Raw genomic sequence first — 83,177 nt, 5'->3', positions numbered from 1 at the left:
CGACCGCCGGGCCCGCGGCCGGGCCGGCCGCCCCGGCGCCCCGGCCCGGGAAACAGCCCGGCCTGTGGCTGGAGGCGTTCATGGAGGGCTACAAGGGCACCGGCGCCGGCAGCGAGAGCACGCGCTGCGACGCCACGGGCAGCACCGCCACCACCGGAACCAGCAGCACCGCACCGAACAGCGCCGGACAGACCAGTGAAGAGACGGCAGGGAAAGGCGAGCAGTGATTCCGCACCGCAGCAACATGGACTGGATCCTCAACGACCTCGCACACAGCGTCCCGTACGTGCGCCACGTCATCGTGCTCTCCGCCGACGGCCTGCGGATCGCCCAGTACGGCGCCGACCCGGACACCGCCGACCGGCTGGCCGCCGCCTGCGCCGGACTGCAGAGCCTGGCCGCCGCCGTCGGACACGAGTTCCCGCACGGCAACGGCGCGATGAAGCTGGTCGTGATCGAGGTGGACGGCGGCTACTTCTACCTGATGTCGGCCGGTGACCGCGCCTACCTCGCGGTGCTCGCCGACGAGGGCGTGGACGCCGGACTGGTCAGCCACCAGATGCGCGACCTGGTGGACCGGATCGGCGAGCACCTGTCCGCCCCTCCGCGCAACCCGGAGGTGGTCGCGTGAACCCTCCGGTCACGAGCGCCGGCGCCCGGGCGGGCACATGAACGAGCACAGTGAGGCGGTGACATGACCGCCGACCAGGGCGGCTGGGACGGCCCCGAGCCGGACCGCCTGTACGTGATCACCCGCGGCCGCAGCGGCCCCTCCGGGCCGGGCGTCTTCGACCTGGTCACCCTGATCGTCTCCCTCGCGGAACCGACCCCCGCCATGCAGCCCGAGCACGCGGCGATCCTGCGGCTGTGCCGCTCGCCGCTCTCGGTGGCGGAGGTCTCCGCCTACCTCGAACTGCCCACGAGCGTGGTCACCGTCCTGCTGGCGGACCTGCTCGACGACGGGCGGATCGAGGCCCGTGCCGCGGTACCCGCGGCGGAACTCCCCGACCGTGCCCTGTTGGAGGCGGTGATCCATGGACTACAGCGGCTCTGACACGGTCGTCGGACCGGCGAGCGCGGACCTGCTGCCCGACACCGTCACCACGGCGGTCAAAGTGGTGATCGTCGGCGGCTTCGGTGTCGGCAAGACCACCCTGGTCGGCGCCGTCAGCGAGATCCGCCCGCTGACCACCGAGGAGACCATGACCCAGGCCGGGGTCGGCGTGGACGACCCGACCGGGGTCGAACGCAAGACCTCCACCACGGTGGCCATGGACTTCGGCCGGATCAGCATCAGTGACAAGCTCGTGCTGTACGTCTTCGGCACCCCCGGCCAGGAGCGCTTCTGGTTCCTCTGGAACGGCCTGTTCGAGGGCGCGCTCGGCGCCGTCGTACTGGTGGACACCCGCCGGCTGGAGGTCAGCTTCGAGGTGATCGGACGGCTGGAGGACCGCGGCGTGCCCTTCGTGGTCGCCGTCAACGGCTTCCCCGAGGCGCCGAGCTACCCGCTCGACGAGCTGCGCCAGGCGCTCGACCTCCCGTCCGAGGTGCCGATCGTCGCCTGCGACGCGCGCAGCCGCGAATCCAGCCGGAACACCCTGATGGCGCTCATGCACTACCTGTACGAACTGGCCGCGCCCCCCGCCGGCTGAGCCCTTCGCTTTTCGTCCGAACGACCGGAGACCCAGTGACCACCCCGTTCCCCGACGACGCCGCCGCGCCCGTCCCCCCGCCCGGCTGTCCCGCCCACGGGCGCGCCCTCGAGCCGGTCGGCCCCGGCGGCCTGCGCCGGCTGTACGGCCCCGAGGCCGAGGCCGACCCGGCGGGCCTGTACGAGAAGCTGCGAGCCGAGTACGGCGACGTCGCCCCGGTGCTGCTGCACGGCGACCACCGGGCCTGGCTGATCCTCGGCCACGGCGCCAACATCACCGCGATGCGCACCCCGTCGCTGTTCTCCCGCGACTCCCGGCTGTGGAACGCCTTTCGCAACAACGAGGTCCCGGCCGACTCCCCGCTGCTGCCGGTGGTCGCCTGGCAGCCGATCTGCGTCTTCGCCGACGGCGAGGAGCACCGCCGGCTGCGCACCGCCCTGCTGGACGGCCTGAACGGCTTCGACCGGCGCGGCATCCGCCGCCACGTGCGCCGCTTCACCACCGACCTGGTCCAGGTGGTCGGGCCGACCGGCCGGGCCGAGCTGATCACCCAGTTCGCCGAGCACCTGCCGATGCTGGTGATGACCAAGCTGCTCGGCATGCCCGACGAGTACGGTCCCCAACTCGTCGACGCCGCACGGGACCTGATGAAGGGCACCGAGACGGCGATCGCCAGCAACGAGTACGTGGTGGCGTGCCTGCGCCGCACCATCGCGATCAAGCACGAAAGCCCCGGGGACGACCTGACCAGCCGGCTGCTCGCCCACCCGGCCGGGCTGACCGACGACGAGGTGATGGAGCACCTGCGGGTGGTGCTGCTGGCCGCCAACGAGACCACCGTCAACCTGATCGCCGACTCGCTGAAGATGGTGCTCACCGACCCGCGCTTCCGCGCCCACCTGTCCGGCGGCCAGATGACTCTGGGCGAGGCCCTTGACCAGGTGCTCTGGGACTCCCCGCCGATGTCCCTGGTCGCCGGGCGCTGGGCCACCGCCGACACCGAGCTCGGCGGCCAGCAGATCCGGGCCGGGGACATGCTGCTGCTCGGCCTCGCCGCGGGCAACGTCGACCCGGTGGTCCGGCCGGACCTGACCACCCCGCTGTACGGCAACCGCTCGCACCTGTCCTTCGGCGCCGGACCGCACGAGTGCCCCGGACAGGACATCGGCCGGCACGTCGCCGAGGCCGGGATCGACATCCTGCTCACCCTGCTGCCGGACCTCCGACTCGCCGTCCCCGAGGAGGAGTTGACCTGGAGCTCGGCCTGGATCTCCCGCCACCTCACCGCGCTGCCGGTGGAGTTCACCGCCCATGAGGTCGAGCCGGACCCGGAGTCGGTCGCGGAGGCGGAGCGGGCGGCGGAGGCCCGGGCCGCCGAGGAGCGCGAACTCGCCGCCCGGGCACTGGAGGCCACCCAGCGAGCGGCCGCCGGGTCCGTCGCGACCGTCCCGGCGCAGCGCCGCAGCTGGTGGGACGTGCTGACCGGCCTGTTCCGCCGCTGACCCCGCACCGCGGCGGGCCGGGAAGCCGGCCCGCCCTCCTCTCCGGTCCCGAGTCCTGCCGCCGCCGGTGTGACGCGGTGGCGTGCGCCGTGTGGGAGCGGCCGGGGCCGGGGACGCTCATGCGATGCAGAGGGAAATCACCGTTCGGGTCGACGGGACGGCGCGTCCGCTGACCGTCGACACACGTACGACACTGCTCGACGCGCTGCGGGAACGGCTCGGGATCACGAGCCCCAAGAAGGGTTGCGACCACGGACAGTGCGGCGCGTGCACCGTGCTGTCCGGCGGGCGGCGCGTGCTGAGCTGCCTCACGCTCGCCGTCACCCAGGACGGCGCCGAGGTGGTCACCGCCGAAGGACTCGCCCCCGGGGCGGCGGGCGCCGGACAGCAGCTCGAGGGCGGCCTCCACCCGGTTCAGCGGGCCTTCGTCGACTGCGACGCGCTCCAGTGCGGCTACTGCACCCCGGGGCAGGTCGTCTCGGCCGTCGGGGCGCTCGACGAGTTCGCGGCGGGCTGGCCCAGCGCCGTCACCGAGGGCCCGGGGGCGCCCGGACTGGACCGCGCCGAGGTGGCCGAGCGGATGAGCGGCAACCTGTGCCGCTGCGCCGCCTACGTCAACATCGTGACCGCGGTGCTCCGGGCGGCCACCTCCTTGCCGGCCGGGCCGACGGCCGGCAAGGAGGTGGACGGGTGAAGCCCTTCGACTACCTCGCCCCCGCGGACGCCGCGGAGGCCGTGCGCAGCGTCGCCGCGAACCCGGACGCGGTGTTCCTCGGCGGCGGTACGAACCTGGTGGACCACCTCAAGCTCGGCGTCGCCGAACCCGGCCTGGTCGTCGGCCTCGCCGGCCTGCTGCCCTCCGGGATCGAGGAGCTCGACGACGGCGCCCTCAGGATCGGCGCGGGCGTCAGCAACAGCGACCTCGCCGCCGACCCGCGGGTGCGCGAGCGCTTCCCGGTGCTGTCGCAGGCACTGCTGTCGGGCGCGTCGGGGCAGTTGCGCAACATGGCCACCGTCGGGGGCAACCCGCTGCAACGGACCCGCTGCGTCTACTTCCAGGACGTCACGACCCCGTGCAACAAGCGGGAGCCGGGCTCCGGCTGTTCCGCGATCGGAGGCTGGACCCGTCACCACGCGGTCCTCGGCGCGTCCGAGCACTGCATCGCGGTCCACCCGTCGGACATGGCCGTGGCGATGGCCGCGCTCGACGCACGGGTACGGACCCTCGGCCCGGCCGGGGAGCGCGCCATCCCCTTCGTCGAGCTGCACCGGCTGCCCGGCGACGCTCCCGAACGCGACACGGCGCTGGAACACGGCGAGCTGATCACCGCGATCGACCTGCCGGCGCAGCCCATCGCCCGCCGGTCGGCCTACCACAAGGTGCGCGACCGCGCCTCGTACGCGTTCGCCCTGGTCAGCGTGGCCGCGGCGATCGAGGTCGAGGGCGGCGTGATCAGGGACGCGCGCATCGCGTTCGGCGGCGTCGCCCACGCGCCCTGGCGCGCCCGCCGGGCCGAGGAGGCGCTGCGCGGCGCCCCGGCGTCGGACGGGAGCTACCGGGCCGCCGCGGACGCGGAACTGACCGACGCCCGGCCGGCCGAGGGGCTGGACGGCGGCAACGCCTTCAAGATCCCCCTGCTGCGCCGCACCCTGACCGCGACCCTGCGCGACCTGGCAGGAGAGGATCCCCGATGACATTCCCGAGCGAACCCGAAGCCGTCGGCCGCGACCTGCCCCGCCGGGACGGGGCCGTCAAGGTCCTGGGCACCGCCACCTACGCCTACGAGACGCCGTTGGCGAACGCCGCCTACCTGCACGCCGTCCAGGCAACGATCGCCCGGGGACGCGTCACGGCGCTGGACACCGCGGCCGCCGAGGCACTCGACGGTGTGGTCGCGGTGCTCACCCCCGGCAACGCCGAGCGGCTGGCCTCCACCGAGGACAGGGAGCTGGCGGTCCTGCAGGGCGAGGAGGTCGCCTTCCGCGGCCAGGTCGTCGCACTGGTCGTCGCCGACAGCTCCGAGGTGGCGCGGCACGGGGCCGCCCTGGTCCGGGTCGAGTACGCGCAGCAGCCGCACGACGCCGAGCTCCGCGCCGACCGCGAGGACCTGTACGCGCCCGAGTCGGTGAACCCGGACCTCCCCACCGACACCTCCGAGGGCGACGTCGACGCCGCGTTGGCGGCGGCGGAGGTGAGCGTCGAGGAGACGTACACGACCGCGATGTACCACAACAACCCGCTGGAGCCGCACGCCACGGCGGCGCTGTGGGACCCGGCGGGCGAGGGCTTCCTCACCCTGTGGGACTCCACTCAGGGCGTGCACCCGACCCGGACCGCCCTGGCCTCGGTGTTCGGCCTCGACGAGGCGCAACTGCGGGTCGTCTGCCCGTACGTCGGCGGGGGGTTCGGGTCCAAGGGGCAGCCGCACGTCAACGTGGTGCTGGCCGCCATGGCGGCACGCGCGGTCCCCGGCCGGCCGGTGCGGCTGGCCCTGACCCGGCAGCAGATGTTCTCCCTGACCGGCTACCGCACCCCGACCATCCAGCGCTGCCGCCTCGGTGCGGACCGGGACGGCACGATCACCGCGATCGCCGTCGACGTCGTCGAACTGACCTCGCGAATCAAGGAGTTCGCCGAGCAGAGCGGTGTCCCCGCGCGCATGATGTACGCCTCGCCGAACCGGTCGACCACCCACCGGCTCGCCGCCCTCGACGTCCCGGTGCCGTCCTGGATGCGCGCCCCCGGCGAGTGCCCGGGCATGTTCGGCCCCGAGGTGGCCATGGACGAGCTGGCCGAGCGCCTGGGCCTGGATCCGGTCGAACTGCGGATCCGCAACGAGCCCGCCGTCGAACCCGGTTCGGGCAAGCCCTTCTCCAGCCGCAACCTGGTCGGCTGCCTGCGGGAGGGAGCGGTGCGGTTCGGCTGGGCGGAGCGCGATCCGCGGCCGGGGGTGCGCCGCCGCGGCGACTGGCTCGTCGGCACGGGCGTGGCCGCCTCCACCTACCCGGTCAGCCGCATGCCGAAGTCGACGGCGACGATCCGGCGGGAGGGGGAGCGCTACGCCGTGGAGATCGGCGCGGCCGACCTCGGCACCGGCACCTGGACCACCCTGGCGCAGATCGCCGCGGACGCGCTCGGCGTGACGGTGGCCCTGGTGGACGTGCGCATCGGCGACACCGACTACCCGATGGCTTCGGTGGCCGGGGGCTCCTCGGGCATGACGACCTGGGGCTCGGCCGTGGTCGAGGCGGCGGGTGCCTTCCGCGCGAAGTACGGCAGCGAGCCGCCGGACGGGGCCGAGGCGTCCGGCAGCGTCCAACCGGCCGACGACCGCCACGCGATGCACGCCTTCGGGGCGCAGTTCGCCGAGGCACACGTCCACCTGGACACCGGCGAGGTTCGGGTGCCGCGCCTGCTGGGCGTGTTCGCCGCGGGCCGGATCATCAATCCGCGCACGGCACGCTCGCAGTTCATCGGCGGGATGACGATGGGGCTGTCCATGGCCCTGCACGAGCAGAGCGTGCTGGACCCGCGCACCGGTCATGTCGTCAACCACGACCTGGCCGGTTACCACATCACGGCCAACGCGGACGTCGGCGCGATCGAGGCCTACTGGCTCGCCGAGGACGACCCCCACGTCAACGCCATGGGGTCCAAGGGCATCGGGGAGATCGGGATCGTCGGCACGGCCGCCGCCGTGTCGAACGCGGTGTGGCACGCCTGCGGCGTGCGGGTGCGGGACCTGCCGATCACCCTGGACAAGGTCCTGCACGCGCTGGAGGAACGGCCCCGGCACTGACCCGGCGGCCGGCCGCCGACCGGTCCGGCCGCCGACTGGTCCATATGCCGCCGTGCGGGTGCAACATCCGGCTGCTCGGGCGAGGTTGAGGAGATGGACACCGTCACCGTGCTCGAACCCGACACTCCGACCAACGTCCGGCTCCTCGGCACCGACCAGGAGCCGGTCGACCCGCAGGACTCGGTGCGCCTCGCGCACACCGCCCCCGCGGACGCCTCCGGCGTCTGCGGCCCGCTCACCCTGTGCGGGCGGGACACCTCCGACATGACGCTCGCACCGCACCGGACCACCATCGACGGCCGGCCCTGGCCCTACTGGGCCGCCTGCGGGATGTGCCGGGACGCCGACCGGAGCGCGACGCCCGACACCCCCGAGGAGGACATCGCGCCCGAGGAGGACGTCGCGCCCGGTTAGGCCCTGCCCGGCACGTCGCGACTCAGGGGCCGGCCACCAGTCCGTCCAGGGCGTCGGGGTCGACGTTGAGCGTCACCCCTCCGTACGTCTCGTCGGCGCTGCCCCGGTGCTGGTGGATGCGGTGGCCGGCCCACAGGTCGTCGGGCAGCCCGGGATCCCCGCTGGTCGAGGGGTGCCCGTCCCAGCGGGCGTACCAGACGGCGTCGGGCATCGGGGCCCGGCCGGCCCGGGCGGCGGCGACGAGGTCCGCGATCCCGGAGTCCATGCTGGAGTAGAAGCCCGACCGGTAGCCGGCCGCGTGCAGGGCCTTCGTCCAGCCGACGGTGAAGTCGACCACCGCCCGGCTGCAGACCGGGTCGCCCACCGGGTAGGCCTCCATGTCGAGGTACACCGGGCTGCCGGGCCCCAGGCCCAGCTCCCCCAGCGCCGCCGCGGCCTCGCCCGCCTCCTGTCCGCCCTGCTCCTCGGCCCGCTCCGGGTCGATCCGCAGCGGCTTGTCCGCGCGCTTGGCACAGGGCGCCTGGAGGCCGACGTGGGTGGGCACCAGCTTCCACCCCATCGCCCGGACGGTGGCGACCCACTCCGGCGTCAGTCGGTCCTGCTCGCAGGCGCGCTGGCTGCCGCTGCTGTAGATGTTCACCGCGCCGTACGGCGAGGCGGTGCGCCAGATGTACAGGGCCTCGGCCGGCGGGGCCGAGCAGGCGTCGAACCCGGCGCCGGTGTACCGGTACTCGGGCGGCGGCTCCGTCGAACCGTCGAGCGGCAGGGCGGCGAAGGGAACCGGAGAGGCGGTCGGGGACGCCTGCGCGGGCACGGCGGCGGGGAACAGGACGAGTGGGACCGCGAGGAGCGCGGTCAGGGGAAGAAGACGCATCCCCCCGTCCTAGCCGTCCGCGCCGGGAGATCGCGGTTCACCGTACCGACGCGCCGCGCCCGTTCACCCGGAATAACGACACCGGAGGGTGAACCCGGGGCACCGTCAGGGTGCGGCCCGGCGGCGCTCCGCACGGGCGCAGCGCAGCAGTTCCTCACCGTAGGGCAGGGCGACCAGGGCCGCGGTGGCGACGGCGAAGCCCGTCAGGTAGCGGGCGGGCAGGGGGTGGGGCTTGGGGTTGAGGCGCCAGGCCCGGCGGGTGCCGCCGCCGCGGGCCAGCGAGCGGACCTGGTCCCAGTGCAGGCAGGCGGTGAAGGCGACGGCGGTGAGCGGGAGCACCTCCAGGAAGCTGTGGATGTGCTGTTCGAACGGGGTGACGTCGCGTCGGCCGGTGGCGATCGTGACGTCCCACAGGGCGGTGGCGCCGTGGGCCAGGGCGGCGGCGCCCATGGTGGCGAGGACCAGGGGGTTGATCTCGGCGACCAGGCCGAGGACGACGGGCGTGCCCGCCTCGGCCATCATCAGCGCGTGCACGAGGGATTCCCGCAGGCCGCTGGTGTCCTCGATGTGCGAACGGCGGTGCATGACCCAGTCGCCGACGGCCGGTGCGAACCACAGGGGCAGCACTCCGTAGAGGAGGAAGCGCCGGCTGGCGTTCTTCACGTCGTCGGACGGGCCGGTGGTCAGTTCCGTCGCGGTGCGCCACTGTCGCCACGGGCGGGTGGGTGTCCTGGGCGTTCGCTCTCTCGTCCGGCGGGCTGTGGCGTGCTCAGGCGGTGTAGGCGAAGTCCAGGCCGTCGAGCGGTTCGTCGCGCAGGAAGCGGAGCACGAGGTGGGCGTACTCGGCGTCGCGTTCCAGGTGGGCCATGTGGTCCGCCTCCTTGAGCAGGACCATCGTGGAGCCGGCGATGGTACGGGCGACGTCCCGGTTCTGCCGCGGGGAGGTGGTCATGTCGTGCTCCCCGGTGAACACCAGGGCGGGGACGCCGGTGACGCCGCCCTGCGGGAGGAGGGCGGGCTCCAGGACCCGGCGGTGGCAGGCCGCGTGGCGCCGGGCCTGCCGCCAGGTGGTGCGCAGGGCCTGTTTGCGCAGCAGCCGCTGCACCGCTGCCGACTGCTGGACGCGCTGGTGCTCCTCGGTGTTGACGAGGTAGCTCACCAGGCGGTCGGCGTACAGCCCGAGTGCCGGGCACGCGTCGTCCAGGGACTCGCCCGGCCCGGGGACGGTCCCCTCGATGTGGCTGACCGCCTCCCGCAGGAACGCCCGCATGGTGCCGGTCACCCGGTGGGTGGCGCCGGACAGCAGCAGCCGGCTCACCCGGTCCGGGCGGCGCTGGGCCATCCGGTAGGCGATCGGCGCTCCGTAGGAGGCGCCGAGGACGTTGACCCGGGCCAGGCCGAGGTCGTCCAGCAGGTGCAGGGCGGCGGCGGCCAGGGTGTCGAACCCCTCCTCCTCGGGCAGGTCGTCCGCGGTGCCCGTGCCGGGCAGGTCGACCAGGATCACCGGGGTGTGCGGTGCGATGCGCCGCTCCAGACGGGGCCAGGCGTACATGTCCTGGAGGGCGCCGCCGAGCAGCAGGAGGGGTTCGGCCACCGGATGCGGTCCGCGCCAGTGCCCGGCGTCCGGATCCGTGTGCACGACCCGGCAGACGTAGTTCATGTCCTGCCAGCGCAGGTGGTGGAGTTCCTCGGTGGGGGTGGTGTCCCCGGCGGGGCGGGGCGGGGACGGACGGGTCATCAACGGCTCACCGCGTACCGGCTGATGAGTTTGGCCATGTCGTCCACGCAGGTCGCGGTGGAGAGCTGGTCCTCGCTGATCTCCACTCCGAAGCGGTCCTCCAGGTGGAGGGACAGCATCACCAGGGCCATGGAGTCGACGCCCGCGCTGGCGAGCGGGGCGTCGGGGGTGACGGGCGCGGACGGAAGGCCGCACCTGTCCGTGAGGATCTCCTTGACTTGCTCGAACGTCATGCGCGATTCCCTCCGGTGGAAGACGACCCGCCCGCAACGCGGCGGCCGCGGGCAGGCAGGACGGGCGGGTCGGGACGGGCGGTGTCGGAAACGGGCAGGGTGTCAGGACAGGCGGGCGCTGAGGCCGGCCGGCCACACCAGCGTGGTGGCCGCCCAGGCCAGGCCGCTGCCGAAGGCGACCAGCAGCACCCTGTGGCCGGGCTTCAGCTCCCCCTGGTCGGCGGCGTGGGCCAGCAGCAGCGGCACGGACGCGGCCGCGGTGTTGCCGACCTGCTCGATGTTGGACGGGACGCGCGCCGCGGGGATCTCCAGCAGGTCGGCCACCGTGGCGGTGATGCGCTGGTTCGCCTGGTGGGCGATCAGCCGGTCGACGTCGCCGAGCACCCAGCCGGCCTCGGCGGCCGCGTGCCGGGCGGCCGCCGTCATCCTGCGCACCGCGTGCCGGAAGACCTCGTTGCCGCTCATGTGCACGAAGTGCTCCTCGGGTGCCGTCCGGTTCCGCCGGTGGCGCCCGCGCGCACCGCCCGCGGGTACGGAGATGGCGTCGGAGAGGGAGCCGTCGCTGCCCCACACCACCGGCCCCAGGGCGCCCTCGGCGTGCGGCGCGCCCGCTTCGAGGACGGCGGCGCCAGCCCCGTCACCGAAGATCGGGGCGGTGGCCCGGTCGAGCGGGTTGACCAGGGCGGTCATGGTCTCGGCGCCGATCACCAGGACCCGGCGCGCCGTGCCCGAGGCGATCAGACCGGCGGCGACCGTGCAGGCGTACACGAACCCGGAACAGCCCGCCATGACGTCGAAGGCGGCCACGGCGGGCAAGCCCAGCCGGTGGGCGACCCACGGCGCGGTGGCCGGGCACGGGCGGTCCGGGGTGTTCGAGGCCAGCACCAGCGCGTCCACGGCGCCGATCCCGGCGGAGGCCATGGCCCGCGCTCCGGCCTCCACGGCCATGTCCCCGGTGGCGACGTGCGGCTCCGCGAACCGGCGCTCGGCGATGCCGATGCGCTCGCGGATCCACTGGTCCGAGCTGTCGATGCGGTTGCACAGCTCGCTGTTGGGAACGCGGCGCGGCGGCAGCCACGCGCCCAGCCCGGTCAGCACGGCAGCGGCGCCGCGGCCGCGGTCCGGGGCACAGGGGGTGTCGGTCACGGGAGCTCCCTCGGTCGGACACGCACACGTCGGAAAGGCGGCGTCCGCGCCGCTGCCGCCCCGGCCGGACCCGCCGGTCAATTCATAGAGGAGCGCTCCGGACGCCGCTCCCGGAGCCACACCGGGAAGGGGCCGTTGCCCCCCGAACGGCGGATCGGGCCCGGTGCGTCGGGTGCACCGGGCCCGATTCCGTGCTGGGGGCTGTCCTCTAATTCGCGTCCGCCGGGCGGCTACGGGGTGCCCGGGTCCTGCGGCAGGGCGCCCAGGTCACCCGCGGGCGCCGGGGGCGGGTCAGTCGTGGCCGTCGGTGCGCGGGCGGTGGAGGGTGAAGGTGTCGACCGGGGTGAGGTCGGCGTGGGGGCCGTCGAAGGTGTAGTAGGTGACGCGCATGGTGGTGGTGCCGCCGCGGCGGTCGCCGGGGTCGACCTCGAAGGCGGCGAAGCCGTGGGTGTTGGTGCGGTCCTGGTAGGCGGCCCAGGGGGCGTCCTCGGTGAGCCAGATCGACTCCCGGTAGGGGGCGCCGGGGGCGGGTTTGTCCTCCAGGCCGATGACCACCCGGCCCTGGGGGCGTTCGAACAGGTCGTCCTGGGTGGTGGCGGCGTTGCCGCCGGCACCGATGACCATGTGGACGGTGCCACGGCCGGTGTCGGCGACCGCGGGGTCGGTGCCGGTGGGCACCGGGGTGCGGGTGTCGTTGGGCAGGGTGCCGCGGACGGGGTGGGAGCGCTCGTAGTAGTGCTCGTGCCCGCTGACCACGAGGTCGACCCCGTAGGCGTCGAACAGCGGGCCCCAGGCCTCTCGGACGCCGAGGTCGCTGCCGGAGCCGTGCTTGGAGCTGGAGATCATCGGGTGGTGCATGCAGACCACGATCCAGTCGATCGCCCGGCTGCTCCGAGCCGTTCGCAACTCCCTTTCCAGCCAACGCCGTTGGGCTCCGCCGGAGTAACCCCGCAGATAGGTCTCACCGGAGTTCTGGATGGCGACGTCGTCGTTGGCGAGGCTGATGAAGCGCACCGAGCCGACCGTGAAGGCGTACCACATGCCCCGGGTCTCCTGGTCGCGGTCGGCGGTGGAGTCGGGGAGGGTGAAGTAGGTCTGGTAGCCGTCGGCGCCGATCGGGCCGTTGCCGCTCTCGTTCTCGTGGTTCCCGGCGCAGGGCATCCAGGGGCGCAGCCGCGCCGAGCGGCTGTTGTTGATGAACCAGTCGGCCCAGGTGGCGGTGCGGCTCCCGCCGTGCCGGCCACTGTAGGAGGCGTAGCAGAGGTCGCCGTTGACCAGGTTGAACAGCGGGCCGACGCGTTCGACGGCGGCGACGATGTCGGCGGCGTACGGGGAGCCGATCTGGTTGCTCGTGTACACCGGGTACTTGCCGAGCGGCGAGGGCATGCCGTCGGGGAAGACCAGGTGGCGGCGCAGGTTGGGGGTGGCCTGATCGCCGAAGCTGGTGAAGGTGAAGGGGGTGCGGCCGCGCGGGGCGGTGGTGAAGCTGCCGGTCTCGGGGCTCGCGCCGTCGTGCCCGGCGGTGTACAGGTACGTGGTGCCCGGGCGCAGACCGCCGAGCCTGGCGTGGTGGACGTACACCTCGTCCTTGCCGAGGGCGTCGCGGTAGGTGCGGGTCTCGGCCTGGACCACCTTGCCGAGGCCGCCGTCGGGTGAGCCGAGCCGGACCTGCGGGCGGCGGACGGACTGCGGGGTGATCCAGGAGACGGTCATCTCGGTGGCGGGGTCGGTGCCGAACTGCAGGTGCAGGCCGCTGACGCTGGGGGTGCCGATCCGGTGCGGGCGGGCCTGGAGCAGCGGGCTCGCGGGGCCGTCGGCGTTTCCGCCCGGCGAGCCGTCGGCCGGTCCGTCGGAGGCCGAGGCCGGTTGGGCGGTCGCGCCGCCGACGGCCAGGGCGGCTCCGGCCGCCGAGGTGCCCTTGAGGATGGACCTGCGTGCGATGGTCATGACGCTCCGTCTGCCGAGTGGGCCCGTTCGCGTGGAGAGGGGGCGGGACCCGCAGCACTGTAACGGCATGAGCATGCAAAGGCGATCGCTTTACTGACGGTCGCTCACCTCCGGGCGCGCCGCGGCCCCGGCGGCCGGGGCACCGCCGGGGCCGGGCGCGCCCTCGTATCAGGGACACTGCTTCCAGGCGAGGTGGTAGACGGTGTTGATGCTGCCGTCGGTGGAGTCCATCGTCATGAAGCTGGTGGTGTGGGCCTGGTCCGAGGTGCCGGCGGAGACGCGCAGTTCGGTGTTGATGTTGAAGTTGCGTTCCTCGCCACAGGGGGCCCAGACCAGGGCGGCGACATCGACACTGTCGGTCGCCTGCCAGTTGTCGTCCGTCGGGCCGTCGAAGCGGTGGCTTCGGTAGGTCGTCCCGGAGTCCCCCTGGAAGTAGTAGTTGGCACGCTCGACGCCGCTCGCCCCGTTCTCCAGATGGGCGAAGCCGCGGTAGTCGGCGGAGGCGATGGCGTAGGTGAAGCCCTGGGGGACGTGCACCCGCAGGTCGAGTTGGCAGTTCTTCCGGAAGTCGGTCGGCTTGGAGCCCACTCCCACCTGGGCGAGGTAGCTGCTGTACGTCACGGTGAAGGCGGTGTTGTCCGGCGACACGGCCACCGCGGCCGAGCCGGCCGGGCAGCCGGAGCCGTTGACGGTCGCGACGTCGATGACGATCCGGTCGGGCGGGGTGGGCAGCGAGTCCCCGCCGAAGGTCGGTGAGCCGACCACCGCGGCGGATACGGCGGCCGCGGCGGCCAGTGTGCGGAGCAGCATGGACTTCCCCTTCGATCGTCCACGGAGGCAGGGACGGCGCGGCACGACGGCGCGGCACGGTCCGAGCGCCTCACCCGCGGCCCCTCGTCAAAATTGACGTGGATATGTCAGCACATCCGCACACCGCGTACAAGGGGTCACGCATGGTCACTACTTTTCGGGACCCAGGGCCCGCCGGGTGACCTGCGGGCGTGGGGCCGACGACCTGCGGAGCGGGCGCCCGCATATTCGGAGGGTTGGTCACACCATCCGATCGTGAGACGAGCCGACCATGCCCCTCCTCCGCCGCCGGGCCGCCGTCACGGCCCTCGCCCTGCTGCTCGCCGTCCCGGGCTGCGGCGCCCCGCACCCCTCCGGGCAGGCCGCCCAGGGCAGTGCCGCACCGACGCCGACGCCCACCCCGACCGGGCCACGGGCGTTCACCCTGCTCGCCACCGGCGACGTGCTGCCGCACACCGAGATCATCCAGCAGGCCAAGGAGGACGCCGGCGGCTCCGGCTACGACTTCGGCCCCATGCTGGCCGGCGTCAAGCCGGTGATCGGCGCGGCCGACCTGGCGATCTGCCACATGGAGACCGTCTACGGCGCCGACGGCGGACCGTACACCGGGTACCCGACGTTCAAGTCCCCGCCGCAGGTCGCCAAGGCGCTCAAGGAGGCCGGGTACGCCTCCTGCGACACCGCCTCCAACCACACCCTGGACGACGGCCCGGCCGGCATCCGCCGCACCCTGGACGCGATGGACGCCGTCGGGCTCGCCCACACCGGATCCGCCCGCACCGCCGAGGAGGCCGGGCGGCCCGCACTGCTGCGGGCGGGCGGCGCCACGGTGGCCCAACTCGCCTACACCTACGGGACGAACGGCATCGCGCTGCCCAAGGCCGAGCCCTGGGCCGTCAACCTGATCGACCGGGACCGGATCCTCGCCGACGCCCGCGCCGCCCGGGCGGGCGGCGCGGACCTGGTGGTGGTCAGCATCCACTGGGGCACCGAGTGGCAGGACGCTCCGAACGAACAACAACTCATCCTGGCCAAGGAGTTGTCCGCAGCCGGGCAGGGCCCGGGCCGGCCCGACATCGACCTGATCCTCGGCACCCACGCCCACATTCCGCAGGCCTACGAGAAGATCGGCGACACCTGGACGGTGTACGGCCTCGGCGACCAGCTCGCCGGACACATGTTCACCTACGACAACGCCGAGGACCCGCGCGGCAACTGGAGCTCGATGGCCCGCTTCACCGTCAGCCCGCCGGCCGCCCCCGGGCAGCGGTGGACGGTGAGCCGGGCCGAGTTCGTCCCGCAGATCACCGACCTCGGCCCGCCCTACCGGGTGCTCGACCTGCGCGAGGCCGTCCGCCGGGACCCCGGCCGCGCCGACTGGGCCCGCGCGCTGGAGCACATCCGCACCGTGGTGCTCAGCCGCGGCGCCGCTTCGGCGGGGCTCGCCATGGCGCCCTCACCGTGACCGCGGCGGCGGGTGCTACGGCTTGCGGCCCACACCGCCGTACAGCGAGACCTCACCGTCGGCCGCACCCGGCTCCGGGTGCCAGCGGTTGACCAGGACCACGCCCGGGTCGTCCAGTTCCAGCCCGGCGAAGAAGCGTTCGACCTCGGCGTGCGAGCGTGCGTACACCTCGATCCCGGCCTCGGCGTAGCGGCGCGCGCCCACCGGGACCTGGTCCGGCGCGTTGTCGGCGGTGCCCGCGGTCAGGGCCATGAAGCTGCCGGAGGGCAGGGCGTCCAGAAGTTTGCGGACGGGCGGGTGCGCGGCCTCGTCGGAGAGGAAGTGCACGATGTTGATCAGCGTCAGCGCGACCGGCCGGGTGAGGTCCAGGGTGGCGGCCACCGCCGGGTCGGCCAGGAACTTCTCCGGATCGCGCAGGTCGCCCTCGACGTAGGCGGTGCGGCCCTCGGGCGTGCTGGTGAGCAGCGCGCGCGAATGGGCCAGCACGATCGGGTCGTTGTCCACGTACACCACCCGGCAGGCCGGGTCGACCGCCTGGACGACCTCGTGCAGGTTGGGCGCGGTGGGGATGCCGGTGCCGACGTCCAGGAACTGGCGGATGCCGTGCTCCTCGGCCAGCCGGCGGACCATCCGGTGCATCACGGCGCGGGCGGCCGCGGCCCCGGCCCGGGCGGTGGGCAGGTCGGCGAGCACCCGGTCGCCGACCTCGCGGTCCGCCGGGAAGTTGGTCTTGCCGCCGAGCAGGTAGTCGTAGACCCGCGCGGAGTGCGCCCGGTCGGTCCGCAGGTCCACCTGCGGTGGCTGCTCGAAATCGGTCTCGATCAGCCAGCTTTCCGACTCGTTGCTGTCCACTGTCGCCTCGTCCTCCCCGTCCGGCGTCCGGTCCGGACCCCACTCAACCACAGGACGTGAGCACCCGTCAGGCGGTTCCCGGTGGCCGCTGAACGTCCGGTTCCGCCTGCCGGAGGGCGGCGGTGAACGAGGGCACCCGCATGGCCGTCAGCAGACCCAACGCCGGTCCCGCGGTGCAGACCGTGACGTAGACCGGAATCACCCCGAGGCCGTTGTGGTGGTCAAGCCACTCGGCGAGCAGCGGGAAGGTGCCGCCGAAGGCTGCGATGGTGGCCGCGTTGACCACGCCGAGGCCGACCGCCCGCACCTCGGTCGGGAACAGCAGCCCGGTGAAGACGTTCAGGGTGCCGAGCACCGTCGCCACCGTCATTCCCAGGAGCACGGCCACCACCTGGAACGGCAGCCAGCCACCGCGCAGCCCGGCCAGCAGGATCCCGACCAGCGGGATCGGCAGCCCGAAGCCGATCCGGGCGACCGGCAGCAGGCCGAAGCGGTCCGCGGCGGCGCCGGTGAGCAGCATGGTGGCCAGGACGATCGCCAGCACCACCGTCATGAAGGAGGCGGCCCGCTCCTTGTCGATGACGTGGTAGGCGGCGGCGTACTGCGGCAGGTAGGTCAGGGCGAAGTAGTAACCGACCGTGCCGCCGAGGGTGTTGAGGAAGACGGTGAGCACCGCCCAGCGGTGGTCGCGGACCGTGCGCAGGAAGGACGGGCGTGCGCCCGGCCGCACCCGGGCCCGGGCGCGGTGGAACTCGGCGCTCTCCGGCGCGGCCCGGCGCACCCACAACGCGCCCAGTCCCAGCAGCGCGGCGACCAGGAAGCCCCAGCGCCAACCGCCGTTCTCCAAACCGGACTTGCCGATCGTGTGGATCAGCAGGGTGAGCACCCCGAAGGAGAGCAGCGAACCCAGGATGATCCCGCCGTAGGAGACCGAGCTGAACGCGAAGCGGTGCCGGGGCGGGGCCGTCTCGGTGACGTACGCGGCGACACTCGGCGCCTCCCCGCCGAAGGCGAGGCCCTGCACCACCCGTACGACGACGGCCAGCACCGCCGCCCAGGCGCCGATGGTCCGCTGACCCGGCAGCGTGGCGATGCCCAGGCTCGCGACGGCGATGACGGCCATGCCGAGGCTGAGCGCGAAGCGCCGCCCCCGGGTGTCGCTGAGCCGGCCTATCAGGTACGAGCCGACCGGCCGGGCCACGAAGCCGACCGCGAAGGTGGCGTACGCGGCGAGCACACCGCTGACCCCTCCCTTGCCGTGGCCGAACAGGTCGGCGGCGAAGTAGGGCGCGAGCACGGCGTAGACGTTCCAGTCGAAGGACTCGACCACCGACCCCACCGTCGCCGCCGCCAACTCCCGCCGTCGGCCCCCGTCCTGCACCCCGTCACGGGCCGGGGCGGTCTCGATGTGATCTGTCATGGCCTCAGCATGACACCGTTCGACCTGCGGCGGAATCGGTGCCGGTGCCCCCGCGACGGCCGGGCTGCGGTCGGCCGTCGCGGGGCTCCCGGCGAGCCGCGGCACCCCCGTCGCCGCGGCCTGCGGACCGGTCCGACAGCGGGTACCGTGGGGGGCACCGCGCGTCGGACCGGTAGCTCAGTCGGTCACGTCGACGCAGCCTCCGGTGTGTCCGAATGCCGTGGGGGCGGCGACGACCCGGACCGGACCCCCGGTCGGACGCGAAGCAGTCCTGCGGGCGTTCAATCGTTCCTCCTCGCACCGGTCCGCCAGGCGTCCATCTTCGCCCCGTCGCCGGCGCGCCGACCACGACGTTGACCTGACGTTGACCTGACACTTGGGCGCCGTGGGGCTACGCTCGTTCGCGATCCGGGTCGGACGGGCGAAGCCAGGCGACGCCGCGGATCACAGGCACCGGGGGGATCTGTGGGGGCTGCGATTTTTGCTGCGCTGTTGCGGGAGCGACGCCTGTCGGCGGGGTGGAGCCAGGACGAACTGGCGGAGCGCTCCGGGGTGTCGGCCCGGTCGATCAGCGCCCTGGAGGCGGGCGGGCGCCGCCCGCGGATGTCGTCGGTGGTCCGGCTCGCCGCGGCCCTCGGCCTCGATCCGGAGACCCGTGCCCAGTGGCTGGCCGCCGCGCGGGATCCGGACGCCCGACAGGTCACGGAGCCGGAGGGTGCGGACCGGGCGGACGGAGCGGACGGAGTCGGTCGGCCGGCCAGGACGGACGCACCGGGGGCGGTACCCGGCGGCGGCCCCGCCGTCTCCCCCGTCGGTACGACGGCTCCGACGGCTCCGACCGGTCCGCAGCAACTGCCGATGGCCATCCGCCACTTCACCGGCCGGACCAGGGAACTCCAGCTGCTCGACGACCTGCTCGCCGACGTGACCCCCGGCTGCGGCGCGGTCGTGATCTCGGCCATCGCCGGCACCGCGGGCGTCGGCAAGACCACCCTGGCCGTGCACTTCGCCCACCGGGTCGCCGACCGCTTCCCCGACGGCCAGCTCTTCGCCAACCTGCGCGGGTTCGACCCGGCCCGCGCCCCGGTCGACGCCGCCGACGTGGCACGCGGCTTCCTGGAGGCGCTGGGCGTCCCGGCCCTCCGCGTCCCCGCCGACCCGGACGGGCAGCTCGCGCTGCTGCGCAGCCGGCTGGCGGGCACCCGCACGCTGATCGTCCTCGACAATGTCCGCGAGGCGGAACAGGTCCGACCGCTGCTCCCCGGCTCCAACACCTGCCTGGTCGTGGTCACCAGCCGCAACCGGCTGCCCGGACTGGTCGCGTTGGACGGCGCCGTACCGCTGGCCCTGGACGTGCTCTCCCCCGCGGAGGCGCGCGAACTGCTCGCCCGCCGCCTGGGCGCGGCGACGGTCGCGGAGCAGCAGGAGGCCGCCGACGAGCTGACCGAGCTGTGCGCCCGGCTGCCGCTCGCGCTGAACATCGCCGCCGCCAGGGCGGCCGAGCACCCCGGCACCCCGCTGGAGGTGTGGGCGCGCGAGCTGCGGGACTCCCGGGCGCGCCTGGACCTCCTGTCGGCCGGAGACAGCCACGCCGACGTCCGGGTGGTGCTCTCCTGGTCCTACCGTGCGCTGACTCCGCGGGCCGCCCGGCTGTTCCGGCTGCTGGGCCTGCACCCGGGCCCGTCCGTCAGCACCGCGGCGGCCGCGAGCCTCGCGGGCCGGCCGCTGCCCGAGACCCGCGCCCTGTTGGAGGAGCTGCACCGGGCCCATCTGATCACCGCGCCGGAGCGCGACCGGTACACCTTCCACGACCTGCTGCGCGCCTACGCCGCCGAGCAGGCGGCCGCCCTCGAACCCCCGCAGGGCCAGGCCGCGGCCACCCTGCGGATGCTCGACCACTACCTCCACACCGCCCACCGCGCGGCGAGCCTCGCCTACGCCGACGACGTCTCCTGGCAGTCGCTGGACCTCGCGGAGCCCGCCACCGGCGTGGCGGCCGAGGAACTCGCCGACCGGCAGGAGGCGCTCGACTGGTACCGGGAGGAGCAGCCGGTGCTGGAGCGGATCGTCGACGCGGCGCACCGGACCGGAGCCGACGTCCACGCCTGGCAGCTGGTCGGCGCCCAGGTGCCCTACCTGCTCAAGTCGGGGCTGTGGCAGCAGTGGCAGCGGGCGAGCGAGACCGCGCTGGCCGCCGCCGAACGCACCGGGGACCTCGGCCACCAGGCCCACGCGCACCGCTGGCTCGGCCAGGTGCACCGCTCCCAGGGCCGCCAGCCCGAGGCCCAGGGCGAACTGCGCCTGGCACTCGGCCTGTTCGAGGCACTCGGCGACCGGCCCCGGGAGGGCCGGACCCGGCTCGACCTCGCGATCGCCCACGGCGAGGAGCACTGCGACGCCGAGGCCGTGGCCGAGTCCCGCCGGGCCCTCGAACTCTTCGAGGCCATCGGCGACCCGTCCGGGCAGGCCCTCGCGCTCAACAGCATCGGCTGGTACCTGGCCCAGCAGGGCGAGCTGCGGGAAGCCCTCCCGCACTGCCGGCGAGCCCTGGAGCTGGCCCGCGACGCGGGCAACCTGCCCGGGCAGTCGTCCATCTGGGACAGCATCGGCTTCATCCACCACCGCCTCGGCGAGTACCACGAGGCCCTTCCCGCCTACCACGAGTCCCTGCGGCTGCGGGTGGCGGTCGGCGACTACTTCCTCCAGGCCGACATCCACACCCATCTCGGCGACACCCACCTCGCGCTCGGCGACGTCGAGTCCGCTCGGGCGGCCTGGGCCCGCAGCCTCGCCATCCTGGAGGACCTGCAGCACCGGGACGCCGATGCCGTCCGGGCCCGCCTGGACAGGTGCCCTCCCGCGCCGCAACCGCCCCGTTCGGCATAGGCGGTGCGCCTGGCGGCCCCGGTCACGAGTCCCGAACGGGGCGGCCGGAGCAGCGGTCGGTGCTGGGGGCAGTCCTGCGACTCACCGGCCCAGGACTGCCCCGGGATCAGAGGCCTCAGTGGTACCAGGCCGTGTCGTTGCTCTGGCTGCCGTTGGAGATCGCCATGGCAACCGCGTGGACGACGCTGTCGTGGTAGAACTGGCCCGTGTCACCGCTCCCGCCGGGCCCGTAGGAGATGGTCTGGGAGGACACCTTTCCGGTCTGGTCGTTCCGGTCGAACACCGTCAGCCAGCAGGTGGTGGTGTACGAGTCCAGGTGGCCGTAGGCCCAGTTGGGCGCGAGGTTCAGGTGGCCGATGCAGCCGGGGACCGAGATGCTCACCGAACCCGTCGTGCCCGCGTGGGCGGTTCCCGAGATGCCGACGACGCTGATGCCGGCCAGCGAGGCGGCAGCCATCAATGCTCCGATACGACGACGCATGGTTCCTCCGTGATCCGGTGGCCTGGGGCACAGGGGCGCCCCTTGTCCGCACAGCACACTGCCCGTGCACCGGCACGTCGGGGAAGGACGTTGGCCGGACGTTCCCCTGACGCTTCGCACAGCGCGTCGTCCAGGGGGATCGGCGGGCCCTGCGGGTACGTGCTCCCGAGGGGCCCGGGGCCCAGGGAGATCAGGCGGTGCGGGCGCGCCAGGCGGCCGCGACGGCGAGGGCGGCGTCGTTGGCGTCGGGTTCGCCGATGCTGAGCCGGACACCCTCGCCGGGGAAGACCTTGGCGGTGATCCCGGCCTCGGTGCAGGACGCGGCGAAGGCCGAGGTGTGCTCACCCAGCCGGAGCCAGACGAAGTTGGCGTGGGACTCCACCAGGGGCCAGCCCTGGGTGCGCAACGCGGCCTGGACCCGGTTGCGTTCGGCGACCAGGTTGCGGACCCGGTCGTGCAGTTCGGAGCCGGCCGCGAGGGACTCCACGGCGGCGTCCTGGGCGATCCGGCTGACGCCGAACGGCAGGGCGACTGCGCGGGCCGCGGCGGCGACGGTGTCGTGGGCCACGGCGTAGCCGACCCGGAGGCCGGCCAGGCCGTAGGCCTTGGAGAAGGTGCGCAGGACGACCAGGTTGGGGCGGGTGCGGTAGAGGTCGATGCCGTCCGGGGTGTCCTCGGGGGCGAACTCGCGGTAGGCCTCGTCCAGGACGACCAGGGTGGTGTCGGGTATCGCGTCCAGGAACTTCACGAGTTCGGCGGGCGGGACGGCGGTGCCGGTCGGGTTGTTGGGGTTGCAGACCAGGACGACCTTGGTGCGCGGGGTGAGGGCGGCGGCCATCGCGGTGAGGTCGTGGACCTCACCGTCGGCCAGCGGAACGGCGGCGGCGGTCGCCCCGGCGAGCTCGGCCGCTTCCGGGTAGGCCTCGAACGAGCGCCAGGCGAACAGGACCTCGTCGCCCGGGCCGGCGGCCGCGCGGACCAGTTGGAACAGCACGCCGACCGAGCCGGGGCCGACCACCACATGGGCCGACGGGACGTTCAGGTGGTCGGCGAGGGCGGCGACCAGACGGGTGGCGGCCGGGTCGGGGTAGCGGTTGAGGGTGTGCAGGGCGGCGGTGGCCCGTTCCAGCACGCCGGGCAGCGGCGGGTAGGGGTTCTCGTTGCCCGCCAGCAGGTGGTGGGCGGTCACCGGCGGGGTGCTGGTGGGTGTGTCGGTCATCTCGGTGGGCTCCCGTGGGCGGCTCAGCCGCTGGTGAGGCCGGTCGCCAGGGTGGCGGCGGCGAGGACGAAAAAGACTCCGGCCACGACGTACCGCTCGGCGCGGAGGAAACCGCGGCTCTTCCGGGCGCGCTGGCGCATGAGTGAACTCAGCAGCGCCCAGCCGGCGTTGGTGGCCATGCCGACCACCACGAAGACCAGTCCGAAGACCAGGGTCTGGGACCAGACCGCTCCCCTGCCGCTGTGGATGAAGGAGGGCAGGAAGGCGAGGAAGAACAGGGTGCTCTTCGGGTTGAGGGCGTTGACGACCAGACCGTCGGTGAAGATCCGGGGCGAGCGGGCGGGCGCCTCGTCGGCCTGTGCGGCGGCGGGGTCCGGGTCCGGGGTGCGCAGTCGTTTGACGCCGAGCCAGACCAGGTAGGCGGCGCCCGCGTACTTGACCACGTTGAAGGCGGTCTCCGAGGACGCGACCAGGGCGGACAGGCCGACCACGGCAGCGAGCACCTGGACGAGGTCGCCGCAGGCCAGGCCGAGGGTGGACAGCAGACCGGCGCGGCGCCCCTGGTCGAGGGTCCGGCCGGTCACGTAGAGCACGGACGGGCCGGGGATGAGCAGCAGCACCAGTGAGGCAGTGAAGAACCACCACAGGCTGGACAGTTCGGGCATGCGATCCGGCTCCTTTCGTCCGCAGTCCTCGTCAGGCGGAGCAGCGGGTGGGTGACGTCCTGCGGGCCCGGTCCTGCGTCAGGTCAGCGTCCACCGGAGCGGCGGCGCGCAGGATCCGGAGGCCGCGACGGTCGCACAATATCCCTTGTCCAGTGGGAGGTTGCTCAGTTTCCACAGATCCACGGTGATCGGCAGCGGCCCCGGCGCGCCGGGGCCGAGCCGGCGCGGCACGGGCAGGTCGGCGGCCTTGGCGTACGCCTCCCGCCAGGTCCACCGGGCGTAGAAGGCGTGGCGCCCGGCGGCCGGGGGCAGACCGGCGATCAGCCGGGCCTCGGCGGGGCCGAGGAAGCGGGCGGCCATCGCGCGGTGGTCGAGGTCGGCACGGACCTCCTCCAGGTCGACGCCGACGGTGCCGGTTCGGGTGACGGCGATCAGCGCCAGGTCCCCCGAGTGGCTGAGGTTGAAGTCGAGCGCCGCGTGGTGCGGTGCCGGTGTCAGTCCGGGACGGCCGCGGGCGGAGCGGTGCAGGCGCAGGTCGGCGGGGGGCCGACCGGTGTAGCGGGCCAGGACGGTGCGCAGCGCGCCGTGTGCGGCGACGAAGCGGGCGCGCTCGACCGGCAGCCGGCAGCGGCCAGCCCGCGTCCGCTCCTCGGGGTCGAGGAGCTCGGCGTACCGGCGCGTGGCGTGTTCGGGCGGGTCGAGGCGGGCCCGCCAGACGTGCACCTCGTCCTCGGCGAGGGCCGGGGCGGCGGGGCCGGGCGGCCACCGGTCGGGCTGGCTCACGTCGGGCGGGTTCACGTCGAATGGGTTCACAAGGCGACCGCTCCGGCGATCCGGTCGGTCGGCCGGCGCAGCAGCCGGGACAGTTCGTGCAGGACCTCCTGTTGGGCGGAGTGCAGGAAGAAGTGCCCGCCGTCGAACATCCGCATCGTGAAGGCGCCGGTGCTCTGCCGGGCCCAGGCGGCGAGGCCCTCGGGGTCGACGTGCGGGTCGGCGCGGCCGCCGAAGGCGGTGATCGGGACGGGCAGGGGCTCCTGCGGGCGGTGGGTGTAGCAGTCGTTGAGCTGGAAGTCGGCCCGCAGGCCGGGCAGGACCAGCCGCATCACCCGGGCGTCCGCCAGCAGGCTCTCCGGGGTGCCGCCCAACTCCCTGATCCGGTTCAGGAACTGGTCCTGCGGCAGGTGGTGGATCAGCGGCCGGTTGTGGGCGAGCTGCGGGGCCCGGCGTCCGGAGACCACCAGGTGGTCGGGGGCGGGGGCGCCGAGCTCGCGGAGCCGGCGGGCGAAGGAGAACGCGATCAGCGCGCCCATGCTGTGGCCGAACAGGGCGTAGGGGGGCCGGCAGTGGTCGGCCAGGGGCGCGGTGAGGTCGGGCAGCAGGTCCTCGACGTCGGTGTAGGCGGGCTGGAAGATCCGTGACTCGCGGCCGGGCAGCCGTACCGCGCACACCTCGACGTCGTCGGGCAGTGCGCGCGGCCAGTCGGCGAAGGCCGAGCTGCCGCCGCCGGCGTGGGCGAAACAGATCAGCCGGAGCCGGGCGGCGGGGTTGGGCTCGGTCCTGACCACCCAGGAGCTGCCGGCCGCCGTCACCGCTTCCGGTCCTCTCCGGTCGGGGCGCCGGCGGTCGGGGCGTGGACGCTCGGGGTCCGGACGGTCAGGTACTGCGGGTCGCCGGGGACGTCGGTGAGGTCGGCCTCGAACAGCGTCAGCCCGTCCGCTCCGGTGAGCTGGTGGAACCCGGTGAACTTGTAGGTGATCAGCATCATCCGGTTGCGCCCGTTGGGCAGGTACTCGGCCAGCAGGCGGACGCCGGCCTCCCGGGCGCGGCGGCGCAGGTGGTTGATGATCACCCCGCCGACGCCGCGGGACATCACCCGGCAGGACATCAGCAGCAGCTTGACGGTCCAGGCGTCCGGGTCCTTGGCGAGCAGCACCAGACCGATGGTCCCGTACGGGCCGTGCCGGTCCTCCAGCCTGGCCACCAGCAGTTCGTGGGTGTCCGAGCGGCGGAAGGCGTCGAGTTCGTCGTAGGAGTAGGTGTAGCCGGTGGTGTTGAGCTGGTGGGTGCGGACGGTCAGTTCCTCGGCCCGGCGCAGGTCCTCCTCCTGGGCGGGGTGGATGGTGAGGGTCATGCCGAGGGTGGCGAGGAAGGCCTCCTGCGGGCCGGTGAACTCCTTCTCGACCCGGGTGCGCTCCTGGTCGGCGAGGTACATCTCGCGCCGCCGGGCGGAGTCGTCGGTGATGAACCGGGGCGAGAACTCCGGCCGGTCGGCGAGGCCGGCCGCCTCCGCCGCGTCGAGCACCAGCAGCTCGGGGATCTCGAAGGAGACCTCGCCGCGTTCGAAGACGTCGTCGTCGACGAAGGCGAAGGCGTCCAGGCCGAGGTTGAGCGAGGTGGCGATGGAGCGGATCGACGAGGACTTCGCGTTCCAGTTGATCTGCGGGTAGAGGAAGTAGTCGAGCAGCCCGTGCCGGCGCAGCGCCGCGGTGGCGGCGTCGTGGTCGTTGCGGCTGGCGATCGAGTGCAGGATGCCGCGGCGGTCGAGTTCGACGATGACCTCGCGCAGACCGGGGCGCAGCGGCGCCTCGCCGTCCTCCAGCAGGATGCCGTCCCACACGGTGTGGTCGAGGTCCCAGACGACGCACTTGACGGTCCTGGCGGGCCTGTCGGCGGTGGTTCCGTCCGGCCGGCCGGCGGTGCCCTCGGAGGTCATGCCGTCACCCTTTCGGTGGGGGTGGTGCGGGTTCGGGAGTGGTAGGCGGATTCGGCGATGGTGGTCTGCTGGAGTTCGGTGCTGCCCTCGATGATCTCCATGACCTTGGCGTCCCGCAGGTAGCGCTGGACGGGGTGGCCGTCGCCGCAGCCCTGGGCGCCGTGCACCTGGACGGCGTCCGAGGCGGAGCGGAACGCGGTGCGGGAGGCGTGGTACTTGGCGAGCCAGGTGGCGTGCAGGCTCTCGGTGGAGCGGTCCTGCCGCAGCCAGCCGGCCTGCTGGCAGAGCAGCCGGGCGGCGGCGGTGCCGGTGGCCATGTCGGCGATCATCCGCTGGACCAGCTGGTGGTCGCGCAGCCGGACGCCGAAGGTCTCCCGCCGGTCGGCGTGGTCGAGGGAGGCGTCCAGGCAGGCCTGGGCGAGGCCGACGCAGCCCCAGGCGACGCTGTAGCGGCCGAGCTCGAGCGCGCTGGCGGCGACGGCGGCCAGGCCGAAGCCGGGGCGGCCGAGCAGCGCCTCGGGGGCCACCAGGCAGTCCACCAGGCTGAGTTCGGCGAGCATCGAGGCCTTGGTGCCGAGCATCCCGGTGACCGGCCGTACGGTCAGCCCGGGCGCGTCCCGGGGCACCAGGAAGGCGGCTTCCCGGCCGTCCAGTCGGGCGAACAGCAGGTACACGTCGGCGCGTTGGCCGAAGGTGATCCAGCGCTTCTGGCCGGTGAGCCGGAAGCCGTCGTCGGTGCGCCGGGCAGTGGTGCGCAGGGCCTTGACGTCGCTGCCGGCGCCGGGCTCGGTGAGCGCGAAGGCTCCGATCGCCCCGCCGGTGGCGAACCTCGGCAGCCAGTGCTCGCGCTGGCGGTCGCCGCCCCACCGGGCGACGGCGTACGAGGCCATGCCGTGCACGGTGACCAGGCTGCGCACGGACGAGCAGCCGCGGCCGAGTTCCTCGTTGAGCAGGCCGAAGGTGATCGGGTCCAGTTCGGCGCCGCCGTACCCGGCCGGGACGGCGGCGCCCAGCAGGCCGCGGGCGGCGAACTCCTCGAGGAACTCCTCGGGGAGGCGTTCGGCACGGTCCCAGGCGTCCGCGTGCGGGGCGACGGCCTGCCGGGTGAAGGACTCGTACTCCTCCCGCGCCGCGGCCTGGCGCTCGGTCAGTTGAACTCTGATGGCCATCGGTCCCTCTCTCTCCTCGTCTCTGCGGTCGGGGAGGTCACGGGAGGGTCAGGAGTGCTGCGCGGCGGCGCCGACGGCGGCGCGCTTGCGGGTGACCAGCGCGTCGATGGCGCGCACGGTGTTGAAGTTGGCCATCTCCAGGTCGTCGTCGTCCACGGTGATGTCGAACTCGCCCTCGACGAACAGCACCAGCTGCATGATGAAGAGCGAGTTGACGAATCCGGTGGCGAAGATGTCCTCGTCGTCGGTGAGGCGGTGCTCGCCGAAGAACTGGGCGAGGAAGGCGAGGATCTGCGGCTTGTGGTCGGCCGTCGTCATGGCGGGCGTTTCCTTCTTCTCGTTCGGGTGCCGGGTGCGGCTGGGGCTGGGGCTGGGGCTGATGCGTACGGTCAGGCCAGGGTGGTGGCGTAGTTGTAGAAGCCCTGGCCGCTCTTGCGGCCGAGCAGGCCGGCGTCGACCATCCGGACCAGCAGCGGGCACGGCCGGTACTTGCTGTCGCTGAACGCGGTGTAGAGGCCTTCGACGGACTGCAGGATGGTGTCCAGGCCGATCAGGTCGGCGGTCTCCAGCGGGCCCATGGTGTGGCCGAAGCAGGTCTTGAAGATCCGGTCGACCTCCTCGGCGCCGGCCACGCCCTCGTGGACCAGGTAGACGGCCTCGTTCACGGTGAGCATCAGGACCCGGTTGGTGACGAACCCCGGCGAGTCCTCCACCAGGATCCCCTCCTTGCCCAGTTGGGACAGCAGGGTGCGGGCGGTGTCCACGGTCGCGGCGGAGGTGTGGTGGCCGCGGATCATCTCCACGGTCGGCTTGAGCGGGACGGGGTTCATGAAGTGCATGCCGAGCACCCGGTCGGGGCGGGAGGTGGCCGCACCGATCCGGGTGATCGGGATGACGGAGGTGTTGGCGGCGAACACGGTGCGCTCCGGGCAGACCGCGTCCAGGCGCTCGTAGACGCCCTTCTTCAGGCCCCAGTCCTCGGTGATGTTCTCGATCACGAAGTCGGCCTGGTCGAAGCCCTCGTAGTCGGTGGTGAGGCCGATCCGCCCGAGGACGGTCCGCCGGTCCTCCTTGGGGCCCTTGGCGCCCAGTACCCTGCCGAAGCGCAGGCCCTGGGCGATGGTCCGCTCGGCGGCGGCGAGGATCTCCTTCGTCCGGTCGACGAGCAGGACCCGGTGGCCGGTCTGGGCGAGCGCCTGGGCCAGGCCGGTGCCCATGACCCCGGCGCCGACCACGCCGACCGTGTGGATGTCAGACATCTGCAGTGCTCCGCTTCTGTTCGGCCGGGGTCGTCTCCCCCGCGGCGCCGATCGTCGGTTCGGTGTCGAGGCGTCGACGGAGCGCGGCGGCCTGCTCCGCCACGGTCAGCGTCTCGAAGAGGGCGTTCAGCGGCAGGTCGACGCCGAACCGGCGCCGGATCCGCGCCGCGAGCTGGAGGCCGAGCAGCGAGTGGCCGCCGAGTTCGAAGAACTCGTCGTGCACGCCGACGCGTTCCAGCCCGAGCAGTTCCGCCCACAGCCGGGCCAGCGCGGTCTCGGTGCCGTCCCTGGGCTCGGTGTACGCGGTGAGGATGCCGGGGCGCGGGTGGACGGCGGTGTCGCCCGCCGGGCCGTCCGCCGGGGCGCCCACCCGTTGGGCGCGGATGTCGGCGAACACCGCGTCCAGGTCCTTGGCGACCACGGCGACCTGCGGGCCGAGTCCGGCGGCGAGCAGCCGCAGCAGCGCCTCGACGCCCTCGGCGGGCCGGATGCCCTGGTCCAGGTGGTCGCGCAGCGGTCCGGCCTCGCCCGGCCGTCCGGGGGCGGTGGTCGCCGCGGGCGGGAAGCGGTAGGCGGCGGTCTCTCGGGAGGTGCCGTCGCGCAGCGCTTCGAGTCGGGTCTCCAGGTCGGCGACGCGCTTGAGGACGAAGTCCTCGACCCGGACGGTCTCCAGTCCGGTCTCGTCCAGCAGCGTGAAGTCCGCGGTGAAGGTCTCCTTGCCGCGGCGGTCCGCCTCGTGGAAGCGGTGGTGGCTGTAGATCCGGCGCGGCAGCGGGGCGAGCAGGGTGAGGCGGCCGTAGCTGAGCGGGATGCGGAACTCCTCGGCGAGGTTCATGCCGTGGAAGCCCGCGCCGAGGTCGAGCAGCGAGGGGTGGAGGGCGATCCGCTCCAGGTCCTCGCCGAACTCGGCGGGCAGTTCGAGTTCGGCCAGCGCCTCCTTCTCGCCGAGGTGCACCCGGCGCAAGCAGCGGGAGCGCGGGCCGAAGCCCATCGGGCCGGTGTGGGTGACGGCGCCGAGGTCGCGCATGCCGGCGCGGGCGATCAGCTCGGCGACGTCGTGGCGGCGGCGCGGGGCGGTGTCCTCGCCGACGGGGCCGACGGAGCCGGTCACATGGACCTGCCAGCCGTCCTCCTCGGCCGGACCGGCACCGGTGGCACCTGTCTCCCGGCTGACCACGGCGAAGCGCGGCGGGGTGTGCCGCTTGTCCAGGACGACCCGCAGCTCGCGCTGCTGGTCCTCACCGATGACCACCGGGGAGAGGAAGGTGACCTCCTCGAGCACGGCCCGGGCGTCCCCGCTCTGGTGCTCGTGGACGGCCCGGGCGAGTTCCAGGTGGCCGGTGCCGGGGACGACGGCGTTGCCCGCCATCCGGTGCTCGTCGATCAGCCAGGAGGTGGCGACGCTGAGTGCGACGGAGTAGACGGCGACGGCCTCGTCGTCGCGCAGGCAGGCGTCGAGCAGCGGGTGGTCGACGGGGCCGGTACGGCCGTCGGCGGGCCGGTCGGCGCCGGCGCCGATGGTGCGGAAGGCCATCCCGACCTCCTGCCAGCCGTCCCAGTTCACCGACACGGTGCGCGGGCCGCCGACGGCCTCGTTGTGCTGGGCCAGGGCGTCCAGGAAGGCGTTGGCCGCGACGTAGTCGATCTGCCCGACGCCGCCGGTCAGGGCGAGGCTGGAGGAGCAGTGGACGGTGAAGTCGGGGGCGAGCCGCCGGGCGAGCGCGTCGACCACCAGGCCGCCGCGGACCTTGGGGTCGAGCACCCGGTCGGCGGCCTCGGCGGTCTTGAGCTGGGCGAGCCCGGCGGCCGGGACGCCCGCGGCGTGCACGATCCCGTGGACGGCGCCGAACCGCCGCACCGCCTCGTCGACGATCCGGTGCATGGCCTCGGAGTCGATGACGTCGGCGGCCGCCGTCATCACCTGCCCGCCGAGCCCTTCGAGTTCCAGGACGGCCCGGATCCGCTCCCCCGCCGCGCCGCCCCGGTGGTCGTCGGCGAGCAGGGCGTCCCAGCTCTCGCGGGGCGGCAGCGCGGTGCGGCCGACCAGGACGAGCCGGGCGCCGACGGCCGCGGCGAAGTGGCGGGCCAGCGAGAGGCCGACACCGCCGAAGCCGCCGGTGATCAGGTAGACGCCGTTCTCGCGCAGCGGGGTGCGGCCGTCCGCGGCGGCCTCCACCCGGACCGGCCGGTGGGTGCGCTCCCAGCGGCGGCGGCCGCGCAGGGCGGTGAGCGGCCGGGCCGGCTCGTCGAGTAGTTCGGCGTAGAGGAGTTCGGTGTCCTCCGGTGTCCAGCCGCGGCCGGGCGGCAGGGACAGGTCGACGGCCCGGCAGACGGTGTCGGGCTGTTCCAGCGGCAGGACCAGGGCCGGCCCGGTGACGGTGGCCTTCTCCGGGGCGACGGGCTCGGTGCCGAGGACCGCGAAGGCGTCGCTGGAGACCACGGTGAGGTCCAGCGCGGCGCCGGGGGCAGCGGCGGTGAGGGCCTGGTCGAGCCGGAGCAGGCTGTGGAAGCCTCGTTCCAGGGTCTCCTCGGCGGGGCGGCGCGGGCCGACGCTCCACAGGTGGACGATCCGGTCGGGCAGCCCGCCGCCGTCGGTGATCCGTTCGACCAGGCGCCGGTGGTCTGCAGCACTGCCGGGCGCCAACTCATAGCTGCCGTCGGCGAGTTCACGCCAGCCCTGGCCCGCCCGGACGGTGGTGACGCGGTGGCCGTCGGCGCGCAACCGGGCGGCGAGCGCCTCGCCGATGCCCTCCTCGTCGCTGAACAGCAGCCAGCTCCCGGCCGCGGGCGCGGTGGCCGCCGGGCGGGGCGGCAGCGACTCCCAGACGGGGGTGTGGAACCAGTCCGAGAGGTCCGCCCGCCGGGCGAGCGAGGGCGCGGCCTTCCGGGGCGCCGGGTCGATCCAGTGCCGGGTCTCCTCGAACGGGTACGGCGGCAGGGCGACCCTGGCCGCGGCGTTGCCGCCGCTGACGGCGGACCAGTCCAGGTCCACGCCGGCGGCCCACAGCCCTCCGGCGGTGTTCAGCAGGAACCGCTCCTCGCCCTGCCGGTCGAAGCGGCCCGGCATGGAGGCGACGGCGACCCCCGGCGCGGCGGAGGCGGGCCGCAGCTGCAGGGCCAGGCTGGTCAGGGACTGGCCGGGGCCGGTCTCCAGCAGGACCCGCCCGGGCTGCTGCCACAGCCGGCCGATGCCGTCGGCGAAGCGCACCGGCCGGCGCAGGTGCCGCACCCAGTACGCCGGGTCGGTGACCAGGTCGGCGTCGGCCCAGTCTCCCGTGACGTTGGAGACGTACGGGACGGTCGGCGGTTGGAGGGTGACCCCGGCGGCCAGCTCGGCGAACTCCGCCACGATCGGGTCCATCAGGTGCGAGTGGAAGGCGTGGGTGGTCTGCAACTGCCGGGCGGCGACGCCGTCCGCGGCGAGCCGGGCCTCCAGTGCGGCGACCGCCTCGGTGGTGCCGGCCACCACGCACAGCGCGGGCCCGTTGACGGCGGCCAGTGAGAGGCCGTCGTCCAGCAGGGCGAGGACGCGCTCCTCGGGCAGCGGCACGGCCAGCATCGCCCCGGCCGGCAGGCCGTCGATCAGCCGGGCGCGGTGCGCGACCAGCTTCAGGGCGTCGTCCAGCGAGAGGACGCCGGCCAGGTGCGCGGCGGTGTACTCGCCGATGCTGTAGCCGATCAGCGCGCTCGGCCGCACCCCCCAGGACTCCCAGAGCCGGGCCAGTGCGTACTCGACGGCGAAGGTCGCGGGCTGCGCGTAGCGGGTGCGGTCGAGCTCGGTGCGCTCGGCGGCGGCCGGGCCGCCGCGCAGCATCCGGCGCAGGTCGGGGCCGGCGGGCGCGGTGTCCGGTGCCCCGGCGGGGTGCAGCAGCTCGCGCAGGTCGATGCCGAGGTGCGGGCGGAAGCCTTCGGCGCAGCGGTCCAGGGCGGCGCGGAACACCGGTTCGGTGGCGTGGAGTTCGCGGCCCATGCCGATGCGCTGCTCGCCGAGTCCGGGAAGGACGAAGGCGACCTGACGGGGGGTTCCGTCGTGGTGGCCGGTGCGGACGGCGTTCGGGGCGCGCTCGCGCAGGGCGCGGGCGGCCTCGGCGGCGGACTCGGCGATCAGGAAGCGGCGGTGGCCGTAGTGGCGGCGGCCGGTCTGCAGGGTGCGGGCCGTACCGGCCAGGTCGGGGGCGCCGGCGCCGTCGAGGCGGTCGGCAAGGCGGTCGGTGGCGGCCTCCAGGGCGGTGGCGGTGCGGGCGGTGATGGGCAGCAGGACGCGGGCACGTCCGGGTTCGCGGCGGGCTGGCGCGGGGGCCTCCTCGAGCACGACGTGGGCGTTGGTACCGCCCATGCCGAAGGAGCTGACGCCGGCCCGGCGCGGTCCGGGGCCGGCCGGCCAGTCGGTGAGCCGGGTGTTGACCCGGAACGGGACGGCGTCGAAGTCGATGGCCGGGTTGGGGACGTCGAAGTGCAGGCTCGGCGGGATCTGCCGGTGCTGGAGCGCCAGCACCGTCTTGATCAGCCCGGCGACGCCCGCGGCGGCGTGGGTGTGGCCGATGTTGCCCTTGACGGCGCCGATCGCGCAGCTGCCGGGGGCCAGGCCCCGGAAGACCTGGGTCAGGGCCTCGATCTCGATCGGGTCGCCGAGCGGGGTGCCGCTGCCGTGCGTCTCGACGTAGCCGATGGTGGCCGGGTCGACGTCGGCGGTGTCGAGGGCGGCGCGGATCACCCTGGCCTGGCCTGCCACGCCGGGGGCGGTGAAGCCGATCCGCCGGGCACCGTCGTTGCCGACCGCCGAGCCCTTGATCACGGCCCGGATCGGGTCGCCGTCGGCGAGCGCGTCCTCCAGCCGCTTGAGCACCACCATGCCCGCGCCGTTGGCGGCGACGGTGCCCTGCGCGGTGGCGTCGAAGGGCCGGCAGTGGCCGTCGGCGGAGAAGATCCCGCCGGGCTGGAACAGGTAGCCCTGGTGCTGGTGGGCGCGGACGGTCGCGCCGCCCGCGAGCGCGGTGTCGCAGGCCCCGCCGAGCAGCGCCTGGCAGGCCAGGTGCACGGCGACCAGGGAGGTGGAGCAGGCGGACTGGACGGTGAGGGCGGGGCCGGACAGGTCGAGCTTGTAGGCGATCCGGGTGGCCAGGAAGTCCTTCTCGTTGGCGAGGTTCCGGGCGAACACCTCCCCGGGGTCCTCGCCGTCGATCCGGCCGTCCACGTGGTCGACGTAGCTGTTGTAGTAGGTGCCCGCGTACACCCCGACCGGCCCGGGCACCGCGAGCGGGTCGTGGCCGGCGTCCTCCAGGGCCTCCCAGGCGCACCGCAGCAGCACCCGGTGCTGGGGGTCCATCAGGTCGGCTTCCTTCGGGCTCATGCCGAAGAAGTCGGCGTCGAAGCGGTCGGCGTCCGCCAGGACGCCCTGGGCGGCGACGTAGTCGGGGTCGTTGCGCAGAGCCTCGGGGACGCCCTGGGCGGCGAGTTCCCCGGGGGTGAAGAAGGTGATCGACTCGGTCCCGCTGCGCAGGTTCTCCCAGTACTGCTCGGGGCCGTCGGCGCCGGGGAAGCGGCAGGCGAGGCCGATGACGGCGATCTCCAGGCCGGTCGTGTCGACGCTCTGCTCCATCAGCTGTTCTCCTTCCGCGCGCCGGCCCGTCGTCGGTCGAGCTGGCGGCGCAGCCGGTCGCGGCCGCGGTCGAGCCGGTCCCGGGCATCGGGGGCGGCGGCGCCGGGACCATCGCTCCCGCCGCGCTCCTCGGCCAGGTGGGCGGCGAGGGTCTCGACGGTCGGGCACATGGTCAGCGTCAGGAACGGTACGTCCCGGCCGAGTTGTTCGCCGAGCCGGGCGGCGACGCGCTTGAGGAGCAGCGAGTTGCCGCCCAGGTCGAAGAAGTTGTCCTCGGTGCCGAACTCCTCGGTGCCGAGCACCTCGGCCCAGACGGCGGCGATCCGCCGGGCCAGCGGGTCGGCGGGGGCGGCCCGGTGGCCGGACGCGGCGGCGGCAGCGGCGGCGGCAGTGGCCAGGCGTTCGGCGAGCCGCAGGCGCTGCACCTTGCCGGTGGGGCTGCGCGGGACGTCGTCGACGACGAACACCCGGCTGGGGACCTTGAAGTCGGCGAGCCGCTCCCGGGCGTACTCGCGCAGGTCCCGCTCGACGACCAGGGCGCCGGGCCGCGGGACGACGGCCACCGCGACGTCCTCGCCGAGGGTGGGGTGCGGGACGCCGAACGCCACGGCGAGTTTGACGGTGGGGTGGCCGGCCAGGGCGTCGTCGATCTCGACCGGGGCGACCTTGGAGCCGCCGCGGTTGATGATCTCCTTGCTGCGCCCGACCACGTACAGGTAGCCGTCCTCGTCGAGTCGCCCCTCGTCGCCGGTGCGCAGCCAACCGTTTGTGAAGGCAAGGGAGTTGGCCTCCGGGTTGGCCTCGTAGCCGGCCATCACGTTGGCGCCGCGGATGGCGATCTCGCCGGACTCGCCGACCGGTACGGGGTGTCCGGCCTTGTCGAGCACGGCGACCGGGCCGCCGACCGGCAGGCCGACCGAGCGGAGCTTGCGCCGGCCGGGCGGCAGCGGGTTGCTGGTGACCAACGAGCCGGCCTCGGTCATGCCGTACGCCTCGATGACCGGCGCGTGGAAGGCCTCCTCCAGCGCGGTGAGGGTCGGGCCGGGCAACGGCGCGGAGGCGGAGCGGATGAACCGGAGCCGGCTGGCGGCGAGGACCTCGCGGTGGTCGTCGGCCACGGACAGCAGGGCCTGGTGCATGGCGGGCACGGCGGTGTACCAGGTCGGCCGGAACTGCTCCAGCCAGCTGTAGAAGCCGGTGTCGCTGAAGCCGGGGGTGCAGACGATGCCTGCGCCGCGGACCAGGGTGGCCAGCAGGGTGCTGGTCAGGCCGTGGGCGTGGAACAGGGGCATCGGGTTGAGGCAGAGGTCCCGCTCGTCGAGGGCGAAGGCGGCGCCGGTGTTGCGGGCGGCGACGTGCAGGTTGGCGTGGGTGAGCGGGACGAGCTTGGGCCGGTCGGTGGTACCGGAGGTGTGCAGGATCAGCGCGGTCTCCTCGGGACCGGCGGGGCCGCCGTCGGTGGCGGCGACCGGTGTGCCCCGGTCAGCGCAGTGCAGCTCGAAGACGCCCGCGGGAGTGCCGGGCCGGGAGCTGAGCTCGATGACCCGGAGGCCGAGTTCACGGGCGACCGCCACGGCGGGCGAGTCGTCGCCGGCCTCGATCAGCAGGGCGTCGGCCCGCATGTCGGCGAGGTAGAACGCGAACTCCTGCTCCCGGTAGGCGGGGTTGAGCGGGGCGCTCTGGGCGTACGCGGCCGTGCCGAGGAACGCGGTGGCGAGGTCGGGGCCGTTGGGCAGCACCAGGGCGACCCGGTGGGGGCGGCCGATTCCGAAGGTGTTCAGCGCCTGCCCGATCTCCTCGGTCCGCTCCGCGAGCGCCCGGTAGGTGAGCGGGGTCCGGTCGGGTGCGAGGAGGGCGGCGGCGTCCGGCCGGGCGGCGGCCCGGTCGGCGATCAGTCGGCTGAGGCCGGTGATCGGGGCGTCCTCGGTCACGGTCATCTCCCAGTTGCTTCGTTGGTCGGGGTTCGGCGCGTAGGCGGGTTCCGGGTTTCAGCGCCTCGGCGGATTCCGGGTTTCAGCCCGTCGGCAGTTCTGCCACCGCCCAGGCGGTGGGCGGCCGGTCGGCGGTGGTCCGGGTGCCGGTGCGGACCAGGGCCCGGCGGGGGCCGTGGTCCGGCGGTTCGGCTCCGGCGATCTCGACGGTCAGGTGGTGGGGTGCCGCGTCGGCGGCGGGGTGCAGGCGGTAGCGCCGGGGCGGGGTCCGGGCGAAGCCCAGGCCGGAGGCCTTCGCCAGGGCCTCCTTGACGCACCACAGGTGCAGCGGCCGGACCGGGCCGCAGGCCCGGCGCAGGGCGTCGAGCTCGGCCGGGGTGCCGAAGCGGTGCAGGTTGCGCTCGGCGGTGGCCCATTCGGTCTCGGCGTCGACGCCCAGCCCGGTCGGTGCCGCGCCGCCGGCCGGTTCGCCGCGGCGCAGCGCCACCACCACCTGCTCGGCGGTGTGCGCGACGGAGAACTGCACGGCGGGCCGCAGGGTGGCGCCGTCCCAGCTGACCTGCCGTACGGCGCCGGGGCCGGGCAGCCCGATCCGCCGGTGGGCGTCGGGCAGGTCGGGCACCAGGCCGAGCCGGACCAGGCCGGTCCTCAGCGTGTGCCGGGCCGCGCACCACTGGTCCCGGCGGGCGGCGCCGGTGTGCCCGCCGCACTGGTGCGCGGACTGTGCCGCGCCGCGCCGGACCTCGTCCCACAGCAGTCGCACGCCGGTCACCGCCGTACCGGAACGGGTTCGCGCACCACGTCCGCCAGGCCGCGCACGCCGGGCCCGGCGGTGGCCGCGTACCGGATCGCGCGCAGCACGCCGGGCAGGAAGGCGCGTCGGTCGGCCATCCGGTGCAGGACCTCGACGTGCTCTCCACTGCCCGCCGCGACCACCCGGTGTTCGCTGAGGGCGTCGCCGAGGCGGAAGGAGGTGATGTCGGGGGCGGGCGCGCCGGGCCCGCGGGCGCCCTGCCAGGCGGCGGCGAGGTGACGGGCGGTGCCGCTGGGGCGGTCGCGCTTGCCGGCGAAGTGCAGGTCGCCTACGCCCGCGTTCCAGCTGTCGTCGGACTGGGCGGCGAGGTCCTCGACGAAGCGGGTGACGGCCAGCAGGGCGAGGCTGTAGTTGGCGGCGACCACGACGGCGCGGCTGCGGCCGACCTCCGCCAGCAGGCGCTGGTGCCGCTCGCCGAGACCGCTGGTGCCGATGACCAGCGCGCAGGGCACGGTGCGGGCCTGGTCGAGCAGCTCGGCGGTGGCCTCCTCGGCGGTGAAGTCGACGACCACCGGGTGCGCGTCGGGGAGGTCGGCGAGGCGGTGGACCACCGGCGCGGGCGGGTTGGCCTCGGCCGGGTCGGGCGCCGGGGGCCGGAGGCTGAGCCGGGCGGACAGCGCCAGGTCGGGGGCGTCCAGGACGGCCTGCCGGACGACGCCCGCCATCCGGCCGGTCAGGCCGCAGACGGCGACGGGGACGGGAACGGGAACGGTCATGCGCCGACCGCCTCCGGGACCAGGCCCATCCGGCGGGCGAGTTCGTTCTCGACGACGCGCCGGCCGCCGAAGTAGGCCTGGAGGGCGGCGTCGGGCCAGTCGGCGGCGTCGGGCCGGTCGGCGACGCCCGCCGGGGAGTGTTCGAGGCCGAGTTCGGTGGCCATGTCCTCGGCGGTGCGGGCGGTCCGCCGGATCAGGTCGACGGTGCTCAGCAGGGTGGCGAGAGCGGCCTGGCCGCCGGGTTCCTCGGTCTTGAACCCGGCCCCGAACCGGGCGGCGGCCGAGGCCAGCGAGATCTCGATCTCCAGCTTGCTGAGCTCATGGGCCAGGTACTGGGAGGTGGAGAGCGCCTCGACGCCCTCGCCGGCCCGGGCCAGCGCCCGGCGCAGGTCGGCGACGACCCGGGCGGGCCAGGCGAGGGCGCGGCGGGCGAACGCCCAGGCGTACGCGTCGAGGGCGGCCGTCAGCTCTCCGCCGGGCGCCCAGTCGACGGGGCGGGAGAGCGCGGCGGCGGGGGCGCCGTCGAGTTCGGCCCAGCCCCAGCCGGCGGCCCGTCCGGCCCCGTGCAGCCGGACGCCGGCCGCGTCGTGCGTGACCAGCGCCAGCCTGGTCGCGCCGTCCAGCCGGACCGGGACCACGGACGCCTCGGCGTCCTGGGTGGCGTACCGGTAGCGGCCGTGCAGCAGTGTCCGGTCGCCGTCCCGGTCGGCCCGGACGGCGGGGGCGGTGAGGCTGAGCAGGGCGTTGGGGGTGAACAGGCCGAGCGAGGCCGTGACGTGGCCGGCGCGGATGTCGTCGAGCAGCGGGGCCCCGGCGGCGAAGGAGTCGAGCAGCGGCAGGACGCCGTGGACCTGCTCGGTGAGCGCGGCGGCCACGGCGAAGGGCCGGGTCTCCCAGATCCGGTCCAGCGCCTCGTCCGACGCCCGGCCACCTTTCGGAGCGTTCGGCGGCAGGTCGAGTCCGCGGCCGGTCAGCAGTCCGTGCAGGGCGGTGAGGGCCCGGTCGGGGGCGGTGGTCATGCGCGGCCTCCCTCGGCGAGCCGAGCGCGGACGAACCGGACGATCGAGTCGACGGAGTACAGGTGCTCGGGGTCGGCCTCGGGGTCGATCACGGCGTCGTAGCGCTGCTCCAGGACCTCCATCAGGTTGATGTAGCCGATGGAGTTGACGCCGGCACGGTCGAGTTCGCCGTCCGCGGCCCGCAGGTCCGCGACGGTGACGACCCGTCCGGTGGCGGTCTCGACGAGCAGTTCGATCTCCTCGCGGAGGTCCCTGTCGGTACGGGCCGCCTCGTTGGCTGTACCGGTCATGCGTGCTCCTCCAGTTCCTGGGGGTGGTCGTCGGCGGCGCGGACGTCCTGGACCAGGCGGCGCAGTTCGGTCATCCGGGCCTTGCCGACGGTCGATCGGGGGATGGCGGGGAGGAAGGTCACCCGACCGGGCACCTTGAACGGCGCGAGGCGGGCGCGGCAGGCGTCGACGACCTCGGTGCGGCCGATCCGTCCGCTGCCGGCCAGTGCGGCGTGCAGGACGGTCTCCCCGTTGGCGTCGGTGTCGGCGAACACGGCCGCGTCGGTGACGCCGTCGAGGGCGAGCAGGGTGCGCTCGATCTCTGCCGGGTCGATCTTCCGGCCGGCCAGGTTGATCGGTCCGCCGAGCCGGCCGGTGACGAACAGCCGTCCGTCGACCAGGTGGCCGAGGTCGCCGGTGCGGTAGTAGCCGTCGGCGTCGAGCCGTTCGGCCAGGGCGCCGGGGGCGTTCAGGTACCCGGCCGCCATCGAGGCGGTGCGGACCCTCACCTCGGTCTCGCCGGTGGGCAGTTCCACGGACCGGACGGACACGCCGGGCAGGGCGGTGCCGAGTCCCTCGGAGCGGTCGGGTTCGCGTTCGTAGGTGCAGGGGCCGGTCTCGGCGATGCCGTAGTAGTCGGCGATCCGCACGCCGTACAGGGACTCGAACCCGCGTCGGACCTCGGGGTCGAGGACGGCGGCCGCGGAGACGGCCCGGGTGACGGTGGCGAACGCGTCGACGTCCGCCCGGGGTGCGGCGGCGAGCAGCCGGTAGGCCAGCGGGAAGGCCACCAGCCGGGTCGCGGCGGCGCGGGAGACGGCCCGGGAGATGCCGCCGGAGGTGGGCGGGCCCTGGTAGAGGTGGAGTTCGGCGCCGACCGTGAAGACCGGCAGCAGCGAGGTGTTGAACGCCAGCCCGTTGGTGAAGCCGGCCAGGCACAGCACCCGGTCGCCGGGGCCGAGGCCGGTGCCGGCCACCCAGGTGTCCGCGGCGGCGATCACCGCGTCCGCGGTGAACTCCAGGCACTTGGGGGCGCCGGTGGTGCCGGAGGTGAACCGGCAGGTGGCGGTGGACGCCCGGGGCTCGGGCGCCCCGGCCGGGGCGGGCAGCACCGCGAGCGACAGCGCGCTGTCCGGGACGGCCCGGACGTCGCCGCCGAGCGGGAACGGCTCCTTGCCGCCGAACAGGAAGGCCGGGACGCCGCAGCTGGTCCGGATGCCATCCAGCTCCGCGGCCCCGAAGGTCGCGTCGATCAGGAACGGCAGCCGTCCGGCCACCAGCAGGGCGTAGTACGAGACCAGGTGGTCGATGCTGTTGGCGGCGTGCACGCCGACGTTGGCCAGGTCCGGCCCGAGCAGCGCGTCCAGGGTGTCGGCGCGGTCCCGGACCAGGTCTGCGAACCGGGTGTAGGTCAGTTCCTCGCTGCCCGCGACGACGGCCCGCCGCTCGCCGTGCCGGGCGCAGGCGGCCAGGAACGCGGCGCCGAGCCGCTGCCCGTCAGCCACGGCGGGCTCCGTCCGCTCCGGAGGGCGCGAGTTCGAGCTCGGCCCGGCAGGCCATGCTGTGGTTGGCGATGGTCAGCATGGTGGTCTGGCTGCCGCCGGACATCCGGAATCCGCGCAGCTGGGCGTGGGCGCGCAGCGAGGGGCTGTCCCACATGTAGCCCGCGCCGCCCTCCAGGTCGGTGGCGAGGACCGCCAGTTCGTTGGCCTTCTCCACGCAGAACCACTTGAGTTCGGCGATCTCGGGTACGGTGCTGCCCCCGGCCGTGACCCGCAGGTACGCGTCGGCGATGCCCGCCTCCATCAGCTCCTGGTGGGCGCGGGCCCGGGCCAGCGCGTGGGCGTTGACCGGCCAGGCACCGAGCGCACGGCCGCCGAGGGTGCGCCCGCGCACGTACCCGGTGATGTGCTCCAGCAGCGCCCGGTGGGTGAAGAAGGCGTCGGCGGCGATCAGCAGGCGCATCCGGGACATCACCCGGTTCCAGCGCATCAGCTGGCTGATGCCGCTGCGCGAGACGATCTGCTCGGCGGCGACCCGGACGCCGTCGAACTCCACCTGCGCGGAGTCGACGCTGCGGGTGCCGAACTTGTCGTACACCTCGGTGACCCGTACGCCCGGGGTGGACTTCTCCACCGCGATGATGGCGGGCGCGCCGTCCAGGACGGCGCTGACGAAGCACAGGTCCGCGGTGGCGCCGTTGATGACGAACTTCTTCCGGCCGTGGAGGACGACCTGGGCGCCCTCGGTGGTCGCGGTGGTGGGCTCCTCGGGGGACGGGTCGGTGTCGCACTGGCAGGCCACCAGGTCCCCGGCGACCAGCCCCGGGAGGTAGCGGTCGCGCAGGGCCTCGTCGCGGGCGGACACCAGCCACTCGCAGGCGATCTCGTTCTGCACGTGCATCGCGAGGGCGATGCCGCCGTCGCGGGCTCCGGCCAGCGCCTCGCCGAGGACCAGCGCGCCGAGCAGGCCCAGGCCCTGGCCGCCGAGTTCGCGCGGCAGCGACACGCCCATGAAGCCGTTCGCCGCGAGGTCCTGCCAGGTCTCCCGGCGCAGGTGCCCGTCTGGCGAGGTACGCCACTTGTCGAGCCACTGCGGGGTGAAGTGGTCCGCTGCCCTGGCCTGCAACTCGCGGTGGCGGTCCGTCAGTTGATCGGACAGGATGCCATTGCTCAGCATGGAAACCACACACTGCTCCCTCTGGTCGAGCCTCGGCTCCGAGGCCGGGTCGGCTGCGGGTCTCGTCCGTTCCGCGGTCAGCCGGCCGGCTGCCGTGGGTCCCGTCCGTGGCTGTGAGCGATCGGCGCCCGGTCCCACTTGACGGCGTTCTCGTCGGCGATGCCGACCGCGATCACGTACATGACCTCCTCCTCGTCCGCCAGCAGCGCCAGTCCGGCGATCCGACCCGCGTCGAACCCGCCGAGGCAGGTGATGCCGACGTGCTGCACGGCCGCCCCGAGGCAGAGCCGCTGGGCGGCGCTCGCGGCGTGGAAGTGGAGTTCGGCCAGGCCCTGCTGGCCGCGCTCGCCGAGGAGTTGGCGCACCGGCGCGTGCAGTGCCACCAGCGCGGCGCAGCCGGCCGCGACGCCCTGGTTCATGCAGGCCGCGACCACCGCCTCCTCCGAGCCGCCGTCGCCGCCGACCGGCAGCAGCCGGTGGCCCGCTGGGTCGTACTCGTACGCGCCCGGGGCCAGGCCGTCGACGTTGCGGACCAGCAGGCGCAGGCCGGCCAGCGGGCCGTCCGCGCAGTCGACGGCGATGCCGCCGCGGACGGCGGCCAGTGTCCTTCCGAGCGCGTCGGCCTCGACCGGCTTCGCCAGGAAGCCCTTGGCGGACTGCCGGCTGAGCACGACCGGGCCGAAGTCGTCGAGGGCCGCGGTGTCGTCCGGGCCGGCCAGTGCCACCGGGGCGGCGGCGCCGGTACGGGGGCCGCCCGCCCGGACCGACGCGGTGGTGCCGAACCGCAGCGGCAGGTCCCGGGGTTGGTGGTAGGTGCTGACCGGGCTGACCAGCTCCCAGGCCTCGCGCTCGGGGCCGTCGGGCTGTTCCAGTCCGCGTCCGCCGTCGTGCCACCAGATCGGTACGGCGAAGGGATTGGCCGCCCGGCCGGTCCCGGCCGGGCGGCCCCCGGCGGGGGCGGTCAGGGTGACCAGTGCCTGGGGTTCCCGGCACAGGTTCTCCAGTCCGAAGAGGCGGGAGAGGGCGCGGCGGTCGAAGCGCAGCCGGACCGCGGGGTCGAAGCCCGCGTCGGCGGCGGCCAGGGCGATGTTGGTGGCGGCGTGGGCGCTGTCCAGGTGGGTGTAGAGGTAGCCGCGCCGGCCGTACTTGCGCATCGCGTGCCAGGGCCGGGCCACCACGGCCACCACCGCGGCAGGCAGGTCGGCGGTGCGGTCCGCGTCCGCCGCGGGTGGGTCGGACGACGGCGCGGCGGTCAGGATGTCGGCCACCTCGTGGCGGCCGACGGCGGCCAGTCGGCGCAGGCTGCAGCCGGCCGCGTCGTAGTGGTAGAGGGCGTAGTCGTGGCCGTCCTGGAAGGCCACCAGTACCTCGAAGGGGTAGAGTGCGCCGGCGGACGGCGTGGTGCGGGCCCGCATCAGGGCCTTGCCCTTGGTGATCACCGCGCCCGAACGCTCGCCGTAGCCCAGTCCGAGGGCCTCGGCGATCCGCGTCCACTGGACGCTCATCCCGGGATCCGTGTGATCGGCCATCCCGGGATCCGTGTGATCGGCGGCCGGGGAGATCGTCTCCGGGCTCGATCGCAGGCGCGTCTCGTTCCAGAACCCGGCCAGCAGCGGATTGGTCAACTCTTCGACGCCCATAGGTCCTCCCGCGTTCTCGGATCGGTGGTGCGGCGCCTCGCACAACGGGATCGGCCCCAGCTCGGGTCGGCGCTCCGGGCCTGACACCCGACCGGCGCCGACCTGCCGGATCGCGGCTCGGTGCACCGGAGAACAGCCGCGGAAGCAACCCCCTACGCGTCGCTGAACGCCACGATCCGTCTCTCGTCCCGGGACGGCACCGATCACCCAGCGGCCATTTGCAAACCAATCAGCCGACCGCCGAGGCTGTCCAGCGAACGCCGATGGCTCAGTCCGGCCATGGCCCCGACCGGCCATCGGCGCACGCGCCCGGGCCCGCACCGCGGTGTGACGCAGGCCACAGTGCGACCACGTCCGGCAACTGAGATGCGGGGTTGTTCCAGCTGCGGGCCGTGAAGCAGCATGGTTGCCATGCGTGCACGCCGCGCAACCGACGGTGCGTACCCCGCGGGGGCTCGCGCACCGGCCGGCGGCCGCTGCGGGGGTGTCGAGCAGACCTGGGGGTGCACATGCAGGTTCAGTCCGACCGGCGCGAGCCGTCGTTACCCGAGGCCCAGATGGGCAGGATCCTCGACTCGGCCCGCCGGGCGATCGGCGAACTGGCCTGCACGGTCGAGGCGTTGGACCGCGAACTGGCCGAGGTCAACATCGCGGCGATCCCCGCCCACCTGGACCGCCTCGGCGGTCACGGGGTGGAGGTCTTCCGCGGCGAGGCGGCGGTGCGTCAGCTCCTGGAGGACGCCACCATGACCGTGCGCGGCCAGGTCCTCAGCATGAATCCCGGCGCACCGCCGGCCGCGGCGCTCCTGGTCGCCGGACGGCGCCGGGACGAGGAGGTGCTGGGCCGGCGCGTGTCCATCCGGACCATCCACAGCGAGTCCATGCTCCGGGTCCCGCGCGGCCGGGCCCACCTGAAGGCGCTGCGCAGGGCCGGCGGCCAGATCCGCATCTCCGCCACCCTCCCCTACCGGCTGATCGTGCTGGACGCCGACCTGGCCTTCGTCCCGCCGCCGAACAGCGGCGACGGCGCCGAACCCGCCCTGGTGGTGGTCCGCAACCCCGACCTGGTCAGCCTCTTCGTGCAGACCTTCGAGTTCTGCTGGCAGGAAGCCCGCCCGGCCGAGGTCGCTCCCCCGTCGCGCCAGGGGCCCACCGCGCGCCAGTACCAGGTCCTGCGGCTCATGCAGCTCGGATACAAGGACGAGGCCATCGCCCGCGAGATCGGGGTCTCCTCCCGGACGATGCGGCGCATCGTCCGGGAACTCTTCGAACAGCTCGACGCCACCGGCCGGTTCAGCGCGGGCATGGCCGCCCAGGCGCGTGGCTGGCTCGTCCCGCCACGCTCCCGCGAGGGTTGCTCCTGACCGGCCCTCAGGCCTCCACCGAACTGGGCTCCGCCACCACTGCGGCCAGCCCGGGGACGACCTCGGCGCCCGGCAGCGCGGCCAGCGCCCGTCCCGGCAGGATCAGCTTCCCGCGGCGGCGCCCGCTGCCGACCAGGACGTGCGGCGCGGCGACCACCGCCTCGTCGATCAGCAGCGGCCAGTCGCCCGGAAGACCCACCGGCGTGATGCCCCCGTACTCCATCCCGGTCGCCTCGACCGCGGCGTCCATCGGGGCGAACGAGGCCTTGCGCGCCCCGAGGTGCTTGCGGACCGCCTGGTTCACGTCCAGCCGGGTCGTGGCCAGGACGACGCACGCGGCCATCGTGACCTCCCCGCCCCGCTTGGCGGCGACCACCACGCAGTTCGCCGAGTACTCCAGCGGCGCGTCGTAGGTCTCGCAGAACACCGCGGTGTCCGCCTTCTCCGGATCCGTGTCCACGTACAGCACCGCCCCGGCCGCCTCCGGCGCGTCCCAGCCCCCCAGGGCCTCGGCCACCGGCGGGGCCAGCTCGTCCCGGATGTCGAGTGCCCGGCGGACGGTCGGGAAGTTCCCGAAGGGAGGCGTCACTTGGTCGCTCATGCGAGCACCCTAGCGAAGCCCCGCCGCCCCGGCCAATCAACCCGCCTGCCACCGAACGGAGTTCGCTCGGACAGCCAGGGCGGCCACGGTGTTCGCACGCCTTCGAATGCCGGACGACGGGCGGCGGCCCGGAGCGGTGTGCTCCGGCCGCCGCGCGGGGGGTCGGGGTCAGTACTGGGTGGTGATGGTCACGCCGCTGAAGTCGGTCTGGGCGTAGAGGCTGATGTAGCGGTAGCCCGCCGTGGTGTTGGTGACGGTCAGGCTCTGGTGGGTGGTGCCGTAGGTGGTCGAGCCGTCGGTGTAGGCGTTCGGCGTCGCCCAGCTGTCGGGGTTGTAGAGCAGGTAGGCGGTGCCCGTGCCGCCGGAGCTGTTCACCTTCAGGGTGGTGGTGCCGGCCGGCAGGTAGATGTAGTAGTAGTCCAGGTTGCCGGCGGTCGCGGACTGGTTGGTGCGGGAGCAGTTCTGGTCCAGCACGCGGGTGTCGGCGGCGGTGCAGGCGGTGACGGCGCTAACCGTGACGGACTGGCTGACGCTGTTGCTCTTCCCGTTGCCGTCGGTCACCGTGAGGCTGACGGTGTAGCTGCCCGCCGTGGTGTAGCTGTGCACGGGGCTCCGGTCGGTGGAGGTGGCTCCGTCACCGAAGTTCCAGGCCCAGGAGGCGATGCTGCCGCCGCCGGACTCGGTCGACCGGTCGGTGAACTGGACGTTCAGGCCGGACGGGACGGCGCTGAAGGCGGCGGTCGGTGCGCCGCCCACCTCGCAGGCGCCGGCGGCGCAGGCGTCCAGCCAGGTGTTGAACTCGGTGTCGTACGCGGTGCCGATGGAGTTGTAGACCGCGTAGCCGCCCGTGTAGTCGCCGGTCCGGAAGTGGCCCAGCATGTTCTGGACGACGTCCGGGTGCTTCTCGACCATGAAGCGGACCGCCAGGTAGCCCCACGGGTAGGTGCGGGTGGTGTCGCTGTTGTCGTAGGTGTTCTGGAACAGCGTGCTGAGCGCGTAGGTGTGCTTGGGCGCCTCGGCGATCGCGCCGGTGTCCGTGATGTTCCGGTAGCTGTAGGACACGTACTCGGCGACGCCCTCGATCCACCAGACGTCCGGCACGGAGATCTGCTGCGTGAAGTCGCCCTTCATGTCGAGGCGGCCGTCGAGGGCGTGGGTGTACTCGTGGTTGAGGTTCCAGATGCCCGCGGTGAAGCCGTCGTTGCCGTTCTGGTAGGTCAGCGAGATCGGCTGGTTGGCGGGGGCGCTCGGGTCGCCGATCAGCGTGATGCCGCCGTTGTTGGTGCTGACGCCGTAGATGCCGCCCGCGTAGGTCTGGTAGTCCTGCGGGGAGGCGAAGACCACCATCTGCAGCGAGTTCTCGTACTGGCCGGCGATCGGACCGCTGTCCTTGACCAGCTTGTGGAAGAACGGGTCCTGGTTCTGCAGGCTGGCGCAGACGGCAGCGAGGTCGGCGGCGGTGAGGCTCTGCGCCAGGATGGTGTGGGTGGAGTCGCAGGTGTGGCTGACCGGCAGGGCGGCGGCCTTGAGCTGCTCCGGCAGGTTGCAGACGCCGTAGTACGAGCAGTTCGCCTGGTCGTAGCCGGCGGCCATGCCGGCCACGCCGACCCAGAGCGGCGCGGTGGGGCCGGTGATCGACGAGACGTTCATCAGGCCCTTGATCAGCGGCCGGACGGTGTTCACCAGCGCCGGGTGCTCGATGAACCGGGCCGTCTCCAGACCGGCGTTGGAGTCCAGGAAGGAGTTGTTGCCGCCGAGCATGCTCCGGTGGTTCAGCGCGAAGCTGTCGAGGGTGTTGATCAGACTCGGGTCGGCGGTGACGGCCGCGACGTAGTCGGCGTTCTGGTGGCCGCGGAAGATCGGGGTGTACACGCTGTTCGCGAAGTTCACCATGTACCAGGACGAGTCCCAGGAGCTGTTGTACGCGTTCAGCACCTGCTGGTACGTCTTCAGGTAGTGCGCCTGGAGGTTGGCGCTGTCGGTGAGGATCATCGCCTGGCCCTCGACCTGGCCGTTGCCCTCGTTGACGTCGAGGAAGTGCGGGCTCGCCACCAGGGTGTCGAGCGCGGCCTGCACGGCGGCGGTCAGGCTCGCGTCGTACGTGCCGACGTCGCCCGGGTGGTAGTACTGCACGTAGTAGCCGGCCTGGAGGAAGTAGACCAGCTGGTAGATGCCGGTCGAGTTGTCGCCGGTGTACGAAGCGGCGGCCCTGCGCAGGCCGTCGGCCACCGCGAGCATCTGGCTCTGCCTGAACACCCCGTTGGCGTCGCCGCCGGTGATGCGGAACAGCGAGCTGATGCAGTCGACGGTAGAGCCCTTGATGTAGCCGACCAGGTCGGCGCCGGTGCGGCCGCTGAAGTCGGCCGGGGTGCAGGAGGTGTCGGCCGCGCCGGCGGCGGCCCGGCCGGACTCGGCAAGGGCCGGGGCCTTGGCGAGTTCGGGCTTCGGGGCCTGCGGCGCGGCCGACTGCGGGGAGCGCGGCGGGAGTTGTGCGGGTGCGAGCCGGCCCGTCTGGGTCTGCGCGTGGGTGTCGAGACCGAAGGCGGTGCCGGTGGGGGCTATGCCGCCCAGGTGCCCGGGGTGGGGAGCCCGGTTCGCCTGCTGACCGGTCTGCGCCGTGGGGGCGGCGAAGCTCGGCGCGGCGGCGAAGCCGGTGATGGCGGTACTTGCGGCGGCGAGCACAGCCAGTGCCCGGGGCAGCCGAAGTCGGTGACGCATCGTCACTCCTTGCTGTGGGGGGTGGGGGTGAGCCTCACGCGCTTGCCGTGAAGGCGTCGCCTGGCACGGTGTCACGGGCGACCCGGGGCAATCAATAGGGTGTGACATATCACTTTGAAATTGCAGTCACCCCGGATGCGGAACTCCGGCCGTCCCGCCTCCCCGCACCGGGCAGTCCCCGGTGTCAGCGGTGCGCGTCATACTCGTGCCGCGGCGCCGCACGGGCACCGCGGCACGAGGAGAACGAGATGGGCCCGCCCACGCACGACGGGTCCGCGGCCGCGCGGGTCACCCGCCGGGTGCTCGACTTCCTCAGCCGCATCGGGTAGGGCCTGTCCGGCAAACAGGACCTCCCCCCGGGCAGGGCTCGTCAGGGCGGCAGGGCTCGCTCAGGAGTGGACGACCAGCGGGTTGGGGACGGGGACGTAGTGGGGTTCGGTACCGTCCGCGTCGATCCAGCGGGACAGCAGGTTGGCCTTGCACGGGACGGTTGCCGCGGCGATCAGCGTCTCGGCCGCCGGGAGGCCGAGCTCCTTGTCGCACCGCTGGACCACCTGCCGCGCCAGGGGCCACAGGGCCGCGGCGGCGCCGGGAAAGCGCCGGGTGAGCGCGTCGGCGATACCCGTCAGGTTGTTGACGACGAGACAGTAGACCAGCCGCTCCCAGGCCGCCTCCCGGGGCGTCGGGGGAATCGCCCTGGCGCCTTCCGCGTCGCGGAAGAGGGCCTGGACGGGCAGGCCGTCCGGGCCGACGGCGATCAGCGTGTTCTGGAGGTGGCACTCGACGGCGATGCCGTGGCGGGCGTACGCCTCCAGCACGGGCGGGACCACGCAGTCCAGGTAGGCCGACCACCAGGGCAGCGGGTCGGTGACCCGGTCGAGCGGATCGCCGTCGAAGCCCTCGGTGAGGGCCGCCGCCAGCAGTGCGGTGGCGCCCGGGAGCAGGTGGTCGTCCAGGCCGTCGCGGACCAGGACGGGGAAGGTCTCCTCCAGTCCGCGGACCGTACGGTACCCGCGTTCGCTCAGCCACGCCGCGGGGCCGTCCACGGCCCCGAAGGCCGCGCTGACCAGCGGGTCGGTGCGGAGCGCGTGGCGCAGCTCGTGCCGACGGATCCGCCGGACGTCGTTGGTGATCTGCACCTCCAGACTGAACTTCAGGAACAGGTCCCCGGTCGCCCCGGGCCGTTCGTCACCGCCGGGGACGTGCACCGTACGCACGGAGGCGGTGGCCCGGGCGTCCCACGGCGTGTGGCCGAGAAGCAGGAGGCGGCCCTCGGCGAAGGCGGCGCGGACGGCCGGCCGGTGCCGGGTGAGGTCCAACTGCCAGGGGTGGACGGGCAGCAGCCGGTAGCCGTCGGGTGCCCGGCCCAGGGTGTCGAGGGCGCTGGTGTCGCCGTCGTCGACCGCCGCGTCCTCGCGCACGCCCAGCAGCGCGAGGGGGAAGCGGCCGTGCGTCTCCGGCGCGTAGCGCAGCCAGGAACCGGGCGGGCCGCCGCCGCTGCGCGCCTTGGGGGCCGGGTGGAACGGGTGGCCCATGACCAGGGCCTGTTCGGAGCGCAGCCACAGGCTCTCGGGCGGGACGGCCCGGGAACGGGCGGCGAGGAGCGCCTCGACGATCTCACGGCCGGCGGTCATCTCGGCGGCCAGGGCGACGTTGGAGCGCCCGGTGACGGCCCGCATCTCCTGGGCGGCGAGCTCGACGAGGCCGCTGTGGCGCACGGGTTGCCAGGCGGTGCCGGTCCAGAGCTCGGGCGCGGCGGAGGCGCGGCCGGTGCGCACGCGCAGCAGCCGGCCGGTGGCGCGCAGGCGGTGGACCGCGCGGCCGGCCTCGGGCTCCCCGGCCGGCTCCGGCGCCGGCACGGAGGCCTCCCTCAGCAGACAGTTGAGCAGGGGTGCCATGGCCAGTGCGTCGGCTTCGCGGGCGAAAGTATTCATCGAGGAGCAGTATGTGTGGCAGGTGTTCGCCCGCGGTAGAACATCGGGGTGTGCGACACACCCGCCGAGCGCGCGCTGGCCGAGGAACTGGCGAGCGTCCGACCGTCGTTGTCCTCCGCCTATCTCGCCGCCCTGCCCGGCGCCCGGGCCGCGGTGCTGGCGCGGCTGTGGCGGGGACTGGTCCACGAACCGCTGCCCTGGATCGCCGGCCGCGCCCGCGGCGGCGACGGGATCTCGGTGCGGCTCACCGACGGCCGACGGCTGCACGGCCCGCCGTCGGACCCGTGGGCGACGGGAACGGCGGTCGCCGCGGTGGAGCTGGACGGCGTTCCGTACGACCATCCGGCACTGCTGATGGCGGCCCTGAAGGTACCCGGCGGCGAGCCCTTCGCCGCCGAACTCGACCACAGCGCCGCCTCCTTGGCCCTGTCCCGGACGGCCCCTCCCCCGGCCGGGCCGCCGTCGGAGCCCTGGGAGTGGGAGCAGCGGTCCGCGGATGGCCACCCGTACCACCCCACCTGCCGCTCCCGGCCCGGCTTCTCGGCCGCCGATCAGCTGGCCTACGCGCCCGAACACCGGCCGGTGGTCGGTCTGCTCCTCACACCCGTCACGGATGCGACGGTGCGGGGGTCATGGCCCCCGCAGTGGCGGGACGGGGCGGCCGTGCTGCTCCCGGTGCACCCCTGGCAGGCCGAGCACGTCCTCGGCGGCCGGTCGGTACTGCCCGGTCCGGCGGCCCATCCGCTGCTGTCCCTGCGCACGCTCGCCCTCGACCACCGCACCCACGTGAAGACCGCGTTGAGCGCCCGGCTCACCTCCCAGGTGCGGGACATCTCGGCCTACTCGGTGGACCACGCGCTGGCCACGTCCGAGCTGGCCGTGCGGGTCGCGGACCGCCTGGACGGCCGGCTGCACATCACCCGGACGCTGGCGGCGGCCGGGGCGGGCACGCCGGACCTGGCGGCCGTCCTGCGCGAGTCGCCGTACGTCCACGCCGGGACGGACGAACAGGTGGTACCCGTGGCCGAACTGCCCGGGCACTTCGCCTCCCACGACCACGGCCCGCACCAACGACCGGCGCGAATCGCCGAGTTCGCGCGGCTGGCCCTCGGCGTCTGCCTGGAGCTGCTCGACCTGGGGGTGGCCCTGGAAGCGCACGGGCAGAACCTCCTCGCGGTGCTCGACCGGCAGGGGTGGCCCCGGCGGCTGGTCTACCGGGACCTCGCCGACATCCGCATCAGCCCGGCCCGGCTGGCCCGGCACGGCCTCCCGGCGCCGCCGATGACCGGCCGGCTCCTCGAGGACGACCCCGTCGCCCTCCGCCGCAAGGTCCTCAGCTGCCTGATCACGGGCGCGCTCGGCCCCCTCGCCGGGAGCACCGCGGAGCTGGGTGCCCTGCTCGAAGCCGCCATCCGCGACCTCCACCCGACGCCCGACCTGTCGGCACTGCGGACGGAGCCGCTGCCGGTCAAGGCGCTGACGCTGATGCGGCTCTCGCCGGCGGGCGACCAGTGGGCGCACCTGCCCAATCCCGTCCCGGGCGCCGCGGAAAGGTGAACAGTTGACCGAGCCCGTCCCCGTCGAAGCACCCACGGCATGGCACGGCGACGCCCTCAGCGAGTCCGACTGGCTGGTCCCCCTGCCACCCGCCTGCTCGCGCGCGCTGGACGGCCCACGGGAGCACCCGGCGCCGGAACTGGCGGAGCTGGCCACGCACGTCACCCGACGCGTGCGGAACAGCCGCGGGTTCGTCGTCATCCGGGGTCTCCCGGTGGACGGCCGCACCGACCAGGAGTGCGCCGAACTGTGTCACCGGCTCGCCGCCTCGCTGGGCACCCCGTGGCCGGCGGAGCCCGGCGGCTTCATCACCGTGGCCGACAACGCCGGACTGGGCAGGACCAACCTCGCCCTCACCCCGCACACCGACCGCACCCCGGCCCCCCGCCCGCCGAAGCTGCTCGGGCTCCTGTCCGTACGAGCGGCGGCACTCGGCGGTGACACCCTCCTCGCCAGCGGCCACGCCGTGCACAACCGCCTGCTCACCGAAGCTCCCTGGGCCATCCCCCGCCTCTACCAGGACTTCCACTTCGGCCGGGGCGCCGGCTTCGACCGCATCCGCCCCGTCTTCCAACGCCACGGCGCCGAGCTGCGCGTGCACTACAACAGGCGCGGAATCGAACGCGCCCACCACGAGGCCGGCGCGCCCCTCACCCCCGACGACCACGCGGCCCTCGACGCCGTCGACCGGATCCTCTCCGACCCACGCATCCTCCTGCGCATCCCCCTCCACCCGGGAGACCTCCTCTGGCTGGACAACACCGCCGTCCTCCACGGCCGCACCGCCTTCACCGACCCACCCGCCCCGTCCGCTCCCCGCTGCCTCACCCGCGTCTGGGCGGACTGAGCGGAGCCCACGCCCGGGAGGGCCCGGCGCACCCGGGCGGCTGCGCCGGAACTCCGGTGGGGGACCGGCCCTACGAACGGGATGTCAACCCCGGGTCCCGGCGGTGAGCGGCCGTAGCCGGTGGACGTCGTCGAAGAGGGCTCGCTCGGCCAGGTGGGCGGCGGTGAGGGCGGCCAGGGCAGCAGCGGAGAGCATCATGTACATCACGACGATCTGGTAGCGGATCGCGGTGAGCGGGTCGACGCCGGCCAGGATCAGGCCGGTCATCGCACCGGGCAGGCTGATCAGCCCGACGGTCCTGGTGGCGTCGACGGCGGGGATCAGCGCCGTGCGCAGGGTCGAGCGCAGATGGGGCGCGAAGGCCTCGACGGCGGGCAGGCCCAGGGCGAGGCGGGCCTCGATGGCGGGGCGCGCGGTGCGGGCCTCGTCGCGAAGGCGCACCAGGAGGAGGGTGGTGGCCTGCATCGCGCCGGAGACCACCATGCCACCGACCGGGATCACCACCCGGGCCTGGGGGGCGATGACCCCGAGGGCGAGCAGCACTCCGAGGGTCGCGCCGGAGCCGACGGCGACCGCGGTGGTGGCGATCGGCAGCGCGCGGGGCAGCCCGGCGGAGCGGCCCGCGCAGACCCGCCCGGCCGTGATCACCATGAGCGCGAGGCAGCCGGCGGCTCCGGCCACGCCGGTGTGCTGGAAGACGAGGAGCAGGATCGCGCCGACGGCGGCGAGTTGGACGCCTGCGCGGGCGGCGGCAACGGCGATGTCCCGGGCAAGGTCCAGTCGCCGGTGCCACGCCACCGCGATCGCCGGCAGCACCAGGGCGATGGAGGCGGCGACCCCGGCCCAGGTCGGCACGGCCGTGTTCACGTCCCCTTCCGGAGGTAGTCCACGCGGTCCGCCGGCCCCGAGGCGACCAGCCGCCCACCGCGCAGGACCAGGACGTGGTCGGCGACCCGGCGCGCCTGCGGCACGTTGTGGCTGACCAGCACCACCGCGAGCCCGTCCGCGACCAGGTCCCTGATCGTGTACTCCACCGCCTGCGCGCTGTCCGCGTCCAGGGCCGACGTCGGCTCGTCGAGCAGCAGCACCTCCGGACCGACGGCCAGTGCCCGCGCCAGGCAGACCCGTTGGGCCTCGCCTCCGGACAGCCCGGCCGTGGCCCGCGCCAGCATCCCGGCCGGCAGACCGGTCCGCTCCAACAGCACGGCGGCCCGGTCCTCGTCGAGGTCCGGGCGGCCCACCCGCAGGTCGTCCAGGACACGGTCGGTGAGCAGCACCGGCTGCTGGCCGACCAGCCCGACCCGGCGGCGCAGTTCCAACACGTCGAGCTCGGGCAACGGCGTGCCCCGGAAGCGGACCTCACCGGACGTCGGCTCCGCCAGCCGGTTCAGCACCCGCAGCAACGTCGACTTGCCCGCGCCCGACGGCCCTACCAGCGCCGTGCAGGCGGCACCGGGGATCTGCGCCGAGAGGCCGTCCAACAGCAGTCGCCCGGCACGGCGCACGGTCACCCGGTCGAGGGCGAATGACGGGGGCGCATCCGCGCCCGGCCTGCCCAGAGCACAGGTGCGGGTGCGAACGGCGATGGCGAAGGGCTCGTCCACGGGCCTCCGTTGCCGGTGGGGCGGCGGGCGGGGCCGGCCCGCCCGGCCAGGAATCGGTCCATGCGCTTCATCGTGCCAGTCGTTCCACCGGTACCCGTGGTGATCACCGTCGTGCCCACTCGTACGGATGACTGACCGCCGGCCACCCCTGACGGGCATCACACGTCCCACGGGACCGTCCGCGCACGGCCGATGCGCCCGGCCACCTCCGACCCGTTCGGCCGGCCGGGCGAATCGAGGGCGTGGCCCGGCCGACGGGTGTTTGCTGGAGACATGCCCTTGATCGTCGGTACCTCGGGTTGGCAGTACGACGACTGGCGCGGGCTGCTCTACCGCGAGGGGACGCCCAAGCGGCGCTGGCTGGAGGAGTACGCCGCACGGTTCGCCACGGTGGAGAGCAATGCCGCCTTCTACCGCCTGCCCTCGCCGGACACCTTCGCCGACTGGCGGGCCCGTACCCCGGCGGGTTTCGTGTTCGCGGTGAAGGCCAGCCGCTACCTCACCCACATCAGACGCCTGCGCGAGCCGGCCGAGCCGGTCCAGCGGCTGCTCACGGCGGCGCAGGGACTCGGGGATCGGCTCGGCCCGGTGCTGCTCCAGCTGCCGCCCACGTTGCACGCGGACGCCGAGCTGCTGGACCGCTGCCTGGCCGCCTTCCCGACGGGCGTGCGAGTCGCCGTCGAGCCGCGCCACCCCTCCTGGTGGACGCCGGAGATCCGTGCGGTACTGACCGACCGGGCCGCCGCACTGTGCTGGGCGGACCGGGAGTCACGCCCGGTCACGCCACTGTGGCGAACCTGCGATTGGGGCTACCTGCGCTGCCACGCCGGTCGGGCCCGGCCCCGGCCCCGGTACGGCCGACAGGCCCTGGCCACCTGGGTGGGCCGCATCGCCGACACCTGGGCGGACCCGGCGGACGTCCACGTGTACTTCAACAACGACCCGGGCGGCGCGGCGGTGCTCGACGCGACCGTCTTCGAGTCCACCGCCGCACGGGCGGGCCGCACGGTGGCCCGGACGCCGTAGGGGGTGGGCGGTGATCCGCAGCCGAGTGATCGGCCGTCAGTGCCGGGCCAGCAGGCCTCGTACGTAGGCTGCCTGGCCGACGTGCTGGAGGTCGTCGGCGATCACGCTGATCAGGCGTACCCCCAGGGTGACCGGGGGCTGCCAGGACTCGTCGACGATCCGGGCCAGGGACCGGTTGTCGAGGCCGCGCACGTAGTCGACGGTCCGCGCGTGGACGGCCTCGTGGTAGCCCGCGAGGAGATCGGCGGTGGCGGTGACCTTGGCGACCTGCGCGGGTCGGTGCCCGTAGCCGGTCGACGACGCGGCGAACGGCAGGGCGAACCGGCTCGCCCAGCCGTCGGCCGTCCACACCTGTTCGCGGTCGGCCGCGTCGGCGAGGTGGTCGTCCTGCACCCGGGTGAGGTGCCAGACCAGCCAGGCGATCGAGTTGGCGGAGTCGTGCACCCGGTACGCCAACTGCTCGGGGGTCAGGCCGTCGACCACGTCGGCGACCGTGTCACGGATCCGGTCGAACGCGTCCACGAGAAGATCGCTGCTGGTCACACCGGCCACAGTCGCCTCCGGGTCGAGTACCCCGCCCCACCGGCGGCGTGGCGGGTCACGCCGCCCCGACGATTGTGTCCCGCCCGTGGAGCCCCGGCCACCCGGGCCCGACGCGCCGTCGTCCCGGGCAGCCACCGCAGCCACGGCCCGGTGTCGGTGCTGGCACGGCTGCCCCGGCGAGCCGATCATGGCGTGCGGTGGAGCCTCCGGCTCCCACCCGCCGCGGCCCGTCCCGCCCCGCCCGTACCGTCCACACCAGAAGGGCCCCTCCATGGCCGTCTCCCGGACACGCCCCGCCGACCGCCGTGGCTCGGCACCCCGTTGCGCGCGCGTGGCCCTCGCACTCGGTGTCGCCGCCACACTGACCGGTGCGGGCCCCGGCCCGAGGGCATGGGCCGACGGCGGCCCGTTCCCCGTGCCGGTCACAGTCGGCCGGGCCGAGCAGGTGATCACGGTCGAGGCGGACGGCACCCGCGCCACCGTGACCCTGTGGGCTCGGCAGGACGGCCTCTGGCGGTCCCTCGACTCCACCACCGACGCGCGCATCGGGTCCGGCGGAGTGCACGACGGCCTCACCCGCGTCCAGGGGTCCGGGACCACACCGACCGGCACGTACACCATCACCCAGGGCTTCGGGATCTCCCCGGACCCGGGCACGAGAATGCCCTACCACCACGTCACCACGCACGACTGGTGGGTGCAGGACCCCTCCTCCGCCTACTACAACCGCATGCGCACCGACACCGAGGGCGGGTTCCACCTCACCGAACAGGGCGCCCTCGGCAGCGAGCACCTCGTCAGCCACCCCGTCCAGTACGACAACGTCCTGGTCATCGACTTCAACACCTCCCCCGTGGTGAGGGGCCGCGGTGCCGGCATCTTCCTCCACGACCTCGGCCCCCGAGCCGACGCCACCGGCGGATGCGTCGCCGTTCCCGCCGCCTTCATGACCCGGACGATGCAGTGGATCGACCCCGCCGATCACCCCGTCGTCGCGATCGCCCGGAGGTCGTCCGGGTGATCCAGGTCGTTCTCGGAATCTCGGAATCAGCCTTCGCGCTTGCGGTCCTCCGTCGCGGCCTCGGAGAGCCGGTCGTCCGCACGGGTGGCGCCGCGCACGTCCCGATGGACGTCAGGCGTCGGCACCGGCGGGAAAGAGCCGGCCCAGCAGGCGCTGGAAAGCGTGCCGGTCTCCCTCGCCCAGCTCGTCCAGACCGCTGAGGGTCGCCAGCAGCTCGGCACGGATCTCCTGGACGGTCCGCTCACCGTCCTCGGTCAGGATCACCCGCTTGACCCGACGGTCGGCGGGATCGACCTCGCGGCGGACCAGGCCGTGCGCCTCCAGCCGGTCGACGATGCCGGTGACGTTGGACGCGTCACAGGCGAGCAGCTCGGCGAGGGTCCGCATGGGCATCGGACGCCGGAGCAGGCTCAACACCTTGCCCTGCATCAGGGTGAGGCCGCGTGCCGCCGCCACGGTGGCGAAGCTCCGGTAGTACGCGGCCGCGGCCTGGGCCAGCTGGTCCATCAGCTCGATGGAGGTGGGCGCGGGGGGCGGGGTGGTGCTGGTCATGGATCGAGTGTAGGCGGGATTGGTTGACATCCTCAACCATCGGGGTCTACCGTCGACGCATTACTTGAGGCTATCAACCATCGAATCCCTCAACTCATCCCGGAGCACCACCATGACCGCCGCCCTCTTCGTCGTCACCGGCGCCACGCACTGGACCCTCGCCGACGGCACCACCCACCCGACCGGCTACTGGGCCGAGGAGCTCGCCGAACCGCACCGCGTCTTCCGCGAAGCCGGTTACGAGATCACCGTCGCCACGCCCGGCGGCGTGGCGGCCACCGTCGACCGCGCCAGCCTGACCGCCGCGGCCAACGGCGGCCAGGAGCGGGCCGACGCCGTCACCGCGTACCTCGACTCCATCCGGGACTCGCTCACCGCTCCCGCCACGCTGGAGGAGATCGACCCGGACGCCTACGACCTGGTCTTCTACCCCGGCGGCCACGGCCCCATGGAGGACCTCGCGGTCAACGAGGCCTCCGGCCGCATCCTCACCCGCGCCCTCGACTCGGGCCGGCCGCTCGGCGTGATCTGCCACGCACCGGCCGCGCTGCTCGCCGCGCGCCGCGAGGACGGCAGCTGGCCCTTCGCCGGCTACCGCATGACCGCGTTCACCAACGCCGAGGAGACCGCGGCCGGACTGGCCGACCGCGCCGCGTGGCTGGTCCAGGACCGTCTGGTCGAGCTGGGCGCCGACTTCGCCGAAGCCGCCCCGTTCACCCCGCACACCGTCGTCGACCGCAACCTGTACACCGGACAGAACCCGGCCTCCTCCGCGGCTCTGGCCCACCGGCTGGTCGAGGCCCTCGCCACCGACGCCGACAGCGTCGTGAAGCGGCTGCGGGCCACGTTCCGGTCCGGACGCACCAAGCCGCTGGACTGGCGCCTCGACCAGCTCCGCGCGCTGCGCACGCTGCTCACCGAACAGTCGGAGGCGTTCCTGGCCGCCCTCAACGCCGACCTGGGCAAGGGCGCCACCGAGGCGTACCGCACCGAGATCGCCTTCACCCTCAACGAGCTCGACCACACGGTGCGGCACCTGGAGGAATGGCTGCGCCCGAAGCCGGCCGCCGTTCCCGACGCCTTCCTCCCGGCCCAGGCCCGGGTGGTCCGCGACCCGCTCGGCGTGGTGCTGATCATCGCCCCGTGGAACTACCCGCTGCAGCTGGCCCTCGCCCCGCTGGTGGGTGCCCTGGCGGCCGGGAACACCGCCGTGGTCAAGCCCAGCGAGCTGGCCCCGGCGACCTCGGCGGCCATCGCCCGCCTGCTGCCCCGCTACCTCGACCGGCAGGCCGTCGCCGTCGTGGAGGGCGCCGTCCCGGAGACCTCCGCACTCCTGGAGCAGCGCTTCGACCACATCTTCTACACCGGCAACGGCGCGGTCGGGCGGATCGTCATGGCCGCCGCCGCCAAGCACCTCACCCCCGTCACCCTCGAACTCGGCGGCAAGAGCCCCGTGGTGGTCGAGCCCGGCGTCGACCTGGCCGTGACCGCGCAGCGGATCGCCCGGGGCAAGTTCCTCAACGCCGGCCAGACCTGCGTCGCCCCCGACTACGTGCTGGCCGTCGGCGACACCGCCCCCGCGCTCGCGGCCGAACTGGCCGCAGCCGTCCGCGCCGCCCACGGGGACGACCCGGCCGGCGACCCCGAGTACGGGCGGATCGTCAACGAGCGCCACTTCGACCGTCTGACCGCCCTGCTCGGCGAGGGACGGGTCGTCACCGGCGCCAGCCACGACCGCGCGACCCGCTACCTGGCACCCACCGTGCTCGCCGACGTCCCGCCCGCGGCTCCCGTGATGCAGGAGGAGATCTTCGGACCGATCCTGCCGATCATCACCGTGCCCGACCTCGACGCGGCGATCGCCTTCATCAACGAGCGCGACAAGCCGCTCGCGCTGTACGCCTTCACCGACTCCGACCGCACCAAGCAGCGGCTGGCCGAGGAGACCTCCTCCGGCGCGCTCGTCTTCGGCCTGCCCGTGTCGCACCTGGCCGTCCCCGAGCTGCCGTTCGGCGGTGTCGGCGAGAGCGGCATGGGCCGCTACCACGGCGAGTATTCCATCGACACCTTCAGCCACGCCAAGGCGGTCCTCGACAAGCCGCTGGGCTGAGACCGGGGCGGTCGGCCGGCCCGGCGCTGGACGTGCGGTTGCGCCGCACGTCCAGGCCCTGCACCTCGCAGTGCGCGCCCTTCGCCGGTGACCAGCACCTGCGCTGGCAGTCGGAGCCCGGAGGGCTGGGCAGTGGGACCCTGCTTCCCCCGGCGCAGCATGCAGATCGCGGTCCAGGACGTGCTGGACCGCGATCGGGTGGTGCTGGTCCCCCCGCTGGCCCGGACGCTCGTCACTCCGGCGACGGGGATGGTCCCCCGCCGCCTGGTGGTCACCGCCCGGGTGGGTGACGACCGGGTCGTGCTGGACTTCCACGCCCGCACGGCCGCCCGGATCGCCAACCCCTCCGAGACCAGCCTGCGTCCGTTCAGCGTCCACGAGACGCTCGGCCCCTGCCGCGTCGAAGCCGTCATCGGCGGCCGCCTGCTGGCCTTCGAGACCGGTGGCATCGTGGAGTTCGCCGGGGGTGCCCATGACTGACACCCTCGCGTTCACCGGCGCCGGGCTGCTGGAGCGGACGGTCGCGGCGCTGGCCGACCGCGCCCCGGCGATCGTCGCCGCCGCGGCGGACCAGATGCGCGGCATCCGGCTCGGTCTGCACTTCAACGACGGCAGCCATGCCACCCTCACCGTCCAGCACAGCCACCTGATCGTCGCCCAGGAACGCTGCCCGGATCCGGACGTCGAGGTCGCCTTCGACGACCGGGCGATGAACCTCGTCTTCGACCTCCAGCGCCGCCCCACCACGGAGGTCCTGTCCGAGAGCCTCGACGTCCGCGGCTCCCAGGAGCAGACCCTGGCCACCTGGCGCGCCTTCACCCTGCTCTCCCAGCGGGCCTCCGGGCTGCGCTCCGTGCAGGAGCTGTGGGGCAGCTACCGCGAGCAGGTACCGCAGCTGTGGGGCGCGAGCACCGGGGCCGCCGCAGCGGACCGGGCCGGGCCGGACAGCCGGTGGCGGGCACTGGACTTCCTCACCGGGCTCAGGCCCGCCGACATGCCCGGGCAGCAACGGCCCGCCCTGGTCGGCGGTACGACCGTCACCGCCCCGCGTCTGCTCTGGGACGGCCGGCAGACCTCCCCGTGGTGGCACGAGGACCGCATCAGCGATGCCGATCTGCGACAGACCATGGAGATCTGCCGCAGCCGCACCAAGGACGAGATGCAGCGCCTGATGCCGGACCGCGAGCCGCGCGCCGAGCTCTACGACCTGATGCGCAGCTACCCGGCACGCCAGGGCAAGGGGCTGCGCCCCACCCTCACCATCGCGGCCTGCGCCGCGTTCGGCGGCCGCCCGGAGGAGGCCGTACGCGCCGCCGCCGCACTGGAGCTCTTCCACAACGGGTTCCTCGTCCACGACGACATCGCTGACGAGTCCACCCACCGCCGGGGCTGCCCACGATGCACGAGGAACACGGCGTCGGCCTGGCCGTCAACGTGGGCGACGGGCTGAACCTGCTCGCCGTCGACGCGGTGCTGTCCAACCTGGAGACCCTGGGCCTGGCCCGCACCCTCGGCCTGATCCGGGAGGCCCTGCACATGTGCCGGGAGTCCGTCGAGGGGCAGGCCGTGGAGCTCGGCTGGATCCGCCATGGCGTCGTCCCGCCGGAGGACGACGCCTACTTCGTCATGAGCACCAAGAAGACCGGCGGGTACACCTGCACCAGCCCGTGCCGCATCGGCGCGGTCTGACCGACGGCGGGGCGCTCCCGCCCACCCCCGTAGGTCGGGAGCGCCCCGCCGGTCGGCCCGGTTCGGGGACCGTCATGCTCGTCGGGCGGTTACGACCCGCCGGCTCCAACCGGTGTCACGGGTTCGGCGTCCGCCGCGACCGCTTCCCGAACCGCACATCCCCGCCCCCAGGTCGGCAGCGGCGGACTCCTCCACCGCGCGACGATCATAATCGCCATGGAGGGAAAACGGCACCTCCCGGGCTGGATCGAGCGGCAACCGTGGCCGGGGAGGGGAATGACGCTCTGTCAAGGTACCGACCGATCAGTGGCCTTCGTCCGCGCCGAGCTGTCGGTAGGCCGCGGCCACGGTGAGCATCCAGGCGATCTCCTCGCGCGGGGTGCGGCCGCCGGTGGTGGCGGCCAGGGCCGAGGGCGGTGCGGGGGCGGGGAGGTGGCGGGCTCGGTGCCGGACGGCGGTGCGCAGCCAGCGGGCCTCGACCCGGGCGAGGTCCTCGTCGGCGGCGACCGTCGAAGCGGCCCCGGGCGCCGAACCGGCCCCGGGTACCGGGGCGTCCTCGCGCAGGACCAGGGCCGCGTCCCGGATGGCGAAGGCCCGGTGGGCGAGTTCGACCGAGCGGTCGCGGACGGCCAGCAGGTCGCGCAGCCGGCTGCTCGGGGTGCCGAGCACCACCTGCGGGACGGCGGCCACCACGTCCGCCCAGAGCGGGTGGAGCCGCCACAGCGCGTACTGGTCGCGCAGGTAGCCGACCAGCGTCCGGGCGGGCGGGACGGTGACGCCGAGGACGAGCAGCACCAGCATGAGCGCGGGCAGCACCTCGCTGAGCGTGTCCTGCAGCGGTACCGGCTTGCCGTCGGCGTCGAACTCGGTCGCGTTGCCGCTGGTGAGGATGAAGTGGTAGCGGTAGAGCGCGTAGGTCAGACCGGTGGCCCCGGACGCGGCCAGGCAGGTCAGTCCGGCCCGCAGCGCTCCGGGTGGCACGGCCTCCCGGTTCGACCAGAACAGGACCGTCGCGCGTGCACTGGCCAGCGCGAAGACGGTGTCGAACACGCACAGGTAGACCTTGACCCCGGGTTCGCCGAAGTGGGCGTCGATGCCGAAGGCGCCGTCGGCGTCGTGCGGGAGCGCGAAGACGAACAGCAGGGTCAGGGCGAGTCCCGCGGCCACGGTGAGCAGCAGTCGGGCGCGGGCGGCGCCCGGCCGATCCGGGCGCCGCCGTACCGCCTGGACGTACTCCAGCAGGAAGTACGCCGCGGCGACCCCGGCGAGGTGCTTGAGCAGCTGGGTGACGTCCCGGATGCCGGTGACGTCGCCGAGCGCCCGCTCGATGAACGCCGGGCGGCAGCTGAGCCCGAGGGCGATCGCGGCGAAGGCCGCCCAGAGCGCCCGGTTCGCCCGGGTGGTGAAGGCGGAGGGCGCCCGCCAGAGCACGACGGCCCAGATGAGCGTGGGCATCAGCCAGGTGAACAGCGGGCGCATCAGGGCTTCCTCCACCGGGGCTGGCGGATCGGGTGCAGCAGGCTCGCGGCCAGGCGATCGGAGACGGGGCCCGGGTCGGTGGTGGCGCCGACCAGGTCGGCCAGCAGCAGGGCGATCATCTCGGCCTCCTGCTCCTCGGCGGTGTGGTAGCTCGTCCGGCCCGCGCCCATCAGCTGGGCGATCAGTTCGGGCGTCAGGTCGGGCAGCAGCGCGGTCAGCCGGGAGAGCTCCAGGGTGCCGGTGTGACCGCACAGGACGTGGCCGAGTTCGTGCAGCTTGATCAGATCCTGGTGAGCCGGGCTGGTGCGCTCCTCGTAGTAGACGACGTCGATGCTGGGCAGCGCGATCCACAGGCCGCAGGGGAGGTCGGGGCCGAGCGCGGGCAGCGGCTCCATGACGATGCGGCGGCCCCGCTCGCGTTCCAGCGCGGCGCGGAAGCCCTCGACGGTGAAGGGGGCGGGCAGGCTCAGGCCGGAGAGCCGCTGCTCGCAGCGTCGGCGCAGACCGCGGGGGAAGACCAAGGCGAGGGTGTTCCTTCGGGGCGGGGGCGTCTATCGGGTACGGGTCCGGGGGGTGGCACGGTGCGCCCGCTCATCTTCCGTCGGCGGGGGTGGTGTGCCGCCCGTCCTGCCCCACGGGGCCGTCCTCCGCGGCGTCCTGTTCGAGCTTGCGGAGGTTGTCGGCGAGGGAGAGCAGCACCCGCAGGCTGCCGTCGGAGAGCGCCGAGGCCCGCTTGGCCAGGTTGACCACCCCGTCGTTGCCCAGCGCCTGCCTCAACTCGGCGACCCGCTCAAGCTGTTCGAGCTGCTCGTCGACCACGGCGGCCTTGGCGTCGTCCAGGAAGTAGCTCGCGCCGGCGCCGATCCCGAAGCCCCGGCCCAGCCAGTCGAGCGTGTCCACGGTGGGGTTGCAGGCCTGGCCCTTCTGGTTCAGGCCGAGGTGGAGGTTGCGGACGGTGTCGCGGGAGATGACGTCCCGGCCGGCCAGGCGGTTGATCCGGTCGGCGAGTTCACGGTAGGCCGGAGGGCGGCCGCCGGACCGTGCCGCCTCACGGGCCATCAGCCGGTCCAGTCGGCGGGCGATGGCCGCAGCGCGCTCCCCCGGCTGCTCCGGCCCGCCTGCTCCGTCGTCCGCTGCTGCCTTCACCATGTGCTTGCCCCCTCCGCGGCCTGCCACGATACCGTCGGTGCCCGATCGCACGGTAGCCGAGGCGGCGCGGGCGGCCCGGGAGGCCCGGCGGCGGGCAGTGGACCGATGAGCGGCCGTGCGCGTCCGCCGGCGTCCGGGGTGGTGGACGAAGCGGTAGGTGTCGCGGTCGAGTTCGGTGACCTGGACGCCGATCGCCGCCGGTACGGCGATGTGCGCGCCCAGCACCTCCAGCACCCGGGCGGTCGGTTCGGCGCGTTGAACGGTGGTCCGGGCGGAACAGGGTCTTGCGCTGCACCCCCCTACCGCGCCCGAGCACCGGGGCCGCTCGGAGGCCCGGGCCGGGAGCGGGCCCCGTTCGCCATGGCTTCCGGCGGCCCGGGGCCCGGGGGCGACAAATGCGGTCAGCAGCCGAAGTCGATCAGGCGGAAGGTCGCGTAGTGGTCGCTGGTGTAGTAGTCCTCCTGGTGGCGCTGGCCGGTGACGATCCGGCGGGTGCCGCGGGTCGGCGCGCCGGGGGTCACCACGGTGTACTCGTGGTAGTAGCCGGAGCGTTGGGACGGCAGCACTCCCTCCTTGTTGGTGAACACCACGCCGTCCTGGCGGTACGGGAAGGGCCCGCCCTTGGCGATCAGGCCGAGGGTGGTCCGAGCCTGGGACGGCAGGGCGGACACGCACACCTTGCCGCTCACCGCGGCGTGCGCCTCGGTCGCGACGGCGACGGGCGCGAGGGTGGCCAGGGAGAGGACGGCGACGGCGGCGGCACGGGATTTCCACGCGCGTAGAGTTCGGGTCATGCCAACCAGGATGGCGAGCCCCTGAGCTCCCCGGAAGCCCCGTTCGGAGTCTTCATCTCCGGTCAACTCGCCGTATCCGTCGATGACTTCCCCCGGAAGGCCGGCGACTGCGCAGCGCTGACCGCTCGGACGGCCGAGGTCGCCGGGCTCGTCGCGGGCGAGGACGGCGCCGGAGCCGTCCTCGCCCACATCGACCGGCTCGGCGGGGGCCGTCGCCGCTGAGCCCGGCCGGGTCACGCAGATCACCCGGGCCGGGCCGCCGCGGAGCGTCAGCCGCGGGACAGCACCAGGGACTGCACCGTCGGGAGCTTGCGCCAGTCGCTGGACACGATGCTGGCGTGCGCCCGGGCCAGCTGCTCGGTCCGGGCCCGCGCCTGGTCGGCGGTCGGGTCGGTGGCGCTGATCTGCGGCGCGACGTTCTGGGCGTCCGTCATCACCACCAGGTAGTGCGAGCGGTCGTACCAGGCGGTGTCGATGCCGTTGAGGTAGGTGGCGGCGTCGCCGTCGAAGACCACGAACCAGGGGCGGATCCCGGTGTCCGCGCCGGTGTACTTGCTGCGCGGGTCACCGGCCGCCGCGCCGTGCACGGCCGGGAACAGCTGGGCCTGGCCGATCCGCCCGGCCGCGGCCAGGTCGCGCAGGTGCCGCCCGTACTCGACGTCGGTGTGCAGGGTGTCGAAGGGGTTGTTCTCCTCGACCGTCCCCGGTATCGCGTAGAGCAGCACCCGCCCGGCGAGGGCGGAGCGGCTCGGCCAGTTGCCCGCCCGCACCGCCTCGTCGACGGTGGCGTACGAGCCGCCGCCGGGCTTGACCAGCAGGTCGGCCGGGCGCAGCACCGCGTCCCCGAGGTGCGCGGCGATCAGCGCGTCGAGCTGGTCGGGGCCCATCCCCATGTTGGCCGCGAAGCCGCCCTTCAGCTCCAGCTTGACCACCAGCGGTCCGGCGGCCGGGTGGGCTCCCAGCCAGACCCGAATGTCGTCGAGGCAGTGCTCCAGGTTCTTGTTGGTGCCGCCGCCGTAGAGCTGGCCCGGGTTGTCGGCGGCGGTGCAGTTGTTGGAGTTGCCGAGCGGGTTGGAGTGGCTGACCTTCCACTCCTTGGTGATGACGTCGGTCCAGAGGTCGAGTTCGACCATGCCGGTGCCGGTGTCCAGGCTCTGGGCGAGGTACTGGTAGGCGGCCGGGTCGTAGGTGTTGTGCAGGCCGACGGTGGTGGCCGAGCCGAAGGGCAGGTCGCCGGTGCCGGTGTCGGCGGCCGCCGGGGCCGCGCTCGGCACCAGGGCGGCGGCCCCGGCGAGCAGGCCTGCGGCCAGGAGGCCGGCCAGGGTACGGCCTGAGGTCGTGCGGCGTGCGGTCATCGGAATCGTTCCCCCCGGGGTCCGTTGCGGCGGCCGCCCGTGCGCGCCGCCGGAGGCAGCATCGCCCGTCGGGGCGTGCACCTCGTGAAGAAGGCACGACAATATCGTGACGGCTTCACCACTCCTGACCCGGGCCTCCCCGCGCAGCGGCCGCCACGCCCCGCCGGTGACGGAACGTCAGGATCGTCGGGCCCGGGCGCTAGCGTGACCGCGAGCGGACGCCGGAAGCGGTGGAGTGGCGGGCGGCCGCGAGCAGCCGAATTCAACGAAGAGCAGTGGAGGCAGCACCGTGTCCCTGGTCCGGGTCCACAACTTCTCGATCTCCCTCGACGGCTACGGCACCGGCGAGGGCCAGAGCCTGGAGAGCCCCTTCGGGCACGCCGCCGACCGGCTGCACAGGTGGTTCTTCGGCACCCGCACGTTCCGGCGGATGCAGGGCCGGGAGGGCGGCGGCACCGGGGTGGACGACGCGATGGCCCGCACCTGGGCCGACGGCATCGGCGCGGAGATCATGGGCCGCAACAAGTTCGGTCCGCAGCGCGGGCCCTGGCAGGACGAGGACTGGAAGGGCTGGTGGGGGTCGAACCCGCCGTTCCACACCCCGGTCTTCGTTCTGACCCACCACCCGCGCCCCAGCGTGGAGATGGAGGGCGGGACGGTCTTCCACTTCATCGACGCCACGCCCGAGGAGGCCCTGCGGCAGGCCCGGGAGGCGGCCGGCGGCAAGGACGTCCGGATCGGCGGCGGCCCGCGCACCGTCCGGGCGTTCCTGGAGGCCGACCTGATCGACCACCTGCACGTGGTCGTGGTGCCGATCGTGCTCGGGCGGGGCGAGTCTCTCTGGGCCGGGCTCGAAGGGCTGGAGGAGCGGTTCGACTCCGAGGCGGTGGCCGGTCCGAGCGGTGTCACCCACCTCACCTTCACCCGCCGCGGCACCGCGTGACGGCACCCGCCCCGGTGGTGACGGCCGACGGGTGGCCTCCTCACGCGGGTACGAGGAGGCCGCCCCGTCGGCCCGGTGGTCGGCGCCCGGTCGGGCCTGGTCAGATGCGGTCAGATCCGGGTGGCCCCGATCAGACCCGGTCGGCCGCGATCAGCACGTACTGGAAGGAGCCGTCCTTGTAGGACTCGATGAACGCCTCCTCGATGCCGGTGACCAGCGAGGTGGTGTTCCGCAGCTCCCAGTAGGGCAGGGTGTCCGGAGTCAGGTCGATGACGGCCTGGGGCACCAGGCGGTTGTCGGCCATCGCCCGCAGGTACTCCCGGCGGGAGTGGATGTTGCACTCGAAGTGCGCGTTGATCTGCGAGACCCACTTCGACGGCTGGCCGTACTTGGGGTTCCAGCAGCCGGTGATGGTCACGTAGCGGCCGCCGACCGCCAGCACCCGGGAGTGCTCGGCGAACAGGTCGTGCAGGTCGACGTACATGCTGGACTCGTTGTTCCACGAGCCGGCGATCGAGCCGTTCTCCAGGGGCATCTCCAGCATGTTGGCCACCCGGGAGCGGACGAACTCGCCGATGCCCAGCTCGGCGGCGCGCTTGTTGCCGAAGTCGGCCTGCTGGGTGGAGAGGGTCAGGCCCTCGACGCGGCAGCCGAAGCGCTGGTGGGCCATGACCATCGAGCCGCCGCGGCCGCAGCCCGCGTCGAGCAGTGTGGACTCGGCCCGGATGTCGCCGAGGTTGTCGAGCAGGAGGTCGGCCTGGGCGGACTCCAGCCGGTGCAGCTCGGCGATGACCTTCTTCTCGCGCTCGGTGTCGGCCGGGTCGCCGAGAGCCGCCCGGTCGATCTCGCCGATGCCGTAGTGGTGGTGGTACAGGCCGTCGACGTCGCCCAGGCGCAGGTTGACGGGGCGTGCCTCGTGGTCCCAGTAGCGCGCGATGTCGCCCTGGTACGGAGTCGCCGGGTCGGGGATGGCGCTGCTGGGGGTAGTGATGTCGTCGGTCAGGGACATGGGTCAACTCCAAGGTTCTTACGGTTGGTTATTGGGCAATTGGCGGCTTCCGGGGCCTCTCGGTCACCAGAAGTCGGGCAGGCTGTAACGGTGGGTGTTGGTCTGGTGCCAGTAGTGGTTGCCGTCGAGCCACGCGGCCACCCCGCGCAGGAAGCGCACCAGGGTCGGCACCGGGCAGGCGAGGGCCAGCGCGGCCGACTCGGCCTCGAAGGCGTGCATCAGCTCGTTGTGGACCTCGACCGCCTTCAGGTAGCCCTCCTTGCGCGAGACGCCCTCCCGCTCGGAGATCACCACCGGCAGGTTCAGGTGGAGCCCGGGACTGGAGAGCTCCTTGGTGTACGAGTACAGGTCGTTGACGATCGTGGTGGCGTTGCCGGCCAGTGCGATCACCCGCTGCATGGCGGGCAGCGCGTGCAGTTCCGCGGGCAGCTCGTAGCCGCCGACGGTGTCCGTGATCGTCGGGCAGGGGCGGAAGTTGTTGAACTGGCGCATCGCCAGGTACTCCCACACCTCCGGGACGTGGTCGGTCTCGGCCCAGGCGGCCTCGGCCAGGTACCCCAGGTGCAGCCGCGCCATGTCGTGCCGGAAGCGGTCCGCCTGGGAGGGCGTGGAGGCGCGGACGAAGTAGTCCATCGCCGAGCGGTACGAGCGCCGGGGCGCGTCCTCGGAGAGCGAGGCCTCCCAGCCGGGGTGGTACTCGGGGGTGGTGTGCAGCGGGTCCAGCGCGGTGTGGGCGAGCAGCAGCCGGCTGCCCAGGCCGATCGGCGAGCCGCCGAGGTCCTCGCAGTAGCAGTCGTCCACCGCGTTCTCGGCGACCATCAGGCGGGCCGCGAGCATCAGGTGGTCGATGCTCGGCGCGTCGGGGTGGCAGGCCACCATGTAACGCCCGGTGGAGAACCCGTCGAAGTCCTTCTCCCACTCCGGCGGGTAGAGCTCGATCTCGTCGATCGCCCAGGCCTTGATCCTCAGGCTGAGCGCCTCCACCCGGGCCGGGTCGGGCTCGGCGATCGGGTGGTGGTAGAGGCCGGGGATCGGGTCGCCGAGCTTCGGCTTCCCGCCGCTCGACGCCGCGGTGGCCCGGGGGGCCGTCAGCGCGGCGGGGAGGGACGGCACGGGGAGGGAGGGAACGGGCAGCGACGACCGCTGGACGTCCGGGACCGCCGCCCCGAGCGTCGCCGTCCTGGCCACGACGGCCTCCAGTGCCACGGTCTCGACCACCCTGTTCTCCGCGCCGGCCGCCGTCGGGGCCTCGGGGCCGGGGACCTGCGGCCTCAACTGCAGCCCGGCGGTGCCCAGTCCGGTGGGACCGCGGAGGATCCGTCCGATCGTCGGGGAGCTCACGGGCCCACCGCCGGGGCGGGCGCGGGCCCGGTTCGGGTGCCCGGTGTGATGCGCAGGGGCATGGAGCCTCCTCTGAGAGGGATCGCATGATGTGACGGGTCGTCATCCGCCCGACGCGATGGGGAACTCCACGCCGCGGGCCCCGTCTCGCTCGCTTCCCCACCGTAGGCGCGAAGGTCCGTTCCGGATCCCAACGGACGATCTTCTACACCCGATAGGGTGAACGTTCATGCCGACGGCGTTTGCCCGTGCCCCTGTCATGCATGGGCCACCCCTCGGCTCGGCGCCCCGACCCCGAACCGGTCGACCCGCCCCGCCCCGACGCCGCGTCAACCCGGTGCATCTCGACCCGTGGCCCGGCTCACCGGCCGGCGTTGCGCCCCGGCGGTCCCGTACGGCGGGTCGGCGCCGGGCGGCCCTGTCCGTCCCACCTGTGTAAGGGGGAGAAGAATGGGCGCAGCGCCGTGAGAGGAACGGGGCCAGGAAGGAAGAGCAGCGCATGGAGAGCCAGGCCCGCAGCCGGACCGCAGTCGTCGAGGACCTCATGGAGCGCTTCCCCGACGTGCCCCGGGAGGCGGTGATCAAGGAGGACCTGCTGCGCGGCGGCATGGCCTTCGACGAGTCCGCCCTCAGCGGCAGCACCGGCGCCGACGGAGGCGGCGAGGTCAAGCCGAAGTCGTACTTCATCTTCTCCTTCGACCACCGCACCCTGCCCGAGCTCGGCGCGGCCGCGCTGAACCGGCCGCCGGAGGAGCTCGTGCTGACCGGCGGGCCGTACGGGCTGCGCCGCACGGTGGTGTCGGTGCGGGTCAACCCGGACTCGCCCTACCGGGTGCGCGCCGGCGAGGACGGTTCGCTCGGCCTCCACCTGGACGGCGCGCGGATCGCCGATGTCGGCCTGCCGCCGATGCCCGACTACTACCGGCACACCCTGGCCAACGGGAAGTCGGTGATGGAGGTCGCCCCCACCATCCAGTGGGGCTACCTGATCTACCTCACGGTGTTCCGGGTCTGCCAGTACTTCGGCGCCAAGGAGGAGTGCCAGTACTGCGACATCAACCACAACTGGCGCCAGCACAAGGCCGCCGGCCGCCCGTACACCGGGGTCAAGCCGGTCGAGGAGGTGCTGGAGGCGCTGGAGATCATCGACCGGCACGACACCGCCCGGGCCTCCCGGGCGTACACCCTCACCGGCGGGGCGATCACCTCGCAGGTCGGCGGCCGGGACGAGGCGGACTTCTACGGCCAGTACGCCAAGGCCATCGAGGAACGCTTCCCCGACCGGTGGATCGGCAAGGTGGTCGCCCAGGCGCTGCCGCGCGACGACGTCCAGCGCTTCCACGACTACGGAGTGAAGATCTACCACCCCAACTTCGAGGTGTGGGACAAGCGGCTGTTCGAGCTCTACTGCCCCGGCAAGGAGCGCTACGTCGGCCGGGACGAGTGGCACCGCCGGATCCTCGACTCCACCGAGGTGTTCGGCGCGGAGAACGTGATCCCCAACTTCGTGGCGGGCGTGGAGATGGCCGAGCCCTTCGGCTTCACCACGGTCGACGAGGCGATCGCCTCCACCCGGGAAGGACTGCGCTTCTTCATGTCCCACGGCGTGGTGCCGCGCTTCACCACCTGGTGCCCCGAGCCCACCACCCCGCTGGGCAAGGCCAACCCGCAGGGCGCGCCGCTGGAGTACCACATCCGGCTGCTGCAGGCCTACCGGGCCACCCTGGAGGAGTTCGGCCTCTCCTCCCCGCCCGGCTACGGACCGGCCGGGCCGGGCAAGGCGGTGTTCTCGGTGAGCTCCTTCATGGACTCGCTGCCGGGCTGAGCCGGTACCACAACGATGGCGCCGCCCCCTTGGCCGGGGGTGGCGCCATCGGCCTGCCGGCGGGCGTCAACTGCCGGGCATCGGGCGGACGGTGAGGATCTGCTCGGCCCGCCCGACCGGCCCGTGGACGTCGTGCAGCACGGTGCTGGTGACGCCGTGGCCGGACGGTCCGAAGCTGACGCTGGTGTCCAGGCCGGTCCAGCGGCCGTCGGGGCGGCGGTGGAAGTGGATGGTCAGGTCGGTGTTGGGGAACATCCAGGCGGTCGGCTGCTCCCGGACGGCGATGCCGTTGGCGGTGTCGACCAGGGCGATGAAGGCGGCGTGCGGGCTGCTCCGCTCCCCCGCGACGATCTCCAGCGGGGTGGAGAGCCAGGCGGCGGCGCGGCCGGGGGCGGTGGAGCGGCGGCGGACCTCGACCGAGGCGATGTAGCCGCCGCCCCACTGCTCGTCCATCGCCCACGACTCGAACTCCTGCGGCGCGGGCAGCCGTTCGTCGTGCGTCCCGGCGACGGCGCCGGTGTCCTGCTCGGCCAGGAACCAGGCGCGCGCCCGGACCACCGCCCGGCCGTTGACCGAGGCCACCGCCTCCACCAGCTCGATGGTGCGCCCCGGGCGGAGGGTCTCCACCGTGATCTCGAGCTCGTCCAGGGCGATCAGGCCGAGTATGTCGTAGCTGATCCGGGCCAGGGCGAGCCCGTCGGCGGGGCGGTCGGCCCGGTGGCGGTCGATCGCGTGGGCGATCAGGCCGCCGACCGGGCTGAAGTGCTGCTCGTCGGGGTGCCAGGCGCCCTGCGCGTGGGCGGTCGGCTTGTAGCTGTGCTCGCCGGTGCGCTGGTAGTAGCTGTCGGGCGCGGCGGTGGGGGTGGTCAAGGTGCGCTTCTCCTCGGGCCGGATCGCGGTGGTACGGCGGACGCCGGGCTCGTGGCGAACGTCCGCGATCACGATCGTAGGAGTCCGAACGGCCCCGGGAGCTGTGATGCGCCCCACACCCCAAGACTTTCGGCGATCACCCGGTGAATTCGTTCGGAACAGAACCACCGAAGCGACGGGGCGTCAGAACGGCAGCGGAGTCGGACCGCCGGCACCCCGGTCTTCCCCGGTTCCGGGGCTGCCGTCACACTGTCGCGAGCACGAACGGAACCACCGGAAACACGGGGGCAGCATGGCCAGGCGTCCGAACAAGAAGCAGAAGAGACCGCTCGCCGCGGGCGCCGGCCGATCGCCGAAGCCGGCCCGCCGACGCTCCGGCAAGGACATCCGGCTCGCGCCGCGCACGGTGCGCCGCACGGCGCTCCTGGTCGGGCTGCTCGCGCCGCTGCTGATCGTCGGACTGCTCGCGCTCGCCACCAACCCGGACTACCAGGCCCCGTGCACCGTCCTCGCGGTGCTGGTGCTGATGGCGGCCGTGGTCGGGCTGATGATGATCCGCAGCACCGGGTGGGTGATCTGGCCGGCCGTCCTCCTGGGCGTACTGCTGCTGGTGATCCCCACTGCCGCGCTGCGCGCCCAGCTGATCGCCCACCGCGGGGTGGACACCCGGGTCGTGATCACCTCGGCGCACAGCGGCAAGGACCGGATGGGCAAGGTGAGCTGGACCTGCGGCATCCGGCGCGAGGACGGCCAACCACTGCCGCACGGCAGCGTCGTTGGCACCGGCTGCTCGGGCGGCTCGGTCGGTCGGACCACCACGGTGCTGGCCGACCCGGACGGCTGGGCACCGCCGGCCACCCTGGACGACGACCTGTCCTTCCGCGGCGCCGGGGTCTACGTCGCCGGCGCCGCGGCCGTCCTCTGGGCCGCCCTCACCTTCGGCGCGGCGCGCCGCTCCCTGGGCGGGCGGGGCCGGAGGTAGCGGGAGGCAGCCGCCGGTGGGCGTGGTCGGAGCGGCGGCAGGCAGCAGGCGACAGGCCGGCAGGTCCGGACGGCCGCCGTCGAGGGTGCTGAACAGGACGGCCGTACCGAGCGCGCCCACCGACGCCCCGGGCGGCGCGGCCCGTCATTCGCCGCGCAGGCCGTCGAGCAGGCTGAGGACGTCCTCGACCGAGCCCGCGGGGTCGGGGACGGGGTAGAGCGCGCCGCGGACGGTGCGGTCGGCGTCGAGGATCAGCGTGAGCCGCTTGAGGCGTTCGGCGCCGGCGGCACGGAAGGTGGGCAGCCGCAGGGCGGCGGCGAGTTCGAGTCCGGCGTCGGAGAGCAGCGGGAACGGGATCCGCGCGTGGTCGGCGAACGCGGCCAGCTGGTCCGGGCGTTGGGTGCTGACGCCGTGGACGGCCGTGTCGCGGGCGGCGAACTCGCCCATCCGGTCGCGGTAGGTGCAGGACTCCAGCGTGCAGCCGGGGGCGCCGGGGATCTCGCCCCAGCCGGGCGGGTGGCCCATCGTGCCCGGCGCGTAGGCGCCCGGGTAGCAGTACAGCACCGTCCAGGCACGGTCCGCGGCGACCGGGTCGGTCCAGCCGCCGGAGGCGGCGGCGAGTTCCAGGGCGGGCAGCCGGTGGCCGGTGAGCGCCAGCACCCGGCGGGTCTCGGCGGAGTCGGGGGTGCTGGTGCCGGTGAGGGTGCCGTCGCCCAGGACGTAGCGCCCGCCCCAGTCCTGGAGGGCGACCAGGACCGGCAGCAGGCCGCGGCCCCGGTCCGTCAGGTGGTACTCGTAGCGCGGCGGGTGGGGGTGGTAGAGCCGCTTCTCCAGCACACCGTCGGCGACCAGCGCCTTGAGGCGTTCGGTGAGCACCTTGCGGCTGATGCCGAGTCCGTTCTGCAGGGCGTCGAACTGGTGGGTGCCCCCCGCGACGTCCCTGATCAGGAGCAGGGTCCAGGTGTCCCCGACGACCGCCAGGGCCTGGGAGATCGCGCAGTCGGGGTCAGCCGCTTCCGTGTACCGCATGAGCACCCATTATAGTGAGTTCCCAAAAGGAACTCACTCGGTCGTGCGACCGGTGACGAAGGGGTGGGACATGACGACGGAGACGGTGGACGCGACGGCGACGGCGGACCCGGCACGGCCCGGACGGCGCGGGGGCGGCGGGAGCGGCGGGGCGACGGCGTTCTGGCGCTACTGGACGGCCTCGACGGTCAGCCGGCTGGGAGACCAGGTGACGACGGTGGCGCTGCCGCTGATCGCGGTCGTCACCCTGCATGCCTCGGCCTTCGAGGTCGGCCTGATCACCGGCGCCGCGTACCTCGCCTGGCTGGTGATCGGGCTGCCCGCCGGCGTCCTGGTCCAGCGCCTCCCGCTGCGCGGCACCCAGGTCGCGATGGACCTGGTCCGCGCCGCCGCCGTGGCGTCGATCCCGCTGGCGGCCGCCCTCGGGGTGCTCGGCCTGACGCAACTCGTCGTGGTGGCGCTGCTGGTCGGCTTCGCGAGCGTGCTCTTCGACGTCGGCAACTCCACCTTCCTGCCGACCGTCGTCCCCAAGGAGCAGCTGACCGCCCGCAACAGCCTGGTCTCCGGCAGCATCGCGGCCACCGACCTGGCCGGGCCCTCGCTGGGCGGCGTGCTGGTGCAGCTCGTCGGCGGCGCGGCCTCGATGCTGCTGGACTCGGCCAGCTACGTGGTCTCGGCCGCGCTGCTCGGCAGCCTCCCGCAGGCCGGACAGCCCGCCGCCCGGCCGAGCGGCGGCGCCGGGATGCGCGAGCAGATCCGCGAGGGCTGGCGGTTCGTCGCCCGGCACCCGGTGATCCGGCCCTGCGTCGCCGACGCCACCGCCGTGAACTTCGTCTGCGGCGGCCTGATGACGCTCACCCCGGTCTTCCTGGTCCGCACCCTCGACGCGCCGGCCGCCGCCGTGGGCGCCCTGATGGCCACCGGCGGCCTCGGCAGCCTGCTCGGCGCGGCCGCCACGCCGCGCCTGGTGTCCCGCTTCGGCGGCGGCCCCTCGCTGCGCCGGGCCGCGGTGGTCTCCACCGTCTTCGCCCTGCTGCTGCCGCTGGCCGGCTCCGGCTGGGGCACGCTGCTCTTCGCCCTCGGCAACGCCGGGTTCTCCGCCGGGGTCGTGGTCACCAGCATCGTGACCCGCACCCACCGGCAGACCCACACCCCGCCGGAGCTGCTCTCCCGGGTGATGGCCACGGTCCGCTTCGTCTCCTGGGGCGCCATCCCGGTCGGCGCCCTCGCCGCCGGCGCCGCCGCCGCGGCCTGGGGACCGCGCACGGCGCTGCTGCTGGTCGCGATCGTCAGCGTGGCGAGCCCGGCGATCCTGCTGGCCAGCCCGGTCCGCCGGATGCGCGAGCTGGCCTGAGCCGAGATCCGCCGGGCCCGGGCGCGGAGTGCGGTGTGTGGCCGGCCCGGGCCCGGCGGACGGCCGGACCGGGCGGTGGGCGACCCGGGCGCGGTGTGCGGCCCCGGCTGCCGTCAGAGCCCGCTCGGCCAGTTGTAGCTGCTCGGCACGGAAACAGCGGCGTTCTCGGCGGCCGTGCCGTAGACCAGGGCGATCTCGTCGTGGGCGTTGAGCGGGATCGCCGCCGGGTCGCCACCCACCGCCTTGCCGTCGACGTACGCGGTCAGGGTGTGGGTCGCGTCGGTGCGCAGGCCGCCGAGGTGGTCGGCGGAGGCGGAGACCTGCCATTCGGTCAGGAACTGGCCCAGGGTGAAGTCGGCGCTCACCGGCGACTCGACGTGGATGACGCCGGTGGTGTCGTGGGTGTGCAGCGGGCTGATCTTCTGGGCACTCTCGTCGATGCCGACCAGCGCGGGCACCGTCACGGCGTGCCCGTCGGCGTAGACGTCGAGGTGGGCGTGGATGTGCAGGGCCGTGCCCTCGGCGCCGAGCATCGGCAGGCCGGCCGCCTTGACGGCCGCGGCGACGTCGGCGGGGGCGTCCCAGGGCGGCGGGGTGGTACGGCCCGCGGCGGTGGTCCTCGGGTGCGCCGGGACGCCGCTGGGGGCGGTGGAGTCCTGGTTGGTGGCGATCACGACGGCGATCCCGCCGATCACGACGAGCACGAGCAGGCCGATCAGGCCGACCCTCAGCCACCGCCGGGCCCGCGCGTGCCGGACCTCCGCCGCCCGGAGCGCGGCAACGCGGGCCCGCCGTCCGGACGGCCCGGGCTTCTGCGCGGACATCGGTGCGGGCCTCCTCGGTCGAGGTAGCTTCCCTCCCAGCGTGGCAGAGTCCGCCCCTGCCAGCGCGCCGAGCCCGGTGGGGCCACGTACGACCACCGAACAGTCACCGAGAGTGACCGGAAAGACGTCGGCCCCGGCTCCCCTGGTGGGGAGCCGGGGCTCGGGCGTTCTATCCGATCACGCCCTGGACGGCGCGGTCAGCGCTGCCCCGGGTAGCCCTGCTGACCCGGCTGGCCCGGGTAGGGCACGTTCGGAACCTGCGGCGGGTACGGCTGGCCCTGCGGCGGCACCTGGGCGCCCGGCTGCGGCGGGTAGGGCTGGGCCGGCGGGTAGGCCTGGGGCGCCGGGTACGGCTGGCCCTGCGGGGCCGCGTGCGCGGCCGGGTACGGCTGCTGCGGCGGGTACGGCTGGCCCTGCGGCGCGCCGAAGCCCTGCTGCGAGGGGATGCCCGGCTGGCCCGGCATCGGCTGGCCCGGCATCGGCTGGCCCGGCATCGGGTAGCCCTGGCCCTGCGGGGTGTCGAACGGCTGCGAGCTCGGGTCGATCGACCCGGGCGGGAAGGCGGCGCTCAGCTGGTCCATCTCGGCGCGCCAGATGCGGTGGATGTTCAGGCGCGTCGGGCTGCTGTTGCCCGGCATCTGGATGTACATCGAGCTCCAGATGCTCGCCCGCTTGACCCGGTTGACCGGGAAGGCGTGCCGCGGGAAGGCCGCGACGACGTCGCCGGGGCGGTTGTTCCAGCGGTTGGCCGAGTTGATCACCACGTGGCTGTTGGTGAGCGTCAGGAAGTAGTACCTGCGGGTCAGCACGATGATCAGGCCGACGAGCGGAATCTCACCGAGCGCCGCGGCGAGCCACGGACTGGGCCCGCTCTCCGCGTGCACGCAGGCGATGAAGGTCTCACCGGGAGGCGCCACCTGCGAGAGCTTCTCGATGACCTGGGCCTTCTGCTTGGCCCGGAGGAATGCCATGTCTTCTGTACCTCTTACCCCGTCTTGTCCGCCGACTCGGTGCGGCGGGAAATCGGCTGAGGTTAGCAGGTGGTGATGACACTTCGAACACCCCCGTCCCGGTGGGCCCCGGCGGCCCCGCCCGGCCGTCGCCCGGCCGGGGCGGGTCGGCACACGGACCGTCCAAGGGCGACCTGGGCGGCGGGCGTTCGGCGCCCCCGTTCGGCGCCGTTCGTCACCGCCCCCGGCCGTCCGCGGAAGTCCGCAGCCTCTCCCGGCCGCCCCGGGTCAGCGACTCCGTGGCTCAGCGGCTCAGCGACTCAGCGACCCCGCGGCTCAGCGGACGGCGGTGACGTCGAAGCCCTCCGGCGCCCTCATCCGGACGGCGCCGGTGTGGTCGGTCTCCACCTCGATCGGCAGGCCGGCCACCGTCAGCCCGTCGATCCGCAGCGACTCGTATCCGGCCGGGAGCCGGTCGCGCACCCGCAGACGGCGGTTGGGAGCGTCCGCCTCCAGCCCCAGCAGTGCCTGGAGGACGAGGACGGCGGACGCGGCCGCCCAGGCCTGGGGGCGGCAGGAGGCCGGGTACGGGACGGGGCGAGCGTACCGGTCTCGCGGATACCCGCCGAAGAGTTCGGGCAGCCGGTGGTCGAATGCGGCGGCGGCGCGCACCAGCCCGGCGGCCAGCGGCGCGGCGGCGTCGTGCAGTCCGGCCCGGGCCAGGCCGTGCACGGCGACGGCGGTGTCGTGCGGCCAGACCGAACCGGTGTGGTAGCCCAGCGGGTTGAAGCCGGCGGTGGCCGCGTCCAGGGTGCGCAGGCCGAAGCCGCTGTCCATTCCGGGGGCGGTGAGCCGCCCCGCGACCAGGGCGCTCTCCGTCTCGTCGAGCAGGCCGGTGCCGAGCAGGTGGCCGAGGTTGGAGGCGATCGAGTCGACCGGGCGCTTGTCCCGGTCGAGGGCGACCACCGGGTACCGGCCGTCGGCGTCCTCGGTCCAGAAGCGGTCGCGGAAGCGCTGCCGGAGGTCCCGCGCCCACCGGCGCCAGTGGGCGGCGCCGGGGCGGCCGAAGGCCTCCAGCAGGTCGGCGGTCCTGACGGCCGCTTCGTGGGCGTAGGCCTGGACCTCGCTGAGCGCGATCGGGGCCTCGGCGATCCGGCCGTCGCGGAACCGGATGCCGTCCGAGGAGTCCTTCCAGCGCTGGTTGGACAGGCCGCGGCAGGTGCTGTCGACGTACTCCAGGAAGCCGTCGCCGTCCGCATCGGCGTACCGCTCCAGCCAGTCGAGCGCGGCCTCCGCGTTGGGCAGCAGTTCCTCGACCTGGTCGGCGGGCAGGCCCCAGCGCCAGGCGTCGTGCAGCAGGACGAGCCACAGCGGGGTGGCGTCGGCGGTGCCGTAGTAGCTGGGCGGCAGGTGGGAGCCGGTGTCGAGGTGCTGTTCGGCGCGGCGGACCTCGTGCAGGATCTTGCCGGGCTGCTCCTCGCTGGCCGGGTCGACGGCGCGGCCCTGACGGCGGGCCAGGGTGCGCAGGGTGCCGGCGGCGAGGTCGGTGCCGAGCGGGAGCAGCATCCGGGCCGCCCAGAGCGAGTCCCGGCCGAAGAGGGTGAGGAACCAGGGCGCTCCGGCGGCGAAGAAGGTGTCGGCGGGGCGCAGCGGGTCGGTGAGCAGCAGGCCGCGCAGGTCCTGGTGGGAGCGGGCGGTCCAGCGGGCGAGGGCGTGGTCGCGGCCGGTGATCCTCGGCTCGGTCCAGGGGGTGGCGTGGGCGGCGGGGAAGAGGTCGCCGTCGCGGTGGTCGGCGGTGCACTCCAGGGCGGCCTGCCAGCTCTGGCCGGGGGCGAGTTCGAGGTCGTAGCGGAGGGTGCCGGTGGCGGGGTCGAGGTGGTCGGGCGCCGGGGTGAGGGTGAGGACGGCGGTGAGCGGGCCGAGGCTCCAGCGCAGGCCGTCCGGTTCGGCCTCGGGGACGGCCGGGGCCCCGGTGCGGCCGGCCTTGACGGTGTCCATCGCGGCGAAGTCGCTCTCGGCGCGGACCTCCAGGCGCAGTCGGGCGGTGCGGGCGCCGGCGTTGCGGACGGTGTAGCGCTCGACCAGGCGGCCGGGGTGGAGTTCGCGGCGGCGTTCCAGGGTGGTGGCCGGGTCGGCGGTGCTTTCGGCGAGGCCGCGCAGCACGGTGACGAAGGCCGTGTGCCCGTCGGCGCCGTCGGCGGTGGCGACGGGCGCGTTGGGGACGCCGGGGGCGCCGACCTCCAGGCGGGAGAGGACCCGGCGGTCGCCGTGGTAGAAGCCGTCGGCGCCCTCGGCGATCCGGCCGTCGGGGCGGGCGGCGCAGAAGCTGGGGGTGGCCAGGGAGAGCCGGGCGTCGTGCAGGAAGGGCTGCAACTCGGTCGCTGACATGGTCTCCTCGTTCTCGGGGCGGGTCTTGACAGTTGCTTCCACTCGGGCGCAACCTTTCTGCCGTTGGAGCGTTCCAAGACGTTAACTCCCCTGATGGAATTGATGGAACCCCCGCGTGGAACGCTCCAAAACCAGCTCGATGACGACAGAACCTAGGATCACCGTCATGCATCCACACTCATCGCCCAGGCCGAGGACGGGGCCCGCCGTGACCCTCGAAATGGTCGCCGCCCGGGCCGGCGTGGGCCGTCAGACGGTGTCCAACGCGATCAACTCACCCGAACTGCTGCGCCCGCAGACGCTGGAGCGGGTCCGGCACGCCATCGACGAACTCGGCTACCGCCCCCACCGGGCCGCGCAGGCGCTCAAGACCCGGGCCAGCCGGCTCATCGGCTACGGCATCCGCTCCAGCAGCACCCGCGTCCCCACCCCGGTCCTCGACCAGTTCCTCCACTCACTCTCCGAGGCCGCCGACCGGGCCGGCTACCGGGTGGTGCTGTTCGCCGTCGCCCCGGGGGACGACGAACTCACCAGCTACCAGCAGCTGCTGGACGAGCACGGCGCGGACGGCTTCGTGCTCAGCGGCACCGACCGCGGCGACCGCCGCCAGGGCTGGCTGCACGAACGGGGCGTCCCGTTCGTCGCCTTCGGCCGCACCTGGTCCGGCAAGGACGTCGGCGACTGGGTCGACGTGGACGGCGCCGCCGGCACCTCCGCGGCCGTCCGCCACCTCGCCGGGCTCGGCCACCGCCGGATCGGCTTCCTCGGCTGGCCCAAGGGCTCCGGCGTCGGCGACGACCGCGCCCGCGGCTGGCAGAGCGCGATGCGCGAACTGGGCCTGCCCACCCGGGGCCGCCGGGTCGCCAGCCCGGACGACCCCGAGCAGGCCACCGAGGCCGCCGAGAAACTGCTCGCCACCGGCGCCACCGCCGTCGTCGCCGCCAGCGACACCCTCGCCCTCGGCTGGTACCGGGCGCTGCGCCGGGCCGGCCGCGGCCCCGGCCCGGAGGCCGCCGTCATCGGCTTCGACGACTCCCCGATCGCCCCGCTGCTGTTCCCCTCGCTGTCCAGCCTCGCCCAGCCGCTCGACGCGGTCGGCCGCACCTGCATGCGGCTGCTGCTGGACCGCCTCGGCGACCGCGACCGGCCCACCGAACACATCCTGCTGGAACCGGAGTTGGTCCTCCGCGAAAGCGTGTGACGCCACTCCCCCGAAGGTTCCCCGCCGCCACCCCACCCCTCGCAGGGAGATCTCGCATGGCCACCTCCCGCAACCTCGCCGCGGCCGCCGTCTGCGCGGCCCTCGCCCTCGGCGCGGTCACCGGCTGCTCCTCCTCCGGCGGCTTCGGAGACCCCTCGGCCAAGCAGTCCTCCGGCGCGAACCAGAACCTCACCGCGCTGATCGCCACCTCCGGCGAGGCCGAGACCGCCGCGGTCAAGGCCGCCACCGCCGACTGGGCCATCCTGGCCGCCCTCCAGCGCAACGGCGAGCCAATCGCCGCCAACTGCTGCGCCACGTCACGCTGCCCGCGCTGCGGCCCGTCCTGTTCATGGTGCTGACGCTCGGCCTGATATCCACCTGGCAGGTCTTCGACCAGATCTACGTGATGGGTCGCGGCGCACCCGGCAACACGACCCTCACCCCTGCCTACCTCTCCTACTCGGCCGGCTTCGACAACGCCGACTACGGGCAGGGCGCCGCCATCGCGTTCGTCCTGCTCGGCCTGATCCTGCTGCTCACCGCCGTGCAGCGGTTCGTCCTGCGGGAACGGGACGGCAAGCCGCGGCGGCACCCGAAGGGAGCCCGCCGTGCGGCACGTTGACCACGACTCCGACCCGGGCAGGGCCGACCACAGCTCCGGCCCGGACGAGCCCGTGCTCGGCCGCTTCCCCCGCCCCCTGCGCGTCCTCGGGTACGCCGCCCTGCTCGGCTTCGCAGCTTCAAGACCGACCCGGACGCGGCCGCCCACCCGATGGCCCTGCTGCCGGACGGCGGCACCCTCGACTCCTACCGGCGGCTGTTCGGGCTCGCGCGGGGCGTGGAGAACGTCCCGTTCCTGAGCTGGCTGGGCAACAGCGTGCTGGTGACGGTCCTGGTCACCGCGGGGCGGGTGTTGTTCGACTCGATGGCGGGCTACGCCCTGGCCCGGATCCGCTTCCCCGGCCGGCGGCTGCTGTTCGGCTTCGTGCTGGCGGTGAGGGCGGTGCCGGGCGTGGTGCTGCTGATCCCGAAGTTCCTGGTGCTGAAGAGCTTCGGGATGCTCGACACCTACGGCGGGATGGTCCTGCCGCTGCTGGTCGACGCCGCCGGGGTCTTCATCATGAAGCAGTTCTTCGAGTCGGTGCCGCGCGAGATCGAGGAGGCGGCGCGGATCGACGGCGCCGGGACGTTCCGGATCTTCTGGTCGGTCGTGCTGCCGATGTCCCGGCCGTCCCTGATCACCCTCACCGTGCTCTTCTTCCAGGGCTCCTGGAACGAGTTCACCCCCTTCCTGGTCTCCACCCAGTCCAGCGAGCACGACACCCTGACCACCGGGCTGGCGCACTTCGTCTCCGGCGGCCTGGGCTCCGGGACCCAGTACCCGCTCAAGCTGGCGGCGGCGCTGGTGTCCACCGCGCCGGTGGCGGTGCTGTTCCTCCTCTTCCAGCGTCACTTCGTGCGCGGGGCCAACTCAGGGTCGTCCAAGGGGTAGTCGTCCGAGGGTAGCGGGCGGCCCTGCCGTCGGGTCAGGGGACGAAACCCGGCCACAGGGTGGTGTTCTCGGCCTCATCCGTTAAAGCCGGGGTCAAAAAATCGTGTGCATCCTTGCTGATACTGTGCTGCCATGTGTATGCGCTGCGGTGCACTTCGCCGCAGGGGAGGGTCGGCCTGACGTCGTTCGATCAGGCCCTGTCACACAGGAGATGCACCATCAACACCGCCATCCGCAAGGCCGCGCGCGGTGCGCTGCCCGTCGCGGTCACCGCTTCCGTCCTCGCCGCCGGCCTCACCGCCTGCGGTACCGCCGAGCAGATCTCGGCCGGTCAGAAGGTCTCCAAGGCCTTCGGCAGGATCGGTGACGGCAGGTCGGCCGGCTTCACGCTCTCCGTGGACGCCACCCCCGAGCAGATCGTCGCCTTCAGCAAGGCCACCGGCGACGAGGCCGCCGACGAGAAGAGCGCCAGGGGCCTGTCCGGCCTCTCCATATCCGTGGCGATCTCGGCCGACAAGCCGCTCAAGGACGTCGAGGCCTTCAAGAACGCGGCCGCCACGGACCAGAAGAACCAGAAGGACGTCACGCTCGACAAGTCGGTGCGGGTCTCCTACCGCATCGCCGACAAGAAGGGCACCCCGCTCCTGGAGTACCGCCAGGTCGACGCCAAGGGGTACCTGCAGATCGACCTGAAGAGCGTCCTGAAGCTCACCGGTCAGGACGCGGCCGAGGTCGACGACCTCGCCAAGGGCCTCCCGTCCGACATGGCCCCCGCCAAGAGCCTGCTGAGCGGCAACTGGACGTCCATCGACCTCCAGGAGCTCGCCGACGCGGCCAAGAAGGACGACGGTGCCAAGGGCGGCAAGCCGGAGGCGGTGCCCTCGGTCGATCCGCAGGTCGGCCAGGAGCTCTTCAACTCGCTGAAGGACGTCTTCAACCGCACGGTCACCTTCGAGGACAAGGGCAAGAAGGACGGCACCGAGCACATCTGGATGAGCGCCCCGGCCCGCCAGGCCGTGGACGAGCTGTACAAGGCCCTCAAGCCGCTCTCCGCCAAGTTCCCCCAGCAGTTCAAGAAGTTCCCGACCGAGGCCCCGACCGGCGTCCCGGACCGCCAGGTCGGCGCCGACCTCTACCTCAAGGACGGCTCGCTCTCCTCGGCCACCTTCGACCTGGCGCAGCTGGCGAAGAAGGTCGAGCCGGGCGTCAACTTCCCGGTGAAGCTGACCTTCAGCCAGGACGCCCCCAAGGTCGAGGCCCCGTCGCCCGTGCCGAACAAGATGACCGCAGAGGACCTCATGAAGACCTTCTTCATGGTGGCCGCCGGCGGCGAGGGCCCCGGCCTCGGCGACGGTGCCGAGCCGGGCGCCGTCCCGCCGTTCAGCACCGACGCGGCTCCGCTGACCGACGCCCAGGTCAAGGAGCTGACCGCCCTCGGCATGCCGGAGAACCAGGCCCGTGCCCTCAACAAGGTCGGCATGAGCTTCGAGGACATCAAGGCCATGGCGCAGGAGAAGTGATCCCCTCCTGACGTCCCTGCCCACTCGACCGGCCGACCGCCCCCGCGGTCGGCCGGTCGTGTTCGTGCGGCTCCGCTCACCCAGGCGGTCCGGCGGGCAACTCGACCAGGCCGTGGCGCAGGTGGTTGCGGTGGCCGTCGGTGAACTCCGGTCGGAGGCTGTGGTCCGCCGGGGCGTCCACCACGACGGCGCTG

The 83,177-nt window shown here is 73.7% G+C and carries 73 protein-coding genes and 3 pseudogenes (1 of these 76 only partly in view); 29 read left to right on the top strand and 47 right to left on the bottom strand.

All coding sequences use genetic code 11. The features are described 5' to 3' along the window. The 9 genes and pseudogenes from HS99_RS45735 to HS99_RS03745 form a co-directional block, all read left to right on the top strand. Positions 1-227: pseudogene (locus HS99_RS45735) on the top strand (hypothetical protein); the annotation flags it as partial. A gap of 17 nt (positions 228-244) precedes the next feature. Then, the gene (locus HS99_RS03780; protein WP_197698027.1) at positions 245-631 is read left to right on the top strand and encodes a roadblock/LC7 domain-containing protein; all 387 of its coding nucleotides are present in this window, start codon (positions 245-247) and stop codon (positions 629-631) included. Between the two features lie 63 nt (positions 632-694). Continuing rightward, positions 695-1,054 (top strand): DUF742 domain-containing protein, encoded by a 360-nt coding sequence (locus tag HS99_RS03775; protein ID WP_030550528.1) that lies wholly within the window; start codon positions 695-697, stop codon positions 1,052-1,054. Further along, on the top strand, positions 1,035-1,652 hold the full coding sequence (locus HS99_RS03770) for a GTP-binding protein (protein ID WP_030279605.1): 618 nt from the start codon (positions 1,035-1,037) through the stop codon (positions 1,650-1,652). Before HS99_RS03775 ends, HS99_RS03770 begins: the two co-directional genes overlap by 20 nt. 35 nt (positions 1,653-1,687) lie before the next feature. Next, on the top strand, positions 1,688-3,154 hold the full coding sequence (locus tag HS99_RS03765) for a cytochrome P450 (protein ID WP_094742849.1): 1,467 nt from the start codon (positions 1,688-1,690) through the stop codon (positions 3,152-3,154). A gap of 124 nt (positions 3,155-3,278) precedes the next feature. Next, positions 3,279-3,848: a (2Fe-2S)-binding protein gene (locus HS99_RS03760; protein ID WP_030279602.1), complete on the top strand. Its 570-nt coding sequence runs from the start codon at positions 3,279-3,281 to the stop codon at positions 3,846-3,848. Next, positions 3,845-4,849, top strand: coding sequence for an FAD binding domain-containing protein (locus HS99_RS03755; RefSeq protein ID WP_030279600.1), 1,005 nt, complete (start codon positions 3,845-3,847; stop codon positions 4,847-4,849). Before HS99_RS03760 ends, HS99_RS03755 begins: the two co-directional genes overlap by 4 nt. Then, positions 4,846-6,954 carry a xanthine dehydrogenase family protein molybdopterin-binding subunit gene (locus HS99_RS03750; protein ID WP_030550526.1) on the top strand — a complete coding sequence of 703 codons (2,109 nt, stop codon included), beginning with the start codon at positions 4,846-4,848 and terminating at the stop codon, positions 6,952-6,954. The genes HS99_RS03755 and HS99_RS03750 overlap by 4 nt, the downstream gene beginning before the upstream one ends. A gap of 93 nt (positions 6,955-7,047) precedes the next feature. Then, positions 7,048-7,368: a hypothetical protein gene (locus HS99_RS03745; RefSeq protein WP_030279596.1), complete on the top strand. Its 321-nt coding sequence runs from the start codon at positions 7,048-7,050 to the stop codon at positions 7,366-7,368. A gap of 22 nt (positions 7,369-7,390) precedes the next feature. Here the strand turns inward: HS99_RS03745 and HS99_RS03740 are convergent, their stop codons facing one another. The 7 genes from HS99_RS03740 to HS99_RS03710 all read right to left on the bottom strand — a co-directional run bounded on the left by HS99_RS03740 (position 7,391) and on the right by HS99_RS03710 (position 14,116). Further along, positions 7,391-8,242, bottom strand: a complete 852-nt coding sequence (locus HS99_RS03740) for a DUF1906 domain-containing protein (RefSeq protein ID WP_050367079.1) — start codon at positions 8,240-8,242, stop codon at positions 7,391-7,393. Positions 8,243-8,347: 105 nt separating this feature from the next. Continuing rightward, positions 8,348-8,905, bottom strand: coding sequence for a diguanylate cyclase (locus HS99_RS03735; RefSeq protein ID WP_305953095.1), 558 nt, complete (start codon positions 8,903-8,905; stop codon positions 8,348-8,350). 106 nt (positions 8,906-9,011) lie between these two features. Beyond that, a complete protein-coding gene (locus HS99_RS03730; RefSeq protein ID WP_030279586.1) occupies positions 9,012-9,980 on the bottom strand; it encodes an alpha/beta fold hydrolase in 969 nt (322 codons plus the stop codon). Continuing rightward, positions 9,980-10,213, bottom strand: coding sequence for an acyl carrier protein (locus tag HS99_RS03725; protein ID WP_030279583.1), 234 nt, complete (start codon positions 10,211-10,213; stop codon positions 9,980-9,982). The genes HS99_RS03730 and HS99_RS03725 overlap by 1 nt, the downstream gene beginning before the upstream one ends. 102 nt (positions 10,214-10,315) lie before the next feature. Then, positions 10,316-11,359, bottom strand: coding sequence for a beta-ketoacyl-ACP synthase III (locus HS99_RS03720; protein ID WP_030279581.1), 1,044 nt, complete (start codon positions 11,357-11,359; stop codon positions 10,316-10,318). Positions 11,360-11,650: 291 nt separating this feature from the next. Then, positions 11,651-13,306, bottom strand: a complete 1,656-nt coding sequence (locus tag HS99_RS03715) for a purple acid phosphatase family protein (protein WP_030550520.1) — start codon at positions 13,304-13,306, stop codon at positions 11,651-11,653. A gap of 168 nt (positions 13,307-13,474) precedes the next feature. Continuing rightward, on the bottom strand, positions 13,475-14,116 hold the full coding sequence (locus tag HS99_RS03710) for a DUF4360 domain-containing protein (RefSeq protein ID WP_030279576.1): 642 nt from the start codon (positions 14,114-14,116) through the stop codon (positions 13,475-13,477). 271 nt (positions 14,117-14,387) lie between these two features. Here HS99_RS03710 and HS99_RS03705 point away from each other — a divergent pair, with 271 nt between their 5' ends. After that, positions 14,388-15,581 carry a CapA family protein gene (locus HS99_RS03705; protein WP_030550519.1) on the top strand — a complete coding sequence of 398 codons (1,194 nt, stop codon included), beginning with the start codon at positions 14,388-14,390 and terminating at the stop codon, positions 15,579-15,581. A gap of 15 nt (positions 15,582-15,596) precedes the next feature. On the opposite strand, the gene HS99_RS03700 is transcribed toward HS99_RS03705, so the two are convergent. Beyond that, entirely contained in the window at positions 15,597-16,433 is an 837-nt protein-coding gene (locus HS99_RS03700; protein ID WP_232790687.1) for an SAM-dependent methyltransferase, read from the bottom strand. A gap of 67 nt (positions 16,434-16,500) precedes the next feature. Beyond that, on the bottom strand, positions 16,501-17,853 hold the full coding sequence (locus HS99_RS03695; RefSeq protein ID WP_050367077.1) for an MFS transporter: 1,353 nt from the start codon (positions 17,851-17,853) through the stop codon (positions 16,501-16,503). A gap of 492 nt (positions 17,854-18,345) precedes the next feature. Between HS99_RS03695 and HS99_RS03690 the strand changes: the two genes are divergently transcribed. Continuing rightward, a complete protein-coding gene (locus HS99_RS03690) occupies positions 18,346-20,739 on the top strand; it encodes an ATP-binding protein (RefSeq protein WP_141763645.1) in 2,394 nt (797 codons plus the stop codon). Positions 20,740-20,854: 115 nt separating this feature from the next. Here the strand turns inward: HS99_RS03690 and HS99_RS03685 are convergent, their stop codons facing one another. The 18 genes from HS99_RS03685 to HS99_RS03600 all read right to left on the bottom strand — a co-directional run bounded on the left by HS99_RS03685 (position 20,855) and on the right by HS99_RS03600 (position 42,801). After that, positions 20,855-21,220 (bottom strand): hypothetical protein, encoded by a 366-nt coding sequence (locus HS99_RS03685; protein ID WP_141763644.1) that lies wholly within the window; start codon positions 21,218-21,220, stop codon positions 20,855-20,857. A 190-nt stretch (positions 21,221-21,410) separates the two neighbouring features. Beyond that, positions 21,411-22,439, bottom strand: a complete 1,029-nt coding sequence (locus tag HS99_RS03680; protein ID WP_046386207.1) for a histidinol-phosphate transaminase — start codon at positions 22,437-22,439, stop codon at positions 21,411-21,413. A gap of 23 nt (positions 22,440-22,462) precedes the next feature. Next, positions 22,463-23,104: a LysE family translocator gene (locus tag HS99_RS03675; protein ID WP_030279563.1), complete on the bottom strand. Its 642-nt coding sequence runs from the start codon at positions 23,102-23,104 to the stop codon at positions 22,463-22,465. 78 nt (positions 23,105-23,182) lie between these two features. Continuing rightward, positions 23,183-23,887 carry a 4'-phosphopantetheinyl transferase family protein gene (locus HS99_RS03670; RefSeq protein WP_157881827.1) on the bottom strand — a complete coding sequence of 235 codons (705 nt, stop codon included), beginning with the start codon at positions 23,885-23,887 and terminating at the stop codon, positions 23,183-23,185. A 26-nt stretch (positions 23,888-23,913) separates the two neighbouring features. After that, a complete protein-coding gene (locus HS99_RS03665; RefSeq protein WP_043480399.1) occupies positions 23,914-24,693 on the bottom strand; it encodes a thioesterase II family protein in 780 nt (259 codons plus the stop codon). After that, complete coding sequence (locus HS99_RS03660; RefSeq protein WP_046386208.1) at positions 24,690-25,817, bottom strand: HAD-IIIC family phosphatase; 1,128 nt, start codon at positions 25,815-25,817, stop codon at positions 24,690-24,692. Before HS99_RS03660 ends, HS99_RS03665 begins: the two co-directional genes overlap by 4 nt. Further along, the gene (locus HS99_RS03655) at positions 25,814-26,986 is read right to left on the bottom strand and encodes an acyl-CoA dehydrogenase family protein (RefSeq protein ID WP_094742848.1); all 1,173 of its coding nucleotides are present in this window, start codon (positions 26,984-26,986) and stop codon (positions 25,814-25,816) included. The genes HS99_RS03660 and HS99_RS03655 overlap by 4 nt, the downstream gene beginning before the upstream one ends. Before the next feature lie 48 nt (positions 26,987-27,034). Next, entirely contained in the window at positions 27,035-27,304 is a 270-nt protein-coding gene (locus tag HS99_RS03650) for an acyl carrier protein (RefSeq protein ID WP_030279555.1), read from the bottom strand. Positions 27,305-27,375: 71 nt separating this feature from the next. Further along, positions 27,376-28,245 (bottom strand): 3-hydroxyacyl-CoA dehydrogenase family protein, encoded by an 870-nt coding sequence (locus HS99_RS03645; RefSeq protein WP_030550506.1) that lies wholly within the window; start codon positions 28,243-28,245, stop codon positions 27,376-27,378. Then, the gene (locus tag HS99_RS03640; protein WP_050367074.1) at positions 28,238-33,844 is read right to left on the bottom strand and encodes a type I polyketide synthase; all 5,607 of its coding nucleotides are present in this window, start codon (positions 33,842-33,844) and stop codon (positions 28,238-28,240) included. Before HS99_RS03640 ends, HS99_RS03645 begins: the two co-directional genes overlap by 8 nt. Continuing rightward, the gene (locus HS99_RS03635; protein WP_063737770.1) at positions 33,844-35,781 is read right to left on the bottom strand and encodes a non-ribosomal peptide synthetase; all 1,938 of its coding nucleotides are present in this window, start codon (positions 35,779-35,781) and stop codon (positions 33,844-33,846) included. The genes HS99_RS03640 and HS99_RS03635 overlap by 1 nt, the downstream gene beginning before the upstream one ends. A 76-nt stretch (positions 35,782-35,857) precedes the next feature. After that, the gene (locus HS99_RS47640; RefSeq protein WP_030279547.1) at positions 35,858-36,547 is read right to left on the bottom strand and encodes a 4'-phosphopantetheinyl transferase family protein; all 690 of its coding nucleotides are present in this window, start codon (positions 36,545-36,547) and stop codon (positions 35,858-35,860) included. Further along, on the bottom strand, positions 36,544-37,305 hold the full coding sequence (locus HS99_RS03625) for a 4-hydroxy-tetrahydrodipicolinate reductase (RefSeq protein WP_030279545.1): 762 nt from the start codon (positions 37,303-37,305) through the stop codon (positions 36,544-36,546). The genes HS99_RS47640 and HS99_RS03625 overlap by 4 nt, the downstream gene beginning before the upstream one ends. Then, the gene (locus tag HS99_RS03620) at positions 37,302-38,324 is read right to left on the bottom strand and encodes a hypothetical protein (protein ID WP_030279543.1); all 1,023 of its coding nucleotides are present in this window, start codon (positions 38,322-38,324) and stop codon (positions 37,302-37,304) included. Before HS99_RS03620 ends, HS99_RS03625 begins: the two co-directional genes overlap by 4 nt. Beyond that, positions 38,321-38,614 (bottom strand): hypothetical protein, encoded by a 294-nt coding sequence (locus HS99_RS03615; RefSeq protein ID WP_030550502.1) that lies wholly within the window; start codon positions 38,612-38,614, stop codon positions 38,321-38,323. The genes HS99_RS03620 and HS99_RS03615 overlap by 4 nt, the downstream gene beginning before the upstream one ends. Next, positions 38,611-40,098, bottom strand: a complete 1,488-nt coding sequence (locus tag HS99_RS03610) for a class I adenylate-forming enzyme family protein (RefSeq protein ID WP_050367073.1) — start codon at positions 40,096-40,098, stop codon at positions 38,611-38,613. The genes HS99_RS03615 and HS99_RS03610 overlap by 4 nt, the downstream gene beginning before the upstream one ends. Then, entirely contained in the window at positions 40,091-41,272 is a 1,182-nt protein-coding gene (locus HS99_RS03605; RefSeq protein WP_030550494.1) for an acyl-CoA dehydrogenase family protein, read from the bottom strand. Before HS99_RS03605 ends, HS99_RS03610 begins: the two co-directional genes overlap by 8 nt. Positions 41,273-41,349: 77 nt before the next feature. After that, positions 41,350-42,801, bottom strand: a complete 1,452-nt coding sequence (locus tag HS99_RS03600; RefSeq protein WP_158876468.1) for a nitroreductase family protein — start codon at positions 42,799-42,801, stop codon at positions 41,350-41,352. 668 nt (positions 42,802-43,469) lie between these two features. Between HS99_RS03600 and HS99_RS03595 the strand changes: the two genes are divergently transcribed. Next, positions 43,470-44,276, top strand: coding sequence for a helix-turn-helix transcriptional regulator (locus HS99_RS03595; RefSeq protein WP_050367072.1), 807 nt, complete (start codon positions 43,470-43,472; stop codon positions 44,274-44,276). A gap of 7 nt (positions 44,277-44,283) precedes the next feature. On the opposite strand, the gene HS99_RS03590 is transcribed toward HS99_RS03595, so the two are convergent. The 3 genes from HS99_RS03590 to HS99_RS03580 all read right to left on the bottom strand — a co-directional run bounded on the left by HS99_RS03590 (position 44,284) and on the right by HS99_RS03580 (position 49,529). Then, positions 44,284-44,877 (bottom strand): YbaK/EbsC family protein, encoded by a 594-nt coding sequence (locus HS99_RS03590; RefSeq protein WP_046386209.1) that lies wholly within the window; start codon positions 44,875-44,877, stop codon positions 44,284-44,286. A 168-nt stretch (positions 44,878-45,045) separates the two neighbouring features. After that, positions 45,046-47,595, bottom strand: a complete 2,550-nt coding sequence (locus HS99_RS03585) for a collagenase (protein ID WP_030550488.1) — start codon at positions 47,593-47,595, stop codon at positions 45,046-45,048. Between the two features lie 389 nt (positions 47,596-47,984). Further along, the gene (locus HS99_RS03580) at positions 47,985-49,529 is read right to left on the bottom strand and encodes an IucA/IucC family protein (RefSeq protein WP_043480395.1); all 1,545 of its coding nucleotides are present in this window, start codon (positions 49,527-49,529) and stop codon (positions 47,985-47,987) included. A gap of 48 nt (positions 49,530-49,577) precedes the next feature. Here HS99_RS03580 and HS99_RS03575 point away from each other — a divergent pair, with 48 nt between their 5' ends. Together HS99_RS03575 and HS99_RS03570 are read left to right on the top strand one after the other, a co-directional pair. Beyond that, positions 49,578-51,086 (top strand): IucA/IucC family protein, encoded by a 1,509-nt coding sequence (locus tag HS99_RS03575; RefSeq protein ID WP_030550573.1) that lies wholly within the window; start codon positions 49,578-49,580, stop codon positions 51,084-51,086. A 4-nt stretch (positions 51,087-51,090) separates the two neighbouring features. Then, positions 51,091-51,933: a TauD/TfdA family dioxygenase gene (locus HS99_RS03570; RefSeq protein ID WP_030550485.1), complete on the top strand. Its 843-nt coding sequence runs from the start codon at positions 51,091-51,093 to the stop codon at positions 51,931-51,933. A gap of 84 nt (positions 51,934-52,017) precedes the next feature. On the opposite strand, the gene HS99_RS03565 is transcribed toward HS99_RS03570, so the two are convergent. Together HS99_RS03565 and HS99_RS03560 are read right to left on the bottom strand one after the other, a co-directional pair. Further along, positions 52,018-52,800, bottom strand: coding sequence for an ABC transporter permease (locus HS99_RS03565; protein WP_030279517.1), 783 nt, complete (start codon positions 52,798-52,800; stop codon positions 52,018-52,020). Continuing rightward, the gene (locus HS99_RS03560; RefSeq protein ID WP_232790772.1) at positions 52,797-53,537 is read right to left on the bottom strand and encodes an ABC transporter ATP-binding protein; all 741 of its coding nucleotides are present in this window, start codon (positions 53,535-53,537) and stop codon (positions 52,797-52,799) included. Before HS99_RS03560 ends, HS99_RS03565 begins: the two co-directional genes overlap by 4 nt. A 273-nt stretch (positions 53,538-53,810) precedes the next feature. On the opposite strand from HS99_RS03560, the gene HS99_RS03555 reads away from it, so the two are divergent. After that, complete coding sequence (locus HS99_RS03555; RefSeq protein ID WP_030550481.1) at positions 53,811-54,563, top strand: DUF72 domain-containing protein; 753 nt, start codon at positions 53,811-53,813, stop codon at positions 54,561-54,563. A gap of 36 nt (positions 54,564-54,599) precedes the next feature. Here HS99_RS03555 and HS99_RS03550 read toward each other — a convergent pair whose 3' ends face one another. Then, complete coding sequence (locus HS99_RS03550) at positions 54,600-55,106, bottom strand: mycothiol transferase (protein ID WP_030279511.1); 507 nt, start codon at positions 55,104-55,106, stop codon at positions 54,600-54,602. Positions 55,107-55,437: 331 nt separating this feature from the next. Between HS99_RS03550 and HS99_RS03545 the strand changes: the two genes are divergently transcribed. After that, complete coding sequence (locus HS99_RS03545; protein ID WP_043480388.1) at positions 55,438-56,127, top strand: L,D-transpeptidase family protein; 690 nt, start codon at positions 55,438-55,440, stop codon at positions 56,125-56,127. A 111-nt stretch (positions 56,128-56,238) separates the two neighbouring features. Here the strand turns inward: HS99_RS03545 and HS99_RS03540 are convergent, their stop codons facing one another. Then, on the bottom strand, positions 56,239-56,679 hold the full coding sequence (locus HS99_RS03540; protein WP_030279507.1) for a MarR family winged helix-turn-helix transcriptional regulator: 441 nt from the start codon (positions 56,677-56,679) through the stop codon (positions 56,239-56,241). A gap of 112 nt (positions 56,680-56,791) precedes the next feature. Here HS99_RS03540 and HS99_RS46205 point away from each other — a divergent pair. The 4 genes and pseudogenes from HS99_RS46205 to HS99_RS03525 all read left to right on the top strand — a co-directional run. Further along, positions 56,792-57,484, top strand: a pseudogene (locus HS99_RS46205) (type 1 glutamine amidotransferase domain-containing protein); the annotation flags it as partial. Continuing rightward, positions 57,470-58,789, top strand: coding sequence for an aldehyde dehydrogenase family protein (locus HS99_RS03535; RefSeq protein WP_030550478.1), 1,320 nt, complete (start codon positions 57,470-57,472; stop codon positions 58,787-58,789). The pseudogene HS99_RS46205 and the gene HS99_RS03535, both read left to right, overlap by 15 nt. Positions 58,790-58,948: 159 nt before the next feature. Next, positions 58,949-59,269: a hypothetical protein gene (locus HS99_RS03530; protein ID WP_030279503.1), complete on the top strand. Its 321-nt coding sequence runs from the start codon at positions 58,949-58,951 to the stop codon at positions 59,267-59,269. Next, positions 59,262-60,478 (top strand): annotated as a pseudogene (locus tag HS99_RS03525) (polyprenyl synthetase family protein). Before HS99_RS03530 ends, HS99_RS03525 begins: the two are co-directional and overlap by 8 nt. 303 nt (positions 60,479-60,781) lie before the next feature. Here HS99_RS03525 and HS99_RS44545 read toward each other — a convergent pair. The 5 genes from HS99_RS44545 to HS99_RS03500 form a co-directional block, all read right to left on the bottom strand. Next, the gene (locus HS99_RS44545) at positions 60,782-61,957 is read right to left on the bottom strand and encodes an MAB_1171c family putative transporter (protein ID WP_030550476.1); all 1,176 of its coding nucleotides are present in this window, start codon (positions 61,955-61,957) and stop codon (positions 60,782-60,784) included. Beyond that, positions 61,957-62,478: a hypothetical protein gene (locus tag HS99_RS03515; RefSeq protein WP_046387084.1), complete on the bottom strand. Its 522-nt coding sequence runs from the start codon at positions 62,476-62,478 to the stop codon at positions 61,957-61,959. Before HS99_RS03515 ends, HS99_RS44545 begins: the two co-directional genes overlap by 1 nt. 70 nt (positions 62,479-62,548) lie before the next feature. Then, complete coding sequence (locus tag HS99_RS03510; RefSeq protein WP_050367069.1) at positions 62,549-63,340, bottom strand: hypothetical protein; 792 nt, start codon at positions 63,338-63,340, stop codon at positions 62,549-62,551. A 167-nt stretch (positions 63,341-63,507) separates the two neighbouring features. After that, positions 63,508-63,900 carry a ribonuclease domain-containing protein gene (locus HS99_RS03505; RefSeq protein WP_030550472.1) on the bottom strand — a complete coding sequence of 131 codons (393 nt, stop codon included), beginning with the start codon at positions 63,898-63,900 and terminating at the stop codon, positions 63,508-63,510. A 269-nt stretch (positions 63,901-64,169) separates the two neighbouring features. Continuing rightward, the gene (locus HS99_RS03500) at positions 64,170-65,255 is read right to left on the bottom strand and encodes a phosphatidylinositol-specific phospholipase C domain-containing protein (RefSeq protein ID WP_030550471.1); all 1,086 of its coding nucleotides are present in this window, start codon (positions 65,253-65,255) and stop codon (positions 64,170-64,172) included. A 289-nt stretch (positions 65,256-65,544) separates the two neighbouring features. Here HS99_RS03500 and HS99_RS03495 point away from each other — a divergent pair, with 289 nt between their 5' ends. Next, positions 65,545-66,198 carry a dihydrofolate reductase family protein gene (locus tag HS99_RS03495; protein WP_030279488.1) on the top strand — a complete coding sequence of 218 codons (654 nt, stop codon included), beginning with the start codon at positions 65,545-65,547 and terminating at the stop codon, positions 66,196-66,198. A gap of 130 nt (positions 66,199-66,328) precedes the next feature. On the opposite strand, the gene HS99_RS03490 is transcribed toward HS99_RS03495, so the two are convergent. Both HS99_RS03490 and HS99_RS03485 read right to left on the bottom strand, forming a co-directional pair. After that, complete coding sequence (locus tag HS99_RS03490; RefSeq protein WP_030550470.1) at positions 66,329-67,207, bottom strand: geranyl diphosphate 2-C-methyltransferase; 879 nt, start codon at positions 67,205-67,207, stop codon at positions 66,329-66,331. A 63-nt stretch (positions 67,208-67,270) separates the two neighbouring features. Then, positions 67,271-68,533 (bottom strand): family 2 encapsulin nanocompartment cargo protein terpene cyclase, encoded by a 1,263-nt coding sequence (locus tag HS99_RS03485; RefSeq protein ID WP_442354870.1) that lies wholly within the window; start codon positions 68,531-68,533, stop codon positions 67,271-67,273. A gap of 514 nt (positions 68,534-69,047) precedes the next feature. On the opposite strand from HS99_RS03485, the gene HS99_RS03480 reads away from it, so the two are divergent. Next, complete coding sequence (locus HS99_RS03480) at positions 69,048-70,373, top strand: radical SAM protein (RefSeq protein WP_030550468.1); 1,326 nt, start codon at positions 69,048-69,050, stop codon at positions 70,371-70,373. Positions 70,374-70,439: 66 nt separating this feature from the next. On the opposite strand, the gene HS99_RS03475 is transcribed toward HS99_RS03480, so the two are convergent. Then, a complete protein-coding gene (locus HS99_RS03475) occupies positions 70,440-71,243 on the bottom strand; it encodes a thioesterase family protein (RefSeq protein ID WP_030550467.1) in 804 nt (267 codons plus the stop codon). A 292-nt stretch (positions 71,244-71,535) separates the two neighbouring features. On the opposite strand from HS99_RS03475, the gene HS99_RS03470 reads away from it, so the two are divergent. Beyond that, entirely contained in the window at positions 71,536-72,225 is a 690-nt protein-coding gene (locus tag HS99_RS03470; protein ID WP_030550466.1) for a hypothetical protein, read from the top strand. A 144-nt stretch (positions 72,226-72,369) separates the two neighbouring features. Here the strand turns inward: HS99_RS03470 and HS99_RS03465 are convergent, their stop codons facing one another. Further along, positions 72,370-73,254, bottom strand: coding sequence for a winged helix-turn-helix transcriptional regulator (locus tag HS99_RS03465; RefSeq protein ID WP_030279476.1), 885 nt, complete (start codon positions 73,252-73,254; stop codon positions 72,370-72,372). A 70-nt stretch (positions 73,255-73,324) separates the two neighbouring features. Here HS99_RS03465 and HS99_RS03460 point away from each other — a divergent pair, with 70 nt between their 5' ends. Then, a complete protein-coding gene (locus HS99_RS03460; RefSeq protein ID WP_078938683.1) occupies positions 73,325-74,608 on the top strand; it encodes an MFS transporter in 1,284 nt (427 codons plus the stop codon). Positions 74,609-74,721: 113 nt separating this feature from the next. Here HS99_RS03460 and HS99_RS03455 read toward each other — a convergent pair whose 3' ends face one another. The 3 genes from HS99_RS03455 to HS99_RS03445 all read right to left on the bottom strand — a co-directional run bounded on the left by HS99_RS03455 (position 74,722) and on the right by HS99_RS03445 (position 78,812). Further along, positions 74,722-75,432 carry a hypothetical protein gene (locus tag HS99_RS03455; RefSeq protein ID WP_050367068.1) on the bottom strand — a complete coding sequence of 237 codons (711 nt, stop codon included), beginning with the start codon at positions 75,430-75,432 and terminating at the stop codon, positions 74,722-74,724. A 197-nt stretch (positions 75,433-75,629) separates the two neighbouring features. Further along, positions 75,630-76,403, bottom strand: a complete 774-nt coding sequence (locus HS99_RS46195; RefSeq protein ID WP_030550464.1) for a hypothetical protein — start codon at positions 76,401-76,403, stop codon at positions 75,630-75,632. 315 nt (positions 76,404-76,718) lie between these two features. Further along, complete coding sequence (locus HS99_RS03445) at positions 76,719-78,812, bottom strand: amylo-alpha-1,6-glucosidase (protein WP_030550461.1); 2,094 nt, start codon at positions 78,810-78,812, stop codon at positions 76,719-76,721. Between the two features lie 166 nt (positions 78,813-78,978). Here HS99_RS03445 and HS99_RS03440 point away from each other — a divergent pair, with 166 nt between their 5' ends. The 5 genes from HS99_RS03440 (at position 78,979) to HS99_RS03420 (ending at position 82,983) form a co-directional block, all read left to right on the top strand. Continuing rightward, positions 78,979-79,971, top strand: coding sequence for a LacI family DNA-binding transcriptional regulator (locus HS99_RS03440; protein WP_305953094.1), 993 nt, complete (start codon positions 78,979-78,981; stop codon positions 79,969-79,971). A gap of 56 nt (positions 79,972-80,027) precedes the next feature. Continuing rightward, entirely contained in the window at positions 80,028-80,330 is a 303-nt protein-coding gene (locus HS99_RS03435) for a hypothetical protein (RefSeq protein ID WP_030550459.1), read from the top strand. After that, positions 80,321-80,593 carry an ABC transporter permease family protein gene (locus HS99_RS03430; RefSeq protein WP_030550458.1) on the top strand — a complete coding sequence of 91 codons (273 nt, stop codon included), beginning with the start codon at positions 80,321-80,323 and terminating at the stop codon, positions 80,591-80,593. Before HS99_RS03435 ends, HS99_RS03430 begins: the two co-directional genes overlap by 10 nt. Positions 80,594-80,743: 150 nt before the next feature. After that, positions 80,744-81,463 carry a carbohydrate ABC transporter permease gene (locus tag HS99_RS03425; protein ID WP_078938684.1) on the top strand — a complete coding sequence of 240 codons (720 nt, stop codon included), beginning with the start codon at positions 80,744-80,746 and terminating at the stop codon, positions 81,461-81,463. A gap of 134 nt (positions 81,464-81,597) precedes the next feature. Next, positions 81,598-82,983: a hypothetical protein gene (locus tag HS99_RS03420; protein ID WP_043480383.1), complete on the top strand. Its 1,386-nt coding sequence runs from the start codon at positions 81,598-81,600 to the stop codon at positions 82,981-82,983. A 76-nt stretch (positions 82,984-83,059) separates the two neighbouring features. Here HS99_RS03420 and HS99_RS03415 read toward each other — a convergent pair whose 3' ends face one another. Continuing rightward, a protein-coding gene (locus HS99_RS03415; protein WP_030279464.1) for a hypothetical protein crosses the window boundary here: on the bottom strand, positions 83,060-83,177 show its 3' portion. 116 nt of this gene lie beyond the right edge of the window; only the last 118 of its 234 coding nucleotides appear in the window; the start codon falls outside the window, past its right edge; the stop codon is at positions 83,060-83,062.

The sequence above is a fragment of the Kitasatospora aureofaciens genome, from assembly GCF_001188955.3.
Lineage (GTDB): Bacteria > Actinomycetota > Actinomycetes > Streptomycetales > Streptomycetaceae > Kitasatospora > Kitasatospora aureofaciens.
Note: the sequence above shows the minus strand (reverse complement) of the source record. Positions and strands in the feature narration are given on the sequence as shown.

Coding starts and splice junctions, on each gene's coding strand:
- HS99_RS46195 (WP_030550464.1), bottom strand. CDS start 76,403: ATGGCATTCCTCCGGGCCAAGCAGAAGGCCCAGGTCATCGAGAAGCTC.
- HS99_RS03555 (WP_030550481.1), top strand. CDS start 53,811: ATGCCCTTGATCGTCGGTACCTCGGGTTGGCAGTACGACGACTGGCGC.
- HS99_RS03625 (WP_030279545.1), bottom strand. CDS start 37,305: ATGACCGTTCCCGTTCCCGTCCCCGTCGCCGTCTGCGGCCTGACCGGC.
- HS99_RS03660 (WP_046386208.1), bottom strand. CDS start 25,817: ATGACCTCCGAGGGCACCGCCGGCCGGCCGGACGGAACCACCGCCGAC.
- HS99_RS03615 (WP_030550502.1), bottom strand. CDS start 38,614: ATGACCGGTACAGCCAACGAGGCGGCCCGTACCGACAGGGACCTCCGC.
- HS99_RS03500 (WP_030550471.1), bottom strand. CDS start 65,255: ATGACCGCACGCCGCACGACCTCAGGCCGTACCCTGGCCGGCCTCCTG.
- HS99_RS44545 (WP_030550476.1), bottom strand. CDS start 61,957: ATGCGCCCGCTGTTCACCTGGCTGATGCCCACGCTCATCTGGGCCGTC.
- HS99_RS03505 (WP_030550472.1), bottom strand. CDS start 63,900: ATGACCCGAACTCTACGCGCGTGGAAATCCCGTGCCGCCGCCGTCGCC.
- HS99_RS03460 (WP_078938683.1), top strand. CDS start 73,325: ATGACGACGGAGACGGTGGACGCGACGGCGACGGCGGACCCGGCACGG.
- HS99_RS03490 (WP_030550470.1), bottom strand. CDS start 67,207: ATGTCCCTGACCGACGACATCACTACCCCCAGCAGCGCCATCCCCGAC.
- HS99_RS03595 (WP_050367072.1), top strand. CDS start 43,470: ATGGGCAGGATCCTCGACTCGGCCCGCCGGGCGATCGGCGAACTGGCC.
- HS99_RS03680 (WP_046386207.1), bottom strand. CDS start 22,439: ATGACCGACACACCCACCAGCACCCCGCCGGTGACCGCCCACCACCTG.
- HS99_RS03435 (WP_030550459.1), top strand. CDS start 80,028: ATGGCCACCTCCCGCAACCTCGCCGCGGCCGCCGTCTGCGCGGCCCTC.
- HS99_RS03455 (WP_050367068.1), bottom strand. CDS start 75,432: ATGTCCGCGCAGAAGCCCGGGCCGTCCGGACGGCGGGCCCGCGTTGCC.
- HS99_RS03635 (WP_063737770.1), bottom strand. CDS start 35,781: ATGACCGTGACCGAGGACGCCCCGATCACCGGCCTCAGCCGACTGATC.
- HS99_RS03695 (WP_050367077.1), bottom strand. CDS start 17,853: ATGACAGATCACATCGAGACCGCCCCGGCCCGTGACGGGGTGCAGGAC.
- HS99_RS03585 (WP_030550488.1), bottom strand. CDS start 47,595: ATGCGTCACCGACTTCGGCTGCCCCGGGCACTGGCTGTGCTCGCCGCC.
- HS99_RS03760 (WP_030279602.1), top strand. CDS start 3,279: ATGCAGAGGGAAATCACCGTTCGGGTCGACGGGACGGCGCGTCCGCTG.
- HS99_RS03710 (WP_030279576.1), bottom strand. CDS start 14,116: ATGCTGCTCCGCACACTGGCCGCCGCGGCCGCCGTATCCGCCGCGGTG.
- HS99_RS03705 (WP_030550519.1), top strand. CDS start 14,388: ATGCCCCTCCTCCGCCGCCGGGCCGCCGTCACGGCCCTCGCCCTGCTG.
- HS99_RS03580 (WP_043480395.1), bottom strand. CDS start 49,529: ATGAATACTTTCGCCCGCGAAGCCGACGCACTGGCCATGGCACCCCTG.
- HS99_RS03645 (WP_030550506.1), bottom strand. CDS start 28,245: ATGTCTGACATCCACACGGTCGGCGTGGTCGGCGCCGGGGTCATGGGC.
- HS99_RS03530 (WP_030279503.1), top strand. CDS start 58,949: ATGCAGATCGCGGTCCAGGACGTGCTGGACCGCGATCGGGTGGTGCTG.
- HS99_RS03750 (WP_030550526.1), top strand. CDS start 4,846: ATGACATTCCCGAGCGAACCCGAAGCCGTCGGCCGCGACCTGCCCCGC.
- HS99_RS03715 (WP_030550520.1), bottom strand. CDS start 13,306: ATGACCATCGCACGCAGGTCCATCCTCAAGGGCACCTCGGCGGCCGGA.
- HS99_RS03675 (WP_030279563.1), bottom strand. CDS start 23,104: ATGCCCGAACTGTCCAGCCTGTGGTGGTTCTTCACTGCCTCACTGGTG.
- HS99_RS03590 (WP_046386209.1), bottom strand. CDS start 44,877: ATGAGCGACCAAGTGACGCCTCCCTTCGGGAACTTCCCGACCGTCCGC.
- HS99_RS03470 (WP_030550466.1), top strand. CDS start 71,536: ATGGCCAGGCGTCCGAACAAGAAGCAGAAGAGACCGCTCGCCGCGGGC.
- HS99_RS03465 (WP_030279476.1), bottom strand. CDS start 73,254: ATGCGGTACACGGAAGCGGCTGACCCCGACTGCGCGATCTCCCAGGCC.
- HS99_RS03650 (WP_030279555.1), bottom strand. CDS start 27,304: ATGACGACGGCCGACCACAAGCCGCAGATCCTCGCCTTCCTCGCCCAG.
- HS99_RS03745 (WP_030279596.1), top strand. CDS start 7,048: ATGGACACCGTCACCGTGCTCGAACCCGACACTCCGACCAACGTCCGG.
- HS99_RS03480 (WP_030550468.1), top strand. CDS start 69,048: ATGGAGAGCCAGGCCCGCAGCCGGACCGCAGTCGTCGAGGACCTCATG.
- HS99_RS03780 (WP_197698027.1), top strand. CDS start 245: ATGGACTGGATCCTCAACGACCTCGCACACAGCGTCCCGTACGTGCGC.
- HS99_RS03685 (WP_141763644.1), bottom strand. CDS start 21,220: ATGCGTCGTCGTATCGGAGCATTGATGGCTGCCGCCTCGCTGGCCGGC.
- HS99_RS03655 (WP_094742848.1), bottom strand. CDS start 26,986: ATGGCCATCAGAGTTCAACTGACCGAGCGCCAGGCCGCGGCGCGGGAG.
- HS99_RS03640 (WP_050367074.1), bottom strand. CDS start 33,844: ATGGAGCAGAGCGTCGACACGACCGGCCTGGAGATCGCCGTCATCGGC.
- HS99_RS03605 (WP_030550494.1), bottom strand. CDS start 41,272: ATGCTGAGCAATGGCATCCTGTCCGATCAACTGACGGACCGCCACCGC.
- HS99_RS03430 (WP_030550458.1), top strand. CDS start 80,321: ATGGTGCTGACGCTCGGCCTGATATCCACCTGGCAGGTCTTCGACCAG.
- HS99_RS03600 (WP_158876468.1), bottom strand. CDS start 42,801: ATGGCCGATCACACGGATCCCGGGATGAGCGTCCAGTGGACGCGGATC.
- HS99_RS03425 (WP_078938684.1), top strand. CDS start 80,744: ATGGCCCTGCTGCCGGACGGCGGCACCCTCGACTCCTACCGGCGGCTG.
- HS99_RS03775 (WP_030550528.1), top strand. CDS start 695: ATGACCGCCGACCAGGGCGGCTGGGACGGCCCCGAGCCGGACCGCCTG.
- HS99_RS03770 (WP_030279605.1), top strand. CDS start 1,035: ATGGACTACAGCGGCTCTGACACGGTCGTCGGACCGGCGAGCGCGGAC.
- HS99_RS03740 (WP_050367079.1), bottom strand. CDS start 8,242: ATGCGTCTTCTTCCCCTGACCGCGCTCCTCGCGGTCCCACTCGTCCTG.
- HS99_RS03730 (WP_030279586.1), bottom strand. CDS start 9,980: ATGACCCGTCCGTCCCCGCCCCGCCCCGCCGGGGACACCACCCCCACC.
- HS99_RS03540 (WP_030279507.1), bottom strand. CDS start 56,679: ATGACCAGCACCACCCCGCCCCCCGCGCCCACCTCCATCGAGCTGATG.
- HS99_RS03725 (WP_030279583.1), bottom strand. CDS start 10,213: ATGACGTTCGAGCAAGTCAAGGAGATCCTCACGGACAGGTGCGGCCTT.
- HS99_RS03620 (WP_030279543.1), bottom strand. CDS start 38,324: ATGACCACCGCCCCCGACCGGGCCCTCACCGCCCTGCACGGACTGCTG.